This window comes from Selenomonas sp. oral taxon 892 str. F0426 (assembly GCF_000468035.1).
Classification (GTDB): Bacteria; Bacillota; Negativicutes; order Selenomonadales; family Selenomonadaceae; genus Centipeda.
Genome location: NZ_KI260523.1, coordinates 173,015 through 288,357, shown reverse-complemented (window position 1 = coordinate 288,357; position 115,343 = coordinate 173,015). Strand labels below are relative to the sequence as shown.

General features: G+C 52.5%; 98 protein-coding genes, 3 tRNA genes, 1 other RNA gene and 1 riboswitch (2 of these 103 running past the window's edge). Of the genes, 89 read left to right on the top strand and 13 right to left on the bottom strand.

All coding sequences use genetic code 11. The features are described 5' to 3' along the window. The 49 genes from HMPREF1992_RS02285 to HMPREF1992_RS02045 form a co-directional block, all read left to right on the top strand. Nucleotides 1-1,035, top strand: the 3' end of a protein-coding gene (locus tag HMPREF1992_RS02285) for a YDG domain-containing protein (protein WP_021684199.1). Its footprint begins 4,443 nt before the window's first position; only the last 1,035 of its 5,478 coding nucleotides appear in the window; its start codon lies beyond the left edge, outside the window; it ends in the stop codon at nucleotides 1,033-1,035. Beyond that, complete coding sequence (locus HMPREF1992_RS02280) at nucleotides 1,032-2,681, top strand: ShlB/FhaC/HecB family hemolysin secretion/activation protein (protein WP_021684198.1); 1,650 nt, start codon at nucleotides 1,032-1,034, stop codon at nucleotides 2,679-2,681. Before HMPREF1992_RS02285 ends, HMPREF1992_RS02280 begins: the two co-directional genes overlap by 4 nt. 476 nt (nucleotides 2,682-3,157) lie before the next feature. Continuing rightward, complete coding sequence (locus HMPREF1992_RS02275) at nucleotides 3,158-4,096, top strand: aspartate carbamoyltransferase catalytic subunit (RefSeq protein ID WP_021684196.1); 939 nt, start codon at nucleotides 3,158-3,160, stop codon at nucleotides 4,094-4,096. Next, nucleotides 4,096-5,388: a dihydroorotase gene (locus HMPREF1992_RS02270; RefSeq protein ID WP_021684195.1), complete on the top strand. Its 1,293-nt coding sequence runs from the start codon at nucleotides 4,096-4,098 to the stop codon at nucleotides 5,386-5,388. Before HMPREF1992_RS02275 ends, HMPREF1992_RS02270 begins: the two co-directional genes overlap by 1 nt. Then, nucleotides 5,385-6,458 (top strand): glutamine-hydrolyzing carbamoyl-phosphate synthase small subunit, encoded by a 1,074-nt coding sequence (gene carA, locus HMPREF1992_RS02265; RefSeq protein ID WP_021684194.1) that lies wholly within the window; start codon nucleotides 5,385-5,387, stop codon nucleotides 6,456-6,458. The genes HMPREF1992_RS02270 and carA overlap by 4 nt, the downstream gene beginning before the upstream one ends. A gap of 3 nt (nucleotides 6,459-6,461) precedes the next feature. Further along, complete coding sequence (gene carB / locus HMPREF1992_RS02260) at nucleotides 6,462-9,689, top strand: carbamoyl-phosphate synthase large subunit (RefSeq protein ID WP_021684193.1); 3,228 nt, start codon at nucleotides 6,462-6,464, stop codon at nucleotides 9,687-9,689. Continuing rightward, on the top strand, nucleotides 9,676-10,443 hold the full coding sequence (locus tag HMPREF1992_RS02255) for a dihydroorotate dehydrogenase electron transfer subunit (RefSeq protein WP_021684192.1): 768 nt from the start codon (nucleotides 9,676-9,678) through the stop codon (nucleotides 10,441-10,443). Before carB ends, HMPREF1992_RS02255 begins: the two co-directional genes overlap by 14 nt. After that, on the top strand, nucleotides 10,433-11,377 hold the full coding sequence (locus tag HMPREF1992_RS02250) for a dihydroorotate dehydrogenase (protein WP_021684191.1): 945 nt from the start codon (nucleotides 10,433-10,435) through the stop codon (nucleotides 11,375-11,377). Before HMPREF1992_RS02255 ends, HMPREF1992_RS02250 begins: the two co-directional genes overlap by 11 nt. A 129-nt stretch (nucleotides 11,378-11,506) precedes the next feature. Further along, nucleotides 11,507-11,859: RNase P RNA component class A (rnpB, locus tag HMPREF1992_RS10925), an RNA gene on the top strand. Between the two features lie 70 nt (nucleotides 11,860-11,929). Further along, nucleotides 11,930-12,592: a C40 family peptidase gene (locus tag HMPREF1992_RS02245; RefSeq protein ID WP_037358092.1), complete on the top strand. Its 663-nt coding sequence runs from the start codon at nucleotides 11,930-11,932 to the stop codon at nucleotides 12,590-12,592. Between the two features lie 209 nt (nucleotides 12,593-12,801). Beyond that, complete coding sequence (gene dprA, locus HMPREF1992_RS02240) at nucleotides 12,802-13,893, top strand: DNA-processing protein DprA (RefSeq protein WP_037358089.1); 1,092 nt, start codon at nucleotides 12,802-12,804, stop codon at nucleotides 13,891-13,893. Further along, on the top strand, nucleotides 13,856-16,183 hold the full coding sequence (gene topA / locus HMPREF1992_RS02235; protein WP_021684187.1) for a type I DNA topoisomerase: 2,328 nt from the start codon (nucleotides 13,856-13,858) through the stop codon (nucleotides 16,181-16,183). Before dprA ends, topA begins: the two co-directional genes overlap by 38 nt. Continuing rightward, a complete protein-coding gene (trmFO, locus tag HMPREF1992_RS02230) occupies nucleotides 16,180-17,517 on the top strand; it encodes a methylenetetrahydrofolate--tRNA-(uracil(54)-C(5))-methyltransferase (FADH(2)-oxidizing) TrmFO (protein ID WP_021684186.1) in 1,338 nt (445 codons plus the stop codon). Before topA ends, trmFO begins: the two co-directional genes overlap by 4 nt. Then, nucleotides 17,514-18,053 carry an ATP-dependent protease subunit HslV gene (gene hslV / locus HMPREF1992_RS02225; protein WP_021684185.1) on the top strand — a complete coding sequence of 180 codons (540 nt, stop codon included), beginning with the start codon at nucleotides 17,514-17,516 and terminating at the stop codon, nucleotides 18,051-18,053. The genes trmFO and hslV overlap by 4 nt, the downstream gene beginning before the upstream one ends. Beyond that, entirely contained in the window at nucleotides 18,050-19,444 is a 1,395-nt protein-coding gene (gene hslU, locus HMPREF1992_RS02220) for an ATP-dependent protease ATPase subunit HslU (RefSeq protein WP_021684184.1), read from the top strand. Before hslV ends, hslU begins: the two co-directional genes overlap by 4 nt. A 119-nt stretch (nucleotides 19,445-19,563) precedes the next feature. Further along, nucleotides 19,564-20,898: a replication-associated recombination protein A gene (locus HMPREF1992_RS02215; RefSeq protein ID WP_021684183.1), complete on the top strand. Its 1,335-nt coding sequence runs from the start codon at nucleotides 19,564-19,566 to the stop codon at nucleotides 20,896-20,898. 53 nt (nucleotides 20,899-20,951) lie between these two features. Beyond that, the gene (speD, locus tag HMPREF1992_RS02210) at nucleotides 20,952-21,785 is read left to right on the top strand and encodes an adenosylmethionine decarboxylase (protein ID WP_369791852.1); all 834 of its coding nucleotides are present in this window, start codon (nucleotides 20,952-20,954) and stop codon (nucleotides 21,783-21,785) included. A 40-nt stretch (nucleotides 21,786-21,825) separates the two neighbouring features. Next, nucleotides 21,826-22,392: a helix-hairpin-helix domain-containing protein gene (locus HMPREF1992_RS02205; RefSeq protein ID WP_021684181.1), complete on the top strand. Its 567-nt coding sequence runs from the start codon at nucleotides 21,826-21,828 to the stop codon at nucleotides 22,390-22,392. Beyond that, the gene (locus tag HMPREF1992_RS02200) at nucleotides 22,389-24,824 is read left to right on the top strand and encodes a DNA internalization-related competence protein ComEC/Rec2 (protein ID WP_021684180.1); all 2,436 of its coding nucleotides are present in this window, start codon (nucleotides 22,389-22,391) and stop codon (nucleotides 24,822-24,824) included. Before HMPREF1992_RS02205 ends, HMPREF1992_RS02200 begins: the two co-directional genes overlap by 4 nt. 63 nt (nucleotides 24,825-24,887) lie before the next feature. Next, on the top strand, nucleotides 24,888-25,601 hold the full coding sequence (locus tag HMPREF1992_RS02195) for an HAD family hydrolase (RefSeq protein ID WP_021684179.1): 714 nt from the start codon (nucleotides 24,888-24,890) through the stop codon (nucleotides 25,599-25,601). A gap of 45 nt (nucleotides 25,602-25,646) precedes the next feature. Further along, nucleotides 25,647-25,723 (top strand) — tRNA-Pro (locus tag HMPREF1992_RS02190). Between the two features lie 101 nt (nucleotides 25,724-25,824). After that, complete coding sequence (locus HMPREF1992_RS02185; RefSeq protein ID WP_021684178.1) at nucleotides 25,825-27,108, top strand: M18 family aminopeptidase; 1,284 nt, start codon at nucleotides 25,825-25,827, stop codon at nucleotides 27,106-27,108. A gap of 60 nt (nucleotides 27,109-27,168) precedes the next feature. Then, entirely contained in the window at nucleotides 27,169-27,612 is a 444-nt protein-coding gene (gene dtd, locus HMPREF1992_RS02180; RefSeq protein ID WP_021684177.1) for a D-aminoacyl-tRNA deacylase, read from the top strand. A 1-nt stretch (nucleotide 27,613) separates the two neighbouring features. Next, nucleotides 27,614-28,846, top strand: coding sequence for an aminopeptidase (locus HMPREF1992_RS02175; RefSeq protein WP_021684176.1), 1,233 nt, complete (start codon nucleotides 27,614-27,616; stop codon nucleotides 28,844-28,846). A gap of 18 nt (nucleotides 28,847-28,864) precedes the next feature. Further along, nucleotides 28,865-29,506 (top strand): hypothetical protein, encoded by a 642-nt coding sequence (locus HMPREF1992_RS02170; RefSeq protein ID WP_021684175.1) that lies wholly within the window; start codon nucleotides 28,865-28,867, stop codon nucleotides 29,504-29,506. Next, complete coding sequence (locus tag HMPREF1992_RS02165) at nucleotides 29,503-30,423, top strand: YitT family protein (RefSeq protein ID WP_021684174.1); 921 nt, start codon at nucleotides 29,503-29,505, stop codon at nucleotides 30,421-30,423. Before HMPREF1992_RS02170 ends, HMPREF1992_RS02165 begins: the two co-directional genes overlap by 4 nt. Before the next feature lie 7 nt (nucleotides 30,424-30,430). Next, the gene (locus HMPREF1992_RS02160) at nucleotides 30,431-31,135 is read left to right on the top strand and encodes an MBL fold metallo-hydrolase (RefSeq protein ID WP_021684173.1); all 705 of its coding nucleotides are present in this window, start codon (nucleotides 30,431-30,433) and stop codon (nucleotides 31,133-31,135) included. Between the two features lie 35 nt (nucleotides 31,136-31,170). Beyond that, on the top strand, nucleotides 31,171-31,782 hold the full coding sequence (locus tag HMPREF1992_RS02155; protein WP_021684172.1) for a peptidylprolyl isomerase: 612 nt from the start codon (nucleotides 31,171-31,173) through the stop codon (nucleotides 31,780-31,782). Then, nucleotides 31,779-32,081 (top strand): GIY-YIG nuclease family protein, encoded by a 303-nt coding sequence (locus HMPREF1992_RS02150; protein ID WP_021684171.1) that lies wholly within the window; start codon nucleotides 31,779-31,781, stop codon nucleotides 32,079-32,081. Before HMPREF1992_RS02155 ends, HMPREF1992_RS02150 begins: the two co-directional genes overlap by 4 nt. 13 nt (nucleotides 32,082-32,094) lie before the next feature. Next, a complete protein-coding gene (gene greA / locus HMPREF1992_RS02145; RefSeq protein WP_021684170.1) occupies nucleotides 32,095-32,565 on the top strand; it encodes a transcription elongation factor GreA in 471 nt (156 codons plus the stop codon). A gap of 9 nt (nucleotides 32,566-32,574) precedes the next feature. Continuing rightward, the gene (lysS, locus tag HMPREF1992_RS02140) at nucleotides 32,575-34,089 is read left to right on the top strand and encodes a lysine--tRNA ligase (protein ID WP_021684169.1); all 1,515 of its coding nucleotides are present in this window, start codon (nucleotides 32,575-32,577) and stop codon (nucleotides 34,087-34,089) included. A gap of 56 nt (nucleotides 34,090-34,145) precedes the next feature. Then, nucleotides 34,146-34,231, top strand: a tRNA-Tyr gene (locus HMPREF1992_RS02135). A 2-nt stretch (nucleotides 34,232-34,233) separates the two neighbouring features. Beyond that, a tRNA-Met gene (locus HMPREF1992_RS02130) sits at nucleotides 34,234-34,310 on the top strand. 358 nt (nucleotides 34,311-34,668) lie between these two features. After that, entirely contained in the window at nucleotides 34,669-36,498 is a 1,830-nt protein-coding gene (glmS, locus tag HMPREF1992_RS02120; protein WP_021684167.1) for a glutamine--fructose-6-phosphate transaminase (isomerizing), read from the top strand. A gap of 178 nt (nucleotides 36,499-36,676) precedes the next feature. Further along, nucleotides 36,677-37,321 carry a deoxyribose-phosphate aldolase gene (gene deoC, locus HMPREF1992_RS02115; protein ID WP_021684166.1) on the top strand — a complete coding sequence of 215 codons (645 nt, stop codon included), beginning with the start codon at nucleotides 36,677-36,679 and terminating at the stop codon, nucleotides 37,319-37,321. A gap of 14 nt (nucleotides 37,322-37,335) precedes the next feature. After that, nucleotides 37,336-38,271 (top strand): ribokinase, encoded by a 936-nt coding sequence (rbsK, locus tag HMPREF1992_RS02110; RefSeq protein ID WP_021684165.1) that lies wholly within the window; start codon nucleotides 37,336-37,338, stop codon nucleotides 38,269-38,271. Nucleotides 38,272-38,383: 112 nt separating this feature from the next. After that, nucleotides 38,384-39,478, top strand: a complete 1,095-nt coding sequence (locus HMPREF1992_RS02105; RefSeq protein ID WP_231366942.1) for a LacI family DNA-binding transcriptional regulator — start codon at nucleotides 38,384-38,386, stop codon at nucleotides 39,476-39,478. A gap of 2 nt (nucleotides 39,479-39,480) precedes the next feature. After that, nucleotides 39,481-40,044, top strand: a complete 564-nt coding sequence (locus HMPREF1992_RS02100; protein WP_021684163.1) for an SIS domain-containing protein — start codon at nucleotides 39,481-39,483, stop codon at nucleotides 40,042-40,044. 58 nt (nucleotides 40,045-40,102) lie between these two features. Then, entirely contained in the window at nucleotides 40,103-40,549 is a 447-nt protein-coding gene (locus HMPREF1992_RS02095) for an RbsD/FucU family protein (protein ID WP_037358073.1), read from the top strand. Between the two features lie 49 nt (nucleotides 40,550-40,598). Continuing rightward, entirely contained in the window at nucleotides 40,599-41,687 is a 1,089-nt protein-coding gene (locus HMPREF1992_RS02090) for an autoinducer 2 ABC transporter substrate-binding protein (RefSeq protein WP_021684161.1), read from the top strand. A 90-nt stretch (nucleotides 41,688-41,777) separates the two neighbouring features. Then, entirely contained in the window at nucleotides 41,778-43,280 is a 1,503-nt protein-coding gene (locus HMPREF1992_RS02085) for a sugar ABC transporter ATP-binding protein (protein ID WP_021684160.1), read from the top strand. Beyond that, on the top strand, nucleotides 43,277-44,293 hold the full coding sequence (locus tag HMPREF1992_RS02080; protein WP_021684159.1) for an ABC transporter permease: 1,017 nt from the start codon (nucleotides 43,277-43,279) through the stop codon (nucleotides 44,291-44,293). The genes HMPREF1992_RS02085 and HMPREF1992_RS02080 overlap by 4 nt, the downstream gene beginning before the upstream one ends. Next, entirely contained in the window at nucleotides 44,293-45,300 is a 1,008-nt protein-coding gene (locus HMPREF1992_RS02075; RefSeq protein WP_021684158.1) for an ABC transporter permease, read from the top strand. Before HMPREF1992_RS02080 ends, HMPREF1992_RS02075 begins: the two co-directional genes overlap by 1 nt. A gap of 105 nt (nucleotides 45,301-45,405) precedes the next feature. Further along, nucleotides 45,406-46,686: a threonine/serine exporter ThrE family protein gene (locus HMPREF1992_RS02070; RefSeq protein ID WP_021684157.1), complete on the top strand. Its 1,281-nt coding sequence runs from the start codon at nucleotides 45,406-45,408 to the stop codon at nucleotides 46,684-46,686. Between the two features lie 17 nt (nucleotides 46,687-46,703). Next, complete coding sequence (locus tag HMPREF1992_RS02065; protein ID WP_037358069.1) at nucleotides 46,704-47,897, top strand: multidrug effflux MFS transporter; 1,194 nt, start codon at nucleotides 46,704-46,706, stop codon at nucleotides 47,895-47,897. Nucleotides 47,898-47,972: 75 nt separating this feature from the next. Next, nucleotides 47,973-48,650, top strand: a complete 678-nt coding sequence (locus tag HMPREF1992_RS02060) for a response regulator transcription factor (protein ID WP_037358165.1) — start codon at nucleotides 47,973-47,975, stop codon at nucleotides 48,648-48,650. Beyond that, a complete protein-coding gene (locus tag HMPREF1992_RS02055) occupies nucleotides 48,647-49,948 on the top strand; it encodes a cell wall metabolism sensor histidine kinase WalK (RefSeq protein WP_037358066.1) in 1,302 nt (433 codons plus the stop codon). Before HMPREF1992_RS02060 ends, HMPREF1992_RS02055 begins: the two co-directional genes overlap by 4 nt. A gap of 4 nt (nucleotides 49,949-49,952) precedes the next feature. Then, a complete protein-coding gene (locus HMPREF1992_RS02050) occupies nucleotides 49,953-50,804 on the top strand; it encodes an energy-coupling factor transporter ATPase (protein ID WP_021684153.1) in 852 nt (283 codons plus the stop codon). Beyond that, nucleotides 50,789-51,640 carry an energy-coupling factor transporter ATPase gene (locus HMPREF1992_RS02045; protein WP_037358063.1) on the top strand — a complete coding sequence of 284 codons (852 nt, stop codon included), beginning with the start codon at nucleotides 50,789-50,791 and terminating at the stop codon, nucleotides 51,638-51,640. The genes HMPREF1992_RS02050 and HMPREF1992_RS02045 overlap by 16 nt, the downstream gene beginning before the upstream one ends. Before the next feature lie 94 nt (nucleotides 51,641-51,734). Here HMPREF1992_RS02045 and HMPREF1992_RS02040 read toward each other — a convergent pair whose 3' ends face one another. Next, nucleotides 51,735-52,955 carry an HD-GYP domain-containing protein gene (locus HMPREF1992_RS02040; protein WP_037358159.1) on the bottom strand — a complete coding sequence of 407 codons (1,221 nt, stop codon included), beginning with the start codon at nucleotides 52,953-52,955 and terminating at the stop codon, nucleotides 51,735-51,737. Between the two features lie 241 nt (nucleotides 52,956-53,196). On the opposite strand from HMPREF1992_RS02040, the gene HMPREF1992_RS02035 reads away from it, so the two are divergent. The 25 genes from HMPREF1992_RS02035 to HMPREF1992_RS01915 all read left to right on the top strand — a co-directional run bounded on the left by HMPREF1992_RS02035 (nucleotide 53,197) and on the right by HMPREF1992_RS01915 (nucleotide 81,357). Beyond that, entirely contained in the window at nucleotides 53,197-54,591 is a 1,395-nt protein-coding gene (locus tag HMPREF1992_RS02035; protein ID WP_021684150.1) for a DUF512 domain-containing protein, read from the top strand. Between the two features lie 24 nt (nucleotides 54,592-54,615). Beyond that, complete coding sequence (der, locus tag HMPREF1992_RS02030) at nucleotides 54,616-55,941, top strand: ribosome biogenesis GTPase Der (RefSeq protein ID WP_037358059.1); 1,326 nt, start codon at nucleotides 54,616-54,618, stop codon at nucleotides 55,939-55,941. After that, nucleotides 55,941-56,522, top strand: coding sequence for a glycerol-3-phosphate 1-O-acyltransferase PlsY (gene plsY, locus HMPREF1992_RS02025; RefSeq protein WP_037358056.1), 582 nt, complete (start codon nucleotides 55,941-55,943; stop codon nucleotides 56,520-56,522). Before der ends, plsY begins: the two co-directional genes overlap by 1 nt. A gap of 149 nt (nucleotides 56,523-56,671) precedes the next feature. Next, entirely contained in the window at nucleotides 56,672-57,973 is a 1,302-nt protein-coding gene (locus HMPREF1992_RS02020; protein ID WP_037358053.1) for a homoserine dehydrogenase, read from the top strand. Further along, entirely contained in the window at nucleotides 57,970-58,917 is a 948-nt protein-coding gene (gene thrB / locus HMPREF1992_RS02015; RefSeq protein WP_021684146.1) for a homoserine kinase, read from the top strand. The genes HMPREF1992_RS02020 and thrB overlap by 4 nt, the downstream gene beginning before the upstream one ends. Before the next feature lie 136 nt (nucleotides 58,918-59,053). Next, complete coding sequence (argC, locus tag HMPREF1992_RS02010; RefSeq protein ID WP_021684145.1) at nucleotides 59,054-60,088, top strand: N-acetyl-gamma-glutamyl-phosphate reductase; 1,035 nt, start codon at nucleotides 59,054-59,056, stop codon at nucleotides 60,086-60,088. A gap of 18 nt (nucleotides 60,089-60,106) precedes the next feature. Beyond that, nucleotides 60,107-61,318 carry a bifunctional glutamate N-acetyltransferase/amino-acid acetyltransferase ArgJ gene (gene argJ, locus HMPREF1992_RS02005; RefSeq protein WP_021684144.1) on the top strand — a complete coding sequence of 404 codons (1,212 nt, stop codon included), beginning with the start codon at nucleotides 60,107-60,109 and terminating at the stop codon, nucleotides 61,316-61,318. A 13-nt stretch (nucleotides 61,319-61,331) separates the two neighbouring features. Continuing rightward, nucleotides 61,332-62,216: an acetylglutamate kinase gene (gene argB, locus HMPREF1992_RS02000; RefSeq protein ID WP_021684143.1), complete on the top strand. Its 885-nt coding sequence runs from the start codon at nucleotides 61,332-61,334 to the stop codon at nucleotides 62,214-62,216. Between the two features lie 12 nt (nucleotides 62,217-62,228). Continuing rightward, on the top strand, nucleotides 62,229-63,446 hold the full coding sequence (locus tag HMPREF1992_RS01995; RefSeq protein ID WP_037358048.1) for an acetylornithine transaminase: 1,218 nt from the start codon (nucleotides 62,229-62,231) through the stop codon (nucleotides 63,444-63,446). After that, on the top strand, nucleotides 63,446-64,381 hold the full coding sequence (argF, locus tag HMPREF1992_RS01990) for an ornithine carbamoyltransferase (protein ID WP_037358045.1): 936 nt from the start codon (nucleotides 63,446-63,448) through the stop codon (nucleotides 64,379-64,381). The genes HMPREF1992_RS01995 and argF overlap by 1 nt, the downstream gene beginning before the upstream one ends. Nucleotides 64,382-64,454: 73 nt before the next feature. Beyond that, nucleotides 64,455-65,669: an argininosuccinate synthase gene (locus HMPREF1992_RS01985; RefSeq protein ID WP_021684140.1), complete on the top strand. Its 1,215-nt coding sequence runs from the start codon at nucleotides 64,455-64,457 to the stop codon at nucleotides 65,667-65,669. Beyond that, nucleotides 65,666-67,090, top strand: coding sequence for an argininosuccinate lyase (argH, locus tag HMPREF1992_RS01980; protein WP_021684139.1), 1,425 nt, complete (start codon nucleotides 65,666-65,668; stop codon nucleotides 67,088-67,090). Before HMPREF1992_RS01985 ends, argH begins: the two co-directional genes overlap by 4 nt. A 109-nt stretch (nucleotides 67,091-67,199) precedes the next feature. Next, entirely contained in the window at nucleotides 67,200-67,709 is a 510-nt protein-coding gene (locus HMPREF1992_RS01975; protein WP_021684138.1) for a hypothetical protein, read from the top strand. Nucleotides 67,710-68,028: 319 nt separating this feature from the next. Then, entirely contained in the window at nucleotides 68,029-69,732 is a 1,704-nt protein-coding gene (locus tag HMPREF1992_RS01970; RefSeq protein ID WP_021684137.1) for a ribonuclease J, read from the top strand. Between the two features lie 149 nt (nucleotides 69,733-69,881). Continuing rightward, complete coding sequence (locus HMPREF1992_RS01965; RefSeq protein ID WP_037358041.1) at nucleotides 69,882-70,733, top strand: transketolase; 852 nt, start codon at nucleotides 69,882-69,884, stop codon at nucleotides 70,731-70,733. Nucleotides 70,734-70,735: 2 nt separating this feature from the next. Beyond that, nucleotides 70,736-71,677, top strand: coding sequence for a transketolase family protein (locus HMPREF1992_RS01960; RefSeq protein ID WP_037358038.1), 942 nt, complete (start codon nucleotides 70,736-70,738; stop codon nucleotides 71,675-71,677). A 158-nt stretch (nucleotides 71,678-71,835) separates the two neighbouring features. Further along, on the top strand, nucleotides 71,836-72,885 hold the full coding sequence (locus HMPREF1992_RS01955) for an ABC transporter substrate-binding protein (protein WP_021684134.1): 1,050 nt from the start codon (nucleotides 71,836-71,838) through the stop codon (nucleotides 72,883-72,885). A gap of 22 nt (nucleotides 72,886-72,907) precedes the next feature. After that, nucleotides 72,908-74,236, top strand: a complete 1,329-nt coding sequence (gene rimO, locus HMPREF1992_RS01950; protein ID WP_021684133.1) for a 30S ribosomal protein S12 methylthiotransferase RimO — start codon at nucleotides 72,908-72,910, stop codon at nucleotides 74,234-74,236. After that, entirely contained in the window at nucleotides 74,236-74,730 is a 495-nt protein-coding gene (locus HMPREF1992_RS01945) for a CinA family protein (protein WP_021684132.1), read from the top strand. Before rimO ends, HMPREF1992_RS01945 begins: the two co-directional genes overlap by 1 nt. Next, nucleotides 74,727-75,377: a hypothetical protein gene (locus tag HMPREF1992_RS01940; RefSeq protein ID WP_021684131.1), complete on the top strand. Its 651-nt coding sequence runs from the start codon at nucleotides 74,727-74,729 to the stop codon at nucleotides 75,375-75,377. The genes HMPREF1992_RS01945 and HMPREF1992_RS01940 overlap by 4 nt, the downstream gene beginning before the upstream one ends. A 40-nt stretch (nucleotides 75,378-75,417) precedes the next feature. After that, on the top strand, nucleotides 75,418-76,719 hold the full coding sequence (locus HMPREF1992_RS01935) for a hypothetical protein (protein ID WP_021684130.1): 1,302 nt from the start codon (nucleotides 75,418-75,420) through the stop codon (nucleotides 76,717-76,719). 39 nt (nucleotides 76,720-76,758) lie between these two features. Continuing rightward, a complete protein-coding gene (locus HMPREF1992_RS01930) occupies nucleotides 76,759-77,823 on the top strand; it encodes a tartrate dehydrogenase (protein WP_037358035.1) in 1,065 nt (354 codons plus the stop codon). A gap of 126 nt (nucleotides 77,824-77,949) precedes the next feature. Continuing rightward, nucleotides 77,950-78,831 (top strand): UTP--glucose-1-phosphate uridylyltransferase GalU, encoded by an 882-nt coding sequence (gene galU, locus HMPREF1992_RS01925; RefSeq protein WP_037358155.1) that lies wholly within the window; start codon nucleotides 77,950-77,952, stop codon nucleotides 78,829-78,831. Between the two features lie 10 nt (nucleotides 78,832-78,841). Further along, nucleotides 78,842-80,071: a DUF445 domain-containing protein gene (locus tag HMPREF1992_RS01920; RefSeq protein WP_021684127.1), complete on the top strand. Its 1,230-nt coding sequence runs from the start codon at nucleotides 78,842-78,844 to the stop codon at nucleotides 80,069-80,071. Beyond that, on the top strand, nucleotides 80,068-81,357 hold the full coding sequence (locus HMPREF1992_RS01915) for a DUF445 domain-containing protein (RefSeq protein ID WP_021684126.1): 1,290 nt from the start codon (nucleotides 80,068-80,070) through the stop codon (nucleotides 81,355-81,357). Before HMPREF1992_RS01920 ends, HMPREF1992_RS01915 begins: the two co-directional genes overlap by 4 nt. A 5-nt stretch (nucleotides 81,358-81,362) precedes the next feature. Here HMPREF1992_RS01915 and HMPREF1992_RS01910 read toward each other — a convergent pair whose 3' ends face one another. The 5 genes from HMPREF1992_RS01910 to HMPREF1992_RS01890 all read right to left on the bottom strand — a co-directional run bounded on the left by HMPREF1992_RS01910 (nucleotide 81,363) and on the right by HMPREF1992_RS01890 (nucleotide 85,522). After that, the gene (locus HMPREF1992_RS01910) at nucleotides 81,363-81,806 is read right to left on the bottom strand and encodes an Rrf2 family transcriptional regulator (RefSeq protein ID WP_037358031.1); all 444 of its coding nucleotides are present in this window, start codon (nucleotides 81,804-81,806) and stop codon (nucleotides 81,363-81,365) included. Nucleotides 81,807-81,929: 123 nt separating this feature from the next. Beyond that, nucleotides 81,930-82,322: a 30S ribosomal protein S9 gene (gene rpsI, locus HMPREF1992_RS01905; RefSeq protein WP_006691995.1), complete on the bottom strand. Its 393-nt coding sequence runs from the start codon at nucleotides 82,320-82,322 to the stop codon at nucleotides 81,930-81,932. Between the two features lie 26 nt (nucleotides 82,323-82,348). Then, nucleotides 82,349-82,774 (bottom strand): 50S ribosomal protein L13, encoded by a 426-nt coding sequence (gene rplM, locus HMPREF1992_RS01900; protein ID WP_021684124.1) that lies wholly within the window; start codon nucleotides 82,772-82,774, stop codon nucleotides 82,349-82,351. Nucleotides 82,775-82,917: 143 nt separating this feature from the next. Next, on the bottom strand, nucleotides 82,918-84,159 hold the full coding sequence (locus tag HMPREF1992_RS01895) for an aminotransferase class I/II-fold pyridoxal phosphate-dependent enzyme (protein ID WP_021684123.1): 1,242 nt from the start codon (nucleotides 84,157-84,159) through the stop codon (nucleotides 82,918-82,920). A gap of 130 nt (nucleotides 84,160-84,289) precedes the next feature. Next, nucleotides 84,290-85,522, bottom strand: coding sequence for an aspartate kinase (locus tag HMPREF1992_RS01890; RefSeq protein WP_021684122.1), 1,233 nt, complete (start codon nucleotides 85,520-85,522; stop codon nucleotides 84,290-84,292). A gap of 207 nt (nucleotides 85,523-85,729) precedes the next feature. Here HMPREF1992_RS01890 and ylqF point away from each other — a divergent pair, with 207 nt between their 5' ends. From ylqF to addA, 13 genes are all read left to right on the top strand, one after another. Beyond that, nucleotides 85,730-86,686, top strand: coding sequence for a ribosome biogenesis GTPase YlqF (gene ylqF, locus HMPREF1992_RS01885; RefSeq protein ID WP_021684121.1), 957 nt, complete (start codon nucleotides 85,730-85,732; stop codon nucleotides 86,684-86,686). Then, complete coding sequence (locus HMPREF1992_RS01880) at nucleotides 86,646-87,410, top strand: ribonuclease HII (RefSeq protein WP_037358025.1); 765 nt, start codon at nucleotides 86,646-86,648, stop codon at nucleotides 87,408-87,410. The genes ylqF and HMPREF1992_RS01880 overlap by 41 nt, the downstream gene beginning before the upstream one ends. 95 nt (nucleotides 87,411-87,505) lie before the next feature. Further along, nucleotides 87,506-89,638 carry a hypothetical protein gene (locus tag HMPREF1992_RS01875; RefSeq protein ID WP_021684119.1) on the top strand — a complete coding sequence of 711 codons (2,133 nt, stop codon included), beginning with the start codon at nucleotides 87,506-87,508 and terminating at the stop codon, nucleotides 89,636-89,638. A 91-nt stretch (nucleotides 89,639-89,729) separates the two neighbouring features. Further along, nucleotides 89,730-90,056, top strand: a complete 327-nt coding sequence (locus HMPREF1992_RS01870) for an EscU/YscU/HrcU family type III secretion system export apparatus switch protein (RefSeq protein ID WP_021684118.1) — start codon at nucleotides 89,730-89,732, stop codon at nucleotides 90,054-90,056. Continuing rightward, complete coding sequence (locus HMPREF1992_RS01865; protein ID WP_037358019.1) at nucleotides 90,046-90,402, top strand: YraN family protein; 357 nt, start codon at nucleotides 90,046-90,048, stop codon at nucleotides 90,400-90,402. The genes HMPREF1992_RS01870 and HMPREF1992_RS01865 overlap by 11 nt, the downstream gene beginning before the upstream one ends. A 146-nt stretch (nucleotides 90,403-90,548) precedes the next feature. Then, nucleotides 90,549-92,195 (top strand): putative manganese-dependent inorganic diphosphatase, encoded by a 1,647-nt coding sequence (locus HMPREF1992_RS01860; protein WP_037358016.1) that lies wholly within the window; start codon nucleotides 90,549-90,551, stop codon nucleotides 92,193-92,195. A gap of 89 nt (nucleotides 92,196-92,284) precedes the next feature. Continuing rightward, on the top strand, nucleotides 92,285-94,528 hold the full coding sequence (gene pcrA, locus HMPREF1992_RS01855) for a DNA helicase PcrA (protein ID WP_021684115.1): 2,244 nt from the start codon (nucleotides 92,285-92,287) through the stop codon (nucleotides 94,526-94,528). A 7-nt stretch (nucleotides 94,529-94,535) separates the two neighbouring features. Next, nucleotides 94,536-96,557 (top strand): NAD-dependent DNA ligase LigA, encoded by a 2,022-nt coding sequence (ligA, locus tag HMPREF1992_RS01850; protein ID WP_021684114.1) that lies wholly within the window; start codon nucleotides 94,536-94,538, stop codon nucleotides 96,555-96,557. An 11-nt stretch (nucleotides 96,558-96,568) separates the two neighbouring features. Continuing rightward, the gene (gene deoC / locus HMPREF1992_RS01845) at nucleotides 96,569-97,234 is read left to right on the top strand and encodes a deoxyribose-phosphate aldolase (protein WP_021684113.1); all 666 of its coding nucleotides are present in this window, start codon (nucleotides 96,569-96,571) and stop codon (nucleotides 97,232-97,234) included. A gap of 19 nt (nucleotides 97,235-97,253) precedes the next feature. Continuing rightward, entirely contained in the window at nucleotides 97,254-98,399 is a 1,146-nt protein-coding gene (locus HMPREF1992_RS01840) for an exonuclease SbcCD subunit D (RefSeq protein ID WP_021684112.1), read from the top strand. Then, nucleotides 98,396-101,476, top strand: a complete 3,081-nt coding sequence (locus tag HMPREF1992_RS01835) for an AAA family ATPase (protein ID WP_021684111.1) — start codon at nucleotides 98,396-98,398, stop codon at nucleotides 101,474-101,476. The genes HMPREF1992_RS01840 and HMPREF1992_RS01835 overlap by 4 nt, the downstream gene beginning before the upstream one ends. Then, a complete protein-coding gene (locus HMPREF1992_RS01830; RefSeq protein WP_021684110.1) occupies nucleotides 101,473-105,006 on the top strand; it encodes a PD-(D/E)XK nuclease family protein in 3,534 nt (1,177 codons plus the stop codon). The genes HMPREF1992_RS01835 and HMPREF1992_RS01830 overlap by 4 nt, the downstream gene beginning before the upstream one ends. Beyond that, the gene (addA, locus tag HMPREF1992_RS01825; protein WP_021684109.1) at nucleotides 105,006-108,776 is read left to right on the top strand and encodes a helicase-exonuclease AddAB subunit AddA; all 3,771 of its coding nucleotides are present in this window, start codon (nucleotides 105,006-105,008) and stop codon (nucleotides 108,774-108,776) included. The genes HMPREF1992_RS01830 and addA overlap by 1 nt, the downstream gene beginning before the upstream one ends. Before the next feature lie 41 nt (nucleotides 108,777-108,817). Here the strand turns inward: addA and HMPREF1992_RS01820 are convergent, their stop codons facing one another. From HMPREF1992_RS01820 to HMPREF1992_RS01810, 3 genes are read right to left on the bottom strand one after another with little or no spacing between them, the layout of a single operon-like run. Beyond that, nucleotides 108,818-109,597, bottom strand: a complete 780-nt coding sequence (locus HMPREF1992_RS01820) for an ABC transporter ATP-binding protein (RefSeq protein ID WP_021684108.1) — start codon at nucleotides 109,595-109,597, stop codon at nucleotides 108,818-108,820. An 11-nt stretch (nucleotides 109,598-109,608) separates the two neighbouring features. Then, nucleotides 109,609-110,622, bottom strand: a complete 1,014-nt coding sequence (locus tag HMPREF1992_RS01815; RefSeq protein WP_021684107.1) for an iron ABC transporter permease — start codon at nucleotides 110,620-110,622, stop codon at nucleotides 109,609-109,611. Beyond that, the gene (locus tag HMPREF1992_RS01810) at nucleotides 110,619-111,680 is read right to left on the bottom strand and encodes an ABC transporter substrate-binding protein (protein ID WP_021684106.1); all 1,062 of its coding nucleotides are present in this window, start codon (nucleotides 111,678-111,680) and stop codon (nucleotides 110,619-110,621) included. The genes HMPREF1992_RS01815 and HMPREF1992_RS01810 overlap by 4 nt, the downstream gene beginning before the upstream one ends. A gap of 84 nt (nucleotides 111,681-111,764) precedes the next feature. Between HMPREF1992_RS01810 and HMPREF1992_RS01805 the strand changes: the two genes are divergently transcribed. Beyond that, on the top strand, nucleotides 111,765-112,544 hold the full coding sequence (locus tag HMPREF1992_RS01805; protein WP_021684105.1) for a Rossmann-like domain-containing protein: 780 nt from the start codon (nucleotides 111,765-111,767) through the stop codon (nucleotides 112,542-112,544). A 232-nt stretch (nucleotides 112,545-112,776) separates the two neighbouring features. Here the strand turns inward: HMPREF1992_RS01805 and HMPREF1992_RS11985 are convergent, their stop codons facing one another. Genes HMPREF1992_RS11985 through HMPREF1992_RS11695 form a run of 4 tightly spaced genes read right to left on the bottom strand, consistent with a single transcriptional unit; the run spans nucleotide 112,777 to nucleotide 114,792 of the window. Further along, nucleotides 112,777-113,073 (bottom strand): TonB-dependent receptor, encoded by a 297-nt coding sequence (locus tag HMPREF1992_RS11985; RefSeq protein ID WP_021684104.1) that lies wholly within the window; start codon nucleotides 113,071-113,073, stop codon nucleotides 112,777-112,779. Nucleotides 113,074-113,100: 27 nt separating this feature from the next. Then, nucleotides 113,101-113,916, bottom strand: coding sequence for a TonB-dependent receptor domain-containing protein (locus HMPREF1992_RS11705; protein ID WP_369791851.1), 816 nt, complete (start codon nucleotides 113,914-113,916; stop codon nucleotides 113,101-113,103). Between the two features lie 27 nt (nucleotides 113,917-113,943). Then, on the bottom strand, nucleotides 113,944-114,618 hold the full coding sequence (locus tag HMPREF1992_RS11700) for a TonB-dependent receptor (RefSeq protein ID WP_255346836.1): 675 nt from the start codon (nucleotides 114,616-114,618) through the stop codon (nucleotides 113,944-113,946). Further along, a complete protein-coding gene (locus HMPREF1992_RS11695) occupies nucleotides 114,619-114,792 on the bottom strand; it encodes a hypothetical protein (RefSeq protein WP_021684101.1) in 174 nt (57 codons plus the stop codon). A 97-nt stretch (nucleotides 114,793-114,889) separates the two neighbouring features. Beyond that, nucleotides 114,890-115,041, bottom strand: a riboswitch (molybdenum cofactor riboswitch). A 164-nt stretch (nucleotides 115,042-115,205) separates the two neighbouring features. On the opposite strand from HMPREF1992_RS11695, the gene HMPREF1992_RS01795 reads away from it, so the two are divergent. Further along, nucleotides 115,206-115,343: the 5' end (the start) of a histidine triad nucleotide-binding protein gene (locus HMPREF1992_RS01795; protein WP_021684100.1), read on the top strand. It continues 210 nt past the right edge of the window; only the first 138 of its 348 coding nucleotides appear in the window; its start codon is at nucleotides 115,206-115,208; its stop codon lies off the right edge, out of view.

The window sequence follows — 115,343 nt, the reverse complement described above, 5'->3', positions numbered from 1 at the left end:
AAGCAGCTGAATCTCGCACTCACGGGCGGCGCACGCTTTGACAAGACCTATGACGGCACGGCAAACGTGACGCAGTCCCTCACGAAGGGGACGAACTATACCCTCACGGGCTTCATCGGCACGGAGGGCGACCATCTCGCACTGGCATCTGCCACAGGCGCGTATACGGCGGGCAAAGACGCGGGGACAGACAAGGAAGTAACCTTCAAGAACCTCACGCTCATGGGAACGGGCGCGGGCAACTACACGCTCGACACGAATGCGCTCACGGGCATCGGTACGATTGCGCCGCGTGCGCTGACGCTCGGCGAAGTCGGGGCGCAGACGAAGACCTACGACGGCACGACCGCCGCTGACGCATCGAAGTTCCGCGCGGCGCTCGGAAACGTTGTCGCGGGCGAGGAAAACAGTGTGACGGCGACCGCCACGGACGCGGCGTATAACGACAAGAACGTCGCCGGGGCAAATGCGGTGAGCTATACGGGCGTCGCCCTTACAGGCACAGGCGCGAGGAACTATACCATCGCCAATACCGCAGAGGGCGCGGGCACGATCACGTCGCGCGATCTCACGCTGATTGCTGACGCCAAGAGTGTTGTGCAGGGCGAGCCGTTGCCATTCTTTACGGGACGCGCGGAAGGCTTCGTCGACGGTGAAGACCCAGCCGTATTCGGTACGGGTGGTTTGACGTTTGAGAGTATGGTGACGAACACAGAAACGCCCGGCAGCTACGCCGTCATCGGCAAGGCGGGCGGCATCCGTGACGGCCTCCTCGGCAACTACCGCATCCGACAGGCGCCAGGTAACGCGACTGCTTTCATCGTCAATGCCATGCCTACCGCAGGCGGTATCCTTGCTGCACTTGTGCAGGACGCTGTGCCGCGCTTCGACTTCGGCTTCGGCGAGGCCGTCTACCTCTATGGCACACCGCGTCCCATCTCCGCCGCAACCCTCGGTTTCTATCGCTTTGCACCCGCGCGTGACTTCGGTATTGAGGGGGTGCGCCTCGACGAAGGAGAGAGGAAATTCAAATGAAAATTGCACATCGTATTCGTTTTTCTTGTCTGCACTGCGCCCTGCCGCTTGCAGCGGCCGTCCTTCTGCCGTCTGCTGCACTTGCAGCGACGAATTTGCCGCCGTCCGATACGGGCGAGATTGGAGCGACCGCGCCGAAGGATGCACTTCACAGCAGTCTGCCCGTGACGGATGCCGGCGTGGGGAGTGCGGCATTCCGTCTCGTGCGCATCGACGTCGAGCAGGATGGGACACAGCTGGATGCGGATGAGCTGCACCGAAAAGCGGCGCACTATACGGAGCGTACGATCTCCGAGACGGAACTGAATACGCTCCTCGAGGGTCTCACCGCCTATGCACGCAGCCATGGATATCCGGCGGCAGCTGCTTACCTCCCGCCACAGAGGAATGCGGACGGCGCACTCACGATACGCATTCTTGCCGGACGCTATGGAAACATTACCATAGAAAACAACGCCGCCATCGACGACGGACAGATTCGCCGCCTCGCTCACGCGCTCCATACGGGGGGAGCGATCGAGGGGCGTCGCCTCGAAAAGGCACTGTATAACATCGCCGCCCTCAGCGGCGTAGAGGCGGCGGGTCTCCTCTCGCCGGGCGCGGCGTTCGGCACGAGCGACCTTACGATTCGCGTGAAGGACGGCAAGCGGCAGAGCATCGTTCTCTACAGCGAGAACTACGGGAGCAAGACTTCGGGACGCTACCGCTACGGTGTCCAGATGGGCTTTTCGAACCTCACGCACTGCGGCGACCGTCTGAGTATAGGAACAATGATGTCAAACGGGGATCTGAGGAACTACAGCCTCAGCTACAGCCACCCCGTCGGCGTGGACGGCAGTATGCTCGGTCTCGGTGTCAGCCGCATGGACTACGAGCTTTCGGGCGCATTTCGCCGCCTTGGCGCACAGGGACACGCCGATACCATGAGCCTCTTTGGCACATCGCCGCTCCTGCGCACCGCGCGGGACAGCGTCAGCCTCACCTACGGATGGGACTGGCGAAAACTCGAGGACGAGTACAAGAACGTCGGCATGACACTCGAAAAGCACAGCAATGCCGCGCATATCGGCGTACGTGGCGAGATGAACCGCCCGCGCACGCGTCTGACCTACGACCTCACCGCCTATCATGGCACGATTGCGTCCGACTCGGCGATGGCAGAGCGGCAGATGCGGCGTGCGGGCACGGAGGGCAGCTTTACCAAGGGGGTGCTGAATCTCGGCGTGCGACAGGATCTCGGTGGGCGTTTCCATCTGAACATGAGGGCGCAGATGCAGGCGGCAGGAGACAACCTCGACAGCTCCGAGGAGATCTACCTCGGTGGAGCAAGCGGCGTGCGCGCCTACCCGCAGGGCGAGGGCTCGGGCGACAGCGGCTATCTTGCGAGTGCGGAGCTGGTCTATCGGACGGGCATCCCGCATCTCGATCTCAGCACCTACTATGACACGGGGCATGTGGTATACGCGCATGACGGCGTGGATGGCGGCACGACACTCAGCGGATGGGGCATCGGCGTATCCTACAGCCGCCCCGGCGACTACTTCCTGCGGCTCGATTGGGCACGGCGCATCGGTCTTGCGCGAAATGCGAGCGTGGAGGCACAGGCAAAAAATCGCCTCTGGTTCATGGTCGGTAAAGTGTGGTAGTGAAAAGAAACAGAGGTGTTAGCGCACAAAGCGCCCCTTCCGTCACGCTGCGCGTGCCACCTCCCCCGCTGTGGCAGTGGAGGCTTGGGGATACGGCATATTAGCCTCCACCGTCGCGACGGGGGAGGGGGATTGCGTGAGCGGTGGAAGGGGCGCCTTGAGGGAGCAGCACGAACAAAACTTAGAATAGGGCTGCTGCACAAGTCCTACAATCCGACAGAGAAAATCTGAATCTGTGCGGTTGATTTTTCGGCGGGAAAACGCTATAATGGGGAGACAAAGGGAGCGTCTGCTGCGTCAGGCTTCCGCATATATCACCTTTTAAGAGGTCCTGTGAGGCCTTAAGGGAGTTTTTTAATGAAATACGCTGTACTATCCGTATATCCAATTTTAGAATACAAAGCTTTCTTATGCCGTTCTTTTGGCATTGGAAAGCTTTTTTGTTTGAATCATTGATCAAATGAAAGGGGTTGCACATGAGTCAGGAGTTATCACTCAAGGGACGCGATGTTCTTGCGCTCGAAGATTTTTCGGCGGAGGAGATTCGTCTCGTGCTGAACACGGCACGCGAGATGAAGAACATCATCGGCCGTGATATCAAGAAGGTGCCCGCGCTCCGAGGAAAGGCGATCGTTACCCTGTTCTACGAGCCGAGCACGCGCACGCGTACGTCGTTCGAGCTCGCCGGGAAGTATCTCGGCGCAGATGTCGTGAACATCACGGCGAGTGCATCCAGTATCGTCAAGGGGGAGAGCCTGCGCGACACGCTCTATACGATTGAGGCGATGGGTACGGATGCGATCGTCATGCGGCACAAGGCGGAGGGCTCCGCTGCGTACGCTGCCGATGCGGTCTCACCGGTTATCATCAATGCGGGGGACGGCGCGCATGCCCATCCGTCGCAGGGGCTTTTGAATCTCTATACGATAGAAGAGAACAAGGGAAAACTCGCGGGGCTGAAGGTCGCCATTCTCGGGGATGTACTGCACAGCCGCGTGGCACGCTCGGATATTCAGGGGATGCGCAAGATGGGAATGGACGTGCATATCGCGGGTCCACGCACCCTAATTCCTCGCTTTCTGTACGAGGAAGAGGGAATTACCATCCATGACCGCATCGAGGATGCCGTGGAAGGTGCAGATGTCATCGAAGTGCTGCGCATCCAGCTCGAACGCATGAAGGGCGGGCTGTTCCCGTCGACGCGTGAGTATGCACGCATCTACGGGCTGAATGAGGAGCGTCTGGCACTGGCAAACGACGCTCTCGTCCTACACCCAGGTCCCATGAACAAGGGGTGGGAGATCTCGGAATCCGTCGCGTACGGTGTGCAGTCGCGGATTCAGGAGGAAGTGAAAAACGGGGTTGCCATCCGCATGGCACTCTTTACATTGGTTCTGATGGGAGGGAAAGCCTGATGAGCGCATTGCTTTTGAAGGGGGGACGTGTGATCGACCCCGCCGCACAGCGTGATGAAATCTGTGATGTCCTCATCGAGGATGGTGTGATCAAAAAGGTTGGAAAAGATCTGAGCGCGGACGGTGCCGAGGTCTATGATGCCGCCGGAAAAATCGTCACCCCCGGGTTCATCGATATGCACACGCATCTTCGCGAGCCGGGGCAGGAGGCGAAGGAGGATTTTGCCTCAGGCTCACGCGCGGGTGCAGCGGGCGGCTATACGACGGTCGCGACGATGCCGAATACACGTCCCGTTGTGGATGATGCTGCGCTTGTCACGAGCCTCATCAAGCGCGCGGAGGACGTTGGCGTCATCCATATCCGCATCATCGGCGCCGTGACGAAGAATCAGGAGGGCAAGGAACTCGCCGAACTCGGTGACATGGTCGAGGCGGGGGCGGTTGCGTTCTCGGACGACGGTCATTTCGACCCCTCGGCGAAGGTGCTGCTCAGCGCGTACGACTATCTCGTCCCGTTTGACAAGGCAATCATCAATCACGAGGAAGAGACATCACTCGTCGAGGACGGCGCGATGAACGAAGGGCATCGAAGCACGATGCTTGGCATCAAGGGGCGTCCCATTGTGGCGGAGGACATTGCCGTTGCACGAGATGTCATGCTCGCGGAATATGCGGGTGCGCATGTGCACGTCGCACACATCAGCTCGGGACGCGCGGTACAGCTTGTACGTGAGGCAAAGGCCCGTGGGGTACGGGCGACAACGGAGGTCACGCCGCACCATCTAACGCTGACAGATGCGTGTGTCGATCCGCGTGACAGCTCGACGAAGGTGAACCCGCCGCTGCGCACGGCAAAGGATGTTGAGGCGATGGTAGAGGGACTGCTTGACGGCACAATCGATATGGTTGTTACCGACCACTCGCCGCATGCACCTGAGGAGAAGGATCGTGAGTATATCTATGCCCCAAGCGGTTTTCCAGGGCTCGAGACGGCGCTTGGCGTGCTGCTGACCGACCTTGTTCATACAGGAAAAGTTCCTTTGGAAATCCTGATTGAGCGGATGACGTACGGTCCTGCGCGTGTATTCAAGCTGAACGCGGGAACACTCGGTGAGGGAGCACCCGCTGATGTCACGGTGATCGACCCGGATCTCGTCTGGACAGTCGACGTGAATAAGTTCTATACGAAGGGCAGGCACTCGCCGTTCAACGGACGGGAACTCAAAGGAAAAGCAGTGCTCACCGTGGTCGATGGCAAGGTTGTTATGAAGGATGGGGTCATAATCGTATGAAAGGAAAACTGATACTGGAGGACGGTTCCGTTTACATGGGCGAACTGCTCGACAGTGAAACAAAAGCCATCGGTGAGGTTGTATTTACCACGACAATGACGGGATATCAGGAGAGCCTGACCGATCCTTCGTTCTGTGGGCAGATTCTCACCATGACATATCCCTTGATCGGGAACTATGGTACGGCGGAAAAATTCATGCAGTCACGGAACTCCTTCGTGCGCGGCTTTGTGATCGGGGAACTCTGCGACGCACCGAACAACTGGCAGTCCGAAGAGACACTGACGGAATTTTTGACAGAAAACAACATTCCCTGTCTTTATAATGTGGATACGAGAGCCATTACGCGTCATATTCGCTCGGCAGGTGCGATGAAGGGCGTGATTGTCCCGGCAGATATGGCAGAGAACGAGATTGCTGCGCTGCAGAGCGAGGAACTCCCGCGAAACGTGGTTGAGACTGTGACGACGCCGGAGGTCTATACACTCGAGACGGAGACGCCCGACGCGCCGCATATCGTGGCGATGGATTTCGGCGTGAAGCGCAGCATTCTCTGCAACATCAACCGCATTGGTGCAAAGGTGACTGTTGTGCCCGCGCATACGAGTGCGGATGAGGTGCTTGCGCTGAATCCAGACGGCGTATTTCTCTCGAACGGCCCCGGTGATCCGACGGATGTGCCGGAGATCGTAGAGGAAGTCCGCAAACTCGCAGGGAAGAAGCCGATCTTTGGGATCTGCCTCGGGCATCAGCTCCTTGCACTTGCCTTTGGTGCAAAGACTTACAAGATGAAGTTTGGGCACCGCGGCGGAAATCAGCCGGTCAAGAATCTCAAGATGAGCAAGGTACATATCTCTGCGCAGAATCACGGCTATGCTGTCGACCCTGTTTCTCTTGAAGGAACACCGCTTGTTGTTACGCATGTGAATGTCAACGATGACACAATCGAGGGGCTTCGTCATACGTCTCTGCCGATTTTCTCCGTGCAGTACCATCCGGAGGCTGCGCCGGGGCCGGACGATAATATGTATCTCTTTGACGAGTTCTGGAATCTGATGAAGGGGGAGTGACGTATGCCGCGCAAGGAAAATCTGAAAAAGGTCATGGTCATCGGCTCCGGTCCCATCATCATAGGGCAGGCGGCTGAGTTTGATTACGCCGGATCGCAGGCGTGCCGTGCATTGAAAGAGGATGGTCTCGAGGTCGTACTCGTCAACAGCAATCCAGCTACTATCATGACAGATACGAATATCGCCGACCGCGTCTACATTGAGCCGCTGACGGTGGAGTTTCTCGAAGAAATCATCTCCAAGGAGAAGCCGGATGGTCTGCTTGCGACACTTGGCGGACAGGCGGGGCTGAATCTGGCTGTTCAACTTGCTGAAAAAGGTGTTCTCGAACAGCATGGTGTGGAGCTTCTTGGTACCTCGCTTGACGCCATTGAGAAAGCTGAAGATCGCGAGCGCTTCAAGGAGACAATGGAGAAGCTCGGCGAACCGATCCCAGAGAGCACGATCGTCGAGGATGTTCGATCTGCTGTTGAGTTTGCAAACTCTATCGGATATCCAGTCATTGTACGCCCTGCGTACACAATGGGCGGCACAGGAGGCGGTATTGCAGAGAATGAGGAAGAGCTCATCGGCATCGTGATCAAGGGCCTGAACTACTCGATGATCGGGCAGGTGCTCATTGAGCGCAGTGTTGCCGGGTGGAAAGAGATTGAGTTTGAGGTCATTCGTGACGGCCACGACAACTGTATTACCGTTTGCAGCATGGAGAACTTCGATCCTGTCGGAGTACATACGGGAGATAGCATTGTTGTTGCTCCTGCACAGACGCTGACGGATCATGAATATCAGATGCTGCGCAGTGCGAGTATCCGCATCATCCGTGAACTGGGCATCGAGGGCGGCTGCAATGCACAGTATGCGCTTGACACGAAGAGCAACAAGTACTATGTCATTGAGGTCAACCCGCGTGTGAGCCGTTCCTCGGCGCTCGCCTCGAAGGCGACGGGCTATCCAATCGCAAAGGTGTCCTCGAAGATAGCGATCGGATACACGCTCGATGAGATTGTCAACTCCGTGACGAAGAAGACAAAGGCGTGCTTTGAGCCGACGATTGACTACTGCGTGGTGAAGTTTCCACGCTGGCCATTTGATAAATTCATCTACGCAGACCATACACTCGGCACACAAATGAAGGCTACAGGCGAGGTCATGTCCATTGACCGCAGCTTCGAGGGGGCAATCCTCAAGGCAGTGCGTTCGCTCGAGATCGGTGTGAACCGCCTCTATATCGACCGCTTTGCCGAGTGGGACGACGAGCGCGTAGAGAAGCAGCTCTCTGCGGTCAACGACGAGCGCATCTTTGTCATAGCTGAGGCTTTGCGGCGCGGCAAGCTGACGGTCGATGAGATTTCGGATATCACGAAGGTGGACAGGTGGTTCATCCATAAGCTGAAGCACATCACAGATGTGGAGAATCAGCTTGCCTCCGCTCCGCTCACACCGAAGCTGCTCGCGGCGGCGAAATGGGTCGGTCTTGCCGATGTCTCCATCGCCGAGCTGACGAAGAAGACGCGCGATGAGATCCGCACCATGCGCCGCAGTCATAACATTCTCCCCTGCTATAAGATGGTAGATACCTGCGCCGCTGAGTTTGAGGCAATGACGCCGTACTATTACTCCACGTTCCGCGGCACGGAGGATGAGGTTGCCGTCTCCAATCGGAAAAAGGTGATCGTGCTCGGCTCAGGTCCCATCCGCATCGGGCAGGGTGTCGAATTCGACTACTGCTCGGTGCATTCGGTCTGGGCACTGCGTGAGATGGGCATCGAGGCCATCATCATCAACAATAATCCGGAGACGGTCAGCACGGACTTTGACATCTCCGACCGTCTCTACTTCGAGCCGCTGACCGTCGAGGATGTGCTCAACATTGTCGATAAGGAAAAGCCGGACGGAGTCATCGTCCAGTTTGGCGGCCAGACCGCGATCAATCTCGCGGCGGAACTCGAGCGTGCAGGACTTCGCGTCTATGGCACCTCCGTCAATGACATCGACCGCTCCGAGGATCGTGAGCGCTTCGATGAGGTTCTGACGCAGACGGAGATCTCGCGCCCCGAGGGCATCAGCGTGACAAATCTCGCAGACGCCGTGGCTGGGGCAGCCCGCATCGGTTATCCCGTCATGGTGCGTCCCTCCTATGTGCTCGGCGGACGCGCGATGGAGATCGTCTACAACGAGGAGGAGCTGCGCGACTACATGAGCCGCGCAGTCAAGGTGACACCGGATCATCCCGTTCTCGTTGACCGCTATATGCAGGGAACGGAGGTCGAGGTCGATGCCATCTCCGATGGTGTAGATGTCGTCATTCCGGGCATCATGGAGCACATCGAACGTGCCGGCATTCACTCGGGCGACAGCATTGCGGTCTATCCTCCGCAGACGCTGCCCGCGCGCGTGATTTACACCATCATCGATTATACGAAACGACTTGCCGTTGCGCTCCATGTCAAGGGACTGCTCAACATTCAGTTCGTCGTTGCGCGTGACGAGGTCTTCATCATCGAGGTCAATCCGCGCTCGAGCCGCACGGTGCCGTTCCTGTCCAAGATCACGAACGTCAACATGGTCGGCGTTGCAACGCAGGTGGCGATGGGCGCAACGCTCAAGGAGCTTGGGTTCCACTCCGGTCTGATTCCGCCGCGTCCCTATGTTGCGGTCAAGGCGCCCGTCTTCTCGTTTGCAAAGATGACGGATGTGGACATCTCTCTCGGACCTGAGATGAAATCGACGGGCGAGGTCATGGGCGTGGACTATCACTATGCGCGTGCGCTCTACAAGGCAATCGTCGGCTCGGGGCTGAACATCCCGACGAAGGGCTGCCTCCTCTTCACGGTTGCGAACAAGGACAAGGAGGAACTGAAGCAGCTTGCCAAGGCGTTCTCCGAGTTCAATTTCGACATTGTGGCAACAGAGGGAACGGCGAAGGCGATTGCCTCCCTCGGCATCGATGTGGAAGTGGTCGGAAAAGTTCACGAACGCAGCTCGGACATTATCGAGATGATCAAGAGCGGCAAGATCAACATGGTCATCAACACGCTGACGCAGGGCAAGCACTCCGCACGCGACGGCTTCAGGATCCGCCGCGCGACTGTCGAGCACGGCATTGCCTGCCTCACCTCGCTGGACACGGCGTGGGAGGTTCTGCGCGTGCTCGAGTTCATGCGGAATCGCCGCCTTGTCTATACACTTGCAATACAAGACTACGTTGGCGGAGGGGATGATCTTGCCTAAGCTAATCGAGGAGGCGCGGATTCTTTCCCATAAAGCTCCGATTGCGGGGGTCGATATATTGACGCTTGCCGCACCGCTGATTGCGCGTTCTGCTCTGCCGGGACAGTTTGTGCAGATCTCTGTGCCGGCGGATGCCGGCTTTCTGCGCCGCCCGCTCGGGATTGCGGAGGTCTCACGCACGGAGGGATGGATTCGTCTGATCTATCGTCAGGTGGGACGTGGTACGGAGGGGCTGGCGTCGGCAGAGACGGGAACGTCCGTCTCCGTTCTCGGCCCCCTTGGACGCGGCTTCTATACTGGGCTGGAACATCCGCTGCTCGTCGGGGGCGGCATGGGCCTCACGCCGCTGCTCTTCTTTGCGGCAGAGCATTCGAATACCTCCGTACTGATGGGTGGACGCACGCGGGAGGAGGTCTTCTGGGAGGAGATCTACCGTCCTCATGTGCGTGAGTGCTTCGTTACAACGGACGACGGTTCATATGGCACGCAGGGCTTTGTGACAACGCTCCTGCCGAAACTGCTGAAAGACGACGCCTATGACGGTGTGGCGGTCTGCGGCCCTCCCGTCATGATGGAACGCGTTGCGGCCATTGCAGCTGAGTATGGGGTTCCCTGTGAGGTATCGCTTGAAAAGCGTATGGCATGCGGGCTTGGTGCGTGTCTCTCCTGCGCCGTGGATACGAAAAGCGGGCGGCGTAAGGTCTGCAAGGACGGCCCCGTATTCCCGGCGGGGGAGGTGTATTATGCCTCCTAATACAGTGAAATATCCGTATGATGATCTCCTGCGCACAAATATCGCAGGCATCGAGATGCGGACACCTGTTCTCACGGCGTCCGGTACATTCGGCTTCGGCGAGGAATTTGCGGACTTTGTCGATCTCGCACGTCTCGGCGGCGTGATGGTCAAGGGGACGACACTCGCTCCGCGGCGGGGCAACGACGGCATACGCATTGCGGAGACCCCGCAGGGGATGCTCAACTGCATTGGCCTCGAAAATCCAGGCGTGGAGCACTTTCTGACAGAGATTTTGCCGCGCATTCGGCCGTATGGTATGAATGTGGTCGTCAACATCTCCGGCAGCTTAGTGGACGACTATGCGGAACTTGCAGAGCGGCTGAATGTTGTGGGCGTCGCTGCGCTCGAGATCAACATCTCCTGTCCGAATGTCAAGGAGGGCGGCATTGTCTTTGGGACGGATCCACGGGCGGCAGCCGATGTCGTACGTGCAGTTGCAGCTGTGTCCGAGAAGCCCGTCATCGCAAAGCTCTCTCCGAATATCACGAGCATCACGGAGATGGCGCTTGCCGTTGAAGAGGCAGGGGCAGATGTGATCTCGCTCATCAATACACTCATCGGCATGCAGATTGACATCCATCGACGCCGGCCAGTGCTCGGCAATCGAACAGGGGGACTCTCAGGGCCTGCAGTCAAGCCTGTTGCCGTACGCATGGTTTGGGATGTAGCGCATGTGGTGCAGATTCCTGTCATTGGGATGGGGGGGATTGCCTCCTGGGAGGATGCAATGGAATTCTTCCTCGCAGGAGCCTCTGCTGTTGCTGTGGGGACGGCGAACTTCAATGATCCTGCGGTCACGATGAAGATATGTGATGGCCTTGGCAGACATCTTCATGAGAATAAAATTTCCAATATAGGCGAAATTGTTGGGAGAGCATGGGAAACAACTTAAAATTTATGAAAAAATTTTTCATAAAAGGGATTTTCTGTTCGTAAGGATTGTCTCCATCCCATATATCACAAAGGGTTGGGGGACTTTTGACACCTATACCCCACATGTGGTATAATCTTTGCGTTGGTATGAGAAACCGAGACAATCGCGTCCGTTTTGATGGGCGAGGAAAGTCCGAGCTCCACAGGGCAGTGTGCTGGATAACGTCCAGCGAGGGTGACCTTAGGGAAAGTGCCATAGAAATTTATACCGCCGATCTGATCGGTAAGGGTGGAAAGGTGCGGTAAGAGCGCACCAGCAGTCAGGTGACTGGCTGGCTTCGGTAAACCCCACATGGAGCAAGACCAAATAGGGAAGGGTTAAGGCGGCCCGTCGACCTTCCGGGTAGTGTCGCTTGAGGCGTCTGGCAACAGGCGTCCCAGATAAATGATTGTCACCGCCATCGTGGCGGAACAGAACTCGGCTTATTGGTTTCTCACAGCCAATATATTTACAGAAGCATTTTGATATACTCGAGGAGCTCCTTGAGTATAGGTGGAAGGAAGTGTTTGCTTGCGAAAGAAAATCAAGATTCTTGCATTATCCGCAATGCTTCTCTGCTCCGCAGCAGTTGCGAGCGCAGAGTCATTCCAGCTTGGCGATCAGGGAACGGATGTAGCTGAGATTCAAGGACAGCTCTCCAGTTTTGGCTATGACGTTGTTGCCGACGGCGATTTCGGACCGGCGACAGCAGAGGCAGTGAAGGAGTTTCAGGCAGCACAGGGGCTTGCCGTCGATGGGATGGTAGGTCCCTCGACGTATCAGGCACTTCTTGGAAAATCCATGCCGCAGGTCAGCCGCGGTTCCAACTATATTGTTCGCCGTGTGATCTCGGACTCCATGCAGTACATCGGAGTACCTTACTCCTTCGGCGGCACGACGCCATCTGGGTTTGACTGTTCCGGCTTTGTGCGCTATGTCTTTGCCAATGCGGGCATCTATCTCCCGCGTACGGCAGATGCGCAGTACGATGTGGGCTATCCGATCTCGTCTTCGGAGATGGTGCCCGGCGATCTCGTATTTTTCTCCACGTATGAATACGGACCGTCTCATGTTGGAATCTATCTCGGCAACGGGAATTTCATCAATGCTTCGTCGAGCCGTGGTGTTGCGATTGACAATCTGTATGGCGGCTACTGGGGTGCGTGTTACATTGGTGCACGCCGCATTATGTGATGATACAGAATCTGGGGAGGGGCATTGCCCCTCTTTTTTTATAGGAGTACGCCATGTCAGATCTCTTTCTTTGCCTTCTTATTTTCCTCATGCTATACTATGTATTTGGCGATGAACTCTTTCCGCGATAAAAACCTACATTAAATAAAAAAGTATTACTTCTAGTTGTAATTTGATATGAATTTATGTAATATGGGGAGCGTACAGCCATGGAGGATCGATATTATCTGGCCGCACTACTGCAATGTCGCCATATTGGCAGCGTACGTATGCGTCGACTGCTTGCATCTGTACCTTCTGCACAGGAAATCTGGTCTATGGATATCGGCTCCCTTCGGGACGAGGGAGCTCTCTCAGAGACTCTTGCCGATGCGCTTGTGCAGCATTGCAGAAAAAATGACACATTGCCGCATCAAATAGCGGAAGAGTGTGCGCGCCAGGAGATTGAGGTCATCACCATAGAGGATGCATCCTATCCAATCATCCTGCGTGAGATCTTCGATCCTCCTCTTGTGCTCTATCATCGTGGCGTGCTGATTCCAGATGCACGCCGCATTGGCATGGTCGGTGCTCGGAAGTTTACCGCCTATGGTGAGGCTGCAGCGATGGAGTTTGCTGAGCGGATTGCGGCGGCTGGTGTCACCATTGTGAGTGGTGCTGCCCGCGGCATTGATACGCGCGCACATCGTGGTGCGCTGCGCGGAGGCAGGACAGTTGCTGTGCTCGGCTGCGGTGTGGATATTGCATATCCTCCCGAAAACCGCCGTCTGCTCTTGCAGATTGTCGAGGCGGGGGGCGCTGTGGTCTCCGAGTATGCGCCGGGCACACAGCCGCTGCCGGCATTTTTTCCCGCGCGCAACCGCATCATCAGCGGACTTTCCGAAGGAACGCTTGTGATTGAGGCGGCAAAGCGCAGCGGCTCTCTGATCACGGCGGAGATGGCACTCAGCGAGGGGCGGGACGTATACGCAATCCCTGGGAGCATCTACTCGCCGCAGAGCAGCGGATGTCACAATCTCATCCGCGCGGGTGCACGATTGGTGGAGACACCGCAGGAGATCTTGGAGGAGATGCGTCTTGTCGAACCGCCCAAGCGCTCCGTGCGCGAACAGCTGACACCGGAGGAGGCACATATCTATCGGGTTTTGTCCGTTGATCATCCACTCAGCATGGATGAGATTATGGACAGCCTGCCCGAGCACATTGCGGCAAGTATCCCGCTGCTCCTGCTCCAAATGCAGCTGAAAGGAATTATTACAGAGAATGAAATGCACGCCTATCGGCGCGCCGAAAGGAACTGACGGATTGGCTACGCTAACATCTGGACGCAAAAAGAAAGCATCTGTGAAATCCACAAAGAACGAGAAAACATCGGGAAAAAAAACATCCAAAAAATTTTTGGTGATCGTGGAGTCTCCGGCAAAGGCAAAGACCATCGAACGCCATCTTGGAAAGAACTACATTGTTCGCGCGTCCATGGGACATCTGCGCGATCTGCCGAAGAGTCAGTTCGGCATCGATGTTGACAATGATTTTTTACCGAAGTATATCAATGTACGCGGCAAGGGAGATCTCATTCGTGCGCTCAAAAAAGAGGCCAAGAATGCGGATAAAGTCTATCTTGCAAGCGATCCCGACCGCGAGGGTGAGGCGATTGCCTGGCACCTGGCACACATCCTTGGTGTTGATCCAAAGGAGAACTGCCGTATTGTCTTTCATGAAATCACAAAGCCTGCGATTGAGGAGGCTGTTCAGCATCCTCGTCCCATCCATATGGAGCAAGTAGACGCACAGCAGGCACGGCGTATGCTCGACCGTATCGTGGGCTATAAGCTCTCACCGCTCCTTTGGCGCAAGGTGCGCAAGGGGCTTTCCGCCGGACGTGTGCAGTCTGTGACCGTACGTCTGATCTGTGATCGGGAACGTGAGATCGATGCGTTCCGCTCGGAGGAATATTGGACGGTTGAGGCAAAGCTGAAAAAGGGGAAGAGTTCATTCAGTGCGGACGTGACCCATGCTCATGGGAAAAAATTGGCGTTGCACAGTGAGGCAGCGACGAAGAAGCTGACGAATGATCTGGAGCGCCAGAGCTTTACTGTCAAGGAGGTCAAGCGCAGTGAGCGCCGCAAGAAGGCGGCGCCGCCGTTTACCACGAGCTCGCTTCAGCAGGATGCCGCTCGCAAGCTGGGCTTTACCTCCGGCCGTACGATGATGATCGCACAGCAGCTCTATGAGGGCGTCGTTCTCGGACGGCATGGGGCGACTGGACTTATCACCTACATGCGAACCGACTCAACGCGTATCTCGAATCTCGCCATAGATGAGGCACGCGGCTATCTCAGCGGGGAGTACGGCAAGGACTATATTCCGACGCGCCCCAATATCTATGCGATGGGGAAGAAGGCACAGGACGCACACGAGGCGATCCGTCCGACGAGCATTCTGCGGACACCGAGTGACGTGGAACAGTATCTGAACCGTGATCAGCTGCGTCTCTATACGCTCATCTGGCAGCGCTTTGCTGCAAGTCAGATGTCCGCGGCTGTCTACGACACGATCGCAGCACAGATCACAGCAGGGGACTACCAGCTGCGTGCGCATGGTTCAAAACTGAAGTTTAAGGGCTATACCGCCGTCTATGTCGGAGCTGAGATCGCAAAGAAGGAGAAGGATACGCTGCTCCCGGAGCTCGAAGCAGGCGATACTCTTGTACTCGATGCACTGAAGCCGGAACAGCACTTTACGGAACCGCCGCCGCGCTATAACGATGCCTCCATTGTCAAGACGCTGGAGGAGATGGGGATCGGTCGTCCGAGTACATACGCGCCCATCATCGAGACCATTCAGAAGCGCGGCTATGTGGAGCGCCGTGAAAAGCAGTTCCGCCCCACAGAGCTTGGCTTCATTGTCACCGATATGCTTGAGGAATATTTCAAGGACATTGTGGACGTGAAGTTTACGGCAAATCTGGAAGGGGAATTGGACGAGGTTGCGGATGGTTCTCTGGACAAGAACGTGCTGCTCCGAAAATTCTATGATCCATTTGATGAGACGCTCAAGCAGGCAGAGGATGTCATCGGTGAGGTAGATCTTCCAGACGAGGTCACAGACATCCCCTGCGATAAATGTGGACGCATGATGGTGGTCAAGCAGGGCCGTTTCGGAAAATTCCTTGCGTGTCCCGGGTTCCCGGACTGCCGCAATGCAAAACCGCTTCTGCGCGATACGGGGGTCGCTTGTCCGAAATGCGGCGGCAAGATTGTCGAGCGCAAGAGCCGGCGCGGACGAGCCTTCTTTGGCTGTGATCGGTATCCGGACTGTGACTATACAACGTGGGACGAACCACAGCAGGAAAAATGCAAGGTCTGCAATTCGTTTATGCAGAAGCATCGTTACCGTACAGGTCGCAGCATCCTCTACTGCAGCAATGAGACCTGTACCTCGCGTGTTGGCAGCCCCATCGAAAAGGAGCTGGCACGGCAGAAAGAACGTGCGCAGGCGGCGAAAGAGGCGGGTGCCGAGACTCCGGCAGAGGAGAAGGGTGCTGCCGCGAAGAAAAAAAATACGCGTCGTAAGGAGACGCGCTCATGAAGAAGGTCACTGTCATCGGTGCGGGGCTTGCCGGAAGTGAGGCGGCATGGCAGGCTGCCGAAGCCGGTGCCGTCGTGGAACTCTATGAAATGCGCCCCCTGCGCAGATCTTCGGCACATAAGACGGACGGTTTTGCCGAACTTGTGTGCAGCAACTCCCTGCGCGGTGCGGGACTCGAGAATGCCGTCGGCGTCCTCAAGGAGGAGATGCGGCGTCTTGGCTCTCTCATCATGCGGGCGGCAGATGCGACTGCCGTGCCCGCGGGCGGTGCGCTTGCGGTTGACCGCACAAAATTCAGTGATTATGTTACGACGCTCATTAAAGAGCATCCGAACATCACGGTACATCATGAGGAGATCACGGAGATTCCCTCCACGGAAGAGACCATTGTCATCGTCGCTTCGGGGCCGCTGACCGACGGCGCTCTCTCCGATGCGGTTTCGCGTCTGCTCGGCAATGATTCCCTCTATTTCTACGATGCTGCCGCTCCTCTCGTGAGCTTTGCGAGCATCGATATGAGCGCCGCATATCGTGCCTCCCGGTATGGGAAGGGCGAGGCAGCGTACATCAACTGCCCGATGGATGAGGTGCAGTATGAGGCGTTCTGGACGGCACTGACGACGGCGGAGACAGCAGAGACGCATGATTTTGAGAAAGAGATCTTCTTTGAGGGATGTATGCCCGTCGAGGTCATGGCGTCGCGCGGAAAGGACACCCTGCTTTATGGACCGCTCAAGCCCATGGGCCTCGAGCATCCCGAGACAGGTGTTCGTCCTCATGCCGTTGTTCAGCTGCGGCAGGACAACGCAGAGGGGACGATCTACAACATTGTTGGCTTTCAGACGCGGCTCAAATGGCCGGAGCAGCGGCGTGTCTTTCAGATGATTCCGGGACTCACACAGGCGGAATTTCTGCGTTACGGCGTGATGCACCGGAATACGTTCATGAATGCGCCGCGTCATTTGCGTCCAACATTTCAGCTGCAGACGAATGATCGGCTCTTCTTTGCCGGACAGATGACGGGGGTCGAGGGCTATGTCGAGTCCGCTGCATCCGGACTGATGGCGGGCATAAACGCCGTACGCCTTGCTGCGGGCAAAGAAGTGCTTGTATTTCCGCAGATGACCTGTCACGGGGCACTCGCGCATTATATCACCTCATGCGACCCTGCGCATTTTCAGCCCATGAATATCAACTTCGGGCTTCTGCCTCGCCTAGAGAACCTTCCACGACGTACGCGCAAGCCCGAGAAAAAAAAGATGATGGCAGAGCGTGCATTGGATGAACTTGCTCGTTTCTGCGCAGCGTATATGAATGGAGTGCATAGAGTATGACATTTCATGCAACAACCATTGTTGCTGTCAAAAAGGGGAATAAAGTTGCGATTGCCGGAGATGGACAGGTCACCTTCGGTGAGCGCGCGATTATGAAGGCAAATGCGCGTAAAGTACGCAGACTTTATCATGGCAAGATTCTTGCGGGCTTTGCGGGATCCGTTGCAGATGCGTTCACGCTGTTCGAGAAGTTTGAGATGAAGCTCGAATCCTACGGTGGGAATCTGCAGCGCGCCGCCGTCGAGCTTGCAAAGGATTGGCGCACGGATAAGGTGCTCCGCAAGCTTGAGGCACTCCTGCTCGTTGCGGACAAGGACGGCATCCTCATGATCTCAGGCAACGGCGAGGTCATCGAGCCGGACGGGGACTGCACCGCGATCGGGTCGGGCGGCTTCTTTGCCCTTGCTGCAGCGCGTGCCCTTGTCGCACACAGCGAAATGGATGCCCCTGAGATTGCAAGGGAATCCCTCTCGATTGCGGCGGATATCTGCGTCTATACCAATCATAATATTACAGTGGAGGAACTGGAATCATGAGTCAGATCGGAGTCAACGAACAGACGCCGCGCGAGATTGTTGCCGAACTCGACAAATACATCGTAGGGCAGCATGAGGCAAAGCGCTCTGTCGCCATCGCACTCCGCAACCGTTGGCGCAGCCGCCGGCTCGACGATGAGATGCGCGAGGATGTCATTCCGAAGAACATCCTGATGATCGGCTCGACGGGTGTCGGCAAGACCGAGATTGCGCGCCGTCTCGCACGGCTTGTCCGTGCGCCGTTCCTCAAGGTCGAGGCGACGAAGTTTACGGAGGTCGGCTACGTCGGGCGCGATGTCGAGTCCATCGTGCGCGATCTCGTGGAGACCGCCGTACGCATGGTACGTCAGCAAAAGATCGAGGAAGTACAGGAAAAGGCTGCGGAAAATGCAGAGGAACGCCTTCTCGATGTGTTTGTTCCACCGCCTAAGAAGTCCGTCAATCCTCTCAGCAGTATTTTTTCTTCAGATACAGAGGAGAAGCAAGAGACGGAGGATCCTCCGAAGTATCAGGCAGGGCGTGAGTGGGTACGCAAACGTCTGCGAAATGGGGAGCTTGAAAACGATGTAATCGAGATTGAGGTCGAGGAGTCTGCGCGCCCCGCAGGCAATATGTTTGCGGGATCATCCTTGGAGGGGATGAGCGACAATCTCCAATCCATGATCGGTAAGCTTATGCCGAAGCATCCTCGCAAGCGGAAGGTCACCGTCGATCAGGCGCGCAAGATCTTTACTGCTGAGGAGGCGGACAAGCTCATCGATATGGATGTCGTTGCCGAAGAGGCAGTGCATACCGCTGAGTACAGTGGCATTGTCTTTCTCGATGAAATTGACAAGGTCGCCGTTGCGAGTGGCCGCAGTGCGGGCGCAGATATCTCTCGTGAGGGCGTACAGCGCGATATTCTGCCGATTGTCGAGGGATCGACGGTCATGACGAAGTATGGTCCCGTCAGGACCGATCACATCCTCTTCATCGCGGCGGGAGCATTCCACATAGCGAAACCCTCCGACCTCATTCCGGAGTTACAGGGACGTTTTCCGATCCGTGTAGAGCTTAAATCTCTTGTCAAGGCGGACTTTGAGCGCATCCTCACGGAGCCGAAAAATGCGCTTATCAAGCAGTACAGTGCACTTCTTGGCGTTGAAGGTGTCTCTCTCCACTTTGCGGACGATGCCATTGGACGGCTTGCTGAACTTGCGGAGATGGTCAATGAGCAGACGGAGGATATCGGTGCGCGCCGCCTCTATACACTCCTTGAAAAACTTCTCGAAGAGCTTTCCTTTGATGCTCCGGATCTTGAAGAAAAGGAGATTGTCATCGATACTGCCTATGTCGACCGCTGTCTCGCGCATATTGCGGGTGACCACGATGTATCGCGCTTCATCCTATAAACAGCGGAGGGGGGAAAAGAACGGTTTGGAAATTTGTCCAAGCCGTTTTTTCTGTTGCCTAAGTCTCCTTTTTATGCGATAATCCATTATGAGAGAATCTGCGTATAGGAGGTGGCGGGATGGACGAACAGGGCGGCCTCTTTGAACGTGCTGCATACCAGCCGCTTGCCGAGCGCATCCGTCCCCGCACACTGGAAGAATTTGTCGGGCAGGAGCACCTCCTTGGGAAGGGGAAGGTGCTGCGACGCCTCATCGAAAGTGACCGCATTACGTCCATGATCTTCTGGGGACCGCCCGGCGTCGGAAAGACGACACTGGCACAGATCATCGCTGCAAGGACACAGGCGAAGTTCATTAACTTCTCTGCGGTAACAAGCGGGATCAAGGACATCCGCACGGTTATGCAGGAGGCAGATCGCCGTCGTATATACGGCGAGCGCATCATTGTCTTCGTCGATGAGATTCATCGCTTCAACAAGGCGCAACAGGATGCCTTTCTGCCATTCGTGGAGAAGGGCAGCATTGTATTGATCGGAGCGACGACGGAGAATCCGTCGTTCGAGATCAACAGTGCGCTCCTGTCACGCTGCCGCGTCTTTGTCCTGCAGGGACTCAATACGGAGGATATCAAACATCTGCTGCAGCACGCTATATCCTCCGAGCGAGGGCTTGGCCGTCAGCGCATCCATCTCTCCGAGGATGGATTGACGGCAGTCGCCGCCTTTGCAAACGGCGATGCACGGAGTGCACTCTCTACGCTCGAGATGCTTGTGTTGAACGCAGATGAGCGTGATGGAGAGATCTATGTGACGGAGGAGAATTTGGCACAGTGCATCTTGCGCAAATCTCTCCTCTACGATAAGAGCGGCGAGGAGCATTACAATCTCATCTCTGCACTGCATAAGTCCATGCGCAACTCAGACCCCGATGCAGCGGTCTACTGGCTTGCGCGGATGCTTGAGGCGGGAGAAGACCCGCTCTATGTCGCACGCCGGGTGACGCGTTTTGCCGCAGAGGATGTGGGACTTGCTGATCCGAGGGCACTTGAGATTGCCGTTGCGGCATACCAGGCATGTCACTACATCGGCTTTCCGGAGTGCAATGTGCATCTGACGGAGGCGGTCGTTTATCTCTCCCTTGCACCGAAGTCGAACGCGATGGAGACGGCGTATCTTGCGGCAGCGGCAGATGCCCGCAAGATGCTGGCAGAGCCTGTGCCGCTTGTGATCCGCAACGCTCCGACGAGACTCATGAAGGATCTGGACTACGGCAAGGGCTATCAGTATGCGCATGATACAGAGGAACATATAACCAATATGCAGTGTCTGCCGGATTCTCTCGTTGGAAGAACCTATTATCATCCGACGGAACAGGGAATGGAAGCTCGTTTTCGAGAGCGGCTTGATTGGATCAAAGAATGGAAGAAAAATCATCCGTCAAAAATAAATAAATAAAAATAACAAAAAACATATAATAAATAACAAAGAATATGATTTTTTGGATGGCGATGGTATTCGTCACTGTGAGAAAGGAAGGAACTCCGGCGTTGGATGGGAAGCTGAAATTATATGGGTTTAACAACCTCACAAAGGCGTTGAGCTTTAATATCTATGATATCTGCTATGCAAAATCAGCACGTGAGCAGCGGGATTATATTAAATATATTGATGAACAATACAATTCTGATCGTCTCACGAAGATTCTGTCACAGGTCACGGATATGATCGGCGCACGGATTCTCAACATTGCCAAACAGGATTACGATCCGCAGGGGGCAAGTGTCACCATGCTGATTGCAGAAGAGGCGGCGGTTGTCTCTGGCAGTAAGAAGCCTGTGAATGCGAAGCCGCCTGCGCCTGAGACAATCCTTGCACACCTCGATAAGAGTCATGTGACCGTACATACGTATCCCGAATATCATCCCGATACGAGCATTGCAACGTTTCGTGTAGATATTGACGTGGCAACCTGTGGAGAGATTACGCCGCTGCAGACGCTCGACTATCTCATCAGTCAGTTTGACTCAGATATCATCACGATGGATTATCGCGTACGCGGCTTCACACGTGATCTCCAGGGGCGCAAGCTCTTTATGGACAGCAAGATGACCTCCATCCAGGAGTTTATTAAGCAGGAGACTCTCGATGAGTATGATGCCGTGGATATTAATCTCTATCAGGCGAGTCTTTTTCATACACGCATGCTGATCAAGGAGCCGCAGCTTCAGAACTATCTCTTTAATACGGATGTCGACGAGATTCCGCCTAAGACACGCCTCCTCATTAGCACGAGTCTCCGGCGTGAGATGATTGAGATCTTCAGTGGAAGGAATGTCTACTAGCATCGGTTGATTGTGGTGTATTGCTGAGGGAGTTGGTCATATGCCCATGTTCAAAAAATCCCTCCTAGTTCTGCTCGTTCTTGTTCTGGCGGCCTTTGGCGGAACAATGTATGGCTACTATGCGGAGCAGCAAGCAATTGCCCTTGATGAAGGAACTGCTGAACGGGCTGAAACGCCGCGCTCTATTGTTGTCTATGTGACGGGTGAGGTAAAGAAACCAGGACTTGTTACCCTTGCAGAGGGGCAGCGCGTTGCAGACGCAGTGAACGCCGTGGGCGGTGTCATCGAAACAGCGGATATTGACCGCATCAACATGGCCGCCTTTTTGGAAGATGGGATGCAGGTTCGTGTGCCTGAGCGCGTTGTCGGCGGGAGTGAGCGCCCGCAAAATGCGAGTGCAGGAAAAAATACCGAAGGACAGATCAACCTAAATACTGCAAACGAGAAAGAGCTGCAGGAATTGCCTGGGATTGGACCAGCCATGTCCGCACGTATTGTTGAGTATCGTGAGACGAACGGTGCTTTTCAAAATATTGAAGACATTAAGAAGGTACGAGGCATCGGGGCAGCTAAGTTCGAGAAATTGAAAGACCGGGTGACCATATGACGACGGGGCAGTACCAGCTCTCGTTCCTCTGTGGTCTCCTTGTGTCGTTCTGCCTGGGTATTCTGTGCAGCGCCTTCCTGCACCTCACATTCTCGTTATATTTTCCATATCTTGTCGTGATTTTGGTGATCATGATACTTGCCTCTGGCATCCTTGCTCTCAAACAGAGTGAACGAACATGGATTGCCTTTCTGGGGCTTTTTTTCATTTTGGGACTCTTTCGCTTTGCGGCTGCATATGAGCTTTTGCCGTATGATATTTCATACATGACGGGGGACCGTGCATCCGTTCATGGAATTCTGACAGATGCTCCCCACATGACGACGGATGCAGATGGTGTTCAGCATATTCGTTACACAGCTGCCGTTCAGAAGGTCGTACGGGGACAGGCGGAACAGCCGGGAACGGGTAAGCTCTACGTCTACACACGACGGGATTCTGCAGAAGATTCACCGATTGGTGAAATCGGTGATGTGATTACGGCGGAGGGAAAGATTCGCCGATTGCACTACTATCAAAATCCGGGACAGATCAACACTCGATTTCTTTTGCGGTGTGAGGGAATTACAGCCAGCCTGTCAGCCTCTGAAAATGACATAAAAATCACTCCAAATACTGAGCCTTCCTACGCACAGGCCTTTCTTCGCTGGGTGGCACAGGTGCGTGCACACTATTTTGACCGCATGGCTGAGGTTATGCCGCGCAGTGATGCAGCAGCAATCTTTGCCATGCTCTTTGGCGGATACGAGGGGATACGGCCTGAACTACTCGAGGCCTTTACAACAACGGGCATTGTTCATATATTGTCTGTCTCTGGTTCACATATTAGTCTTCTTGCTGCAGTAATCGCATGGCTGGCACTCTTTTTTCGACTGCCGCGATGGATTTCTGTGATGGCGGTCGTCTTAGCCATCGGTATTTACGTCATCCTTGCGGGTCTTGTTCCACCTGCAGTTCGCTCCGGCATCATGGGAGCCGTTGCCTTTCTGGGGCTCGTCCTTGGGCGAGAGCGCGATGCACAGTATCTGCTCGTACTCACAGGACTGCTGATGTTGGTCGTATCGCCGCTGCTCTTCTTTCACATCAGCTTTCAGCTGTCGTTCTTGGCGACAGCCGGACTGCTGGTTCTTGCTCCTCTTCTGCGCTCCTGGATGGAGCGCCTGCCCTTCGTGGTTGCTGCAAGTCTATCCATTACTCTGGGAGCTCAGCTTGCGGTGCTGCCGATCCTGGCGTGGCATTTCAATCAGATTTCCGTCTCTGCGCTTCTGTCCAATCTCATCGTTGTTCCCCTTGTCGATATCATTATTATCCTAGGTCTTGCGGGAGGCATTGCGGCGTTTGTCCTCCCCGTTCTTGGCAGCATTGTCTTTGCCGTTGATAGTCTGCTCCTTGGTGTGACATTTGAGATGACGAAAGTGATGGCGTCGCTGCCGTTTGCCGTGATCGTGCTTCCATCAATGGGAATTCCTGAGGGCCTTCTATACTATGGTCTTCTCTTAATCCTGTTTATGCCAAAGCAATATCGAAAAAAGGCGGAGCGACTACTGCTCTGTCGCCGTCGTATGACTGTCCTTATCGCGGCAGTTCTTGCTATTGTGCTCGTTTCGTGGCAGTTTATGAAGTCCCCTGAGATGGAGGTTCACTTCATCGATGTTGGACAGGGGGATGCGGCGCTCGTGATAACGCCTCACGGCCATGCGATGCTTTTTGATACGGGCGGGACGCGGGATAATGCTTTCGATATTGGTGCACGCGTCGATCTGCCGTATCTTCGTCACTATGGAATTCAGGCACTGGACTATATCTTCCTCTCGCATGCACATGAAGATCATGCGGCAGGGGCAGGTGCGATCCTGTTGCATATGCCGGTGAATCACGTCTATACTGCGGGGGAGGGGACTGGGGTATATGCAAGAAGTATGCGTATAGGTGACGGCAATCCATTGCTGATGAAACTCGGAACGGCGCAGGAGGGGCAGTCCATCGTACTGGATGGCGTGACGGTAGAATTTCTATACGCCCCGCCTTATAGTGAAGTGGAACACCTGACAGGCAATGAGGTTTCAAATGTCTACCGCGTTTGCTATGGAAATGCAAGTTTTCTCTTTACTGGTGATCTTGTAAAGGAGCATGAGATGAAAATGATTGCACGGGCGGGTGACCTTAACAGCACTGTTGTCAAGGTGCCGCATCATGGCTCAGATACGTCGAGCTGCGAGGACTTTGTTCGTGCAGTACATCCGAGCTATGCCATATACTGTGTTGGGGAGGGCAACTCTTTTGGACATCCGAGACCATCTGTTGTAGAACGATATGAGCGGGTGGGTGCAAGAATGCTTCGGACGGATCGAGACGGTGCAATCGTTTTTCATACGGATGGGAAATCTCTCTCCGTCCATACCTTTGCTGAGGGGAATTTTTTGAACGACTGATTGCATGCGTCTTTTCTTTCCCTTATAATGTGAATGGCAGGCAGTATGTAGAATGGGGATCTTATGGATATTCGGGGCGTAGTATTTGATGTCGATGATACACTCTACGATATGGCGCAGCCGTTCTTTGGGGCGTATCGGTCGCTCTATGGGGGACAGTATGATTTGCCCCTGCAGCGCGTTTTTTTGTCCTTTCGTCATTACAGTGACGAGCGTTTTGCGGACTCCCAGACGGGCAAGATGTCAATGGAGGAGATGTATATCTATCGCGTCCGCATGAGTCTTGGAGACTATGGCATCAATGTGACGGATGAGGAGGCAATGGAGTTCCAGCGCATCTATATGGATTTGCAGTATCAGATTCAGCTCTCTCCCGTTATGAGAAAGCTTCTGGATGAGCTGCACAGAAGTGTTGCAATAGGGATTATCACCAATGGAGACCCCCGTCACCAGAGAAATAAGCTGCGGTCGCTCAATGTATCTCCTTGGGTGTCACAAGAGTACATTATTGTCTCAGGTGATCATCCGTTTCGTAAACCTGATGAGCGCATCTTTCAGGAGATGGAACGCCGCCTGAATCTTGTCCCCAAACAGCTTCTCTATGTTGGAGATGCGTTTGCTCTGGACATTGTCGGCGCGGAGGCTGCAGGTTGGCGCTCTGTTTGGTTCAATCATCGAGAGCGCCCGATGCCTGTGCCTACACATTTTCATCCTGCCTATGAGGTGCATTCGGAGGAGGAGCTGCGGTCAGTGCTCATGGATGCGGTCTCAAAATAAATGCTTGCTTTTTGCGTGAAAAGTTGGTAGAATACACCATGTTGTCGGGATGTGGCACAGTTTGGTAGCGCGCATCGTTCGGGACGATGAGGCCGCAGGTTCGAATCCTGTCATCCCGACCATTTTACTCGACGCACAAAGACCAGCCGATGGGCGGGTCTTTTTCTGTTTATAGGCGGCACGGCATGTATTGCTGGCTGCTGCGAATGAATGTGAGGAACATATGAGACCTGAGGAAAAACATTGTGCGGAAGAATTGACGGCGTTTATTGATCAGGCGACCTCGCCCTATCATGTGGTGGAAAAGTGCCATGAGATTTTGCGTCCTGTCCGCATGTTTGAGAAAGAGAAAATACGTGCGGGACAGATGTACTCTTTTTCTCTCTATAACACAGGGACGATTATTGTCTCGATTGGAGACAATCCGCGTGGTCCTCTTCGCATTGCCTGCGCACACACGGATTTCCCTTGTCTGCGCGTCAAGCCGAATCCCGTGCTCAAAGAGCATGGGTATGGGAAGCTGAATGTCGAGCCGTACGGGGGGCTCATTCGAAATACGTGGATGGATCGTCCGCTCTCGCTCTCAGGAGCGGTAGCTCTGCGTACCGAGGACCCCTTTGCGCCGTCGCTGCGTCTCGTAGATTTTCGTCGTCCGCTCATGCTCGTTCCGAATCTTGCGATTCACATGAACCGCAAGGTGAATGAGGGGGTGGAACTGAAACCACAGAAGGATCTGCTGCCACTCTTCTTTCAGAGCGCAGACGGTGGTGCAGATGACTCGAATAAATTGCTGGCCTTGCTTGCCGATGAACTCAGAATTTCGTCGGAGGACATCATGTCCTATGATCTGAATGTCTATCCATATGAGCGCGGATGTCTTTTGGGGTGTGATGATGCATTCCTCTCCGCACCACGCCTTGATAATCTGTCATCTGTTAAGGCATGTGTTGACGCTGTTCGTGACTGGACGGATGGAGATGGGATTCGCATCGTGGCACTCTTCGACAACGAGGAGGTTGGGAGCCGCACGAAGCAGGGCGCAGGATCGACAGCACTTGCCATGGTGTTGGAGCGTGTCTATATGGCGCTCGGGTTTGAACGGGACGCGTATCTTGCAAAGATTCTCGAGGGCTTCTGCCTGTCGGTCGATGTTGCACATGCACTTCATCCCAATGCACCTGAGAAGGCGGATCCAACGAATCAGCCGCTCCTTGGCGGTGGAGTCGTTCTAAAGGTCGCCTCGAGTCAATCCTATGCCGGTGATCCAGAGGCATTTGCCGTTGTTGCGGGACTCTGTGAGCGGGAGGGAATTTCCTATCAGGTCTTTACAAACCACTCGGATGCAGCGGGCGGTGCAACACTTGGATCGATTCTCTCAACGCAGATACCAATGCGAACCATGGACATTGGTGCACCTATTCTTGGGATGCATTCTGCACGTGAGACTATGGGGACATGCGATCAATTTGCGCTGACAGAGCTGCTTGCATCTTTTTTCGCTGGTTGAGAAAGACTTCTTCATAGAAGCATGCTATAATAGGCACGTTGAACAGAAAGAGGGGATTTCTTGCGGGCCGTAGTCACACGAGTCAAAGAAGCATCTGTTCAGATCGATGGAGATATCTGCGGACAGATCAAGGCAGGATATCTTATCCTGCTAGGCATTGCTCCCACAGACACGGCTGAGGATGCTGCACGTCTGGCGGAGAAAATTGTGCATTTGCGTGTATTCTCCGATGAGGCAGGAAAGATGAATCATGCCATAGCCGAAGTTGGTGGAGCTGTGCTTGTGATCTCTCAGTTCACACTGTTTGCCGACCTTAAAAAAAGACGTCCGGGATTCTCCAAGGCGGCAAAGCCGGGGCATGCCATTCCTCTGTACGAGGAATTTATTGCACAGCTGACGGCGCGCAACTTACATGTTGAACATGGAGAGTTCGGTGCAGATATGCAGGTGAGTTCTGTCAACGATGGTCCTGTCACACTGCTTTTTGATACGACTGAGGTGTGAAATGAATCAGGATTTGCTCAAAAAATATGCTGCCCTTGTGATACGTGTGGGAGTGAATCTGCAGTATAATCAGCCGCTTGTCATCCATGCACCGATTGGCTGTGCAGAATTTGTGCATGCCCTCGCGTCAGAGGCGTATGATGTCGGAGCGTACGATGTTGCCGTCAACTGGAATGATGAGGAGCTCTCTCATATTCGTTTTCAAAAGGCGGCAAGCGAACGCTTCAAAGAATTTCCGGCATGGCGTAAGGATTTCTATGACGATCATGCTGCACGCGGAGCGGCTTTCATATCGATTGCAGCGTCGGACCCTGATCTCTATGCGGACATTGATCCGAAGCGCCTCACGGAGGCTAGTCAGACCGCGGGAAAAGCTCTCATGGACTACCGTGCGAGACTGATGAGCAACAAGAATACCTGGTGCGTTGTTTCTGTGCCTACAACTGCGTGGGCTCGTAAGGTTTTTCCGCATCGTTCAGATGATGATGCAGTGCAATGCCTCTGGGCAGAGATTCTCCATGCTGTACGTGTATCTGAGGAAGAGGATGCCGTATCCGCATGGCATGCACACATCAAGCGCCTTCAAAAGATTACGGCATTTCTGAATAACCGATCGTTTGTTGAACTGCACTATCACAGCTCTTTGGGCACGGATCTCCGTATCGAACTTCCAAAAGGACATATCTGGATGGGCGGTGCGGAGAAATCTGCAGAAGGAACGCTCTTTGCGGCGAATCTTCCTACTGAAGAAGTATATACATTGCCGAAACGAAATGGTGTCAACGGCATTGTTTTTGCATCAAAACCGCTGCACTACAACGGGAATCTGATCCGTGACTTCATGCTTCGTTTCCATGAGGGGAAGGTCGTGGAGTACAAGGCGGCGCATGGGGAGAATCACCTCAAGGAGCTTCTTGGAACGGATGAGGGAGCATCCTTCCTTGGTGAGGTGGCACTTGTGCCGCACGACTCACCGATCTCACAGAGTGGTATTCTATTTTATAATACACTTTTTGATGAAAACGCCTCCTGCCATCTTGCACTTGGAAAAGCATACCCAACCTGTATAGAGAATGGAGAAAGCATGACAAAAGAAGAACTTTGTCAACACGGCGTTAATCACTCGCTTGTTCATGAGGATTTTATGATTGGAACTCCAGACCTTTCTGTAGTGGGGCGGACAGATTCAGGTGAAGTAGTCACGATCATGGAAAATGGAAACTTTACATTTTGAAGCTGCGAGGTGGAGAATATGGAGATACATTTTCGATACAACGTACTGATATTGCTGTGCTTTCTTTTTCTCTCTGTTTTTGCCGATGGTGAAGCGGCCGGCAGGGTTCGAGCTGAGGACTTTTCCTATGAAAATATTGCGCTTGGAGACTCTGAGCAGGATCTTCGTATGCGCTGGGGCGAGCCTGATGTTCAAAATGAGCAGGTGATTTGGGGGATTCATCTCAAAACATTCACTTATGGAGATGTTGTTGTGTCGACGTCCGTCCAAAGCAACAAGGTTGTAGATATCAATCTGATTGGTGAGAAGTATCGTCTGCGCAAAAATGTGCATTACGGTTCGACGAGCGGCTATCTAATGAAGGTATATGGGAGGACCGAACGTCAATTTTTGGATGGCAACACATGTCTTGTGTATGTCCATCCAGTACACGCACGTGAGCGGCTGATTCTGAACTTGTCCTCTGAGAATGCTGCCCTCCAATCGGCGCGGATCACAGCGCTTCCTCTTACGGACGAGGAAGCGGATGAAATGGCCTTGTCCGATGATGAGTCCTTTGTTGAACTCGATCTGAAGCATGGATTTATTGCATCGAAGGAAATCGATGTATCCGCTCTTCCGAAAGACGAGCACGTGCGGCTGGGAGGATACGGCAAATGACACACAATCTGCATATGCACGTGCTCGGACACCGCATCATGCGCTATGTTGGCATTGTTGCCGGATGTCTGATTGCGAGCTGTGCAATCAACCTCTTCCTGGTGCCGGCGCATCTGCTCACGGGTGGGGCGACTGGTATTGCAATGATTGTTTACTATCTGTTTGGTCTGCCCATCGGCCTTCAGACATTTATCTACAATATTCCGCTTCTCTTTATGGCGTGGCGGCTGATGGGACGGGCCTATACGATCGATATCATCATTGGCACAGCGATCTTTTCCTTTTTCCTCGATCTGACGAGGCCGCTTAACGCTTATGCACCAGTCACCGACATGATGCTTACGACCGTGTATGGCGGCGTATTCGCGGGGCTTGGTTATGGTATTGTATTTCGTATGAACGGCAGTACGGGAGGATTTGATATCCTCGCGGCTATTGTTCGTAAATACTACGATCTGCATATGGGCGGTGTTCTCTTTTCGATGAACTGCCTCATCATGCTCATTGCGGCTTTTCTCTTCGGCATGGCTCCTGCTATGTTTACGCTGATCTATATGTTCATCAATGCGACTGTCGTGGATAAGATCGTTGCAGGCTTTAATCACCGAAAGGCAGTGCTGATTATATCGGATAAGCACAAGGAGATCGCTGAGAGCATCATTGATCAAATGCATCGTGGTGTGACGTTTTTGTATGGACAGGGGGCATACACACGCCGTGAACGAAACGTCGTTTTTGTGGCTGTTGGAACAACGCAGGTCGGCAAGCTGAAATTTATTGTGCACAATGTCGATCCCCATGCATTTGTCATCATCATGTCTGCGAATGAGGTCATGGGGCGCGGCTTCGGCCGAATCAATCAGAACGATGCCTCAGCCTCGGATGACAACGACGATGATGAGAGAGTAAGGAGATGAATTTATATTGGAAGTAACCTACTTGCTGAACAGCGGCTTTGTCGTTCGTGTGGACGATGTTCTGCTCGTTTTTGACGCATTTGATGATCCTGCAGGAGTACTCTCGGATGCTGTGGAGAGGGGAGACTACGATCGTCTGTATTTTTTTGCATCACATGGACACTTTGATCACTTTAATCCTGCGATTGCAAAATATGCCGCAAATGCCTCGCGTTATATTCTAAGTGAGGATATACGATTAAATCCGGGCGCGCAGCGTATCCCGGCGGAGCTGACGAACTGGATTGGTGTCTATGATGCGTGGCAGGATGATCGTATTGAGGTCACCTCATTTTCGTCGACGGATGAAGGTACCTCTTTTCTAGTGCAGCTTAACGGAAAACAGGTCTTTCATGCTGGTGATTTTAATTGGTGGGACTGGACGGGAGATACTGCCGAAAATCGAAAGCTTGCGGAGAATGCATTTCGTAAGCAGATGAAATATCTTGCAGGGCGTTCTTTCGACCTTGCGTTCTTCCCTGTGGATGGGCGGCTGGGTCCGTCCATGGAGCGCGGCGCTAAGGTGTTTTGCACAGAGACGCATCCAAAGGCTCTCGTATCCATGCACTCTGTCGGTTATCCTGTATGGCATCCATCTGCGGACTTCTTCGAGCCCGGCTGTGAAATCCCTACCTGGTCACCGCAGAGAGCAGGCGAGCGACATTCTTTTTGAAATATAGGTTGAAATATAGGAGGGCTTTCGGTAGAATGGGAAAGAAATTTTATCTCCTGACACTCGGGATTACAGTTGCCGTCATTGCTGTATTGTTTGCGGCACACAGTGGGAGTGCGGGGATGTCATTTAATATGCTGTTGGATCAGGATAAAGGAGAGAAAAGAGCAGTGTCAAATCGCATCGCAGTATTTACGACAAACAAGGGGACCTTCGAGGTGGAACTCTTCGAGGATAAGGCACCAATTACAACGAAGAATTTTATTGACCTCACGGAAAAAGGATTCTATAACGGACTCATCTTCCATCGCGTGATCGATGGTTTTATGATTCAGGGCGGCGATCCGAAGGGGAATGGAACAGGCGGTCCTGGTTATACGATCCCGGATGAGTTTGATCCTTCTCTGAAGCATGACGATGAAGGCATTCTTTCGATGGCAAATGCGGGGCCGAATACGGGAGGCAGTCAGTTCTTCATCACACTTGCTCCAACACCGTGGCTGAATAATCATCACGCTGTCTTTGGCAAAGTTATTGACGGAATGGATGTTGTGCGCGATATTGGACATACAAAGACGGAATACGGTGATCGTCCTGTGCATGATGTTGTGATTGAGAAAATCATCATCAAAGACGCCGCAGAATGAACTATGCATACCTTTTATTGTGTGCCGACGGCAGCCTATACGCCGGATGGACGAATGATCTAAAAAAACGCCTCCATGCGCACAATGAAGGACATGGTGCGAAATACACGCGTTCGCGCCGACCGGTTCGCCTTGCCTATGCAGAGCCCTTTGCGACAAAAGAGGAGGCGCAAAAACGGGAACGTGAGTTCAAAAAGCTTCGCAGAGCACAGCGTCTTGCACTCATTCACACGGGGCTGGAAAATGCAGACATCGCCGCACTGGTGGAAGATACCAATAAATATATAGCAATGCAATAAAGGAGATCATTTCATGACAGAGAAGAAGGTCATGCTGACCGAGGACGGCTATAACAAGCTCGTTGAAAAGCTCAACTATCTCAAAAGTGTTCGGCGCATCGAGGTTGCTGAACGCCTCAAGGCCGCCATTGCACTCGGCGATCTCTCCGAGAACTCCGAATATGATGATGCGAAGAATGAACAGGCATTCCTTGAGGGAGAGATTCAAGAACTTGAGGTCAAAATACGCAACTCCGATATCATCAAAGCGGGAGACGGTAAAACTGTTACCATGGGAAGTCGTGTAACGGTGAAGGACCTCGAATTCGATGAAGAGGAAACCTTCCTCATCGTGGGGTCCACCGAGGCGGATCCGGATGAGGGGAAAATCTCAAATGAGTCCCCCCTTGGAATGGCGTTACTTGGACAAAACATTGACCACGTAGTACATGTCAATGCACCAGCAGGGGTTATTCAGTACAAAATCATGGATATTAAGAAGTAAGGAGCAGGGATGGCTGAAGAAAGAGAAAACACAGCAAATGCGCCGGAGCAGGATCTGAGTGAGATGATGCGTGTCCGGCGTGAAAAGATGGATGCGTTTCGAGCCATGGGCGTTCCTCCGTTCGGACATCGCTTTGAGGTCACAGACTATGCCTCTGCCCTGAAAGAGAAATACGACTATCTTGCCGAAGATGAGGAAGGAGAGGAGGAGGTTCGTATTGCCGGTCGATTGATGGCAATACGCGGACACGGAAAAGCATCCTTCTCCACATTGAATGACCGTACAGGCAATATACAGGTCTATTTCAAGATGGATGTTCTAGGCGAGCAGAAATACAAGGAAGAGTTCAAGAGACTTGACATCGGCGATATCATCGGCATTCGTGGTGTTGTATTTAAGACGCGGCGTGGAGAGGTCACCGTACGTGTTGAGGATTTCGACCTCCTCTCCAAATCGCTGCGTCCTCTGCCTGAGAAGTTCCATGGACTTAAGGATGTCGATACGCGCTATCGTCAGCGCTATCTCGACCTCATGGTCAACCATGAGGTGCGTGAGGTATTCCGCAAGCGGACGAAGATCATCCAGTCCATCCGCCGTTATCTCGACACGCGGGACTTCCTCGAGGTGGAGACCCCCGTACTCTCAACACTTGCAGGCGGTGCTGCAGCGCGTCCTTTTATCACGCACCACAATGCCCTTGACATCGACCTCTACCTCCGTATTGCAACGGAGCTTAGTCTAAAGCGCCTGATTGTCGGTGGACTTGACCGCGTCTATGAGATGGGGCGGATCTTCCGTAATGAGGGCATGGATGTGCGTCACAATCCGGAGTTTACGTCCATTGAAATCTATCAGGCATTTGCCGATCATCGTGACCTCATGGAAATCACGGAGGGAATTGTTCGGCAAGCTGCCGAGGATGTACTAGGTACAACAAAGATTACCTATCAGGGGGTTGAGATCGACCTGGGGAGTGTCCGTACGATCAGCATGAATGATGCTGTGCGTGAGGAAACGGGGAGGGATTTCCTCTCCTGTCAGACCGTCGATGAGGCACGTGCGATGGCTCGTGAGATTGGTGTTCCCTTTGAGGAACGTCATGGTATTGGCGGAATCCTCAATGCGGCTTTTGAGGAAAAGGTTGAGGATGGACTCATGCAGCCGACCTTTATCACAGGACATCCTACGGAGATTTCTCCGCTTGCTAAGCGAAATGCGGATGACCCGCGCATCACGGATCGCTTTGAGTTCTTCGTCTATGGGCGTGAGCTCGCAAACGGATTTACAGAGCTGAATGATCCGATCGATCAGGAGCAGCGATTCATGGATCAGCTTGCGCAGAGAGAAGCGGGAGATGCCGAGGCGCATGTCATGGATCGTGACTTTATCACAGCACTCGAATATGGCCTTCCGCCGACAGGTGGCCTCGGTATTGGCATTGACCGCCTCGTCATGCTGCTGACAGACAGTCCTTCTATTCGTGATGTGCTGCTCTTCCCGACGATGAAGCCACTGGCGGAATAATTTTAGAAATGCCTTGACAAGACAGCGTATTATCGCATATACTTGTCGAGGCTTATGGGTAGGTGGCCGAGTGGTTAAAGGCAACAGACTGTAAATCTGTCATCTTCGGATTACGATGGTTCGAATCCATCCCTGCCCACCACTGGCGGCATAGCTCAGTTGGCTAGAGCATGCGGTTCATACCCGCAGTGTCCGGAGTTCAAATCTCTGTGCCGCCACCATATAAAAATAGAGCTCAGTCGATTCAATAGAGTTGGCTGAGTTTTTTATTGGCACATGAGACTCCCTTCAGACGGATTGACTTCTTGTATGATATCGGATAGAATGTCCCTGTATATCGTCGAATATGGCGGTATATGGGGATTTCATATACTGAAAAGAAATTGTTTCTTAGCGCTGGCTCTGAAATAGAATGGGGTATTTCAGAGGACGAGGAGAAGGTTGTCGAGCCGTCAGCGGATGCCTTCCGGCACGCTCTGTCGAGAGTCTGTGGTAAAAGCACAGGGGCGATCCTGTGGACAAAGCTGCAGATGGAGCGAAATCCCTGAGAGAAATCTTTTCTGTCAGGAGGTATTTTTTATGTGTGGAATTGTTGGTTACGTTGGAGATCGTCAGGCAGCAGAGTTTCTGTTGGATGGTCTTTCGAAGCTCGAGTATCGCGGGTATGACTCGGCGGGAATTGCTGTCTACAATGGTGAGAACATCCGCGTTGAAAAGAGCGTTGGTCGTCTTGCAGCGCTGCGCGAAAAGATCAAGGGGAATATGCCTGTCGGAAGCCTTGGGATCGGTCATACACGCTGGGCAACCCATGGGCGTCCGTCTGATGTCAACTCACACCCCCATACGGATTGCCACGGCGACTTTGCCATCGTACACAACGGCATCATCGAGAACTATCTTTCACTGAAGGAAGAACTCGTCGCAAAGGGGCATGTATTCAAATCCGAAACGGATACGGAAGTCGTTGTTCACCTCATAGAGGAGGTCTATACAGGAGATTTTGTTGCTGCTGTACGCGCGGTTTTAGAGCGGATCGAGGGATCCTATGCGCTCGCATTTATGAGCCGCAAGCATCCTGACATGCTCATCTGTACGAAGCAGGACAATCCGCTCATCATTGGGCTTGGTGAGGGGGAGAACTTCATTGCCTCCGATATTCCAGCGATTATTTCTCGTACACGCCGTACGTATATTCTTGGAGATGGAGAAGTTGCTCTCGTCCGTAAAGATGGAGTCGAGGTGACGAACCATCTGGGGGCTCCTGTGCCGAAGAAAGTGTTTGAGGTTACGTGGAACGCTGAGGCGGCGGAGAAGGGCGGATATGAGCATTTTATGCTCAAGGAAATCCACGAGCAGCCGAAGGCGGTACGCGATACGATGAGTCAGCGCGTCACGGCAGACAAGAAGGCGGTTTCCTTCGAAGAACTTGCTTGGGATGCGGACTATTTGAACGCGTTCAACAAGATCTATATCGTTGCCTGCGGAACGGCGTATCATGCAGGTCTTGTGGGCAAGTATTACATCGAGAAAATGGCACGCGTTCTCGTTGAGGTGGATGTTGCCTCGGAGTTCCGTTACCGTGACCCGATTGTCGATGAGCATACGCTCCTCATTGTCGTTTCCCAGTCTGGTGAGACGAGCGATACGCTTGCCGCGCTCAAGGAGTCGAAGCGCCGTGGAGCAAAGACGCTTGCGATCACGAATGTGGTCGGCTCCTCCATTGCACGTGAAGCGGATCAGGTTGTCTATACGTGGGCGGGGCCTGAGATCGCCGTTGCTTCGACCAAGGCGTATACGACGCAGCTTGTCCTCTTCTTCATGCTTGCACTCTACATGGCAGAGATCAAAGGGGCGATTGCACAGGAGCGTACGGCAGAGCTTGTGATGCAGCTGCAGGAGATTCCGTCACAGATCTCGGAGATTCTGTCCGACGTCGATCCGATCAAGACCTTCGCTAGGCGATATGGCTTCAACGAGGATGTCTTCTACATTGGACGCGGTCTCGACTATGCCGTGTCCCTTGAGGGCTCACTCAAGCTCAAGGAGATCTCCTATATTCATGCTGAAGCATATGCAGCAGGTGAGCTGAAGCACGGAACACTTGCCCTGATTGTTGAGGGAGTGCCTGTGATTGCACTCGCGACACAGCGCAGCGTCTATGAAAAGACACTCTCCAACATCAAAGAGGTAAAGGCGCGTGATGCTGTTGTCATCGGTATTGCGGCAGAGGGGGATATGGAACTCGAGAAATATGTCGATCACGTTATGCATGTACCTGCATCGGATGAGTTCATCATGCCGATTCTCTCAGTGATTCCACTGCAGCTGCTCGCCTACTATGCAGCAATCACACGTGGCTGCGATGTAGACAAGCCGCGCAACCTTGCGAAATCCGTTACCGTAGAGTAAAGCTGAATAAATGACATACAGCAGAATTGGCTGATCCCGGCCGTTCTGCTGTATTTATTTAGAAATTCAATAAGAGAAGCGAAAGATACATTGGCAAAATATTAGAGCCTTTACAATCTACAAAAAGAATGCTAAAATTTCATCATTGAAAATTCTTAATATTTCTAGGAGGGATCGTATGGATTTTGCAAAAATGATTGACCATACCCTACTCAAAACAGAGGCACAGAAAGCAGATCTTGATAAACTCCTGAAAGAGGCAAAAGAATATCAGTTTGCGTCGGTTTGTGTTAGTCCCATCTGGGTTTCTTATGCAGCAGAAAAACTAAAGGGAACTGGTGTAAAAACGTGTACTGTAATCGGCTTCCCTCAGGGAGCAACCCCCTCTGAAGTAAAGGCTTTCGAGGCGAAAACGGCAATTGAAGACGGTGCAGAAGAAGTCGACATGGTGATTCCTGTCGGGCGTTTGAAAGATCAGGATTACGACTACGTACGTGCTGATATCAAAAGTGTTGTCGATGCAGCAAAAGGGAAAGCGCTTACAAAGGTGATTATCGAGACGTGTCTTCTCACCGATGAAGAAAAGCGCATTGCTTGTCGCTTGGCCCAGGAGGCGGGCGCCGATTTCGTGAAGACATCGACTGGATTTTCTACAGGCGGAGCCGTCGCGGATGATGTTCGATTGATGCGCGAAACGGTGGGAGAGAAAATGGGGGTCAAGGCATCCGGAGGGGTTCGCAGCCGTGTCGATGCCGAGGAAATGGTCGCTGCGGGAGCTACACGGCTTGGTACGAGCAGCGGCGTTAAGATCGTTGCGGGATAAGAGGGGGACGCGATATGAAAATTGCAGTAATTGGTTCGAATATGGTGGATTTGACCTCCTATATTACGCGCATGCCGATTCTCGGAGAAACGCTTGAGGCTCCTGACTTTACGATAGGCTGCGGAGGAAAAGGGGCGAATCAGGCGGTCGCTGCGGCCGTTTGTGGAATCGATGTACTGATGGTGACGAAGGTTGGCAGCGATATTTTTGCTGACAACACCATCACCAACTTCAAAAAATATGGCATTGACACAACCTATGTTCAAAAGGTTCCTGGCATGTCCAGTGGAGTTGCGCCAATCTTTGTGGATGAGAGCGGACAAAATAGCATCCTGATCATCAAGGGCGCAAACAATAAGCTTCTGCCAGCAGATATTGATGCAGCAGAGGAAGACCTAAAAAAATGCAAGATGATCATTCTTCAATTGGAAATCCCCCTGGAGACGGTTTATCATGCCATCTCTTTTGGAAAAAAGAACCGTATTCCAGTTCTTTTGAATCCGGCACCTGCGACGAAAAGCCTTGACATAAACAAGGTTTGTGAGTGTGACTTCTTTGTACCGAATGAGACGGAGCTTGCTATTCTTACTGGGATGCCGACAGAAACACGGGAGGATGTGGAGCATGCTGCAGCATCGCTGATCGCGCGAGGTCTCAAAAATGTGATCGTCACATTGGGGGGGCGTGGTGCACTCTGGATGACCGAGAAAGAAAAAAAATATGTTGAGGCGTACCGTGTGAATGCTGTCGATACCTCCGGTGCGGGGGATGCGTTTATTGGCTGTTTTGCCAGCACCTATGTCCAGGACTCTGATGTTCTTGCTGCAATGCAGAAGGCCTCTGCGTTTGCAGCCCTAAGTGTTACGCGAAAGGGAACGCAAATGTCCTATCCGTCGTCAGAAGAATTGGCGGACTTTCTCAAAAAGAATCAGCCGCCCCAAATTTTATAACAACAAAGCCCCATATTAGGTCAATATTGAGTTGACAATTCTAAAAAAACCAAATAAACTAAAGCTGTAATCGGTTACAAATTTATGGAATCCCTGTTCATTTTCCTCCTATGTGGTGAAGTTATTCTCAGGAGATGGCATGGAGTCCCTAAAAGGAGCCGCAGCAATGAGTGTTAATATCTACGATGTTGCCCGATGTGCGCAGGTTTCCTCGGCGACGGTGTCGCGTGTATTAAATGGCAGTCCTCATGTCAGAGAAGCAACGAGGAAAAGGGTTCTGCAAACCATTGCAGAACTTGACTATACACCGAACGCTATAGCAAGAAAACTCAGTACGGGAAACACTGGAAATATTGGTTTTTTGATACCAGATATAGAGAATCCCTTCTTCTCACAGCTGCTGCGTGGTATTACAAATGCAGCTGATGAAAGTGGTTACAACATTTTTCTCTATGGAACAGATGACAATATTGAAAAGGAGCATCGATTCTTCGATTCGGTAAAGACAGAGCGCCTCTCCGGCGTCCTAGTTATCCCCGTGGATGCCGATAACGAAGAAACGTGCAAGCGGCTCCTTGCACTCGAGGACTCTGGGGTTCCTGTTGTTCTGATTGACCGCAGTCTCAAGCATGGTCGTTTTGATGGGGTGTTTACGGAAGACTTTCGTGGGGCAATGGATGCAGTAGAATGTCTGCTGGAGGAAGGCCATCGCCGCATTGCTACCATTCGTGGTCCTGAGAATTCCCGCCCGGGGAACGAACGGTGGCTCGGATATCAGGCCGCTTTTGCTAAGTGGAATCTGAAGGTCGATATGCGATACGTTGCACAGGGGGATTTTCACCAGGAGCGTGCCTATGCTGTGATGCATCAAATGATGGAGCAGGAGTCTCCTCCGACCGCGGTATTTGCCTCGAATAATATGACGGCGCTCGGATGCCTCCGATATTTTATAGAGTCTGGAATGAAGCTGGGCAAAGATGTTTCCATGATCGGATTTGACGAGATCGAGATGCTTTATTACGGAGGAATTTTTCTCAGCGTTGTCGATCGGGATGTTTACCGCATGGGGCGTAATGCGATTGACCTTCTTACGCGTCGAATTGAGGCGGAAGAGGGGGAAAGCTCAGAGGCCTCTGGACGTCATGAGATCTTTCTTCCGACGAAATTAATTTTACGAGGTTCTGAAAAGTGGAGAGGAGAATCATAAAGATGAAAAGCTATGAAGCGCTTTATCAAACGATACTTCTTGAGCACAAAAATGTTTTTGCAGCACAGTCCACGGAGGAGCTTGACGGTGCAATGAGGGAAATTGCCTCAGCCAAGCGCATATTCATTACGGGTGCCGGACGAGAGGGAATTGCATCGCGTGGATTCGCCATGCGGCTGATGCATCTTGGCAAAGAGACACATTGGCTCTGGGATGATACGACTCCTGGGATGAAGACTGGAGATCTCTTTATTGCAGTCAACGGTTCTGGGTGTATTGGTCATATTGACTATCTGCTGGACCAGGCAGGACGGACTGGCGCTCGGCGTCTTGTTATCACAGGCGCCCCGAATGAGCGCACACCGTCCGAAGCAGATGCCTGTCTCTTCGTTCCTGCAATGGTATACAAGGGAAAGGATCCACGTACTATTCCGTCGGAACAGCCGATGGGAAATCTCTTCGAGCAGCATCTCTTTCTTCTCTTTGATATCCTGGCAATCATGTTGACGGAGCGCCTTCATGAGACCCCCGAAACAATGGAGAGCCGTCACCGCAACATCGAGTAATCATGCGTATTCTTTTCTTTCATATCCATGAGCTGATATTGGATTGGAGGCAATGCTTATGTTAAAAGGTATTCCAAAGTGCATCAGTCCAGACCTTTTGAAGGCGCTGGCAGACATGGGACATGGAGATCTCGTCGTGATTGCGGATGATTTCTATCCGGCGGTGTCCATGGCAAAAAATGGCATTACAATCAATGCCGACGGTATTGGTGCTGCGGAGATGCTCGATGGCATCCTGAAGCTTATGCCGCTCGATACCGAGTATGAAAAACATCCTGTGCTGATTATGGATGTGATGGACGAGATGCGCGCGAAGATCGGTCGTCCAAAGGTTTGGGATGATTTTATCGCTGCTGTCAAGGACAACGTGCCAGAGGGCGAGGACTGCGTTGGTTTTATTGACCGCTTTAGCTTCTATGATAAGGCAAAGACAGCTTTTGTGACGATCTCAACAGGGGAGCGTCAGCCCTATGGCTGCGTAATTTTGCAAAAAGGTGTTATGTAGGGAAACACATTTTGTCTTTCCCGGTGTATAAAGCAAGGAGGATTTTATCATGAACATGAAAAAGAAACTCTTGGCAGTAGCTCTTGGGGTTACCTGCTGCCTGTCCTTTGCCGGATGCGGCGGGGGCGGTGAGAAACAGGCTGCTGCCCCGGCGGACAAGGCTTCAGTGGCACGTGTCGTTGAGACGACTGATGTTGCGACGAAGGGTGAGAAGAAGGACTGGAAGATCGCCGTTGTCGTTAAGGATTCCTCCAACGGCTGGTTCGCGCGCATGGAAGAAGGCGTGAAGCAGTACGCGGCTGACACCGGGATCAATGCTTACCAGAAGGGACCGGCAGCAACGGATGCGGCGCAGCAGGTTCAGGTTATCCAGGATGTTATCAACCAGGATATCAATGCACTCTGCGTTGTTCCGGTGGATCCTGCAGCGTGCGATCCTGTCCTCAAGGAAGCACGTGACAAGGGAATTCTCGTTATTACGCATGAGGGATCTACCTGCAAGAACGCAGACTATGATCTTGAGGCATTTAACAACGCTGGATATGGTGCCTTCATCATGGACAAACTCCAGGAGGCAATGGGCGGTAAGGGAATCTACACGACGATGGTCGCTCATCTCACGAACGCCTCGCAGAACGAGTGGGCAAATGGCGCTGTTGCACAGCAGATGGCGAAGTATCCCGATGTGAAGCTGCTTGACAACCCAAAGCGTGTCGAGTCTCAGAACAACTCGGAGAAGGCATATCAGGTTGCAAAGGAAGTCATCAAGGCACATCCCGAGGTCACCGGATTTGTTGGAACCAGCTCCATGGATACGCCGGGCATTGCGCGTGCGATCAATGAGCTTGGACTGAAGGGCAAGGTGTTCGTTGTCGGAACTGGTATGCCGAATGAGTGCCGCACGCTGATCAAGGACGGCTCGCTCTCCTACATCACCCTGTGGGATCCTGCAGAGGCGGGATATGCAATGTGCGTTCTTGCACGTCAGATCCTCGAGGGAAAAACCCCGCAGGACGGCATGGATCTTGGTCTGAAGTCGTACAGCAAGCTCCAGGTCAGCCCGGAGAATCCGCGTCTCTTCATGGGCGCAGGCTGGATTGCGATCAACAAGGATAATGTGGATAACTACAATTTCTAATCAATAGGATGTCCCTGCAAAAGCGCGGCAGTCCATGGCGGGCTTCTGCGCTTTTGCTGTATTTGTTGTATTTGGAAGGAGGAGCGGGATTTGTCTGACTACATTTTGAGGGCGACAGGTATTAAGAAATACTTCGGCGGCGTCAAGGCTCTTGACGGTGTGAACCTCTCAATACGGAAGGGAGAAATTCACTGCCTCGCAGGGGAGAATGGCTGCGGAAAGTCAACTATTATCAATATTATTTCTGGATTCTATACGCCGGATGCCGGTACTTTGGAAATTGACGGAAAAACATTTGACCGAATGACACCGCAGACATCCATAACAAACGGAATTCAGGTCATTTATCAGGATTTGTCGCTCTTTCCCAATTTGACTGTTCAGGAGAACCTCGCGCTGAATATGGAGGTTGCATCGGGGCGTAAATTTGTAAATAAGGCGCGTATGCGGGAGATTGCGCTTGCGGCACTCTCCAAAATCAATATGACGATTGATCTCGATGAGCTCGTTGAAAATCTCACCTTTGGCATGCGTCAAATGATTGCAATCAGTCGAGCTCTCCTCAATGATGCTCGTTTGATCATTATGGATGAGCCGACCACCGGTTTGACAAAAAAGGAAGTAGAGACGCTCTTTTGCCTCATTCGTGATCTGCAGTCGCGCGGTATCGCCGTTCTCTTTGTCTCGCATAAACTGGATGAGGTGTTTGAGATTGCGGAACGGTTTACAATTTTCCGCAGCGGACATAATGTTGCAGAGGGAAGTACGAAAGATCTCAATCAGGATAAGTTCACATACTATATGACGGGCCGAGAGATCGTTACGCAGCGCTTCTCCTACGAGGAGAAAGATGCTCCTACGGTCCTTGAGGTCAAGGATCTGTATCTTGAAAACGGCTTCAAAGATGTGAGCTTTCAGCTGAAAAAAGGGGAAATTGTCGGCATTACGGGCCTTTTGGGATCTGGACGAACGGAACTTGCCGAGGCGCTCTTTGGATATCATCAGGCGCAGAGCGGCGAGATCAAGATCAATGGAAAACCTGCGCAGATTACGTGTATTCGCGATGCAATAGAAAACGGAATCGGCTATTTGCCTCCGGATCGTGTCACAGAGGGGCTGTTTTTGAGCCAGCCGATATCAGATAATATCTCTACGGAAAAGTGGAGTGAATACGCCAATGCATTTGGCGCTGTTGATCGGAAAAAGATCGACGAGATGGCTCTGCACTGGAAAAAGGAACTCTCCATTGCCCTGCATGATGTTGAGGATCCCGTTGGCACACTATCGGGCGGCAATCAGCAGAAATGCGTGCTTGCGAAATGGCTTGCAATTGATCTGAATGTACTGATTCTCAACGGCCCAACCGTAGGCGTGGACATTGGCGCCAAGTTCGATATCTATGAACGCGTTCGCAAGCTCGCAAGAGAAGGCCTCACGGTTCTCATCATATCAGATGACCTGCCGGAGGTGTTGATCAACTGTAATCGGGTGATGGTCATGCGTCAGGGGCGGCTTGCCGCATCTCTTTCCACGGACGGGCTTGAGGAGAGCACCCTTGCGGAGCTTGCTCATGAAGGAGGGTATGTCGCATGAAAAAGCGGATTTTTACATCGACCGAATTTTATGTAGGTCTTGTATTGCTCTTCCTCTGCTTTATGATTCAAGCAAAAAGCGGTCAGTTCTTTACCGGAAACAATGCTGTCGATCTGCTGCGCGCCTTCTCGGTGCCTGCAATGTTCTGCATTGGCGAGATGTTTGTCATCATTACGGGAGGCGTTGACGTTTCTTTTCCGGCGATTGCCTCCATGTCCATGTTTATTGTTTGCTCGCGTATGGAGCAGATGACGGATAATCCGCTTCTCTTTTTTGCGGCGGCGATGCTCATTGGTCTTGCTGTTGGTCTTGTTAACGGCTATATCATTGCTCGTTTTCGCTTCCCCGCATTGATTGTGACCCTTGGAACGAGCAGTATTTGTTTTGGTATTATGCAGGGGGTATTCAAGTCAAGAGAATATCCGCTCTGCGCACCGCTGTATGAATTGGGGCAAATGAAGCTCTTTTCTGTGACGAACCCTGTCTCAGGACTAACCTCGGATATGCCCGTCGGGATTATTCTCATGATTTTCTTGATCTTTGCGGGCTGGTTTATATTGAACCGCACCATGCTTGGCCGTGGTATCTATGCGATCGGCGGGGATGAAAAGGCTGCCCAGCGCGCCGGATTCCAGGTTTTTAAGACAATCGTGTTCATCTATGCATTTTCTGGATGTATGGCAGGGCTCATTGGTGTTTTGCGCTCTACCATGCTGCTTGCAGTTCATCCTAACAATCTTGAAGGCCTTGAGCTTACGGTTATCGCGGCCTGTGTGCTTGGCGGGGTCCGTATGGAGGGCGGAAAGGGGACTGTATGGGGGGTTCTTCTCGGTATGGCTCTCCTTACTGTGATGGACAACAGCTTGATCCTCCTCGATATCTCGACAACGTGGCAAAAGGTCTTTACGGGAGCTGTCATTATTATCGGCACTGCTGTTTCGGCCTTGCAAATGAAGCGCAATAACCGAAAACTCACAGTTCAAATATCCGATACAGAAGGAGGGAAGCAATAATGGAAGCTTTACAGCAGCTTTTCCGCAGAGACAAAAATCTCATGCGCATGTTTATCGTATTTCTTGTCGTCTTTGCTTTCTGCTCCATTCTAAAGGGATCCCTGTTTCTTAGCGTATCGAATTTCCAGTCCATGGGAAAGCAGTTTCCAGAATTTGGTTTGATGGCAATTGCAATGGCGTTTACCCTTTATACGGCTGGCATTGATCTTAGTGTTGTAGCAGTTGCGAATCTGTCTGCCGTGCTTGTTGCAAAGGTGCTCCCTGTGATGATTACCCCCGAAACTTCGGAGGGCACGGTCGTCACTATTATTCTTCTCTCCTTTTTGGGAGCGCTGCTCTTTGGTATGTTGTGCGGTGCTCTGAATGGCTTTCTCGTCGGAGTAGTTGGGATTACGCCGATTCTTGCTACACTCGGAACGCAGGCACTCTTTATGGGAAGCGCCATTGTTCTGACCAATGGCAGTACCTTGGGCGGACTTCCGCCTCAAATTGCGGGGACTATGTCCGCTAAAATCCTAGGTATTCCCATGCCGCTCGTTATCTTTGTCGTTTTTGCAGCCGCAGCAACGTTCATCATGGAGAAGACGACACTTGGCTATAAACTTCGTATGCTTGGAACGAGTGTGAAGGCATCTGCGTTCTCTGGATTTAATAATATGCGCCTCTATCTGGCGAATTATATGATCAGCGGGGTACTGAGTGCTGCTGCCGGCCTGATTATGCTTGGCCGCTTCAACTCAGCAAAGGCAGACTATGGTGCTTCCTATCTGATGGAGGCAATCCTGATCGCAGTTCTCGGCGGAATTGATCCGTACGGTGGAAAAGGAAACATGAAAGGGGTCATTGTTGCCGTCCTGATTGTGCAGATGATTTCGAGCTGGCTCAATATGTATGAGAGCATTTCGAACTTCTACCGTCAGATTATATGGGGCGGGCTGCTCATTTTCGTTTTGATTTACAACCACATTGTCAATGAGCGCGAAAAGGCAAAGGCAAGTCAGGGATGACGCTATACTTCAAGCAGCTGAGCAATCGGCTGCTTTTATTTTTGGGGAAAAGATGCAATATTTTTTTTGAAGTAGATGACAAGAGGGCTGAGTCATGCTATAACTATGTTCATTATGACGAATGAAACTGCAAGAATCAACATCAACAACATCCTTGAGCGTGCGATTGACATTGGTCAGCGTATGCTCGTGACAGGCGCTGAGGTCAGCCGAGTGGAGCGGACGATCAACTTTATATGCCGTGCGTACGGTGTTCGTCATGTGGATGTGATGGTCATTACATCCAGCATTGTTGTGACACTGCGCGGAGCAGATATTGGGGTGCTTACACAGATGCGGCGTGTGCCGGGGCAGAACTTTGACTTTCAGCGTCTCAAGGCGCTGAATCAGCTCTCCCGTGAAATCTGTGCAAGCCCCATGACATCCGATGAGATCAAGGCGCGTATCCGAGAGATCGATACGATGGACACGATTTCCCTCAAGGCGTCGCTGTTCTACTGGGCGGTGATCGCTGCCAGTTTCTCGGCTTTCTTTGGGGGGCGCTTGGAGGATGCCGTCTGTGCGGGCATTGTAGGAGTGCTCCTGCGTCTCGTTCAATATCTGCTCGGTCAGACAAAACTCAATCCGTATTTTGCACTCGTTTTGCTCAGCTTTGTCGGCGGGATGCTTGCAAATTCCTTTATGTGGGCAGGGCTTGATATTCATCCTGCCGCGATCAACATGGGCAATATCATGCCTGTGATTCCAGGACTTGCACTGATGAACTCGATCCGCGATATGTTTAGTCAGGAGACGATCTCCGGACTCCTGAAGAGCGCGGAAGCATTCATCCTGAGCCTCCTCATTGCGACGGGATTTGCATTCAGTGCGACTGGTACCATCATTGCATTCGAGACGACAACCTGGGTCTACCTTTTAACCTCGTTTGTCGGGGGCTTCTGCTTTCATCTGCTCTGGCACGGACATATTAAGGATGCGGTGATGGGTGCCGTCGTCTGTATGCTGGCATGGGGATTTACGATTCTGTTCTTGGCGCTCGACTGGAATGAGTTCGCGGGCTATTTTGCAGGAGCGGTATTTGCCACGATTGCAGCGGAGATTTTGGCGCGTTTCTATAAATGTCCTGCAACCATCTTTCTCATCATCGGTGTCATTGCGATGGTGCCTGGCGGATCGCTCTACCGTACGATGTTCTATGCTGTTTCTGCAGACTGGGGAATGTTTGGAACGCAGGGCCTCAAGACGTTCCTCTATGCCGTCTCGATTGCGGCGGGGATCGTCATCGCAACGGCCATCTGGGAGACGATGAAGGCGTGGCTTATGGCGCGGAAGAACAAGAAAACTTCGCCCTCCGAGGATATCTCCTGCAACGTGCATGAGGGATGAGACGGAAGGGGGAATCTATGACTATGGATGCACGCAGGCGCTTTTGGCTGACGATTTTTCTCGGGGTCATGACGGCGATTGCACCCCTCTCGACGGATATGTACTTGCCCGCCCTGCCCGAGGTTCAGGCGGATTTCGGCGTCTCGACCTCGCTCGTGCAGATGACCCTGACGATGACGACGCTCGGTATGGCACTTGGGCAGATTCTTGCAGGTCCCATGAGTGATCTTCTTGGGCGGCGCAGACCGCTCTTTATCGGGATGCTGGTCTTTATCGGAGCGACCCTTGGCTGCGTACTCGCGGAGGACATTCATCTCTTCCTGTTTTTCCGTTTCTGTGCCGGCTTTGCGGGGGCAAGCGGCATCGTCATTGCGCGTGCGATTGCTCGTGATGTCTGCGAGGGAGCAGAGCTGACGCGGTTCTTTGCCGTGCTCATGATGGTAAACGGATTTGCACCGATCATCGCGCCTGTCATCGGCGGACAGATTCTGCTCTTTGCCAATTGGCGTGCAGCCTTTGTGCTCCTGACGATCATCGGTGTATTTCTCGCAGGGGCTACACTCATCTATCAGGAGACCCTTCCACAGGAGGCACGCAGCGCCAATATGACGGATTCGCTGAAAAAGTTTCCGACGCTTCTGCGCAATCGGTACTTTCTCGGGCACTGTCTCCTGCAGTGCTTTGTATTTGGCGCATTCTTTTCCTATCTTTCCGGTTCTTCGTTTGTCTTTCAAAACATCTATGCGGTTTCTCCGCAGGGTTACAGCATAATCTTTGCTGTGATTGGGGCTGGGCTGCTGCTCGCAGGCATTTTGCCCGCGCGTCTTGCGGGGCGGGTTCCGGATATTGTCATGCTGAAGTATTCCGTGCTTGTGCCGCTGTTTGGGAGTGTCCTGCTGCTTGCAGGATTCTGTTTCTCAGCGCCGCTTGCCGTGATTCTCGTTGTACTATTTCTTACGATCGTCCCGCTCTCGGTCATGGGGACTGCGAGTTTCTCACTTGCACTGTCCCGGCAGGGGGAAAATGCGGGCAGCGCCTCGGCACTCATCGGCTGTTTCTCTATGCTCCTCGGTGCTTGCATGATGCCCTTGGTGGGGAGTGCGGGAGATCATACGGCGATTCCAATGGGGATTGTCATGTTGACGGGCTATGGCCTGGGGGCTCTGGTATTCTATCGTATGATTGCAGTGAAACATGTGGAACGGAGCTAATGGATCCGATTTTTCAGCTATCTTTCACCCCATTTGCATATAATTTTGTATAAGAAAAAACGGGGAGATGATATGATGCGCGTATTGCTTGCCGAAGACGATCTGCGGCTTGGAAAGCTCATCCAATATATGCTCGAGCAGAATGAGATCGAGGTAGAATGGGTGACGGACGGAAAAGACATCTATGAGTATGCGACTTATACAGAGTATGATATTCTGATTCTCGACTGGATGATGCCAGGAGAAACGGGAGTCGATGCGTGTGCGCGTCTGCGCCGCAGCGGCTATGACCGTGCAATTCTCATGCTTACTGCGCGGGACTCGGTGGAGGATCGCGTGACGGGACTCGATGCGGGGGCGGATGACTATCTCGTCAAGCCGTTCGAGTTCTCGGAGCTGCTCGCACGCCTGCGTGCGCTTGGACGCCGTGCAAATCAGCGCATTCAGCACGAGGTGGATGAGATCGGCGGATTCAAGCTGAATCGTACGGCGAACATCCTTGAGAAGAATGGAAGGATGATTCAGCTCTCACCGCGTGAGTTTCAGCTCTTTGACCTCCTCGCACAGAACATCGGCATCGTGGTGCCGCGTGACATCATCCTTGATCGCATTTGGGGGCTTGAGGCGGATGTCAGTTCAAACAACATCGACTCTTATATGAAGATGCTGCGCAAGAAGCTGGATGCAGCGGGGGAGGGCGATGCCATCAAGACGATTCGCGGCATTGGATATAAGTTGGAGACCCCGTATTGAATGAGCAGAATGTATTCGGACGCAGTCGCCTGCGTCTTATGCTCCGCTATGCGCTTGTCATGGGAGGACTGGTCATTGTCCTCCTCTTTGCCATGCACAAGACGATGGAGTGGGCGATCACTTCGGAGCAGGCACGTGAGCTGCTCGACACAGCGGACAGCGTTGCAGAGTCCCAGGCATACTATGTGCTTCATGCAGATACGGAGATCGATGAGTCCCTGCTCTACCGCAGCACGAACGACCGGCTTTTCTACTATGTTTTCGACGGAGAGGGGCGCCTCGTCAGCTTTTCACGCGCATCCCTTCGCATCGAATCGTTTGTCTTGGACATTGTAGCCGCATGGGATGCACCTGAAGGAGAGGTGCGTGTCTTTACAAAGACCAATGAGCGCGGTACGCCGACGAAGGTGATGATGACGGCGCAGACTGTCTTTAGCCCGCCGCTGCCGATGCAGACGGTTTATGTCGGCAAAGATGTCACTGCTATGTATAACGGTATGGAAAAGGCGACATGGGCGCTTGCCATCCTTGGCAGTCTGGCACTTATTTTCGCTGCTGGCGTTGGCTATGTGCTCTCTGGCGGCGCAATGAAACCGGTACGTGAGGCCTATGAGCGCCAGCGTCAGTTTGCGGCAGATGCATCGCATGAGCTTCGTACCCCGCTTGCCGTTGTTCTCGCCTCAGCGGACCTCCTGCGAAGTGATCCCTCTATCACATCACCTTTTTTGAAGCAGGTCATTGAGGATGTTCGCGATGAGGTGAAGAAGATGACTAAACTCGTCGGCGATCTCCTTACAGTGGCGCGTACAGATGGAAAAGCAAATCAGATCAAACCCGTGCGGATGGATCTCGTTGCAGCCGCACAGCAAACCGTTCGTATCATGCGGCCATTTGCTGAGAAGAAGGATATTGTGATCGATGAAGTCCTTCCAAAACGTGTGGAGATCAACGCTGATGAACAGAAAATCAGGCAGCTGATTCTGATTCTCGTGGATAATGCGGTCAAATATACACCAGAGCGAGGATATATATCTGTCTGTGTTCAAGAGGAAAAGGGGGGAGTGCAGATCTCCGTTGCCGATACCGGCATTGGGATTGCGCCGGATCATCAGGAGCGCATTTTTGATCGATTCTATCGTGTGGATAAGGCACGTTCGCGCCGTATGGGGGGGAATGGTCTTGGACTGGCCATCGCGCGTGAGATTGCCGAGGCGCACGGCGGCACGATCTCGGTAGAGAGTGAGATGGGCAAGGGGACGACATTCCGCGTGCACCTCAAGGTGCTTGCGAAGGGGTAGTGAGATGATTGAAATGACACAATCTGACGCATTTTTTGTACTCAACGATGTAACGCACACCTATCAAAGCGGAGAAGAAGAGGAGCATGAGGCTCTCTGCGGTATTAACCTTTCCATTCGTGCGGGGGAGTTCGTGGCAGTACTTGGGGCAAATGGATCCGGAAAGTCGACGCTTGCGCGTCATCTGAATGCACTCCTGCTCCCGACGGAGGGGACTTGTCTCGTGCGTGGGTGGGATACCAAGGATGAAGAGCACCGCTGGGATATCCGACAAGAGGTCAGCATGGTGTTCCAAAATCCGGATAACCAGCTCATTGCTGCAGTTGTCGCAGATGATGTCGCCTTTGGCCCGGAAAACCTCGGCATTTCGCCAGCAGAGATCCGTACACGCGTGGAGGAGGCACTCGCGCTTGTGGGCATGGAGAAATACGCACAGGCCGCCCCGCACCTTCTCTCGGGCGGTCAAAAACAGCGCATTGCCATCGCAGGGGCGATTGCGATGCAGACAGATTGCCTTGTCCTCGATGAGCCGACGGCTATGCTCGATCCGCGCGGTCGATACGAAGTTTTGCATGCCGTAAAAAAGCTGCACAAGGAGCATGGGATGACGATAGTCTACATTACCCACTTCATGGAAGAGGCGATTGCGGCGGATCGTATCATTTTGATGGAGGCGGGGCGCATTGTTATGGACGGAACGCCGCATAAAATTTTCTCTCAGCCAGAAAAAGTTCGCTCACTCGGACTCGATGTACCGCTTGCATCCGATTTGGCAGAGCGGCTGCGTCGAGGCGGTTGGGATCTCCCGCAAAATATATTAACGGATGAGGAGCTGCTGCAGTGTCTATCCAGATAGAATCGCTTTCCTACACATACATGGAGCATACCCCGCTCTCGCACACTGCGCTCAATGATATTTCTCTGACGATTGCAGAGAAATCCTTTACCGCGATTGCGGGGGAGACAGGTGCGGGGAAGTCTACGCTCATGCAGTTGATCGGCGGCCTCCTAGAGCCGACGATGGGACGCGTCTTGGTGGATGGCATACCTCTTCACGGACGATCCAAAAGGGAGAAGGAGGAGGCACGAAAGGCACGTTTCCGTGTAGGTATGGTTTTTCAATACCCAGAACACCAGCTGTTTGAAGAGACCATCTATGAGGATATCGCTTTTGGTCCGCGCAATCAGGGCCTCTCGGAATCCGAGACCGAGGTTCGTGTCCGAGAGGCGATGGAGCTTGTGCACCTGCCGGAGGCTTACCGTACGCGCTCACCGTTTGCCCTCTCTGGAGGGGAGCGCAGGCGGGTAGCGATCGCAGGCGTCCTCGCACTTGCACCGCGTTATCTTGTGCTCGATGAGCCAGCAGCGGGACTCGATCCACGCGGACGGGAGTCACTGCTCTCCATGCTCACAATGCTGCATCGTGAGCGGAATGTCAGCATTGTTCTCGTATCACACAGCATGGAGGATATTTTACGTGTGGCAGATCACATGATTATTCTTGCGGGAGGACGTGTGATCGGTGAGGGAACACCTCGTACACTCTTTCGGTGCGATGAGCTCCTTGCGCGGGCGTCGCTTGCTGCTCCGCATCTGCTCCAACTCGGTCAGAAACTTGAATCCATCGGCTATTCTGTGGGAGACTGTATGACGGCGGAGGCAATGGCAAAAAGGATATTGGACAGCAAATAGGAAAAAGGTGAATATGCAAAGTGCCGCTCCAACGGTCGATCTTGTGATCGAACGCTGAAGCGGCACTTTGCTGTCGGTTTTCCTTTTGTATGGTTCAGTATGAGCGCATTCGCGTGCGTCGTCGAGGCATGGGCTTCTTAGAGGAGGCCTTTTCTGCTGCCTTGTCTTTGTCACGTGCCTCCTTTAAATAGTAGGAGGGATCTACGCCAAGCTCATGGATGAAATGGTAAAGATCGTTGCCGGTTGGAACGACTTGAATGGAGGCGGCACCGTCACGCTCTTCGGAGAGGTCAATCTCTGTGCGGTGATCGAGCAGCTTCCCGTTGGGATCGGCGAAGAGTATAATGATAGGCGTTGTTGTGCGCCCAAACTTGCTTTCCTTTACAACGGCAAATCCAAACGTGGTCTTGAGTACCGAGCCTTCCGGATAAAGTGCGACGTTGTTGAAGAACAGTTCCAATAACTTTGGATCGAATTGGCCCTTGTTGATGTTGTGCATGATGTTGTATGCGATGTTCGGCATATATGCTTTTTTGTAGGGGCGCTCACTTGTCAATGCATCATAGACATCCGCAATCGCTGCAATCTTTGCGAAGCGATGCATTTCATCCCCCTTGATCCCGCGAGGATAGCCTGTTCCATCAATGTGCTCATGGTGCTGCCCTGCAATCGCTGCGAGGATGCTCGACTTTGGAAGGCCGCTCATTTTCAAAATACGGCGGGCTCCGTCAGCAGGATGCTTTTTCATGATGTCGAACTCACTGTTGCTCAGACTCCTGTTTTTATTCAGGATGTCCGCGTGCACTTCGATTTTTCCAAGATCGTGCAGGAGACCGCCAAGCGTAATGAGCGAGAGGTCTTCTTTGGGCAGATGGCAAAGCATGCCCATCATGGCAGAGAGGACGGCGACATTCACGCTGTGTGCAAAGGTATAGGCATCGTGTGTACGAATGTCTGTGAGTTGGACAAGATTCTCATGGTTATCGAAGAGACTGAAGACAATTGAATCGGTTACTTTTTGGAGTGCTGGTATATCGAGTGTGCCATTTTCCTCGATGGATTGAAATGTATTATATACGGCACCGATGGCGTTGACACGTGTTTTTTCCTCAATGACATCGGGCGGCGGAGGGATCTTGTATGTTGGATCCATAGAGGTCACGGTAACTGCTTGAATTCCAAGCTGATGCATACGACGGATATAATCAATCGTAACCGGTTGCCCCTTTACAAGATAACTGCCTCCCGCAGTATTGAACAGACTCTGCCCAAGTACCATACCATCCTTTAACTTTGAGACAGGAAGTCGTAGCATCGTTTTCCCCTTATTCCATTCCATCGCCGTGTTCTTTTAATATGTGACAACTGCTTAGAACACAAAAAGAGCAGACTATACAGCATGATTTCCTATTTAGTTTACATGAAACCCAATGTTTTGTAAAGATATATTAAGATGTTATGTATTCTCCTTATCGTTGTAAGGATTGTAGGAATGTGTTATAATCGCTTATCTTATGCTTATGGCTGCTGATGTATCTCTGTAGGAAGGAGGATGTATGGCGAAAGGATATCCGGGTGTTATTTTGCGTGTTTTGGAGGGGAGTATTGCCGAGGAACTGGAACTCGTACCGGGGGATAAGATTCTCTCGGTGAACGATATGCCCCTGCGTGACATCATTGACTTCAGTTTTGCAATGGCGGATGAGGAGATTGAACTCCTCGTCGAGCACTCGAATGGAGATCAGGAAGTGATCGCGTTCGACAAGGACTATGACGAGGAGCTCGGTGTGGAGTTCGAGAGCGCAGTTTTTGATGGGATTCGTCCCTGTGCGAATCATTGCTATTTTTGCTTTGTCGATATGATTGCACCGGATATGCGCCATAGTCTCTCCATCAAGGATGATGACTATCGTCTCTCCTTTCTCTATGGAAATTTTGTGACACTGACGAATATGGGAGCGGCAGATTTCTTACGCATTGAACGCTTTCATCTATCGCCGCTCTACGTCTCGGTGCAGTGTACAAATCCAGTGCTGCGCGCCGAAATGCTCCGCTATAAGGGAGCTGCCGATATCCTGGGCCAGCTCACAAAGCTCGAAGAGGCAGGGGCCGACTATCATACGCAAGTTGTGCTTTGTTATGGACTGAATGATGGAGAGGAACTTGAGCGGACAATACGAGATATTACAGCACGCCGTCCACATGCACTCTCTCTTGCAATCGTACCTGTTGGACTCACAAAGCATCGTACAGATCCGTTCCCACTCGTTCAGTTTGACCGCACGGGCGCTGCATGTGTGATCGATCAGGTAGAATCATGGCAGCGGAAGATACGTGCGGAGGAAGGGCGTACCTTCATCTATTTAGGGGATGAGTTTTACATCCTGGCGGGGCGAGATGTTCCACCCGCCGAGATGTACGATGGATTTCCTCAGCTTGATAATGGCATTGGACTTACGCGCAACTTTATTGAGGAGTGGAGTCGTGCCAGTACATTCCATGAAGCAAGGACAGATAAAGCCACTCTCGTGGTCATCAGCGGCACGGGCGTCGCTCCTGTGCTGGATCGGTTGGCACGGGAGCTGGACCCGGGCGGACAGCGCATCCATGTTCTGCCGGTTGAGAATGTGCATTTTGGAGAGACCGTCAATGTGTCGGGACTTTTGACAGGACATGATATGATTGCGGCTCTGCGAGCTCTCAAACACACGGTGGATGGCGTTTTGATTCCGGCCTCTGCCCTGCGTGAGGGGGAGGATGTATTTTTGGATGACATCTCTCTTGCCGAAATGCGGGAGGTTTTTCCCTCCATGCGTATTGAGCCGGTTGCAACGGGAACGGACTATCGTGCGGCGCTTACAGATTGGGCGAATTATCACCGTGAGCGTGTGAGCGGCGGCTATACGTGGCAGAGCAATGCGGGCTATACAAAGCCGGCAGCCGCACACTGAGGATATAGGAGAGGAGTGAAGGTTGTGAGCAAGCCTATTGTGGCCGTAGTCGGACGACCGAATGTTGGGAAATCGACACTTTTTAATCAGATCGGAAAGAAGCGTGTTTCGATTGTCGATGATATGCCAGGCGTGACGCGAGACCGCATCTATATGGATGCAGAGTGGCTCAATCACGAATTTACAATCATTGACACGGGGGGGATCGAGTTCGATGAGAGCGATCACATCCTCCGCTCCATGCGCAGTCAGGCAGAACTGGCGATGGAGGAGGCGGATGTCATCCTTTTTCTCGTCGATGGGCGTGCGGGGCTGACTACCTCCGATGAAGAGGTTGGGCGGCTGCTGCGGCGCACGCAGAAGCCAGTCATTCTTGCGGTCAATAAGATCGATAGCTTTGATCGCGAGGCACTGATTTATGATTTCTATTCTCTTGGCCTTGGTGATCCAATTCCCATTTCTGCGTCGAATGCAATGAATCTCGGTGACCTGCTGGATGCAATCGTGGAGGCTTTTCCGAAGAACGTGGGTGAGGAGGCGGAGTCAGATGAGATTGCGATCGCCGTGGTTGGACGACCAAATGTCGGAAAATCCTCACTCGTGAATCGTCTGCTTGGCGAGGAGCGTGTTATCGTCAGTGATGTTCCGGGAACGACGCGGGATGCCATCGATACACATTTCACGCGGGATGGAGCGAAGTACCTTCTCATTGATACAGCAGGTATGCGGCGCAAGGGAAAGATCACACTTCCGGTGGAGCGCTATAGTGTGATGCGTTCCCTGCGTGCCATTGACCGTGCGGGCGTCGTCCTCATGGTCATCAATGCAGAGGAGGGCATCCTCGAGCAGGATACGAAGATTGCGGGCTATGTCCACGAGTCGGGCAAGGGCGTTATCATTGTCGTCAATAAATGGGATGTTTTCCCGGATAAGAACGATAAGTCGACGCTGCGCTTTACGGATGATCTGCGCGAGAAGTTGGGCTTCCTCCAGTATGCCCCTGTACTCTACACATCGGCGCTTACGGGGCAGCGTGTTGAACGCGTGACGGATCTTGTCAAATATGTTGCGGAGCAGCAGTCCATGCGCATCAAAACGAGTGTACTCAACGAACTGATTCGCGATGCAGTCTCCGTCAACCCGCCGCCGACGAAGAAGGGCAAGCAGCTAAAAATTCTCTTTGTTACGCAGGTGGGAATCATACCGCCGACGTTTATCATTTTCGTAAATGATCCGGAACTCATGCACTTCTCCTATCTGCGCTTCATTGAGAACCGCCTGCGCGAGAGTTTTGGCTTCGAGGGGACGCCTATTCGCCTTGTTGTGCGTGCGCGCAAGGAGGAAGAATGATGCTGGAGTATATCCTTGCCATTATTTCTGCCTACCTGATCGGCTCCATCCCGAGCGGGCTGATTTTGGGGAAAGTCTTTTGGCATACGGATCTGCGCAAATACGGGAGCCGCAACATTGGTGCAACGAATGCGTGGCGTACGCTTGGGAAAGTTCCCGGCATTCTTGTCTTTATTGCAGACAGCCTCAAGGGACAGGCCGGCGTAATGCTTGGGTTGTTCTTTGTTGGGACCCCGCTCGCTGCCGTGATGGGCGGTCTCTTCGCGATCATCGGTCATAGCTTTTCGATTTTTCTCCGCTTTCACGGTGGGAAGGGCGTTGCAACTTCCCTTGGTGTTTTGGCCGTACTAATGGGGGATGTCACTGCTATTGTCTTTCTGACGTGGCTGGCGATTGTCTGCGTGACGCGCTATGTTTCTCTGGGGTCGGTCGTTGCGGGCTTTCTAACACCTATCCTTGCCGTACTTTTCTCTTATCCAATGGAATACATTATATTCACCATGATAGCTACTGTTCTCGTCATCGTTCGTCATCGCGAGAATATCAAGCGCCTGATGAATGGTACGGAGAATAAAATTTAATTTATGCTCTCATTTGGTGATTATATTCACCTATGGTATACTTTAACTGTCTGCTCGCTGAGGCTTTCTATACCATTAGGGGAGTCCATTGTTGGGATTGATGATAGCTTGAAATGATCGGGCAAGACTGATATGGGGGATGAAATTCGGTGAATACAATCAAAATTGCTCTCCTTGGAGCGGGTACAGTTGGATCGGGTGTTGTGCGTACACTCGCAATGAATGCGGAGATAATCACGGGACGCAGCAGTGCACGCATTGAAATCAAGACGATTCTTGTACGTGATGCAAAAAAATATCGTCCTGAATTAGATGGGATTGTCCTGACAGATAACTTCGATGAAATTCTAAGAGACGATGAAATCTCTGTTGTTGTCGAGGTTATGGGCGGCATCACGCCAGCTCGGGATTATATGCTGCAGGCAATGGCGGCCGGCAAGCACGTTGTCACGGCGAATAAGGATGTTATTGCACAGCACCTGTCTGAACTTTATGCTGCAGCAGATGAGAATAATGTGGACTTTCTCTATGAGGCGAGTGTCGGCGGCGGCATTCCTATCATCAAACCGCTTAAAGAATGCCTGACTGCCAACAAGATTACAGAGATCATGGGGGTCGTCAACGGAACAACGAACTATATGCTGACAAAGATGACAGAAAAACATGTCAGCTATGATGCCGTTCTGCGCCGCGCCCAGGAGAAGGGATATGCAGAGGCGAATCCCTCAGCGGATGTGGATGGGCTTGATGCGGCGCGCAAGGCCGCAATTCTGGCCTCACTTGCATTCGATACAGTGATTGGGTTCAAGGACGTTTCTGTTGAGGGGATCTCGCATATTACTGAGGATGACATTGAGTATGGACTCAACCTCGGATACGTCATCAAGCTCCTTGCGGTTGGCCGCGATACAGAGGAGGGGATCGATGTTCGTGTGCATCCCGTATTCCTGCCGAAGACGCACCCGCTCGCCTCAGTGAACGGCGTGTTTAATGCGATCTTTGTGCGCGGAAATGTTATTGGAGACGCGATGTTCTACGGACGCGGCGCGGGTTCGCTGCCTACGGCGTCGGCGGTGGTCGCAGACATCATCGAGATTGCGCGTGATATTGTCTCCGACACGACAGGTCGGATGAGCTACAAAGTCGGGGAAAAGAAGAAGCTCTGCCCTGTAGAAAAGACGCAGTCATCCTACTATCTGCGCCTCGTTGTTGCGGATGAGCCGGGCGTTCTTGGCGAGATTGCAACGACGTTCGGACGTGCTGGAGTCAGTCTCAAGTCCGTGATCCAGGCACGCTGGACGGAGGAAGGGGATGCCGAGATCGTCGCGGTGACCCATGTCGTCACTCATGCGGCGGCATCTGCTGCAGTTGATGCATTGGAGGCGCTGCCCGTGGTGCGTGAGGTACGCAGTCTCATCCGTGTCGCAGATGGGCAGGAGGATTTGCTATGAGCGAGCACTCTGTTCGGGTTCGAGTTCCTGCGACGAGTGCGAATCTCGGTCCTGGCTTTGACGCGCTTGGGATTGCCTGTACGCTGTACAACGAAATGACACTGACGCTGATGCATGAAAAGGGGCTGCATATCTCCGCACGCGGAGAGGGGGCGCTCTATATTCCGAGTGATTCACGGAATATTGTGTGGAAATCCATCCAATACATCTTGGAACGTGCGGGACGGGCGGATGAATTTCAGGGAGCAAAGATCCGCATGAGCAACCGCATCCCTCTCTCTCGTGGATTGGGGAGCAGTGCGACAGCCATTGTGGCAGGTCTGACGGCAGCCAACGCGTTGCTTGACTGCCCGTTCGACCGTCATGATATTCTGCAGCTTGCGACGGATATTGAAGGGCATCCTGACAACGTGGCTCCTGCGATTTACGGTGGTTTTACGGTAAATACGGTGACGCGTGGTCATGTGGAGTGCTTTTCATTCCTTCCGCGTATTTTTCTGCGCTTCGTCGTCATGGTGCCGGACTTCTATCTCTCGACGAAATCCGCGCGTCAGGTATTGCCTGCCAAAGTCCCGAGAAGCGATGCTGTATTCAATATAAGTCATGCAGCGATGATGGTTGCAGCCCTTGCGCGTGGCTCGGAGAAGCATCTGGAAAATGCCTTTGAGGACGCGCTTCACCAGACCTACCGAGCACCGCTGATTCCTGGCATGTTTGATGTTTTTGCGGCAGCGAAGAAAGCCGGTGCCTATGGCGCAGCTCTCAGCGGAGCAGGCCCTTGTCTGATTGCCTTTGTTCCAGAGCATCGTAAATGTACCGAGGATGTTGCAGCTGCCATGCAGGAGGCATTTCGTGCGCACGATGTCGAGGCGCGCCCGCTTCATCTTCGCCTTGATACAAAGGGGGCGCGTGTTCTGCGTCGTCGAGAAGCAATTACAAAATGATAGCTTTTGCCGATTTTACAGTGATTCGATGAATGACTGCAAAATCGGCAAATTTTTTTGAAAAAAGACTTGAAAAAATATGCATTTTAGATGTATAATTATAAAATCTTTTCGGAACTGAAACGGAGGGGATGAAATGAAGGCTAGTATTGTCGGGGCATCCGGATATGCAGGAGAAGAACTTATTCGTCTGCTGCATGGGCATCCGAATATCGAGATTGCATATATGACATCGGAGCGGCATACGGGCGAGCGCATATCGAAACTTTATCCACATTTGAAGAATATTTATGACAGTGAGCTAATCTCTTTGGGGGATGTGCGCCGCATCGCAGAGGACAGCGATGTCATCTTCATTGCCCTGCCGCATGGCCATGCAATGAAGATTGTAAAGGAGGTCTCAGATCTGCCGGTACGTATCATTGATCTCGGTGCAGACTATCGCTTTGCAGATACCGCCGTCTACGAGGAATGGTATCATGTGGAGCATGTCGATCCGTATGCGGAGCGCGCCTACGGGCTTGCCGAACTCTACCGCGATCAGGTGCGGACGGCACGGATCATTGGGAATGCAGGATGCTATACGACAGCAAGTATTCTGGCTCTTGCGCCGCTTGTAAAGGGGCATTTGGTGCAGCCCGATTCGATTCTTGTCGATGCGGTGTCCGGTGTATCGGGGGCGGGACGTTCTCCTAAGGAGAGCACGCATTACCCGGAGTTCTATGACAGCTTTACGGCATACGGCGCCGTATCGCATCGCCATACGCCGGAAATCGAGCAGGCTCTTGCCGATATGGGCGGCATCCTCGTCACCATCAACTTTACGCCGCATCTTACGCCAATTTCACGCGGCATCTTGGCAACCTGTTATGCGACGCTGCGGGACGGTGTTGCGGCGGAGAAGATTGACGCAGCGTTCAGCGAAATGTATGCGGAGGAATTCTTTATCCGTCTGCTCGGACGGGGGGCATATCCCGCAACAAAGTACGTGCGCGGTACAAACTACTGTGATATCGCATGGCACATCGACCCGCGCACGCACCGTGTCATTGTATTCTCAGCCATCGACAATCTCGTCAAAGGGGCTGCGGGACAGGCGATTCAGAATATGAATATTGCATTTGGTCTGGATGAACGTGCGGGACTGGATCTCGTGCCCATGTATCCGTAAAGGAATGGAGGATCATATATGTTTAGCGAAGCAAGTGCAAAAGCGGGGGTTACATTCCCAAAGGGATTTCAGGCAGCCGGGGTTAAGGCGGGCATCAAGAAGAGCGGCAATCTCGATGTTGCTGTCATCTATACGGAAAAGGAAGCCGCTGTCGCAGGAACCTTTACGAAGAACGCTGTTGCGGCAGCGCCTGTGCACGTCTCACAGGCGGTTGTTGCGACACATACGGCACATGCCATTGTCGCAAATGCAGGCTGTGCAAATGCCTGCACGGGCGCACAGGGGGAACAGGATGCCGCCGCTATGCAGAGGATTGCAGCAGATGCGCTCGGCTGTGCGGCAGCAGATGTCATTGTCGGCTCGACGGGCATCATCGGTCAGCTCCTGCCGATGGATAAGGTGGAGCAGGGGATTCATGCAGCTGTGAAGGCGCTCTCTGTGGACGGTAGCGCGGACGCAGGCAACGCGATCATCACGACGGATACCTACTCCAAGGCAGGGGCGACCTCGGTCATGATCGGCGGTAAAGAAGTCCGCTTCGGCATCATTGCCAAGGGATCCGGCATGATTCGCCCCGATATGGCGACGGTGCTCTGCTTTATCACGACGGACGCGGATATCGACGGCGTGCTCCTGCAGGAGGCTCTGTCGGAGGTCATTGAGCACAGCCTCAATATGATCTCGATCGACGGCGATATGAGCACAAATGATATGGCGATTGTGCTCGCCAACGGCGCTGCAGGGAATCCGAAGATCACGGAGAAAAATGCGGACTACGAGACGTTCAAGGGGACACTGCTCGCGCTCTGTCAGGGAATCTCGGAAAAGATTGCGGCAGATGGTGAGGGTGCAACGAAGTTCATCACAGTTCATGTGAAGGGTGCAGCATCGTTTGCCGATGCAAAGACGGTCGGCATGAGTGTCGCGAACAGCCCCCTCGTCAAGACGGCATTCTTCGGCGAAGATCCGAACTGGGGACGTGTCATCTGTGCGGTCGGGTATGCGGGGGTACCGATGGATCCGAATCACACGACGGTGAAGTTCGGCGGCATTCCCGTTTATGCGGACGGTGTGGGGGCTTCCTATGATGCGGATGCCTTGCGTGCAGTCATGACGGCACATGATATCGTTGTCGAGGTCGATTTGAAAGACGGGGATTTCGAGGCGAAGGTCTGGACATGCGATTTTTCCTATGCATACGTGAAGATCAACGGCGAGTACCACACCTGAGAGGAGGGATTTGATGTACTCCGATCAAGATAAGGCTGAGATTCTTGTAGAGGCGCTCCCATACATCCAGGAGTTCTACGGGACAACCGTCGTCATCAAATACGGCGGCAATGCGATGATCAACGATGCGCTGAAGGAAAACGTCATGCGCGATGTAGCGCTGATGAAGTTCGTTGGGATTCGCCCCATCCTTGTGCATGGAGGGGGACCTGAGATTACGGGCTTCCTCAAGAAGGTCGGCAAGGAATCCACGTTTGTCTCGGGGCTTCGCGTGACGGATGAGGAGACGGTGGAAATCGCCGAGATGGTGCTCGACGGCAAGCTGAACTCGGAGATCGTAGGACTCCTCAATCTGCGCGGTGTACGTGCCGTCGGTCTGAGCGGAAAGGACGCCGGACTCATCAAGGCGCAGAAGAAACATGCCACTGTTTATGAAAATGATGTGGCGCGTCAAGTGGACATTGGCTATGTCGGTGAGGTCACAGCGATCGACACGGTTCTCATTACAGATCTTCTGAATCAGGGCTATGTTCCCGTCATTGCCCCCATCGGCATGGGAGAGCACGGGGAAAGCTACAATATCAATGCGGACTATGTTGCAGCGGAGATCGCGGGTGCGCTCCACGCGGAAAAACTGCTGCTCCTCACAGATGTGGAGGGGGTCTATCAGGATTTTTCGGATAAGAGCAGCCTGATCTCCCAGCTTCGCATGGATGAGGCAAAGGAATACATCCGCAGCGGCATCATCGACGGCGGCATGATTCCGAAGGTGGAGGCGTGTCTTAGGGCACTTGAGGCGGGCGCACATAAGGCGCATATCATCGATGGGCGTCTCGCGCATTCGATCATCTTGGAGATTTTTACCTCACGCGGTATCGGAACGATGGTGCTTCCGTAGGCAGGAGTTATGATGAACAGAGAAGCAGAGATTATTGAGCGGGATCAGGGGAGCTATCTGCCTGTCTTTTCCCGTTATCCGATTGTTCTCGACCACGGGGAAGGTTCGTATGTATGGGATGTAAACGGACGCAAATATCTCGATGCGCTTGGCGGCATCGCGGTGAATGTGCTCGGTCATAACTATGCGCCGCTCGTGGATGCGATTGCCGATCAGGCAAGACGCCTCATCCATGTGTCGAACCTCTACTATACCGAGCCGCAGGCAGATGCCTCGGCAAAGCTGTCGAGGCTTACAGCGGGCGGCAAGGTGTTCTTCGGAAATTCCGGTGCCGAGGCAAACGAGGGGGCAATCAAGGCTGCGCGCAAATACGGGCATACGATTTATCCCGAGAAGTCCCAGATTATCACGGCTCTCGGCAGCTTCCACGGACGTACGATTGCGACACTGACGGCGACGGGGCAGGAGAAGTTCCACAAGGGCTTCGCACCTCTGCCGCAGGGCTTTGATTATGTGCCGTTCAACGATATTGCAGCACTCGAAGCACTGATGAGTGAGAACACGGCGGCAGTCATGCTCGAACCGATTCAGGGGGAGGGCGGTGTTCGCACTCCTGCGGACGGATATTTGCAGCAGGTGCGGGCACTCTGCGACAAGTATGATGCGCTTCTGATCTTTGATGAGATCCAGACGGGCATGGGGCGTACGGGGACATTCTACGCCTATGAGAGTTGCGGTGTGACGCCGGATATTGTGACCCTTGCAAAGGGACTTGCGGGCGGTGTTCCGATCGGCGCGTTCGTCGTTACGGAGAAGGTCGCCGCAGCATTTCATGCGGGCGATCACGGCTCGACGTTCGGCGGAAATCCGCTTGCGTGCGCGGCGGCGAATGTCGTACTCGATGCGATTGCAGACGACGCATTTCTGAGCCGTGTGAGAACGGTCGGCGCACATTTCAAGGAGCTGCTGTCAGATTTACAGGCGAAATATCCGGCGCATATCATCGAGGTGCGCGGCACAGGGCTGATCCTCGGCATGGAGATGCGGAGGAGTGAGGATGCCGCGGCAATCGCCCGACGGATGTTGGAGCAGGGCGTCATCATCAACTGTACGGCAGGGAATGTCCTGCGCTTTATCCCGCCGTTGATTTTCTCGAAAAATGAAGTGGATGAACTCATTCGGGTATTGGATCACTGTATCCTTGACATATGTGACCGAGGAGGGCTATGATGAAAAAGGGCATGGACTTACTCTCCATTCATGAACTCAGTGCGGACGACGTGGAGGAGATCCTGACGCTCGCCGCTGATCTCAAGGCGAAGCAGAAGGCGGGCATCCCACATTCTCTGCTTGCGGGCAAGACCCTCGGCATGATTTTTGAGAAGTCATCGACGCGTACGCGCGTGTCCTTCGAGGTCGGGATGTATCAGCTCGGCGGACAGGCACTCTTTCTCAGCAGCCGCGATCTGCAGCTTGGACGCGGCGAGCCGATCAAGGATACGGCACGCGTGCTCTCGCGCTATCTCGACGGCATTATGATCCGCACCTATGGGCACGAACGCATTGAGGAACTGGCGCGCTATGCGGATATTCCTGTCATCAACGCGCTCAGTGACCTCCTGCACCCATGTCAGGCGCTGACCGACCTGCTTACGATTCGCGAGTACAAGGGAAAGAATCTTGCCGGACTCAAGATGGCATACGTTGGCGACGGCAACAACATGACCCACTCGCTCATGTATGCGGCGGCAAAGGTCGGCATGGATTTCGCGGCGGCAACGCCCGAGGGCTACGAGCCGAATGCCGAAGTTGTGGCAAATGCCAAGGCAGATGGGGTAGCGACGGGCGCGATCGTCACGATCACGCACAATCCAATGGAGGCGGTTGCGGGCGCAAATGTCATCGTTACGGACACGTGGGCAAGCATGGGACAGGAGGCGGAGCACGACGCACGCACGGCGGTCTTCCGTCCCTACCAGGTGAATTGGGAACTCGTTGCCGAGTCAGGCGATCCGCGCTGCATCGTCATGCACTGTCTGCCCGCCTATCGGGGAGAGGAGATCACGGAGGAGGTCTTTGAGGAGTTCGCGGATGTGATCTTTGACGAGGCGGAGAACCGCCTCCACGTCCAAAAGGCAATCATGGCGCTCGTTATGGGCGGCTGATAAGGAATCACGGATCAAATGAGATCCTTCTTGATCCATGATTCCATAACATTACTAAGGAGTTGTTTCAAATATGGCAAAGCAGATCAAAAAGGTAGTTCTTGCGTATTCCGGCGGACTTGACACCTCGGTCATCATCCCGTGGCTGAAGGAGCACTATGACGGATGCGAGGTCATTGCAGCCTGTGCCGATATCGGGCAGGGCGAGGAGCTTGCACCTGTGCATGACAAGGCGCTCGCGTCCGGTGCATCGAAGGTGTATATTGTCGATCTGACGAAGGAATTCCTTGAGGAATATGTCTGGCCGACGCTCAAGGCGGGTGCCGTCTACGAGGGGAAATATCTGCTCGGCACGTCGTTTGCGCGTCCCGTGATTGCAAAGGCGCTCGTCGATATCGCCAAGCGTGAGGGTGCGGATGCGATTGCACACGGCGCGACGGGAAAGGGGAATGATCAGGTTCGCTTCGAGCTGACCGTGAAGGCGCTCGCTCCAAATCTGCAGATCATCGCTCCGTGGCGCGAGTGGGATCTTGACTCCCGCACAGCCGAGATTGCGTACGCAAAGAAGCACGGGATTCCCGTTGCGGAGGATAACAAGACGTACAGCATGGATCGCAACATCTGGCATCTCTCCCATGAGGGCTCCGATCTCGAGGATCCGGCGAACGAGCCGAAGAACTCCATGTTCCTCATCTCGTGCGCGCCGGAGGATGCACCGGATGCACCGGAATACGTCTCCATCTCGTTCGAGAAAGGTATTCCCGTCGCTGTCAACGGTGAGAAGCTGGGAGCGGTCGAACTTCTGACGAAGCTCAACGAGATCGGTGCGCGCAACGGCGTCGGCATTGTCGACATCTGTGAGAACCGTCTTGTCGGCATGAAGTCGCGCGGTGTGTATGAAAATCCGGGCGGCTCCATCCTCTACTACGCGCACCGCGAGCTCGAGTATCTCTGCCTTGACCGTGCAACCTATCACTACAAGGAAGGGCTTGCGATCCGCTACGGCGAGCTCGTCTACGATGGCATGTGGTTCAGCCAGCTGCGCGAGGCACTTGCTGCATTTGTGGACGGTACGCAGGAGACCGTGACGGGTGAGGTGCGTCTCAAGCTCTACAAGGGCAATATCATCTCGGCAGGCGCAACGTCGCCGTATTCGCTCTACAGTCAGGAGTTCGTCACGTTCGAGCATGACGATGTCTACAATCAGGCAGATGCGGGCGGCTTTATCAATCTCTTTGGTCTTCCGCTCAAGGTTCGCGCACTCATGCAGGAGGGGCTGAATAAATGAGCGAAAAGCTCTGGGGCGGTCGTTTCTCCAAGACGACCGATGAGATGATCAACGAGTTCCAGGCGTCCATCGGTTTTGACCGCCGAATGTACCGCGAGGATATTGCGGGTTCGCTTGCACACGCCGCCATGCTTGCAAAGGTTGGCATTCTCTCGGAGGATGACCGCGCGGCAATCGAGCAGGGGCTGCGTGACATCCTCGCGCAGATTGAGCGCGGAGAATTCGCGTTCAGTGTCGAACTCGAAGATATTCACATGAACATCGAAAAGCGTCTCACGGACGCGATCGGGGAGGCGGGCAGCCGCCTCCATACGGCGCGCAGCCGAAACGACCAGGTCGCACTCGATACCCATATGTTTGTGCGGCATGCCGTTGTGGATGTGCTGGATCACATCAGGGAGATTCAGCACGCGCTTGTCGAATCAGCAGCTGCAAACAAGGATGTCATCATGCCGGGCTACACACATCTGCAGCGTGCCCAGCCCATCCTTTTTGCGCATCATCTCATGGCGTACTTTGGGATGCTTGCACGCGATTTTGAGCGCTTTCAGGGTGTCTATGCGCGGACGGATATCATGCCGCTCGGTGCGGGCGCACTCGCAGGGACGACACTGCCGATCGATCGTGCATTTGTCGCGAAGCGGCTGAACTTCGAGCGCATCTATACGAACAGTCTGGACGCGGTCAGTGACCGCGACTACATCCTCGAATTTCTCTCGGCGGCTTCCATCCTCATGGTTCATCTCTCGCGTCTCTCGGAGGAGATCATCCTCTGGTGTTCGCGTGAGTTCTCGTTTGTGGAATTGGACGATGCGCACTGCACGGGGTCGTCCATGATGCCGCAGAAGAAGAACCCCGATGTATCGGAACTCGTGCGTGGCAAGACCGGGCGCGTCGTCGGACATCTCATGGCGATGCTCACGGCGGTGAAGGGACTCCCGCTCGCCTACAACAAGGACTTGCAGGAGGACAAGGAGGGCCTGTTCGATACCATCGACACGGTGAAGTTCAGCCTCGCCGTCTATGCGCAGCTCATCCGTGGAATGAAGGTTCGTGCGGATGTCATGCGTCATGCCGTCGAAGCGGACTTCTCGAATGCGACCGATCTCGCGGACTACCTTGTGCGCAAGGGAATGCCGTTTCGTCAGGCGCACAGTGTTTCGGGACAGGCAGTCGCGCGCTGCATCGAGCGCAAGATCTGGCTCGCTGACCTGCCGCTTGCGGACTATCAGAAACTCTCTGCGCTCTTCGATGAGGATGTGTATGAGGCAATTCGTCCGGAAACATGCGTTGCATACCGGAACTCCTATGGAGGAACATCGTACGAGCAGGCAGATATGCAGCTGGAGGCGGCGCGAGAACTGATGACAGAGGAGCATAAGATTATCTCAACACTTACCGGAAAACAGCAGCTTCTCTAAGTATTTCCTTAGTGCCAGGTGCTAAAAATCATTAAAGACTAATACTTTATTAAGCTATGTCAAACGCTGTGAAGGGATAATATATCCATATCGGAAAGGAGGACTCACAATGAAGAAATATGCACTTTTCGCGGCTGTTATCGGGCTTTCGATTTCCTCGGCGGTGACGGCGGCACCGATCAATCATCTTGGTACGCATGATACGGCAGTTGGTGTCGGTACGAAAGAGGCCTATATCGAGCATAAGGCGACGGACGAGATCACGATTGGTGTTGGACGGAATGACCGCGATGAATATGGAAATCCGAAGGATGTCTATATGCAGTACAATCTGCTTGGACAAAACGTTCGCTTGATGGGCGGTTACCGCTGGGGCATGGATCAGGCAAATGAGAACAATGTCTATGGTGGATTGGCACTCAGCACACCCACAATACCAGTGATTGGATTCAATGCCTATGCATCCTACATTGCCGGTAAGGATTTTAATGAGTCCCAGGTCGGACTGAACAAATCTCTGATTGCCAATCTGGATCTGAATGTGAACTACCATAACTTCAAGCCGGATCATGGAAAACGTGAGAGCGGTGTTGGCATTGGACTTACGATGAGCTTTTGACGAAAACGTAGAAAAGGCACTCCCTGCAGGCGTAGGGGGTGCCTTTTAGCGTTGAAGATAAATTTTATTTGCATTGTGCGGGATGGAATGGTACAATATCGACTAAGTGAATGGATCGGATCATTTTTCTTACGGTTTTCGTCGTTGCTGTGCGGTCGTATTTTTTCACAGTGATATCAGCGAAAACAATCTCTTCCCCTGTATGGCGACAATGGAGAGCTCTCTCTAGTCGCTGTATTTTCGTGTGGATGAATTCTGATTTCATGATCGAATGGATGAATTTTGATAAAAGGGACGGAATAGAAATGTCCCATATATTATGGAGGTGTGTTTTTTGTCGTTAAATCGTAATGGCAATCATGGAAAAAATGTGCAGAAAGTACAAATCATACCGCTCGGTGGTCTTGGCGAGATCGGAAAGAACATGACTGCCATCCGCGTGGATGACGAGATCCTGGTTGTAGACTCTGGGCTGATGTTCCCCGAGGAGGATATGCTGGGGGTCGATCTCGTTATACCCGATATTACGTATCTGATTGAGAACAAAGATAAGATCAAGGCGATTGTTCTGACGCATGGTCATGAGGATCATATTGGTGCCCTTCCATATGTGATGAAGCAGATTCCGGCGCCTGTCTACGGAACGCGCCTGACACTCGGCATCCTCGAAGGTCGTCTGAAGGAGAATGGCGTAGATTCGAGCAATCTGCATTCGGTGATGGCAGGGGACATCATCAACATTGGCTGCTTCAGCGTTGGCTTTATTCGTGTCAATCATTCGATTCCCGATGCTGTTGGCCTCTCAATCAAGACGCCGGTCGGTATGATCGTTCACACGGGCGACTTCAAACTCGACTATACACCGGTTGACGGCCAGATGACGGATTTTCGCCGATTCTCCGATCTTGGAAATAAGGGAGTTCTGCTTCTTCTTGCGGACAGCACGAATGCGGAGCGCGAGGGTCATACGGCGAGCGAGCGAACTGTGGGGGCTGCGTTTGACAAGGCGTTCCACAACGTGCGCGGACGCATCATCGTCGCAACATTCTCCTCGAATGTGCATCGCATCCAGCAGGTCATTGACACTGCGGTCAAGTACAAACGCCGCGTTGCGGTTCTCGGGCGCAGTATGGAGAACGTGGTCGGTATTTCTCTCGAACTCGGCTATCTGAATGCGCCGGAGGGAACGATCATCGGTATTGATGAGGTGAATAATTTCCGCTCGGAGCAGATCGTCATTGTGACGACAGGCAGTCAGGGAGAGCCCATGTCAGCGCTGTCGCGCATGGCGGCCTCTGATCACCGAAAAATTACGATCGTGCCGGGAGATACGGTCATCATCTCTGCAACACCGATTCCGGGAAATGAGAAGCTCGTTTCCAAGACGGTGGACAATCTGATGAAGCTCGGTGCAAATGTCGTCTACGGACGCGATAAGGGCATTCACGTCTCTGGGCATGGCAGCCGCGAGGAGCTTAAGCTCATGCACAATCTTGTGCGCCCGAAGTTCTTTATGCCCGTTCACGGTGAATACCATCACCTTGTACAGCACGCGAACCTTGCGCGCGAACTCGGTATGCCGAAGGAAAACATTTTCATCAGCGAGAATGGTCAGATCCTCGAGTTTACGAAGGAGAAGGGACAGGTTGTCGGTCGTGTGCAGTCCGGCATGGTCATGGTCGACGGGCTCGGCGTCGGCGATGTCGGCAATATTGTTCTTCGTGATCGTCGTCAGCTCTCGCAGGACGGTATCCTCATTATTGTAGTGACGATGGATCGCCAGAATAATCGTGTGGTTTCTGGTCCCGATATCGTCTCGCGTGGATTTGTCTATGTGCGTGAGTCAGAGGCTCTGATGGATGAGGCTCGTGCGCGCGTTCAGCAGGCACTTGATCGATGTGAAGATGAGAACGTACGCGAGTGGTCGGCGATCAAGTCGAATGTACGTGATGCACTCAGCCGTTATCTCTTCGACAAGACGCGGCGTCGGCCGATGATTCTTCCAATCATTATGGAAATCTAAAGAAAATAAAATGGTCGCTCCGATGGGGCGACTTTTTTGTTTGTCAATGGTCCTCAAAAAATCTAGCCTTATGCATCTTGCGGGCTGAGAGAAAAAAGGTTAGAATGAAATGCAGTATAGATGCTTTGAGTGGGGCGAGGAGGAGTTTTATGACGACAGCAGAAGAGAAGGAGCTTCGGCTTTTCGCGGTAAAGGTACGCGAGGGAATCTTGCGCAGTACACATGCGGCAAAGAGCGGTCATCCGGGCGGATCACTTTCATCGACGGAGTACTTTACCTATCTCTATAACAAGGAAATTCGTGTTGATCCGAAAGCTCCCCATGATCCGAATCGTGATCGATTTGTCCTTTCAAAAGGACACGTTGCTCCCGGTCTTTATGCAACACTTGCCAATCGTGGCTTTTTTCCATTGGATGAACTTTTAACCCTTCGTCACATTGATTCGCGTTTGCAAGGGCATCCGAATATGAATCTCACGCCCGGCGTGGATATGTCTACCGGCTCCCTTGGACAGGGAATCTCGACGGCGGCTGGCATGGCAAAGGGGGCAAAGCACCTCGGAAAAGATATTAACGTGTACGCTCTTCTCGGTGACGGTGAGCTTGCCGAGGGACAGGTGTGGGAGGCCGTTATGTTCGCCGCTCACTATAAACTGGATAATCTTTGCATCGCAGTCGATGTGAATGGCCTTCAAATTGATGGTGCGACGGCGGATGTTATGAATACCGCACCGATTGATCAGAAATTTGCGGCGTTTGGCTGTGCGGTCGTCTCGATCGACGGGCATGACTATGCGGCACTCGAAGATGCATTTAAGATATTCCATGGAAACCAGGGGACTGGCAAACCAACAGCGATTCTCATGAAAACGACCAAGGGCAAGGACATCTCCTTTATGGAAAACGATGCCGGATGGCATGGCAAGGCCCCCAATGATGACGAACTCGCACGCGGCCTAGCGGAGCTGGCTGCAATTCGTAAGGCGATTGAGGAGGCATGAGGATGGCAGACGTAAAAAAAATTGCAACGCGGGATAGCTATGGAAACGCACTTGTAGAATTAGGGAATGTTCATGAGAATGTCGTTGTCCTAGATGCCGACCTTGCTGGTGCGACGAAGAGCGGAACGTTCAAGAAGGTATTTCCGAACCGCCATTTCAACTGTGGAATCGCAGAGTGTAATATGGTCGATGTCGGTGCGGGACTTTCGACGATGGGGCTCGTTCCGTTTGTTTCCACATTTGCCATGTTTGCGGCGGGACGTGCCTATGAACAGGTGCGAAATACCATTGGCTACCCCCATCTCAATGTCAAGATCTGTGCGACACACGGCGGGATTTCTGTCGGTGAGGACGGTGCCTCTCATCAGTGCTGTGAGGACTTTGCCCTCATGCGTACGATTCCAGGCATGACGGTCATGTGCCCATCGGATGATGTGGAGGCACGTAAGATGGTACACGCAGCATATGAGATGGAGGGACCTGTATACATCCGTTTCGGACGAGCAGCAACGCCTGTCTATCATGATGAGTCGTATGACTTTACGGTTGGCAAGGGGGAAGTTATCCAGGATGGGATGGATGTTGCAATCATTGCGACAGGAATTCTTGTTCCTGAGGCGATTGAAGCGGGCAAACAGCTCGCTGATATGGGCATCCGTGCGCGCGTGATCAATATGGCGACGATTAAGCCGCTCGATGAAGACCTTGTGATCCAGGCTGCCCGGGAATGCGGTAAGATCGTAACAGTGGAAGAGCACAACATTCTCGGAGGGCTCGGTGAAGCTGTTGCAGCTGTTCTCGCAGAACATGTGCCTGTCCCCGTACACCGTATTGGCGTTCGAGATGCGTTTGGACACTCTGGTCCTGCCGCCGAACTGCTCAAACAATTTGGACTTACTGCAAAGGATATTGTCGCACAGACCAAGATCCTCGTTGAAAAGTAATTGTTCGATGAAAGATGTCTTCTCTTCGAGGAGGCATCTTTTTTGCGTGCAAACATTTGTTGCTGCAGTGCTTATGATAAAATGGCTTGTGGATTTTTTTGGAATTGTTTATAATAAGAAAAAGTCTAGCTATTTTACGTACAAGAAGAGGATTTCTCATGAAGCGGTATACGCTCTTCATTGTGATAACTGCCCTCCTCGTGATCATGATTGCTGCGGGCTCTGCATTTCTTTCATCTGGGGCACGCGGTGTACAGCACCATCCTATGCAGGAGCTCACTGCATATACATCGCTTCCGGCAGAGATTGCCGCGGTACTATCCGAGGAATATGAAAAAGAACATAATATCCGTGTCAATTTTGTGCAACTATCGCCAGAGCAGCTTTTAAAACGTCTGCAGGAGCAAGCTGCTCGTCAGGACGATGGAAATGCATCTCTTGTCCTAACGGATCGAGAAACACTCGATCGTGCAGCAGCAGCGGGGTATCTCGTTCCCTATATTTCAGAAAAGAGCGATCAGGTTCCAGATTCATTTCGTCATCCAAATCGCTATTGGACAGGCATATGGTATGATCCCGTTGTCTTTGCGGTGAATCAGGATTACCTGCGCACTCATCTTGATTTGCCGAACTCATGGCAGATGCTCGCACAGCAGCGAGACATCCGCATTGGAACGACAGATTTTATGGCAGCAGAAGCATCATCTAACCTTCTCTACAGCATGATTGCTGAGTATGGTGAGCTGCACGCCTTTGATATCTGGCGAAGGATCCAACCGAAGATTATACAGTACTCTAAGTATCTGCATACGCCTGTGCGTCAGGTCGGGATGGGAGAGGTCGATCTCTCTGTGACAGTGTTGAGTGAGACACTGAGGTACATACACGATGAATATCCCATTCGTATTCTCTACCCAACAGACGGCACATCTATTATTGTATACGGAACGGGAATTGCCTTTCGTTCGCCGGAGCGCAATGCGAGAGCAGCAGAGACATTTGCAGATTGGATGCTCTCGGATGAGGCACAGCTTGCACTCTCCCAGCATCGGTTCTACTTTTTAACGACGAATCCAATGACTCTTTCCTATCAGATGTTTGCGGGAAAGAATATCAACATATTTAAAAATCGACCGTATTTCAGCAAGGAGGAAAAGGAGATACTCCTGGATCGCTGGATCAAAGAAGTACGGTTCTACGGAAAATAACGAAAGCCGGAGGAGTTTTATAGTGAAAGCAGGATTCATCAGTCTTGGTTGTGCAAAGAATCTCGTGGATACAGAGATCATGCTCGGCATTATGCAGGAGCATGGCATTGAGATCACCAATGAGCCATCGGAGGCCGATATCCTGATTGTCAACACCTGCGCGTTTATTCAGTCAGCGAAGGAAGAATCCATTACCACAGTGCTCGGAATGGCCGACTATAAGGAGACTGGCCGTTGCCGCAGCCTTATTGTGGCAGGGTGTCTTGGACAGCGCTATGGACAGCAGCTTCTCGACGAGATTCCAGAGGCGGATGCAATCATCGGTACGGGAGCTTGGAGCCGTATCATGGAGGTCATTCAAGAGACACTGAAAGGACGGCGTCTCTTGATCGCCGGAAAGGATGAGACCATCTATGATGCGAAGACGCCGCGTCTGCGTACAACCCCTAACTACACCGCATATATCAAAATTGCAGAGGGATGCGATCATCGCTGCGCCTTTTGTGCGATTCCGCTCATTCGAGGAAGTTTCCGCAGCCGCGATATGGATGACATCATTACGGAGGCACATGAACTTGCCGAGAGCGGCGTACGTGAGATTGTTCTGATTGCGCAAGACAGTGCGAACTATGGACTTGATCGATACAAGAAGCCCATGCTTCCAACCCTTCTGCGTGAGCTGGCGAAGGTTGATGGGATTTCCTGGATTCGTGTGCTCTATAGCTACCCAAAATATTTTACAGATGAACTCATCGATGTATTTGCGACCGAGCCAAAGGTTGTGAAATATGTCGATCTCCCTCTTCAGCATGCGCATGATGCCGTTCTGCGCTCGATGAATCGTCCAGATACGCGTGAAGGTGTGGAGAAACTGATAAAAAAACTGCGTGAGCACATTCCGGGAGTGGCGATTCGCTCTACATTTATTGTTGGTTTTCCTGGGGAGACGGATACGCACTATCAGGCTCTCCGTTCCTTTGTAGAGGAACAGCGCTTCGATAAGGTTGGGATATTTACCTACTCCGAGGAGGAGGATACACCTGCTGCGATGATGCCATATAAGGTGCCCGAGGATGTGATGCAGGAGCGCTATCATGACTTGATGAGTCTGCAGAGCAAGATTTCTGAGGAAATCAATATCTCGCTTGAGAATCACGAGGTTGATGTCCTGATTGAGGGACGTGACGCGGAACAGCAGCAAATTTCCGTTGGGCGTTCTTATCGGGAGGCTCCGGAGGTCGATGGACAGATTTACATCGAGGGCGATACACAGAGCCACATCGGTGATATTGTGCGGGTGCGTCTCTTGCAGGGATTTACATATGATATTGTGGGCGAAAGGGTGCATTGATGATAGTCTCATGTGAAGCCCTTTCTGAGAGAGTCGGATGTGAACTGCGCGATGCTGGGATGACAATTGCCTGTGCGGAATCTTGCACTGGGGGCCTTCTTACCAGTACGTTGACGGATATTTCTGGGAGCTCTGCCTACGTTATGGGAAGCGTTGTGTCGTACTCAAATGATGTGAAGTGCCGCATCCTTCATGTTCAAGAGGAGACTCTTTCTGCATATGGAGCCGTTTCTGAGGAGACAGCGTCCGAGATGGCAGAGGGAATACGGAATCTCATGCAGACGGATATCGGCATTGGTATTACAGGTATTGCCGGTCCTTACGGCGGCTCAGCGGACAAACCTGTTGGCCTTGTATATATTGCGGCGGCAGACAAAAATCATACCATTGTCTCAAAAAATGTTTTTTCTGGCACGCGGCTTGAGAATAAATGGGCAGCTGTTCAAAAAGCGCTTACATTGGTACATGATATGATAAGGAGTACTACCAGATGATACATTATCGAAAAATAGCTGCCTCCATTGGTGCAGTAACATTGTTGTCGGGGATGCCCTATGTCACCGCAGCTGAGCAAGAGGCGTCGGTGCAGGAATTTGCTGCTACTGGTACCGCACCATCCATACTTTCATATTCCTATGAGAGTCCAGCGTATGGCTATCACGTGATGTGTCCAAAGAGACCCCTCGGGGTCATTCCAGCAAGTACCTTGTTTGAGAATCGTGAGGGAGAAGTTCTGATCTTCGAGAATGAGGAGTATCATATTAAATACGCATGGGTCGTTCTTGTGAATGCCTTTCCCGAAGAGGCACTTCCGAATCTCAATGCCATCGATCCCGAAGAGGCGGCAAGGCTCCTTTGGAATATTATGGGCAGCAATGGGTACGAAGGAATCATGCTCGTGCCTTTGACCGACAACAATAAGGCCATTTTTGCCATGACGGCAAAAGAGATTGAGATCGATGAAGATGGCGACGGTGTGATTGATGGTACAGCGACGACAGACAATCAGATGGCAGTTCTTTTCTTTCGCGGCGACAATGGTGCGCGTTATGGATTTGAACTCATAGATAATCCGGAGCTGCGTGCTGCATCTGTTTCAGACTTTTTGGCGGGGGCTCGCACATTGCATGCGCTCCCGTGAGCACCTGTTTTCATAGAGAGAAAATGAAGGAGAAAGATCAATGAAAATGTCATCAAAGAAAACAATGCTCACCGCTGCGGTGCTTGTTACACTTTCCTCGAGTACGGTTTATGCGGCTACGCCTGGAACAGTGGATTCACAGGAGCTTTTTCGTGCAGATCGTTTGGTGACGGATTCGGCAAAGAATCCGGCGGTAGAAGAAAAAGCTGTGGGGGATCGTTATGAGGCCTCGATCTCTGGTCAGAGGAAGACATCGTTGGATGCTCCAGCTCCAAAAAATGCAGCATCTGCACAGAGCACCCAACAGCCTGCACGCCTTCGCTGGCAGAGTGTTGATGCACGTCTTGCTGCACGCAACAATGAGCCATCATTCACACTCGCAGCTCAGAAGGCAAAGCCTGTTATCATAACGGCGGAAGATATCAAGCGTGAAGAGAAGTTAGCGGCAAAAGAGGGGCGCCCAGTTCAGGAGCTTGTCGGTGATGTGAATATGAATCGTCCAGCACCTCCTCCAAGACCAAAGAAAGTTGCTCCCGCTGATGCCGTTCAGAATAATTTGCCAGCAGACACATCCCTGAAGACAAATATGGATATGTCTGCTACTGGAGCAGAAAAACAAACTTCTGTCCAGGCGTCTAGGGGAGCGCAAGGGCTCTATACACAGTCTGTATCAGGAAACATTGATTCGACATCTGGAACTGCTGAAGCCGCAAAGAACAGGGCGGTTTATAGCGTAGGCTCAGAGGCACTGGACGGAAATCCCTCGTCTGTATCAGCAGGAAATTATACGGGAAGTGAGGCACAAGTCCCCGGGATGTCGCATTCCCCATCGGCATCACTCTCTACAGAACAGTATCCATCACGGCAACGCTATCCGCAGCTGCCGCATGAGTCATTCTCTCTGATGGCTCCTGCAGAAAATGGTGCTGAACAGAAGCGACCAGATCATTTTGACGCGCTGGGAGGCACATCAGCACAGTTCCCTGCCGTTGCACCTGTCAAGGATGTAAGACCTGCGGTGGAGCATTCCGTAAGACCCGAAGGGGTTCCGGCTCTCACAGCCCGTCAGGTATCGCGGGATATGGGCGAGGGCCTCAATGGAATATCAGATGAAGTTCGTCGTCACATTCTTGCCGGACAGCTTGCTATGGAGGTTCAGCTCCAACGGGATCCAAGCGTTGCAGGAATGCGTGCGATTACAAAGATTCTCCGTGAGAATACGACACTGACACGCTTGCAGAAGATTGATTTCCTGATCGGCTTCGGGCGTGCACTCCACCAGAGTGGCCTTCCGCGCCAGCAGGAAGCGCTTCTCATTAAGACGATTGCAGAGGCGTTCTGATCGTTCGTTTCTGCTGTGTATCGGAAATGGGGCCTGATGATGAAGCGGTTTAATATTGCGGTGATTGCGGGTGATGGAATTGGTCCGGAAGTCATTGCAGAGGGCAAAAAAGTCTTTGATGGAATTGCTAAGATGGACGGCAATTTCTCGGTCACTTTCGAGGATTTTCCATGGGGGTGCGAATATTATCTAAAAACCGGCGAGATGATGCCGGCAGACGGGCTGGATATCCTGAAAGCGTTTGATGCCGTTTATCTCGGAGCAGTCGGCTATCCGGGGGTTCCGGATCATATTTCCTTAGGCGGGCTTCTGCTTCAGATTCGCCGTGGATTCGATGAATATATCAACCTGCGTCCCGTTCGTCTCCTGAAAGGTGCTCCCTGTCCGCTTGCCGATGTGTCCATAGATGATATCAACATGATTGTAGTACGCGAGAACAGTGAAGGTGAGTACGCAAATGTCGGTGCACATCTTTACCCTGGAACGGAGCGTGAGATGGCTCTGCAGACGGGTGTATTCTCGCGGCATGGATGTGAGCGCGTCATCCGCTATGCCTATGAACTCGCACGCAGGGAAAACCGATCTCTGACCTCAATCTCGAAGGGGAATGCCCTGCGTTACTCAATGGTATTCTGGGATGAGATCTTTGCCGAGATTGGCAGGGAATATCCTGATGTGGAGACACACAGTCTCCTCGTCGATGCGGCAAGTATGTTCTTTGTCAAGGATCCAAAGCGCTTTGAGATCGTTGTAACAAGCAACCTGTTCGGCGATATTCTGACCGATCTCGGTGCTGCAATCGCAGGAGGCATGGGTCTTGCGGCGGGAGCAAACCTCAATCCGGAACGAAAATATCCGTCAATGTTCGAGCCGATTCACGGGAGCGCACCGGATATTGCGGGACAGGGGATTGCCAATCCATTGGCATCGATATGGTCGATCAGTCAGATGCTTGATTTCCTCGGAGAGAAGGTATGGGCGGAGCGTGTGCTCTCAGCAATTGAGACATTGCTTGTGGAGCGACGGACATTGACGCCGGATCTTGGCGGCAGTGCCAAGACCTCGGAGATCGGTGCAGCCATACTCGAGATTTTGGAACGCTGACCGAAAAAGAGTTAGGGAATCACTGATAAATCTGGCAGACTTCATTTGATCAATGGTTCCATGGAAAAGCGCGAGGTTCTCTATAACCTCGCGCTCTATTTACATAATGGATGGAGCATGCATGATATGAAAGAGAAGAACATACGCAAAGCGGTCATTCCTGCGGCAGGGTATGGGACACGCTTTCTTCCCGCGACGAAAGCGACACCAAAGGAAATGCTGCCGATTGTGGATAAGCCGACCATTCAATATATTGTGGAAGAGGCACTTGCAAGCGGCATCGAGGATATTCTCATCATCAGCGGGCACGGCAAGCGTGCCATTGAGGATCACTTTGACTCCGCACCTGCACTCGAGCATGAACTCGAAGGGAAGGGAAAGACAGATCTTCTTGCTCTCGTGCGCGAAACCACGGACGTGAATGTCCACTATATACGGCAGAAGTATATGCGCGGACTGGGGGATGCCATCCTCTGTGCACGCAGTTTTGTCGGAGATGAACCGTTTGCCGTTCTGCTCGGCGACGATGTTGTCTATCATCCGGAAAGACCTGCCTTGCGTCAGCTGATCGATGTCTACGAAGAGCGCGGCGGTTCCGTGCTCGGTTGTCAGGTGGTATCGGATGAGCAGGTATCGTCCTATGGCATTGTTGCGGGCGAGATACTGGATAATCCGAGACTTATGCACGTTTCGGATATGGTAGAGAAGCCTGCTCTGGAGGAGGCTCCCAGCCGTATGGCGGTGCTCGGCCGTTATATCATCAGCCCTGAGGTTTTTACACTCCTTGATGAGACACAGCCGGGCAAGGGCGGTGAGGTCCAGCTCACAGATGCGCTGAAGGTCTTGGCACAGCGTGAGGCAGTCTATGCCTATGATTTTGAGGGGATTCGCTACGATCTGGGAGATAAGCTCGGATTCTTAGAGGCAACGGTTGAGTTTGCCCTGCGCCGGGAGGATCTTGGCACGGACTTCAAGAAGTACCTGAAAAGACTCGTAGAAACACTGTGAGGCGATCGGATTGCGGAAGGAAAATCAGGCAAATCTTGCACTTGCTGTCAGTGTGCTTGGTGTTATTGGGACAGCAGGGCAGGGAACGTCTCTCTTTGCTGCAACACTTCATCACGGATTTCTGGCTGCGACGATTGGTGGGCTTGCAGACTGGTTTGCTGTGAAAGCGATCTTTGGACGTCCGCTCGGTATTTCCCATCGGACGGATATTTTGCGCCGCAATCGCGGACGTATCATGGAGTCTCTCGTCCGGTTTTCCTCCGATGATTTGCTCAGCAAGAAGAATATTATGGACGTTGTCGAGCGGGAGAAGATCGGTGAGCTGCTCGTAGAGTATCTGCAGCATCGTGGCGGACGTGAGCGTCTCATCGAGGCTGCTGTGGATATCCTCCGTCATGTTGCCTCCGATGTGGACAGCCGCCATATTTCAAAGGAACTTGCTCCCTATGTAATCCAAGCGTTTCATGCGCTTCCTTTGGAAGAGAGCTTTGCAGAACTCTTGGATGTACTGACAGAAGAACCCCATGCGGATCGTATCTTTAATATCTTGATCCGTATGGGGCTTCAGCTGATTCAGACACAGGTGTTTCAGGATATGCTCCGTGAAAACATTGCCTCCATACGGACGGAGTATGAAGGCGATGGTATGGTACGTGCCTTTGTCCTATCCTTTTTCGATGATGAAATGATTGCCGCATGGCTGACTGCTCGGTTGGAGGAGATTCTAAGGTCTGCAATGGTGACGGACGACCGACGGCATCGGGAGGGCGTTCAGGCACTTGTATCCTTCGTTGTCTCGCTCCGAAGTGACCCGAGCCTGTATGAGGCTCTGCATCGGTACAAGGTTCACGTCATCGAGCATATCGATGTCGAAAGCATTCTGTTCGACTTCATTGAACATCGTATGAAGGGAAATCATCCATTTTGGGTGCCGTATGTCAAAGAGCTTCTGAATGAAAAGATAGATCTGTTCGTTCATTCGGAAAGCTGGCAGAATCGTGCAGATCGCTGGATGAAGGATTTGGCAGCGGAGGAAGTGGAGAAGCATCACGGGATGATCGCATCGTTTATCCGAGAGTATCTGAATCAAAAATCGGACGATGAACTCATTTCCTTCGTTGAGGGTAAGGTGCACACTGATTTGCAGATGATTCGCGTAAATGGTGCCATTGTTGGAGCCTTTGTCGGCATGGCGCTGTCTCTCGTTGTGACTTTTGCAGAAAGGATGTGGGGGCTATGATCCGAACGTGGAATAAGGCGGACACAGCTCTGTTGACTTCCTTTCTCCTGTTTCTTGCTGCGCTTTATCTGCATCTGACAGATCCCTCGGCTGTTTGGACGGAGGGGCTGCTCATGGTCAGTGAGGCGGCTTTGGTTGGTGGGGTTGCGGACTGGTTCGCAGTCACGGCACTTTTTCGAAAGCCCCTTGGCTTTCCCTACCACACAGCAATACTCCCACGTCGGCGGGATAGTTTCATACATGCAATCGTTGTCATGGTGCAAAAAGAATTTTTTTCTCGCCGGAAGCTTTTTCGACACATCGAGAAGATCCATTTAATTCCCATGCTGCAGGATTTTTTGCACAAACCGGAAACAGAGGCACAGCTGACGGGAACGGTTCTTCATTTCTTTCGTGCCTCACTCCTGCGCAAGAATAATAAAAAGGCAGTTTCCTATCTGTCTGCGCGGCTCAAGAATTTACTCCTGCGGGAGGATCCGTCGGAACTCATGAGCCGTTTTGACATGCTGGCAAAGGCAAACGCTTGGGATCAGAAGGCGCTTTCACGCATCGCGCTTCTCCTCGCACGCGAGGTATCCACGGAGGAGACGCGGCTGTCGATTCGGGAGTCACTGGCAGAACTCGAACGAGAGAAAATAGGTGACGGTTTTTTATCGCGCCTGCTTGCTATGACGAATACAGTCAATCTGGATGAGGGTGCGGAGCTGATTCAGCGGCATACCTGTCATGTGTTGAACGAGTTGGGGAGAGAGCACGCTCCTCTGCAGGAAAATGCCATTGCACTCCTGCATGACTGCCTGACAGATCTTCGTCAGGACGGGGAGCTGCTGCAAGTCCTTCGTGAACTGCAGGAACGACTTGCCAAGGAACTCCCCATCGATGAGACGCTCGTACGGCTTTTTCAGGGGCTGCGGAAACATTTTCAGATGGATTTGAAACGGGAAGTCGACCCAATTGCGGAGCATATGCCCGCCTTCTACACACATTTGCAGACGATTCTCCATCTTGAATATCAGCATATGCTCTTTCTTGTCGAAGAGCGTCCAGAGCTTCAAAAAATAATCACCAAGGTACTTTATGATCTCTTGGCGCGTTCCGCACTCCATGCACAGACCCTTGTTGGTGTCATCGTTGGAAACGTACTGTCGCGTTTGACGGATGAGGAACTCAATCACCTCATCTATGATAAGGTCGAACAGGATCTCTTGTGGATTCGTGTCAACGGCTCACTCGTTGGCGGCTGTATCGGTCTACTTCTCTTTATCTGCATGAACCTCTTCTCATAAAGAAATCAGATAAAGTACATTAGATTTTCGACGCCTTGCTCACGATTCAATGCAGCCAAGAGCTCCTCCAGCGTAATGGCGCTCAGGGTTTCAAAGATGGATTTATCGAGTACATCAAAAACCTCGTGGGCAAGAATATAATTGAGTGATTCCATCTTCTCCGAGGAGAGACCTGTCTTTTCAATGAGCGAGATCTCAATTGAGGAGAGAATATCGTAGGCCGTGATTTGACGCGGATGACGTGAGAGCTGATACCCCCCCTGTGATCCCTTGATCGAGGTGACAAGCTTGCTTCGCTTGAGCAGAGAGAATACCTGCTCAAGGTATATTTTAGAAATGCCAAGATGCTCTGATATGCTGATGATTGTGATCGGAGAGGAGGCATCGTAATTACGTGCCAAAAAGACCATTGCGGCAATACCATAGCGACCTTTTGCAGAAATCTTCATGAACTCATCCTCTTTCATAAAACATAGTTTTTCTATCAATATAATATGTTAAAAACAAAAAAAAGTCAAACAAAAAATCCCTTCTCACATGAGAAAGGGATTTTGTATTGTGCAAAATGCAGATTAACGCTTTGAGAACTGGGATGCCTTACGTGCCTTCTTGAGACCGTACTTGCGGCGTTCCTTCTCGCGCGGATCGCGTGTGACAAAACCAGCCTTCTTAAGGGCAGGGCGCAGCTCTGCATCCATTTCAATGAGTGCGCGTGTAATGCCGTGGCGAATCGCACCGGCCTGACCAGATGCACCACCGCCGGACACATTGGCAATAACGTCGTATTTATCAACGGTCTCGGTCAGGTTGAGCGGCTGACGAACAATGAGTTCAAGCGTCTTGAGACCAAAGTATTCTGCCATTTCGCGGCCGTTAATTGTAACTTTGCCGTCGCCGGGAACGAGGCGAACGCGCGCAACCGAGGTCTTGCGGCGACCCGTGCCGTAGTAAGTGACTTGTGCCATCGAACAGATTCCTCCTTTTACGAAACTCAGCGAATGTCAAACGCCAGCGGTTCAGGTTTCTGTGCTGCGTGGGGATGCTCTGGTCCAACGTAAACGTTGAGTTTACGGAAGATCTGGGCACCAAGGCTGTTTTTTGGCAGCATACCCTTGACAGCGTGTTCGATGACGCGGGTAGGGAAGCGCTCAAGCATCTGACCGGCAGTCGTGAACGTCGTACCGCCCTGATATCCGGAGTGACGGAAGTAAGTCTTGTCCGTCAGCTTCTTTCCCGTAAATTTCACTTTCTCTGCATTGATAACAATGACATAATCGCCGGTGTCGACGTGCGGTGTGTAGATGGGTTTGTTCTTGCCGCGCAGAACCTTCGCAATCTCTGCTGCGAGACGTCCGACCGTCTGATTCTCTGCGTCTACAACGTACCACTTGCGTTCAATATCGGCAGCTTTTGCCATAACCGTGGTTTTCACGTAATTCCCCCCTAGAGAGCAAGAAATTTCTATAATGAGTTGATGCGATATCCGCTCACGCCTCCGGGGCTAATGGATACATGAAAAAATATCACACGTCGCTATTCTATGAAATTTTGATCGGAATGTCAAGGCATTTTATCCATGGCACGCTTCACTTTTTCTGCGACGCCGTGCATTTTTGCACGCGGAACGGAGCATGCGGCGATACGTACCCCCATCTTGAGGGGGACGGCAAAGATTAGATCTTCGTGGAGCAGGTCGCAGACCGCCTGTGGATCTGCTGCAGGAACGGCGAGGAAGAAACCTCCCTTGTAGGGGAGGGCGGGGAGCCCACATGCTGCAGCTTCCTGCATAAAGATGTCGCCGCGTTCCTGCACAAGGTGATAGAGGGCATCGCGCTCCACCTCATAGGAGGCATACGCCTCCTTGTCCTCCTGAATACGCGTGAGGAGAGTCATCGCACCGCGATTGATATTCGACCATGTTGCGCGTGCCGCATACTTGCTGATCTCATCAAACTCATCAATCACAGACTTATTCGATGAGAGGGCAATAAGCGCACCGCATCGCTGACCGTAGAACGTATACGCCTTGGACATGGAGAATGCGAAGAGTGTCAGAATGTTGTCCGGCAGATCGGCAAATTTCTGCATAAACGCACGTGTTTCGAACTTTTCACCGGCAAAGTCAATATATGCGATATCAACCAGCAGATGTACTTTTTTTCCTGCTGCAGCGTGCTTTTTCACACAGTCCAGCACATGATCCCAGTCCTCTGAGGAAAGACTGTAACCGGTTGGGTTGTGCGCCGGCGTATTGAGGATGATGAGCAGACTGTCCTGCTTTTTGAAGAGGTCATCAACTGCACAAGCAAATGCCGTGTGATTGAAATTGTTTGTTTCATCAAAGAGTTGGAAGTTTGTCACAGAGGAGCCGAGTTCCTGACATATGACATTGTACGTTCCCCAGAACCAATCTGAGGTGAGCACCTGATCGCCCTTTTCTACATAGTTATCGACGGCGGTGCGCAGTGCGCCCGTTCCACCCGCCGTTGCAATCGCGCCGAGATAGCCTGCAGGGCGATTGCCTGCAAACGTGATGTCGATCGCTGCCTCCAGATATTCCGGCAGACCGGAAATTGGTGCATAGGCGATATAATCCTCGATGGAAAGACTGCGAAATACGCGCTCAACCGTGGGGAGATGAGCTAGTTTTCCTGCATCATCCATCACTGCGCCAATGGTCGCATTCACGACACGCTCTTCGCCATGTACTGCGACTGCTGCACGGCATGCAGCAGCAGCGCCAAAAATCGCATCCTTGAGTCTCCTTGATGCCGCATGTGATGCCGCCATCTGAATAGCCATTTGTATACGCTCTCCTTTGCATTTTGAAAGCACGGACTTTTTTTAGTCCGTGCTTTTTTCCATATACGTTATGATGATAGCTTGTTATACTACCTATGTCCACATCATAGATAGGTGTATACAAGTATTCTTATGCTGCTCCTGGGAAGAACTCGTCGTGAATACGGTTGACCGCATCCTTCACACTGCCCCCCTTGATGAGACATGAGATGCTGATTTCGGAGGTGCTGATGATTTCAATGTTGATATCAGCATTCGAAAGCGCACCGAACATGCGTGCCGCGATACCAGGATTGCCTAGCATACTCGCGCCAACGATGGAAACCTTTGCTACATCGTTGTCAATGGCGACCGCAGAGGCCTTAATTTCACCTGCAATTCCCTCAACTACCTGGCGAGCCTCTTCGGCATCAATCGTGGCAACCGTGAATACGACATCCGTCACGTTTGACTCTGCACTGCGAACGCTCTGCACAATCATGTCAACCACAATGTTTGCGTCTGCAAGGGCAGAGAAGATCGTGTGAACGATTCCGGGGACATTGGAAACCCCAAGGACAGTGATCTTGGAGACATGTTCGTCATGCGTAACGCCGCGAATGATAAAGGACTTTTCTTCCACTGTGTATTCCTCCCTAATGATGGTACCTGGCTCCGAAGTAAAGGTTGAACGAACGTGAATGGGGATTCCATAGAGCTGCCCCATCTCCACGGAGCGCGGCTGCATGACGCCAGCACCGAGACGCGCCATCTCCAGCATCTCATTGTAGGTAATTTCTTTCATACGGCGAGCACCCTTTGCAACGCGCGGATCCGCCGAGTAGATTCCATCAACATCGGTGTAAATCTCGCAGGTATCTGCTCCGATGGCACCGGCAATTGCTACGGCAGAGGTGTCCGAGCCGCCACGTCCGAGGGTGACGGGATTGCCAGCGTCATCCGTTCCCTGAAAGCCTGCAATGACGACGATGTTGCCCTTGTTTAGTTCTTCATGAATACGCTCTGGATGGAGTCCGAGGATACGCCCCTTTGTATGGGCACTGTCCGTTCGCATACCTGCCATTGCTCCTGTGAGAGAGATTGCGGGCTGTCCCATGGAATGAAACGCCATTGCAAGAAGCGCAATGGAGACCTGCTCGCCTGTCGTCATGAGCATATCCATTTCGCGTGCATAGTGATAGGGCTTTTCTACAACTTCTCCGGCGAGGGCGATGAGATTATCCGTTGTGTCACCCATTGCCGATACGACCATGACAATGCGGTCATCGGGGGCTTTATCACTCAAAATTCGCTTTGCTACATTTTTAATTTTTTCAGGCGTTGCCACGGAGCTGCCGCCAAATTTTTTTACAATTAGTGCCATATAATGTCCCCCTATGGTTTGATGTGATTCCCATAATGGTGAATGCTTAACGCATTATAGCGTAAATCATGAAGCATTTCAATAACCCCTTTCTTTTGCCTTTTGTCTGCCACATTCTTCGTTTGTGGGGTTTTTTTCTAAAATATGGTATAGTATTGATCATAATGAAAAATAGAGTAAAATCATGACTCGAAAGGAAAATATATAATGACGGATCATGACAACATAATTGATATTCCAAGCCTCCAGTGGTACCCGGGACACATGCGCAAGGCGGAGCGTTTGGTCAAGGAGAATCTGAAACTCGTCGATGTGGTGGTGGAACTTCTCGATGCACGGATTCCGATGAGTTCTGCGAATCCTATACTGCGTGAGATCATCGGAGGGAAGCCGCGCGTTATTGTCCTTAATAAAGCTGATCTTGCGGATGAGACGGCAACGCGCGCATGGGTCAAACATTTTGCCGAACAAGGAGTTACGGCGGTTCCGGTCGATGCAGTCAAGGGACGTGGCGTCAAGGAACTCGTTCAGGCAATTGCGAAATGTGCGAAGCCCAAAACGGATAAACTTGTACAGCACGGAGCAAAGGCTCGCGCGGCACGCTGCATGATCCTTGGAATTCCAAATGTGGGAAAGTCTTCTCTCATCAATCGTCTGTCGGGGGGGGCGAAAACGAAGGTCGAGAATCGCCCCGGTGTTACACGGGCGAAGCAGTGGATTCGCCTCGGCGCGCAGCTGGAGCTTCTCGACATGCCGGGAATTCTCTGGCCGAAGTTTGAAGATCAGCAGGCGGCTCTTCACCTCGCGTTCACGGGGGCGATCAACGATAATGTCTACGATGTGTCAAGCGTTGTCCTCCTGCTTCTGGATACGCTTCGCATAAAGTCCCCGTCCGATCTCAAGGAACGATATCGACTGGATGAGGAACTGACAAGTGGTTTGGAGTTGCTCGAGATCATCGGACGCAACCGCGGCTGTTTGCGTGCCGGCGGAAAGATCGACTATGAAAAGGCTGAGCAGATTGTACTGACAGATTTTCGCAGCGGACGACTGGGAAGAGTCATATTGGATGTTTTGCCGAGTGCCCCCGACACAAGCGAGTGCGGTAAAGGAAATAGCGAAAATGACGATAAAAGAAATAGAGAACGTATTTCGTCAAGGTGAAATCACCGAAGAATTTATTGAATCCTGTCGAAGCGATTCTCGAAAATCTGTGCAGACAATTCTTCGTCGCTATGAACGTGAAAAAAGAGAACGCGAACGACTCCACACAATGTATATGTATGAACGTATTGCCGCACAGGCGGGACGTACGATTGTTGCCGGTGTCGATGAGGCTGGACGTGGGCCACTCGCAGGACCTGTTTCTGTCGCAGCAGTTGTTCTGCCGTTGGATTATCATTTGCCTCGTCTCAATGACTCGAAGAAGCTCTCACATGTTGTGCGTGAGGAACTCTTTGCTCAGATCATGGATGCAGCCGTTTCCTATCATGTTGCACTGGTCGATTCAGAAACGATTGATCGTATGAATATCCTGCAGGCAACCAGGATGGGGATGTATGAGGCGATTGCCAGACTTTCTCCTGCACCGAAAGAGGTGTTGATTGATGCTGTCGAACTGCCAAAACTACCCATGCCGTCGCAGTCCATCATTAAGGGAGACGCCAAGTCGGCCTCGATAGCAGCGGCGTCCATTCTAGCGAAGGTGATGCGTGATCGTCTGATGGAAGATTACGATAGGGAATATCCAAACTATGGCTTTGCACAGCATAAAGGCTATGGAACGCGTGAGCATATCGATGCAATTCGAAAATACGGAGTGTGCCCTATCCATCGCAAGTCATTTGAACCAATACGTTCCATGCTAAATTTATCAGTGATTCCATAATAACAGAAAAGGCAGTGAACACCGTGTCGATGGAAGCAAACACAACAACAGCATCCCCCGTAATACCAGCTGCTCCTCCAATTTCGCAGGGAAGAATGACCGAAGGTGTTCAGAGCCGCGGAGATCAGGGCGGAGATTCGTCTGCCGCATTCAGTCAACGGACGAATGTCTCAATCGAAACAGCTATTGATCACATGGCGGAGGTCTTATCGAAGATCAGCGGACGTCAGCAGACGAATGTACAGCAGATGCCGCAGGAACTCAAAGAAGTCATTCAGAATATGATACGCCAGTCCTTTTCCATTGAAACGACTCTGGGGCAGGGACTTGGCAGTACCGCCGCCAGTCAGCGCTTCTCAACCGATCAGCTGACAACTCTGGCACGTATGCTCAATCAGTTGGGCACGCTGGCAGAAACGGGGGACAGCATACCACGGGTCGGAGATGATTTGGCAGCGCTTCTCAGCGGATTAAAGACCGCACTGGCACGGGAGTCGGGCGGGACATTCGAGCCGATTATGCTGACGAAAGCGGCGTTTCAACTTCTTGATACAGGAAATGCAGAGCTTCTGCCAAAAGAGCTGCAGACATTCCTCTCGCAGCTGAACGCACAGGGAACAACATCAGCAGCCGCATCTGCTCGTGGTGCAGGAGCGACTTCACTTTCCTTTTTGAACCAGCTTGTGCAGCTCCTTATGCCGCGCGATAACACAAGTGCTGCACAACAGGTGCTGCAGAATGCCGATAAGCAGGAAATACCCGGGTCTGTCATTAACCAGTCCCCTGCAGTCAATCAGGAGGCGCGTCCTTCTTCTGCTGCCCCGAATGCAAATTCAGTGCCAGCGACGATTCAGGAAACAGTGTTCAGGAATACACTTGATACGCCAGTGCAGAATACGCAGCTTTCGTCCAACTCTGCAAACATCTCACAGAATACAGTGCGTGCAGATGGGGGAGCACAGCCGCCTGCACCAGGAGATCAGCGTACGCAATCCCTGTCGGCAGGGACAGAAAATCCAACCCCTTCTGGAAAATTGCCAGAGGGGCAGAATGTGTTGCTGCGTCAGGGAGAAACTGCTGCATCACAGGAGCAAATCTCGTCTGGATCCATGGGAAAAGAAAGTAATACGGCATCGAATTTGCTACATAAAGTTCCCTCAACGTCTGGGCAGGAAGGCCGTCCACAAGTAGAGATTCAGCAAGGTCAGAATAATTCTGGTCAATCACAGCCTGCGCAGAATACGTCAATCAGTACACTGCCGAAGCAGGCTGACTTAATGGCTGCGCTGAACAACAATTCGCCCACACGTTCTGCTCAAAATGCGGGATCACCTCTACAGAGCCCTCAAATGAGCCTGCAGACGGAAGATGCATCATCTTCGGTATCACGTGAAACAGCTCTTTCAAATAAGGAGGGAGCTCCCGAACAAAGTTCCGCACAGGCAAAGTCACCTGAGATGCAGAATACGATTCCAAGAATTGCCAAACAGAACGCAGAAAATGCCCAGCAGACGATGAATGTTCTGCGGAATCTTGCACAGACACTATTACAAAATGAAAATCTCAGTCAACGTGAGGCACTTATTCTGCAAAACTTTATGAATGGACGCAGCCAAACCCTGAGTGAGACGGATGCAAAGCAGCTGCAGCAGCTCATTCAGCTGACACAGCAAAACATTCCGGGTACAGTACGTCAGGCGGCACTTGAGCAGCAGATGCCAGATCTCCCACGTCTATGGGCGTTTATGCAGATGTCTGATCTTGTAAAGACACGTGGCATGACAGCGGAACAGTACAAACGTGCGGGGAGAGATGTTGCGGCTCTTGCACTCACTATGCGCAATGCACTTGAGGGAGAGAATGCCGCACCACAGCAGGGACAGCGCTCTATGAATTTTGTTATGCCTCTCTTTATGGGGGCATCGGAATATCCCGCGTATATTCATGTATACGACGAATCACACCAGGATGAGGAGACTGAGCGTGTCAAGAAGGAAACATGGCTCCGTATCTGTGTGCTTACGGACAATATCGGCACGGTAGAACTCATCAACCGTATTTATGAAGAAAATCATGTAGATATGCGCCTCTATTTCTCGGATGCCGATGCGGCTTGGGAGTTCCGACATGTACTCGATCAGATACGAGAGACAGCGGATGGTACGTCGCTCATCATTGAGGGCATACAGATTGGTGCGATCGGGGAACGGCGTTTCTTTACAAACTGATGGTGATGAATCCTATCCGCATTCTTGACGGAGAAAGCATATGAATCGTATAATACAAGGGTGCAATCTAGGGCACAAGGATGGGTGAGAGATGGCGGAAGAATGGGATAAGGATGCTTCGCCTGTCGAGGATATCCTGGTCGAGCAGGAACAACGTGCTGTTGCAATCAAATATGACGTAAATAAGGATCGTGCTCCTCGTGTAACAGCGAAGGGACGCTCCCTTGTGGCAGATCGGATTCTGGCAGAGGCGCGAAAAAATGGTATTCCCGTTTATCAAAACAAGTCTCTTGTCAATATGCTGATGGCACTTGAGATTGATCGTGAGATTCCTCCCGAGCTCTATCGTACGATTGCCGAAGTACTGGCACATGTCTATCGGATCGATCGCCATGCTGGAGATCGGCATGCGCAATAAAATCCTTGGAGATCAAGGTGAGTCCTATGCCGCACAATATCTCCTCCGAAAGGGGTACCGTATACTTACGCGCAATTATCGCACAAAGGTCGGAGAGATTGATATTATTGCGGATGATCATGGTACATTGGTGTTTATCGAGGTGAAAACACGAAGCAGTCTTCGTTATGGAACTCCTGCAGAGGCCGTTCATTACAGAAAGCAGCAAAAGATTATACAAACAGCCTATTGGTATCTGCGAATGAATCATATGGAAAACAGTTTCTGCCGTTTTGATATCCTTGAGATCTATGCAGCCGGCAGTGATTGGAGCGTGTATCATATCAAAAATGCATTTGAGGCGTGATGTTCTCAAAAACAGATGTTGGTGTTTTCCTTTTGGATACGCCGACATCTTTTTTATTTTTGCAAAAATTGAATCATATCCGTGAGTATGTTATAATGGTAGTCAAAGTATGCGGCAACTCTAGGTTGCGATAGGGAGGTATCATTTTGAACGTTGCAAAGCCGATTTATGTCATTGGACACCGCAATCCGGATACAGATTCCATTTGCTCGGCGGTCGGATACGCACATTTGAAACAGGCGATGGGTGTCAATGCCGTTGCGGCACGTGCTGGAAAGGTGAATAAGGAGACAAAATTCGCATTGGAGTATTTCCATGTGGAACAGCCGCTTCTCATTCCAGATCTCTATCCGCGTGTCAAGGACATTGCGATGGACTGCAAGATTGTTGTCCGTCAGCACGATACCCTGCGCACTCTGGGCGAAGTCCTGCGCGAAAATGATATGCGTTCGATTCCCGTTACCGACAGCACGGGAATCCTTGTTGGTATCGTTTCGGTCAGTGATCTGGCAAAACGCTATTTTCAAGAGCTCGGCATGACAAATCTCTCGGATATGCGCGTGCGCTATCGTGACATCATCCGTGCAACAGACAGCAATGTGCTTGTTGCAGGAGAAGAGGGCGAGACGATTAAGGGACAGATTCGTATTGCTGCTGGCAGTGTGGATACCATTCACAAGCTCATCAAGGAGAATGACATCGTTCTCGTAGGAGATCGTCATACAGAAACAATTCTTGCATGTATAGAGAAGGGGATTGCATGCCTAATTGTGACGGGGGGGGGACGTATTCCGCCCGAAGCAATTGAGGAGGCAGAAAAACGCAACATATTCGTACTTTCAACCCCCTATGATACCTATACTGTGGCACGTCTCATCAATCAGTGTGTACCGATTCGTCGGATCATGCACGACAACCCTGTCTGCTTCAAGCCACTTGATCTTCTGTCTGATATCAAGGGCACGATGGAGGAGACGAACTTCCGTAACTACCCCGTTCTTGAGAACGGCCGCATCGTCGGTCTCGTCAGCCGTGATCGACTCGTTGTATCCGAACCGGCACAGGTCATTCTCGTGGATCACAACGAGCGCAATCAGGCTGTTGAGGGCATTGAGGAAGCGAAGATTGTTGAGATCATCGATCATCATCGTTTCGGTGGGATCAGTACAAGCGAGCCGATCTACACGCATGCGGAGCCGGTCGGCTGCACGGCAACGATTGTCTCCAATATGCATTGGCAGAACGACATTGACATTCCTCCATCGATTGCGGGGCTCCTGCTCTCGGCGATCATTTCGGACACGGTGCTCTTCAAGTCTCCGACCTGCACTCCAAAGGATAAAGCAGTCGCAGAGCGTCTTGCAGACATTGCAAATGTTGACCTGAACACATATGGCCTCGAGATGCTCAAGGCAGGCTCCAGTGTGGGTAATATGACACCGATGGAGATTGTGCGCAATGATCTCAAGGAGTTCACCATTGGCAGCTATCGTGTTGTTGTGAGCCAGACCTCCGTCATGGATACAAAGGAAATTATGGCAAAAGAGGATGAACTTCTTGACGCAATGAAGAGTATCTGTGATGCAGAGGGCTTTGATCTTAGTCTCGTCATGATTACAGACATCCTCGAGGAGGCAACCTATCTGCTTTTCACAGGATCGCCGCGCACGCTTATCGGTGAGGCATTCCGCAAGGATACGAGCGGAACGCATCTCTATCTGCCGGGCGTTATGTCGCGTAAGAAGCAGATTATCCCACCACTTTCAGAAGCGGTTAAACGCATCAAATCGTAAATTATGTTGATATGACGGCAGGGGCGGAGTTTGCCATAGCGGCGGCCCCGCCTTTCTTATTGTAGAAATCACAGATAAAAGGAGTTCTCATGGATCTGTTTCAGGGGCTGAACGAGCCGCAGCAGCGAGCTGTAGCCTGCATTGATGGTCCGCTTCTCATCGTGGCGGGCGCGGGTTCCGGAAAGACACGCGTACTGACCTTCCGCATTGCTAATCTGTTGGAGCATGGCGTTCCGCCGTACCGTATTCTTGCCATCACCTTTACGAATAAGGCGGCACGCGAAATGCGTGACCGTGTAGATACGCTGATTGGAGATTCCGCACACGACGTCTGGCTGAGTACGTTCCATTCGTTCTGTGCCCGCTTCCTTCGCGTGGAGATTGAATATCTGGGGACGTATGCGAAGAATTTTGTCATCTACGATGCCTCGGATACGAAGGGGCTGATTCGTGAATGCCTCAAGGAGCTGAACATTGACGAGAAACACACTGCTCCGGGGGCAGTGCAGTCGCACATCTCGGATGCGAAGAACCGTTTGCTTGATGTCAAGGCGTTTGCGGCACAGGCGACGGATTTCTTTGCAGAGCAGGTGGCAAAGGTCTATGACCTCTATCAGTCGAAACTGCGTGCAAACAATGCGCTGGATTTTGACGATCTTCTGATGCTGACGGTGGAACTGCTCTCAAACAATGAGGAAATACGAGCAAAGTATCAGAATAAGTTTCAATACATTCTCGTGGACGAATATCAGGATACGAACGGCGCGCAGTATGCTATCACCAAGCTACTTGCCGCGGGTCACCATAATATCTGCGTGGTCGGCGATGCGGATCAGTCCATCTACGGCTGGCGCGGCGCGGATATGCGGAATATCCTGAACTTTGAGCGTGACTATCCAGAGGCAACCGTGATCCTGCTCGAGCAGAATTATCGCTCGACGAAGAACATCCTTGCAGCGGCGAATGCTGTGATTGAGAATAACCTGACCCGCAAGAAGAAGGAACTCTGGACGGATAATCCGACAGGCGATCCCATCACCATCTACGAGGGAGCGACCGAAAAGAATGAAGCGTCCTACATCGTGCGTGAGGTGGAGCGTCTGCATACGATGTTCCATGTCAAGTATGGCGACATCGCGGTCCTCTATCGTACGAATGCACAGTCCCGCAATATCGAGGAAGCATTCTATGCGACCGGCATCCCCTATGCGATGGTTGGCTCTGTACGTTTTTATGACCGCCGCGAAATCAGGGATATTATCGCCTATCTGCGCGTCATCTACAATCCGCGTGATACGCTGAGCCTGCTGCGCATCATCAATGTCCCAAAGCGCGGACTTGGTCAGACCTCCCTTGGACGCATGATGGAGACCGCAGCAGAATATCGCATCTCACTCTTTGAACTCATCACAGACGCTCAGCTGCTCAGTACGATCCCAAAACTCTCTGCGAAGGTGAAGACAGCACTTGAGGATTTTGCCGCACTGATCTTTACCTTTATGGGACAGGTGGGAACGCGTCCTCTCCATGAGATTGTCGAGGACATGATCGAGGAATCGGGGTATGCTGCTGCTCTCGAAGAGGACAAAAAGGAGGATAATCGGGATCGCCTCGAAAATCTGCGCGAATTCATCAGCGTGGCGAAGAACTTCGAGGATGGAGCAGAAGAAGGAGAGAACGGTCTTGAGGATTTCCTCGCGCAGATCTCGCTTATCTCCGATGTGGATGAGACGGAACAATCGGACGGCAATGTCACACTCATGACCTTCCATGCGGCAAAGGGGCTCGAATTTCCGGCGGTATTTATGGCGGGGATGGAGGAGGGGCTTTTCCCACACTCGCGTACGCTGCTCGATGATATGGAGATCGAGGAGGAGCGACGCACCTGCTACGTTGGCATCACGCGTGCGCAGCGGCGCCTTTATCTCACCTATGCACGCCAGCGGACGATATATGGGCGGACGGAACTGTCTCGTCCTTCACGCTTTCTTGCTGAGATTCCGGAGGAGCTTGTCGAACACAAGGCGGCGGATTTCTTCGCGGAATCTGCCCATACACGCGAACGCTCCGATGTTTGGGGGCGCGGGACATCTGGTACGCGGCGTGCCTATATTCCTCCACCGCCGCAGCATACGGCGGCAGATGGGAGCGTGATCCGTCCCGACGCCGCCGCGAAGTTCACAGCGGGAGATGCCGTGCGGCACAGCAAATGGGGCGATGGACGCATCGTTGCTATCAGCGGTGAGGGGGAAGAAGCGGAACTCACGATTGCCTTTCCCGGGGAAGGCATCAAGAAATTCGTGCAGAAATATGCACCCATTTTGAAGCTGTGAGGGCAGTATGAGCAACATCAAAGAAATTAAGGCGGAACTGAATGAACTGCGGCGAAAAATCCGAACGTATTCCAAGCAGTACTATGATGAGAATGCGTCCGATATTTCGGATTATGACTTCGATATGCTTATGCAGCGGCTGAAAAAGATTGAAGCGGAATATCCGGAACTCATTACGAAGAATTCGCCAACACAGAAGGTGGGCGGGACGGCACAGCGCGAGGTCGGCGTACTTGTCCCGCATGATGTGCCCATGCTGTCCCTTCAGGACGTATTCAGTGAGGAAGAAATCCGTGCATTTGTCACGGGGGTTCGCTCACATTTCCCGACGGCAGAATTTGTGGTCGAAGAAAAGATTGACGGCTTGTCACTTGCACTGCGCTATGAGAACGGCGTGCTCGCCCGTGCCATTACACGCGGCGACGGCACGGTACAGGGAGAGGATGTCACGCTGAACGCACGCGCCATCAGCGATGTTGTCGAGGAGCTGCATGAACCGCTGCCGTATTTTGAAGTGCGCGGTGAGGTCTATATGGAGCGTGCTGCGTTTGCAGAGGTGAACGAACGGCAGGAGCTGCTCGGTCTGAAGTCGTTTGCAAATCCACGCAACTGTGCGGCTGGTACATTGCGTCAGCTGGATGCCCGCGTAACAAGAGAGCGCAAACTCTCCATGTTTGTATTCAATTTGCAGCGTGCTGAGGGGCATAGTTTTTCCTCGCATATAGAGGCATACGAGTTTATGCGGGCGCAGGGGATTAAGATCATCGCCAATTACAGCGTCTGTCGTACAGCGGATGAGGTCTGGAAAGCAATTACGGAAATTGGTGCACGGCGGGGAGAACTCCCCTATGATATTGACGGTGCCGTTGTCAAGGTCAACGATTTTGTGCAGCGCGCGGAGCTCGGCGCAACTGCAAAAGCACCACGTTGGGCAATCGCCTATAAATATCCCCCCGAGGAAAAGGAGACCGTTCTCCGCACAATCGAACTCTCTGTCGGGCGTACGGGACGCATTACGCCGACGGCGGTCTTCGATCCCGTACAGCTTTGCGGAACGCGCGTTGAACGTGCGACACTCCATAATCAAGACTATATTTCAAGCCTTGATGTACGCATTGGCGATACGATCCTCGTCTACAAGTCGGGGGAGATCATTCCGCGGGTCAAGGCGGTCGTCATGGAGAAGCGCCCGGAGGGAACAGCTCCTTATGTGATCGGGGATCAATGCCCCGTCTGCGGATCTCATGCCGTGCGGGAGACGGATACTGCCGATATGAAGTGTCAGAATCCCGCGTGTTCCGCACAGGTGGAGAACCATATCTTGAATTTTGTCAGCCGCAATGCAATGGATATCAAGGGCTTTGGAGAATCGGCGATCATCGCACTCACACGGAGCGGTTATCTGCATGATGTTGCGGATATATATTCGCTCCACCTGCATCGCAGTGAACTGATTTCCTCTGGGGTGATTGGGCGAGAAAAAAGTGTGGACAATCGTCTCGGCGCGATCGAGGCGAGCAAGACGAATACGCCGGATCGTCTGCTTACAGGTCTCGGGATCTCGGGCATCGGTCGTGCAGCAGCCATTTCGCTCATGCAGACATTTCCATCCATCGACGCATTGCAGGATGCTGCGCGTACAGATCCGGAGCGCATTCGTGCCGTTCCGGACATGGGCGAGGTCAGTGTGCAGAAGCTCACGGATTTCTTTTCCTCCGAATCCGGAGTGGCACTGCTCGATAAACTCCGTGCAGCAGGTGTGAATTTTGAGAGTGCTTCGATTGTCCGTGCAGGAACATCACTGGAAGGGAAAAGCTTTGTCATCACAGGCACCCTCCCGACACTATCGCGTGAGGAATGCACCGCGCTCATTACCTCTCATGGCGGCACAGTAAAAGGCTCCGTCTCGAAAAAGACCGATTATCTCGTAGCCGGGGACGCTGCGGGAAGCAAATTGCAGAAAGCAGAAGATCTTGGCATACCGATCTTGGACGAGGCGGCACTCAAAGAGATGCTCCGACCGAAATGAAAGGATAGCACATGAAACTAAGCAGATATATTGATTCCTCCCCGCTGAACCCTGTCATGACCAGCGATGAGATACGTGCGGCGATCATGGAGGCAGTTAGGCAGGAATGCTGCTCTGTCTGCGTTCAGCCGTCAGACATTCCACTTGCTGTGGAACTATGCCGTAACAGCAAAACACGTGTCTGTACAGTACTGGATTTCCCGCATGGAAAAGCCCCTGCTGCAGTCAAGGAGCTTGAAGCACGCTATTATATGGAGTACGGTGCGGAAGAGATTGACATGGTCATGAACTATGGCCTTGCACGTTCCGGAAAATGGGCGGAAGTCGAGGCAGAGATCCGTGCCGTTGTGAATGCGGCTCATGCGCGGGATGTCGTTGTCAAGGTCATCTTTGAAGCAAGCCAGCTGAGAGACGAGGAAATCGCACGTGTAACAGAGGTCAGCATTGCGGCAGGTGCGGATTTTGTCAAGACAGCGACGGGGTTCTTGGGGACGGGTACGACGGAGGAGCAGCTTCGTATCATGCTGGAGACTGCACGTGGAAGATGCAAGGTCAAGGCATCCGGCGGGATTCGGGACTATCGGACGGCAAAGAAATTTTTGGATATGGGCGTCCACCGCTTGGGAATCGGCAGTTCATCGGTCGCGGGAATTCTTGCTGAGGAAGCGCGATCATAATATGAAATGAGGGAATGTCATGCGGTTCATCCATACGGCGGATTGGCATTTGGGAAAACTCTTTGGGCAGCGGCACATGACAGAAGATCAGGCGTATGTATTGGAGGAACTCCTTGCGCTCTGTGCTGATCTGCGCCCCGACGCGCTCGTCATTGCGGGAGATGTCTATGACCGCGCCATCCCACCGCCGGAGGCGGTGGAACTCTTCAATACAATATTGACAAAGCTTTCCGAGCGGGGAATCAGTGTTCTCTTCATTGCCGGAAATCATGACAGTGCTGTGCGCCTCGACTTTGGCGCACAGCTTCTTCGTTCGTCCGGCATCTATTTGGCTGGCGTCGTACGTGCAGCAGAGCCTCCTGTCATTCTTTCGGACGAATTTGGCGATGTCTATTTCTCCCTCCTGCCATATGGAGATCCTCCTCATGTACGTGAGGCATTCACTCTCGATGAACCCCCGTCCTTTGACGGTGCGCTTGCTGTGCAGATTGCAGCGGCGCGCGAACAGATTCCATCCAGTGCACGCAGCGTGGCTGTTGCCCATGCCTTTGTCATCGGCGGGCAGAGTTCAGAGTCGGAGAATGCGCTCTCCGTGGGCGGCAGCGATCAGGTACATGCGGAGAATTTTGCTGCATACAACTATACGGCGCTTGGACATCTGCATGCGCCGCAGCGAGCTGGAGCAGATCATATTCGTTATTCGGGATCCTTGCTGAAATACTCCTTTGACGAAGCACATCAGAAAAAGGGCATTGAACTCATCGAACTGGATGCTGTGGGACATGCATCTCATACATTCTATCCGCTGGCGCCGCGTCATGATGTACGCATTGTAAAAGGCACGATAGCAGAGATTATGAGCGATGGCTTTGACCCGCTTGCACACGATGATTATATCTGCGTAGAACTGCTCGATACGGATGCCGTACTTGCCGCACATGAGAAGCTGCGCAAGATCTATCCGAACCTCTTTACGATCACACGACCGAACATCAATGTCAATCGCCTTTCCTCTACGGAGCGAACATACGAGCGCGGTAAGTCCGACCTACATCTATTTTCCGATTTCTTTACGGAGGTGACCGCATCCGAGATGACGGAGGCGGAGCGCGGCGAACTCATCCGTGTGATTGATTTGATGGAACAGGAGGTACGTGCCGAATGAGACCTCTCAAACTACGCCTGCAGGCGTTCGGTTCATACGTTGAGGAGCAGATATTGGATTTTGAAAAAGCTCTTGGAGATGCTCCGTTCGTCCTCATCCATGGATCGACAGGAGCAGGAAAGAGCACGATATTGGATGCCATTGTATTTGCGCTGTATGGCGAGTCAAGCGGTAATATTCGTAAAAGCACAACACTCCGCTCTTCCACAGCACCGCCTGAACGGGTGACGGAAGTGGAGTATGTATTTGCGCTTGGCCGCCGTCGCTATCGGATCCTGCGCTCACCGGCATACGAGCGTATGTCGCGGGGAAAAATGACAACGCGTACGGCAAAGGGACATCTCTACCGACTCCCGGACGAGGGTGAGGACGGAGAAGAGCTGCTGCTGGCTTCGACTGTGACCGAGGTATCAGATCGGATTGGTCAGCTGATCGGCTTTGATGCGGAACAGTTTCGTCAGGTCGTTCTCCTGCCGCAGGGACAGTTTCAGCGCTTTCTCCTTGCGGAGGTGAAGGATCGCAGTGCCATCATGCAGCGCATCTTTCGTACAGAGCGGTATCAGCGCCTCGAAGAAGCCCTGCTTCAGGAGTCCATAGATCTGGAAAATGCGGCAAAAGAGGAACGCGAGCATATTGACCAGATGCTTCGCTCGGAAAATCTGAACACAAGCGATAAATTGCGTGCGCGTATTGCCGAACTGAAAGAGGCGATTGACCGCCATGCTGAAGAACTCAAAGCCCTTGAAGATCGTCAAAAGGATGCGCGTCGTGCACGTGAGGCAGGCACGGCGGCAGAACATAAATTACAAGATCTTGCGGCTGCACAGAAACGCTTTGCAGAGAAAGAGGCGCAGGGAGAATCTGTGCGGGATTTTCGGGTTCGATTGGAACGTGCTGAACGTGCTCATCCTGTTCTCTACAAAGAGCACATGGCAATCGATGCAGCAGCATTGGAAAAACGCCGGACAGACGAACAAAGAACAGCAGAGACACAGATCAAGACTGCACAAAAAGAGCTTCATGCGGCGCAGCAGAGACGTGAGGCTGCGGAGAAGCAGGAGCCGGAGCGCACCAAGAAAGCAGAGCGTATTCAAGTGCTCACAGACTATGCGGAGCGCGCCACGCAGCTCCATACCTGCCGAAAGCTTGCAGAGGCGCTGCGTGCATCATGTGTGCGTGCCGAGGAGCGTCTGAAACACAGCGCACGCAGCATCGAGATGCTCGGTATAGAGCACAAGGAAAACGAAGATCGCATCGCCGCACTTGAAAAAATATTGGTGACACGCGAGGCCGTTCAACATGAACAAGAACGCCTGAAGCGTTGTCAGAGTTCTGCTGCCCGCATAGAGGAACTGAATGTGCAGGCGGCAGAACTGAGCCGAAAGGAAGCTGCTGCACAGAAGTCATGGCAGTCCTCCGTGGAGCTTCTGACAGCAGCGAAATCGAAGCTGCGGCAGATGCAGACTCTCTATGATCTCGGCAGTGCCGCGCGGCTTGCCGAGACGCTTGCGGACGGCGCTCCCTGTCCCGTCTGCGGTGCGCTGTCACATCCGATGCCCGCCATGCACACGGAGGATATCCCGTCCGAGCAGGTGGTGGAAGAATGCGCAAAAGCAGTGGATTCTGTGGAACAGACGGTTCAGGAAGCCGCGCATAGACTGGAAAAAATAAAAGCAGAGCATACGAGTGCACTGCAGAGCTGCGCCCATGAGCAGAAACTGCTGAGCGAGTATCTTGCTTCTGATACGCTGGAAAGCCTGTCGCAGCGTGTACAAAAGCGTGATGAGGAATTAAGAACGGCACAGACGGATCATGAAAAACGCACGACACAGCTTGCCGTACAAAAGGAACAAATGGAAAAGCTGCTTGTGGATCAGCAGGCACAGGAGTCAGAAGTACAGAAAAATCGTGATCTCCTGCACAAGCATGAGGGCGAACAGGCTGCACTTGAGGCACACCTTCCGCAGGAATACCGCGACCACGCACAAATTGACGCAGAAATTCACCGCCTGAAAGAGGAAGTGGCACAGGAAAAAAGGGCATATACAGAGGCTTTGGAGCGGGCTAACGAAAGTGCTGCCGCGTATGCACGTGCGGAGAGCACACAGGCAGCGGCGCTGCGTGCCGCTGAGGAGGCATCTCAGCGTGCGCGAACGGCGCAGACGGAGTACGCGGCTGCATGGAACGCAGCAGGCTTCGCCTCCGAGGAGGAATACCATGCTGCGGTTGAGGGAAAGTGGGCGGACAGCAAACATCTGGAAAAGGTGCGCGAGCGTTTGAATCTGTATGACAGCGAGCGCAAGGCTGCAGAGGAGCTGTTTCAACAGGCGAAGAGCGCAGCAGATGGATGCATTGCTCCCGATATGGAGGCACTCAAAGCAGCAGAGGCTGCTGCCGATCAAGCGGTACGAGAACACGCGCGGGAGCAGGGGAGCCGTACGGAGCGGCAAAAGACGCTCACGCGCATGATGGGGGACATTGACGCGCTTGAAAAAGCCGGTGCTGCCCGTGCAGTGCGCTATCGTGTCATTGGCAAACTCGCCTCCGTTGCGGCAGCGAAAGCTCCCTATCTGGTGCATTTCCAGACATACGTCCTGCGCTCGATTCTGAGTGATGTCATTGAGGCCGCGAACGCACGACTTATCATGATGAGCCGCGGACGCTACCGCCTCATACACGGTGAAGGCGGTGAAAAGAGGAAGTGGTGGGGGCTGGAGATCGATGTATTCGATGAGTATACGGGACTGCCGCGTGTTTCGCGCACACTGTCCGGCGGAGAGACCTTTCTCGCATCCCTTGCGTTGGCACTCGGACTTTCCGATGTCGTGCAGCACTATGCGGGCGGTATGCACCTCGACATGATTTTTATTGACGAGGGCTTTGGATCGCTCGACAGCGAGACCCTGGACATTGCTATCAGGGCGCTCCTCGAGGTGCAGCAGGAGGGTGGGCGACTCGTTGGCATCATCTCTCATGTGGAGGAGCTGCGTGCACGTATCCCTGTCCATCTCGAGGTGCTGCGTACGGCAAACGGCAGTAAGGCACGCTTCACACAGGGCGGCTTGGAGGCATTATGACGGCAAAACTTGAGTTTATCATTGGCCGTGTAGGTACGGGAAAGACGCATGCCTGTCTTACGGCGATGGCAAAAGAGCTGGCACACGCCCCGCTGGGCAAGCAGCGTATTCTCCTCGTCCCTGAGCACATGACCTATGCTTCAGAGCGCGCCCTCGCACAGACGCTGACGGACAGCGCGGGTTTTTTGCAGGCTTATGTATTCGGTTTTCGCCGCCTTGCACGGCAGGTACTCCTCGAGACAGGCGGCGCACATCTGCCGCGCATCAGCGATATCGGCAGACGTATCCTCCTCAAGGATATTCTGCTGAAGAACAAGGGGGCGTTTTCGGTATTTGCGCGCTCGGTCGGCAAGCGCGGTTTTACCGAGACACTGGCACGCACCATTGCCGAGCTTAAACGCTATCGACTGAGTCCCGAAATTTTGCGCGATGCTGCCGATGATGGCGAACATACGCAGGGGCGCCTTTCTCAAAAGCTCAAGGAGCTTGCACTCATTATGGACGATCTCTCCGCGCGTATGGAGGGACGCCTGACCGATCAGACGGATCGTATGGAACGCCTTGCAGAACAGCTGGGGGATGCCCCCTTTCTGCGCGGGGCAGAGATTTGGATAGATGGATTTGACTTTTTCAATCCGCAGGAGATGGCGGTTTTTCGTGCACTCTTCCAGACAGCTGATGTTATACACGTAAGCCTAACAATGGATGGACAGCGTGATGGAGACCGCGTTCAAATCAATCTGCCTGAAAACACGATGGAGACAGGGCTGTTTGCACGCAGCTATCAGACAATGCACGCTCTGGTGCAGCTCCTTGCCGAACTAGATCCGGCGGCGGATCCGAAAATCCGCCTTATGGAGAAACAGCATCGCATGCAGCAGTACTCGCTCAGAGCCGTCGAGGCGCAGCTGTTCGGACATGCACGTCTTGCGCCCGCAGAGGATCATGCGTTAAAACTTGTGGAGGCAGCCAATCCCCGCCTTGAAGCGGAGGCAGTGGCGGCGGATGTCCTGCGCCTCGCACGGGAGGAGGGCTGTCTCTATCGTGAGATTGCTGTACTCGTGCGCGATATAGATACCTATGGCGATCTCTTGGCACTTGCTTTTGCGGATTGTGGGATTCCGTGCTATCTGGATGCAAAGCGTTCCAGTACACATCACCCGCTCGCCGAACTCCTGCGTTCTGCCACACAGATCGCATGGCGGAACTGGGGCTATGATACGGTATTTCGCGCTCTGCGTACGGGATTTTTTCCCGTCCTGACGGAAGATATGGAGAGCTTGATTTGCAGTGACTGGCAGGAGGTCGTAGACCGGCTCGAAAACTATTGTCTGGCATTTGGAATCCGTACAGCGAAACAGTGGACAGCCACCGAGGATTGGAACTTTATCCGCCGTACGATCCCCGAAGACGAACAGGATACGGAGAAAAACGCACTGCGGATTGCCGAGGAGATCGCTCTTGATTCTGTCCGAAGACGTATCGCGACGCCACTTTCCATCCTAACGCAGAATCTTTTCCGCGACGGAAGTACCGCGTATGAGCGTACACAGGCGCTCTATGACTTTCTCACGGAGCTTGAAGTGTCAAAAACACTCGAACTATGGAGGAGAACCGCTGATGCAGAAGGGCGTCTGGCAGATGCCGCCGCGCACAGACAGATCTGGTCTTCCTGTATGGCGCTGTTCGAACAGCTGGTCGAGGTCAGCGGAGATCAGGTCATCTCTGCCCGCGACTTCGAGGAGCTGCTGGGAGATGGCTTGGATGCACTCGAAATCTCACTTATTCCGCCGGGGTTGGATCATGTCACAATAGCGGCATTTGATCAGAACAGTCTCGCTGGAATCCGTGCAGCGTATATTGTCGGCGCAAATGCGGGGACGATGCCGCGTGCCGGATCGCCGCAGGGGGTTCTGTCGGATGCAGATCGACTCTCCATTCGCGAATCCCTTGCGAAGACACAGCATACAATCTTTGGCGGGAGTCATGAGCAGAGCTTTTTGGAGCGTTATCAGCTCTATCGCGGTTTTACAGAGGCTCGTCAATATCTGTGGGTATCCTATGCACTTTCCGCCGTCGATGGAACAGCGCTCGCTCCATCGCCCCTGATTGCACGTCTGCGCATGCTCTGTCCGGATATTCTGTCCATTCCGCTCGCCATGCTGGAACGTGAGGACGATCTCGTTCTCTCTGCCCCATATCCGGTGCTTTCATCGCTTGCCGGAGCTTTGCAGGGACAGAAAGAGCAAGGGAAGATGCGGCCTCTCTGGGGCGATGTCTACAACTGGATGCGCAACAATCCAGCGATGCAGCCGCTGCTGAGACTGATGGTGCGGGGGCTTTTTTCATCACCGCGAGAGGAAGAACTCTCCAATCAAATTGCAGGCAAACTGTTTGCGCGTAACGGCCGTATCAGTGGAAGTACAACGCGGCTGGAAACATTTCGTCAATGCCCATTCCGTCACTTCGCAATGTATGGACTTGGTCTCAGAGAACGCGATGTCTATGAGTTTCAGAGCAGCGACTTCGGTACGCTTCTGCACGAGATTCTCTATGGGTACGGGGAGTGGGTTCGTAGAGAACATGCAAATGACTGGTGTGCGGCAGAGGTCAAAAGTGCAGCAAAGATTGATGAACTGCTGCAGCAAATTGTACCGCGTGTACGCAGCTCCATCCTGATGAGTTCCGCAGCTTACCGCCACCGGATCGAGCGGATTCGGCGCACGGCACAACAGGTCATTCGACATCTTACCTCGTGGGCAAAGGCATCTTCCTTTCACCCCTACGGGTTTGAGATCAGCTTCGGCCGCCGCGGCGATCACATCCCCTTGATGGAGTTTCAGCTGGAGGGCGGGATGACACTATCCCTGAGTGGACAGATCGACCGATTTGACCTGACCAAAGAGCAGGATCTCTATCTCGTACTTGACTATAAAACAGGCAGCACATCACTCCTTCTTCCGGAGATTCGTCACGGACTGAAAATGCAGCTCCTGCTCTATCTCTTCGTTGTGCGTTCCCTGCTCAGTGACACGGAAACGTTTCCCGCAGGTATGCTCTACGCGCCCGTCGTCAATCCCGTCGTCAAGAGCGATGTGCGTTTGGACGATCATACGCTGCACCAAAAGGTTGCAAACGGCATGGTGCTCACGGGTATGTTGATCGATGATGTAGAGATCTTGAAGAAGATTGATAAAATGTCGGATCACATCTGCATATCATTCAATAAAGGCGGCAGCCTTTCCAAGAGTTCTGCACAATTCATTCGTTCACGGGAGGAATTTGAACAGCTCCTTTCGTATCTGCCTGTCCTGATCCGTGAGACAGCCGAGGAGATCCTGCATGGCAATATCCGTGTCTCTCCTTATCGTTTTCAGAATCGAAATGCCTGTACCTTCTGTGCCTATCGCTCCGTCTGTGCCTTTGAGCCGGATCTTGGGCGGGGGGACTGCTACCATGATATTGCGGATAATGCACAGACGGCGATGGAAGAGATTGCACAAATCATTATGCAGGGAGGTGAAGAGTGATGGCAGAGAAGATGCAGTTTACCGAAGATCAAAAAAAAGCGATTGAGACTCGAGGAAAGAACATTCTCGTTGCGGCGGCAGCAGGTTCCGGTAAGACCCGCGTTCTAGTCGAACGCATTATCTCGCAGGTACGCAGAGGAGAGCTGTCCCTGGATCATATCCTTGTCCTCACATTCACCAAGGCAGCTGCTTCAGAGATGCGTGAACGCATTGAGATGGCACTCAATGAGGAGATCAACGTCCTGACCGAAAGCGGCGGTTCATTCGAACAGATCAGTGCTATGGAGCGTCAGCGCGTCCTGCTCACGGGAGCGGACATCTCGACATTTCATTCCTTTTGCCAGCGCTTGATACAGTCGCACATTGACGCAACGGAGATTCCTCCGACATTCCGGATTGCAAACGAGCAGGAAATACATCTGCTGAAAAACGATGTATTTGAGCAGATGCTTGAACATGAGTATGAGACCGCTGCAGCGGACTTTCTATCCTTTGCCGATGCCTACGGTGGAATCAAGGGAGATGATGAGAAGCTGCAAAATGAGATTCTTGATCTGTACGCCTTTTCGCTCAGCCAGCCATCGCCCATGACATGGCTGGCTGCACAGGGGCAGGAAAGCGATGACGCGCCATGTTGGGAGCGCCGAGGATTTCGGATGCTCACAGATGAGCTGCAAAGAAATATCACTCAAGTTTGCACAGATTATGAGGCGGCGATCGCACTCCTAAACGAAGATCATGACCTGCGTGCGGCCTGCGTAAAAACCATCGATGCGCTCATACATAATCAAGAACTCTATGAGGGGGTAAAACGAGAACTCAATGCGACTCTGAATACCAACGATGACAACGCATGGGACACATTCCGCATGGAAGCGGCTGCGGCGAAAAAAAATAGGAAAAACATTCCGCGCAAGGCTGTCGAAGAGTACGATGCCGAAATCGGGGGGCAGCTGCTGAAGCTCACGGAGAAGATTCATGCCGGATGGGATTCCTGCATTACACCGCTTCCTGCAACCGCGCAGGAGCTGTGCGAAACAGAGAACCGTGCAAATGCTGCCATTCGTGCATACGCAAGCCTTGCAATGAAATTTCATACAGCCCTTCAAAAAGAAAAAATGGCACGCGGCATTCTCGATTTCAGTGATCTCGAGCATACGGCGCTCACCCTTCTCTGCAAACATCCGGAGCGGCTGCAGGCGGATCCGACCATCGCCGATCCGACGGAGATCGCTGACGAGCTGCGTGCGCATTATACCGCCATCATGGTGGACGAGTACCAAGACACAAATGGACTGCAGGAGGGAATCCTGCGCCAGATTGCACGTGAGCACAACCGTTTCATTGTCGGTGATGTGAAGCAGAGTATCTATCGTTTTCGGCTGGCTGATCCAACACTCTTTCAGAATACCTATGAGGCATATCGTACGTGCAGCGCAGAAGGCGAACTCGTGACCATGTCCGAAAACTTCCGCAGCCGTGCTGAGGTACTCGAACCGATCAACGAGATCTTCTCACAGATTATGAGCAAAGAGGCCGTAGAGATCACATACGATGAGAATGCACGTCTCAATCCGGGACGCGTGTTTGGTGAAATATCGCAGGGAAAGTCGCTGGCACAACCCTTGGAGATCAACCTCCTGCGCGCCGATTATTCCGTCGACGAAGAAGAGCAGGGGGAGGAGGAGCGAAAGGCGTTCGAGATTGAGGCACATTTTATCGCGCGCCGCATTCGTGAACTCAAGGAGGATGGATCTGTCCTTCACAATGGGAAAAGAATCCGAAATAAAGATATTGTGATTCTCCTGCGGGGCGCAAAGGGGCGTGCGGGAATTCTGCTCGACGCACTGCGTGCAGAGAATGTGCCGGCGTATGCAGATGATACCGCAGGTTATTTCGAAGCGAGCGAGATACGCATGGTATTATCCCTGCTCGCAGTCCTTGACAACGCGCGTCAGGACACGCCGCTTGCCGCCATACTCACATCGCCGATGATCGGGCTTACGATGGAGGAGATGGCGACCCTGCGCATCCATACCCCGATTGGCAGTGTCTACGATATGCTGACCGGAGCGACGGAGGCTGATCTTCCCCCCGAACTCAACGAAAGGGCGGCGCACGCGTTGGAGCGTATTCGAGGCTGGCGGCACTATGCTCTCATTCACAGTGTCCCGGAGCTGCTTTGGATGCTCTACCGTGACACAGGGTACTATGACTATGTTGGCACACTCCCCGGCGGCGTCCTGCGTCAGGCAAATCTGCGTATGCTCATCGACCGTGCTGCTGATTTTGAGCGGACAAACGAACGCGGTCTGTTTCGCTTCCTGCGGTATATTGACGCGTTGAAACGCCGCAGAACGGATCTCTCCGTTGCACGCACCCTCGGCGAAACAGAGGATGTCGTACGCATTATGACGATTCACCGAAGCAAGGGGTTGGAGTTCCCTATTGTTTTTCTCGCGAATATCGCGGGTCAATTCAATACACAGGATACAAAGGGCGATCTGCTCCACCATGCACGCGAGGGGATTGGGCTTCTTGTCCATGAGAATACAGTCACAGGGCGGCAGAAATACGACACCATGTCACGCAGGAAGGTCAAGGCAGTTATTCGCCGGGAAGCGATGGCGGAGGAAATGCGCATCCTCTATGTTGCCATGACACGCGCGCAGGAAAAACTCATTCTGACTGGAACACTCAACATTTCACGCAAGGGCAGGGACGCATTGGAGCAGCTGCGCGAGAATTGTCTCACATACGCACAGACAGAGGATACTGTGTTTCCAAAGGAGGCTGTTCTCGGGGCAAAATGCTATCTCGATTGGATTGCCCTTGCCCTTATGCGGCATCCCGATGGTGCAGTGCTGTTTGACGATGCGGATGATATTGTGCGCCGTGCGCCAAGTCAACAAAAGGCGCGCTTCGATGTACGGATCATTGACGAAAATATACGCACGACACAAAAAGAAGCACAGGAAAACGAGGATGCCATTCTCTCTGCCGTACGTGAGGATCAACCGCTTCCCGAGGGCGATGACGCGAATCGTATTGCGGAAGTTCTGGGCTGGCAATATGATCTCCGTGGAACGTCACAGATCCATGCCAAGACCAGTGTCACCGAGCTTAAGCGCCGGCAAGCAGCTGAGGATGAAGCCGTCGCTCCACTTCTTCCTGCTGTTGGTGATTCGTCAAATACGCCGCAGGAATGGGAGGTGCCGCGATTCCTTCGTTCCACAGAGCGGGAGTATCTGACTCCAATGGAGCGCGGTACAGCGATGCACACGGTCATGCAGCAGCTCGACCTGGGAGATGCCGCAGACATCGATGCCATTGCACGGCAGGCAGATATCCTTCTGGAAAAGGGAATTCTCACCGAAGCGGAGCGCAAGAGCATTGAGCCTGGAAAGATCTGGAAGTTTGTCGGTTCAAAACTGGGACGGCGTATGCGTGATGCAGCAGCAGTCTATCGGGAGCTTCCGTTTGGACGACTTTTACCGGCACATCGCTATTATGCAGATGCGACGGACGAAAGCGATCAGATATTTTTGCAGGGCATCATCGACGTTCTCTTTGAGGAGGAAAACGGTGACTACATCCTGCTCGACTACAAGACCGACCGTAAAATCTCCGCCGCCGCTGCGCGGGCGCGCTATCAGTTCCAGATCGATCTTTACCGCGATGCCATAGAGACAATCCTTGGCAAACCGGTTCAAGAATCCTATCTCTTCCTGCTTGATACAGGCACAGAAGTAAAAATGTGGAATATCTAAAAACAGAGCAGTGACGTATTGTGTGCGTCACTGCTCTGTTTTTACTGTGGAGGAAGGGGAACACAGGTGCGGCTCTCGGGAATATTATCATATCCGACAATCTTTGACGTAACTCCGTACAGTTTTTCCAGCCGCTGCTCTGTAATCACATCATTTGTTCGACCGACGAAAAACACACCGTCCCGCCCCATGACCGCGGTCTGGTCGGCACCGTAAAAGGCATGACTGGGGGCGTGCGTCGTCATGATCACCGTGATTCCCGTTGCACTGAGCGCACGGATGCGGTTCATAACGAGCACCTGATTGCCGAAATCAAGGCTCGCCGTGGGTTCGTCCATGCACAGGAGTTCCGGACTCTGTGCAATGGCACGTGCCAATAGAACGAGCTGGCGTTCTCCACCGCTGATCTTCGTATAGATCTTTTGCGAAAGATGTGCGATGCCAAGCATTTCGATCGCATCGTCTGCAATTCGTTGATCCGTTTTCCCGGGAATGCCGAGACTGCCGATGTGGGCAGCCCGCCCCATCAGTACGACATCGTGAACGGTGAAGGGGAAGGGGGGCGTATGCACCTGCGGGACGTAGGCGATACGCCGCGCCCGCTCCTCTATCGTCCATGTAGACATATTCTCTCCGGATAGAAATATATCACCCGCCAGCGGGGACAGCAGCCCCAGAATTGTTTTGAAGAGCGTTGTCTTTCCAACGCCGTTCGGTCCGAGCAGACAGAGTGTCTGCCCACACTCGACAGCAAAGGAAATTTTTTGAAAGATGGGAACGCTCCCATAGCAGCAGGAAACCGATTTTAGTTCCAGTAACATATCGTCCCTCTTTAATCCCAGCCATGATGATATTTGATGAGCAGATAGAGAAAGAACGGCACACCGAAGAGTGATGTGAGAATCCCGAGCGGAATCTCCATCGTCCACAGAGTTCGTGCGATATTATCCGAGGCAAGCAGGAACAGTCCGCCCATGAGTGCCGAACCCGGCAGGAGAAATCGGAAGTCAGGTCCCACGATAAAGCGCACGAGATGCGGCACAATCAGACCGACTAGGCCGATGATGCCAGAGAGCGAAACCGCCGCCGCCGTCAGCAGCGTAGCACAGAGAATGACGATGAGACGGAGACGTTCCACGGGAATCCCAAGTGTCTGTGCCTCCTCATCGCCAAAGGAGAGCAGATTGATGCGCCAACGCAGGAGAAAGAGCGGGATGAATGCCGCTCCCATAAATATGAGCGGGAAGAAGAGACTGTCGAGTGAAATGGATGCAAGACTCCCCATCAGCCAGTAGACAATGACGGGCAGTTTATCATAAGGATCGGCGATATATTTGATCATGGAGAGCAGGGATGTGAAGAGCGTGCTCACAATGATGCCCGACAGGATGATCGCAAGCGTTGCATTGCCGCCGCGGCAGAGCTTTGCACCGATCACGTATGTGATCGCGACCGCACACAGACCGCCGACAAAGGTCATTGTATGTATGAAAAATGCGGGTACACTCCACAGAATGGCGACTGCCGCACCAAATGCCGCACCTGCTGAGACACCGAGGATGGCGGGGGAGACCATCGGGTTGCGGAACATGACTTGATAGGCTGCTCCGGATACGGAGAGTGCCGCTCCAACCATGACCGCACCGATGATGCGCGGCAAGCGCAATTCAATCACGACAGAGGAGGCAGTGTGCGTCTCCGGTGCAATTCCCAACCAACCGCCGAATGCAGAAATGACATCTGACAGACTGAGAGGGAAACGTCCCAACAGGAAGGAGGTAAAAATCGTTGCAACAAGCACGAGCACCAGTACCGTAAGCTTGAACTGAGGAGAAAATTTACTCATGGGAGGACACGATCTCCTGCGAGCAGAGCCGCACACTCCACATCGTCCAGTTCGTAATGATAGAAAAGACGATAGTACATCTTCATCTCCTCATGCAGATTGATGCCGGACTCCTCGGGATAGAGGCGTGCCGCAAGCCACGACAGCCCCATGAAACGGTTGACAGAGGGGGGGCGCCCCATCCAATCGTATGGCTTCGACGGCACGCGCAGAACTCGTTGCGACTGCACGGCACGCAGCTCCCGCCAAGGAAGTGCAGAGAAATCTGCCTCTGTTTCGGCTGCAATCACAAGAACCTCCGGATTCCATGCCAGAATCTGCTCCATTGAGACCTGACTCATGGAACCCTCAGTCGGCTCTGTCGTCACGGCAACATTATCTGCGAGCAGATCGACGATCTGTGCATGGAAGGAGCCTCGTGCGACCGCCATATTGCCCTGTGCTCCGCCAACGTAGAGAACACCTGGCTTGTTCCGAATTTTTTCGGAAACTGCTTTGATGCGTGCATACGTTGTGTGACAATAGTCGGCAATAGCATTTCCTTCTTCCTCGCGGCCGAGGATTTTTCCGAGTGTACGATATGCCTCATCGGTATTGTCGAGCCGCGCCTCGATGAAGATCACAGGAATGCCGAGTGATGCCTGAATCTGATCCATATCCTCGGCAATGGTCGCTTTTTTCTCCCCCACGTCAATAATGACCTGCGGGTTGACAGAGAGCACCGCCTCCTTGTTGAAATTCTTCATGCCGTAGAACTGACCAAGAATCGGCAGATCACGGTACTGATCCCCTACATAGGGAAGGACGGAATCTTTCCACTGTCCGGAAACGCCGACGAGCTTATCCGGTGCAATGGCAAAGAGTGCCATCTGTGCCAGACCGCCCGAGGGGGCGATGCGATCAATCTGTTTTGGAAGCTCGACCGTACGCCCCGCAGAGTCCGTGAATAAATAGGTTTCAGAGGCAGAGTTCTCCTTTGTCTCCTGGCCGCATCCGACGAGTAGTACGAGGAGGAGCAATAATACGATGAGCAAGGAATTTCTTTTTTTCACAAACATCTTCCTTTCGTTCTCCGTTCACCGTTGAATCCTCTGAATCGCTGTGTTATCCTAGAGGCAACAGATCTGTGAGGAGGTATTTTCGTGAACTACTGGAATCTTTACGATGAGATCATCGACGGGCTGCCGCAGGACATCTATATCGACGACTATGCCGTCGGACGCCCGTGGACGTATGTGCGTGCAGGGGATTTGGTCGGCATCTGCATGACGATCCCTGCGTACAGCCGCCCACGTCTGCGAAAGGAGAGCTTTCTCGGCTGTTCTCTGCGCGAGGCGGGAGAGTACGTGCGCTCGTGGCAGGGGCAGGAGGCATCCATCGCCGCTGCCGCCATCAACGCTTACTACAATCAGCCGTCTAAGGTGGAGGCGATGCAGGGATTCCACGGTGAAGATGCATCCGCCGAGACATTGGATGAGCGCAAGAAACTGGAAGCATTCGCCATGTATACGGAGCAGATTCGCGGAAAGAAGGTTGCTGTCGTGGGGCATTTTCCAAACTTTCAAAAGAAGTGGGAATCTATATGTGACCTCTCCATCCTCGAGATGCAGCCGGAGTGGGGGGACTATCCGGCCGAGGCGGCAGAGTTCCTTCTGCCGCAGCAGGACTTTGTCTTTATGACAGGGGCGACATTCGCCAACAAGACCATGCCGCGCCTCTTGGAACTCTCAAGGAATGCTGTGACCGTCCTCGTCGGTCCCTCCGTGCCCATGCACCCATGTCTTTTTGACTACGGTGCAGACGGGCTTTCGGGATTTACCGCAACCGATGCCGCCCTCGCCGCCGATCTCGTGCATTTCGGCTATGGAACCGATATTGCAAGCTGCGGCAAGATGGCGGACGTTCTTCCGCTGACCGACTGACATAATACAACAGGGGGCTGTTGCACGAAGTCTTTTGACTCGTACAGCAGCCCTTTGTTGGTGTTGCATGAACGCTCAAAACGCCCCTTCCACCGCTCTCGCGGTCCCCCTCCCCCGTGTCGCACGGGGGAGGCCTTACATTACAGTATATTAGCTTCCCCCGTCGAAACGGGGGAAGTGGCGAACGTAGTGAGCCGATAGGGGCGCTCCTGTAGCTGGCTCGTTTTTGTGCTTAGAACGTCATATCCACGCCGAGGAGGAAATTCGTGCCATCGGCAGGATTGCCCCATCTATACTGGTAGTCCATATCAAACAGGTTATTGACGCGCAGGAATATGCCGAGATCCGCCTGCGGTTCATAACGCAGATCGAGATCTGCCGCAAAATAGCCGGCACTGGTCGGCTCTCCGCTGCTGTCCAATCGTGCGCGCATAGCACGTCCAAGCAGCGTGGAACGCAGCTTGCCCTCACGGTAAGTAACGCCAAGATTAAATATCTGCGTGGGGAGACCGGAGGCAATCGTTGTCATACCGGCGCTCTCGTCTTTCGCATTGATCTATGTATAATTAGCAAAGCCGAAAAGCTTTGGACTAAACGTCTGCCGATAGGCAAGCTCCAAGCCGCGAATATGCGTCTTATCGACATTTCCTAAAACACGGTCACGTCCGAATGTTATCATCCTAATGCGATCTCTTACATCGGTGCGGAAGTGGGTAAGGTCAAACTCAGCCTTTGAGCCGAATTTATGCTTCCACCCAATCTCGTAATTGCTGTTGCGTTCCGGCTTTGGGACGGGATAGCTGCTCCGAATATTTCCTGCCGCATCCTTTGAGCCGACGAATACATGAGAACGTCCTGCCGAAAGACGAATTGTATCATTCTTTGTTATATCATGTGTAAAATTCAGAACGGGATCAAATGCATTGGATTTTGAGGTTGTTTTCTGTGTTGCTGCGTCATTATCACGGAAATCCTGCGTCACATCTTCACGGCGGACTCCAAGGATCAACCGTGTTCGATTGTCGGCGCTCCATGCATTCTCGACATAGAAGCTCCTGCGTGCATCATTTCCATCACGATGATAGGAAGTGTTGTTTTCATCCGTGTTCCAACTGAGTTTTATATACTTTGCCCCAAAACTCAATACATTTTTGCTGTCATAAGCAACTGATGCATTTACTTCGACACCATTGCCTTGTGAGAACCAACCGCTGCGATACCACTTCGGAGCTCTATGCGTAAAGCGGGGAAGACTTCCTCCCTCTGTACTGAGCAAATTACGTACCCAGAGATTGTTTTCTTCAATCATATGGTAGTACTTAATATTATACTGCCATATATCATTCGGTCGATTGTCGAACTGAAGTGCAATGTTAGATTGCTTGAAGCCTTTAAAACGTCAATCGGTCGCATTGTTGTTCTTTTTTTGAGCCGGAGTTATACCATCTCCCGTTGCTACAGACCATCTTGGTCCGCTTGGCAGAACATACTCTCCTGTTGCCGGATCAACGGACTGCGGAACTTCTCTCTCCATATCAGAGTAGTAGCCATTCAGCATCAGTGATGACTTGCTACTCATTTTAAACTTTATTTTACCGTCAAAGTATATTTTTTTGTTCATCTGGTTTTCCAGATAGCCTGCTGAATAATGCTTTGAGAGATTGACGGCATAACTAACATTCTTATCGCTGCCGCTGTAGCCGAGCTTTGCATCATAGGTATGATTCGAACCGCCTGCAACACTCACGCGAAACTTTCCTGAACCATTACCGTCCTTCGTTGTTACGAGGATGACACCGCCCTTATAGTCCGTACCATACTGTACAGGACCGGATCCCTTGATGATCTCGATCTTTGCGATGCTGTCTGCCGGAATCGTCGAGAGATCGGACGCTGCGTTTGACACAATACCCGTAAGAGGGAAGGCAGGAATACCATCAATATAGATTTTTGTTTGATCGGAGCTCGCACCACGAACGCGTACCATCTTGCTGTCTTTTGCTGCAGGCGCCATATAGAGCCCCGGGACCTGCGAAAGGATATCGGCAAGGTCACGATAGCCGCGATCCTTGATCTACTGCTCTGTGATCGTGTTCGTTGTCACAAGGTACTTGTCAACGCCCTCTGCCTCTACTTTGACCGTATCAGTCTCATATTCCGTGTCGGCGGCGTATGCCTGCGGCAGAAATGCAAATCCTGCCATGACGGCTGCCATGAGGGCGGTCTGGTACTTCCGTGTTCGTTTCATGAATACCTCTCCTTTTCAGTTCGCCATAGATACACAAAAAAGGGACTGTTTCCCGTACAAAGCGCACGACAAACAGTCCCTGCACATAAAAATAGCAGTCCGTTCCTGTCGTTTTCCTTTTCAATACGGGAAGGCTGCCGCATTTCTGCGAGAACCCTGTGAGCGTAAACATTCCATAAAATGCTTGCTCAGGCGAAATATCATAGGCACTGCGCCCTTAGATATTTTTGCTCGGAAAACAAGTTTATTTAATTGCAGTTTAATTCTATCAAATAGGGTGATACAATGCCAATCACTTTTCTAACAGAACGGTGATATTCCTCGTGTGACATTGAAAATTATCAAGATAGGCAGGAATAATTTCCTTTTTAGCGAATTGTTCCAATAAATCGTATTAAAAGGAAGTGAATCCTATGGCGGATTGTATCTTTTGCAAGATTGCACACGGAGAAATTCCATCCACAAAGGTATATGAGGACGAGTGCGTGCTTGCGTTTCGTGATCTCGATCCACAGGCGCCAGAGCATGTTCTCGTCATACCGAAGAAGCAT

Coding starts and splice junctions, on each gene's coding strand:
- HMPREF1992_RS02255 (WP_021684192.1), top strand. CDS start 9,676: ATGATCTTGCCTAAGCTAATCGAGGAGGCGCGGATTCTTTCCCATAAA.
- HMPREF1992_RS01975 (WP_021684138.1), top strand. CDS start 67,200: ATGAAGAAATATGCACTTTTCGCGGCTGTTATCGGGCTTTCGATTTCC.
- HMPREF1992_RS01840 (WP_021684112.1), top strand. CDS start 97,254: ATGCGGTTCATCCATACGGCGGATTGGCATTTGGGAAAACTCTTTGGG.
- HMPREF1992_RS11985 (WP_021684104.1), bottom strand. CDS start 113,073: ATGACAACGATTGCCTCCGGTCTCCCCACGCAGATATTTAATCTTGGC.
- carA (WP_021684194.1), top strand. CDS start 5,385: ATGAAAGGAAAACTGATACTGGAGGACGGTTCCGTTTACATGGGCGAA.
- HMPREF1992_RS02100 (WP_021684163.1), top strand. CDS start 39,481: ATGAAAAGCTATGAAGCGCTTTATCAAACGATACTTCTTGAGCACAAA.
- HMPREF1992_RS01945 (WP_021684132.1), top strand. CDS start 74,236: ATGATAGTCTCATGTGAAGCCCTTTCTGAGAGAGTCGGATGTGAACTG.
- HMPREF1992_RS01815 (WP_021684107.1), bottom strand. CDS start 110,622: ATGAGTAAATTTTCTCCTCAGTTCAAGCTTACGGTACTGGTGCTCGTG.
- HMPREF1992_RS01965 (WP_037358041.1), top strand. CDS start 69,882: ATGACGACAGCAGAAGAGAAGGAGCTTCGGCTTTTCGCGGTAAAGGTA.
- HMPREF1992_RS02275 (WP_021684196.1), top strand. CDS start 3,158: ATGAGTCAGGAGTTATCACTCAAGGGACGCGATGTTCTTGCGCTCGAA.
- deoC (WP_021684166.1), top strand. CDS start 36,677: ATGGATTTTGCAAAAATGATTGACCATACCCTACTCAAAACAGAGGCA.
- HMPREF1992_RS02075 (WP_021684158.1), top strand. CDS start 44,293: ATGGAAGCTTTACAGCAGCTTTTCCGCAGAGACAAAAATCTCATGCGC.
- HMPREF1992_RS01895 (WP_021684123.1), bottom strand. CDS start 84,159: ATGGCTATTCAGATGGCGGCATCACATGCGGCATCAAGGAGACTCAAG.
- plsY (WP_037358056.1), top strand. CDS start 55,941: ATGCTGGAGTATATCCTTGCCATTATTTCTGCCTACCTGATCGGCTCC.
- HMPREF1992_RS01995 (WP_037358048.1), top strand. CDS start 62,229: ATGAACAGAGAAGCAGAGATTATTGAGCGGGATCAGGGGAGCTATCTG.
- HMPREF1992_RS01865 (WP_037358019.1), top strand. CDS start 90,046: ATGCGCAATAAAATCCTTGGAGATCAAGGTGAGTCCTATGCCGCACAA.
- HMPREF1992_RS02080 (WP_021684159.1), top strand. CDS start 43,277: ATGAAAAAGCGGATTTTTACATCGACCGAATTTTATGTAGGTCTTGTA.
- HMPREF1992_RS02205 (WP_021684181.1), top strand. CDS start 21,826: ATGCCCATGTTCAAAAAATCCCTCCTAGTTCTGCTCGTTCTTGTTCTG.
- HMPREF1992_RS01935 (WP_021684130.1), top strand. CDS start 75,418: ATGAAAATGTCATCAAAGAAAACAATGCTCACCGCTGCGGTGCTTGTT.
- ylqF (WP_021684121.1), top strand. CDS start 85,730: ATGACGGATCATGACAACATAATTGATATTCCAAGCCTCCAGTGGTAC.
- HMPREF1992_RS02095 (WP_037358073.1), top strand. CDS start 40,103: ATGTTAAAAGGTATTCCAAAGTGCATCAGTCCAGACCTTTTGAAGGCG.
- HMPREF1992_RS02060 (WP_037358165.1), top strand. CDS start 47,973: ATGCGCGTATTGCTTGCCGAAGACGATCTGCGGCTTGGAAAGCTCATC.
- HMPREF1992_RS02185 (WP_021684178.1), top strand. CDS start 25,825: ATGAGACCTGAGGAAAAACATTGTGCGGAAGAATTGACGGCGTTTATT.
- rbsK (WP_021684165.1), top strand. CDS start 37,336: ATGAAAATTGCAGTAATTGGTTCGAATATGGTGGATTTGACCTCCTAT.
- deoC (WP_021684113.1), top strand. CDS start 96,569: ATGAAACTAAGCAGATATATTGATTCCTCCCCGCTGAACCCTGTCATG.
- HMPREF1992_RS01915 (WP_021684126.1), top strand. CDS start 80,068: ATGATCCGAACGTGGAATAAGGCGGACACAGCTCTGTTGACTTCCTTT.
- argF (WP_037358045.1), top strand. CDS start 63,446: ATGAAAAAGGGCATGGACTTACTCTCCATTCATGAACTCAGTGCGGAC.
- HMPREF1992_RS02280 (WP_021684198.1), top strand. CDS start 1,032: ATGAAAATTGCACATCGTATTCGTTTTTCTTGTCTGCACTGCGCCCTG.
- argB (WP_021684143.1), top strand. CDS start 61,332: ATGTACTCCGATCAAGATAAGGCTGAGATTCTTGTAGAGGCGCTCCCA.
- HMPREF1992_RS01970 (WP_021684137.1), top strand. CDS start 68,029: ATGGAGGTGTGTTTTTTGTCGTTAAATCGTAATGGCAATCATGGAAAA.
- HMPREF1992_RS01835 (WP_021684111.1), top strand. CDS start 98,396: ATGAGACCTCTCAAACTACGCCTGCAGGCGTTCGGTTCATACGTTGAG.
- HMPREF1992_RS02195 (WP_021684179.1), top strand. CDS start 24,888: ATGGATATTCGGGGCGTAGTATTTGATGTCGATGATACACTCTACGAT.
- lysS (WP_021684169.1), top strand. CDS start 32,575: ATGGCTGAAGAAAGAGAAAACACAGCAAATGCGCCGGAGCAGGATCTG.
- HMPREF1992_RS01985 (WP_021684140.1), top strand. CDS start 64,455: ATGGCAAAGCAGATCAAAAAGGTAGTTCTTGCGTATTCCGGCGGACTT.
- HMPREF1992_RS11695 (WP_021684101.1), bottom strand. CDS start 114,792: ATGAAACGAACACGGAAGTACCAGACCGCCCTCATGGCAGCCGTCATG.
- HMPREF1992_RS02050 (WP_021684153.1), top strand. CDS start 49,953: ATGATTGAAATGACACAATCTGACGCATTTTTTGTACTCAACGATGTA.
- topA (WP_021684187.1), top strand. CDS start 13,856: ATGAAATGCACGCCTATCGGCGCGCCGAAAGGAACTGACGGATTGGCT.
- HMPREF1992_RS01960 (WP_037358038.1), top strand. CDS start 70,736: ATGGCAGACGTAAAAAAAATTGCAACGCGGGATAGCTATGGAAACGCA.
- HMPREF1992_RS02200 (WP_021684180.1), top strand. CDS start 22,389: ATGACGACGGGGCAGTACCAGCTCTCGTTCCTCTGTGGTCTCCTTGTG.
- argC (WP_021684145.1), top strand. CDS start 59,054: ATGAAGGCTAGTATTGTCGGGGCATCCGGATATGCAGGAGAAGAACTT.
- HMPREF1992_RS02040 (WP_037358159.1), bottom strand. CDS start 52,955: ATGCTACGACTTCCTGTCTCAAAGTTAAAGGATGGTATGGTACTTGGG.
- HMPREF1992_RS02215 (WP_021684183.1), top strand. CDS start 19,564: ATGGACGAACAGGGCGGCCTCTTTGAACGTGCTGCATACCAGCCGCTT.
- argJ (WP_021684144.1), top strand. CDS start 60,107: ATGTTTAGCGAAGCAAGTGCAAAAGCGGGGGTTACATTCCCAAAGGGA.
- HMPREF1992_RS01870 (WP_021684118.1), top strand. CDS start 89,730: ATGGCGGAAGAATGGGATAAGGATGCTTCGCCTGTCGAGGATATCCTG.
- HMPREF1992_RS02155 (WP_021684172.1), top strand. CDS start 31,171: ATGGGAAAGAAATTTTATCTCCTGACACTCGGGATTACAGTTGCCGTC.
- HMPREF1992_RS02150 (WP_021684171.1), top strand. CDS start 31,779: ATGAACTATGCATACCTTTTATTGTGTGCCGACGGCAGCCTATACGCC.
- pcrA (WP_021684115.1), top strand. CDS start 92,285: ATGGATCTGTTTCAGGGGCTGAACGAGCCGCAGCAGCGAGCTGTAGCC.
- HMPREF1992_RS02070 (WP_021684157.1), top strand. CDS start 45,406: ATGTTCATTATGACGAATGAAACTGCAAGAATCAACATCAACAACATC.
- speD (WP_369791852.1), top strand. CDS start 20,952: ATGGTATTCGTCACTGTGAGAAAGGAAGGAACTCCGGCGTTGGATGGG.
- carB (WP_021684193.1), top strand. CDS start 6,462: ATGCCGCGCAAGGAAAATCTGAAAAAGGTCATGGTCATCGGCTCCGGT.
- HMPREF1992_RS02090 (WP_021684161.1), top strand. CDS start 40,599: ATGAACATGAAAAAGAAACTCTTGGCAGTAGCTCTTGGGGTTACCTGC.
- dprA (WP_037358089.1), top strand. CDS start 12,802: ATGGAGGATCGATATTATCTGGCCGCACTACTGCAATGTCGCCATATT.
- HMPREF1992_RS02170 (WP_021684175.1), top strand. CDS start 28,865: ATGGAGATACATTTTCGATACAACGTACTGATATTGCTGTGCTTTCTT.
- HMPREF1992_RS01810 (WP_021684106.1), bottom strand. CDS start 111,680: ATGTTTGTGAAAAAAAGAAATTCCTTGCTCATCGTATTATTGCTCCTC.
- HMPREF1992_RS02035 (WP_021684150.1), top strand. CDS start 53,197: ATGGCGAAAGGATATCCGGGTGTTATTTTGCGTGTTTTGGAGGGGAGT.
- rplM (WP_021684124.1), bottom strand. CDS start 82,774: ATGGCAAAAGCTGCCGATATTGAACGCAAGTGGTACGTTGTAGACGCA.
- rpsI (WP_006691995.1), bottom strand. CDS start 82,322: ATGGCACAAGTCACTTACTACGGCACGGGTCGCCGCAAGACCTCGGTT.
- ligA (WP_021684114.1), top strand. CDS start 94,536: ATGAGCAACATCAAAGAAATTAAGGCGGAACTGAATGAACTGCGGCGA.
- argH (WP_021684139.1), top strand. CDS start 65,666: ATGAGCGAAAAGCTCTGGGGCGGTCGTTTCTCCAAGACGACCGATGAG.
- galU (WP_037358155.1), top strand. CDS start 77,950: ATGAAAGAGAAGAACATACGCAAAGCGGTCATTCCTGCGGCAGGGTAT.
- HMPREF1992_RS02175 (WP_021684176.1), top strand. CDS start 27,614: ATGAATCAGGATTTGCTCAAAAAATATGCTGCCCTTGTGATACGTGTG.
- thrB (WP_021684146.1), top strand. CDS start 57,970: ATGAGCGAGCACTCTGTTCGGGTTCGAGTTCCTGCGACGAGTGCGAAT.
- trmFO (WP_021684186.1), top strand. CDS start 16,180: ATGAAGAAGGTCACTGTCATCGGTGCGGGGCTTGCCGGAAGTGAGGCG.
- HMPREF1992_RS02270 (WP_021684195.1), top strand. CDS start 4,096: ATGAGCGCATTGCTTTTGAAGGGGGGACGTGTGATCGACCCCGCCGCA.
- greA (WP_021684170.1), top strand. CDS start 32,095: ATGACAGAGAAGAAGGTCATGCTGACCGAGGACGGCTATAACAAGCTC.
- HMPREF1992_RS02165 (WP_021684174.1), top strand. CDS start 29,503: ATGACACACAATCTGCATATGCACGTGCTCGGACACCGCATCATGCGC.
- HMPREF1992_RS01875 (WP_021684119.1), top strand. CDS start 87,506: ATGACCGAAGGTGTTCAGAGCCGCGGAGATCAGGGCGGAGATTCGTCT.
- HMPREF1992_RS01955 (WP_021684134.1), top strand. CDS start 71,836: ATGAAGCGGTATACGCTCTTCATTGTGATAACTGCCCTCCTCGTGATC.
- HMPREF1992_RS02250 (WP_021684191.1), top strand. CDS start 10,433: ATGCCTCCTAATACAGTGAAATATCCGTATGATGATCTCCTGCGCACA.
- hslU (WP_021684184.1), top strand. CDS start 18,050: ATGAGTCAGATCGGAGTCAACGAACAGACGCCGCGCGAGATTGTTGCC.
- HMPREF1992_RS01830 (WP_021684110.1), top strand. CDS start 101,473: ATGACGGCAAAACTTGAGTTTATCATTGGCCGTGTAGGTACGGGAAAG.
- HMPREF1992_RS01820 (WP_021684108.1), bottom strand. CDS start 109,597: ATGTTACTGGAACTAAAATCGGTTTCCTGCTGCTATGGGAGCGTTCCC.
- HMPREF1992_RS01880 (WP_037358025.1), top strand. CDS start 86,646: ATGACGATAAAAGAAATAGAGAACGTATTTCGTCAAGGTGAAATCACC.
- HMPREF1992_RS01890 (WP_021684122.1), bottom strand. CDS start 85,522: ATGGCACTAATTGTAAAAAAATTTGGCGGCAGCTCCGTGGCAACGCCT.
- hslV (WP_021684185.1), top strand. CDS start 17,514: ATGACATTTCATGCAACAACCATTGTTGCTGTCAAAAAGGGGAATAAA.
- HMPREF1992_RS01910 (WP_037358031.1), bottom strand. CDS start 81,806: ATGAAGATTTCTGCAAAAGGTCGCTATGGTATTGCCGCAATGGTCTTT.
- addA (WP_021684109.1), top strand. CDS start 105,006: ATGGCAGAGAAGATGCAGTTTACCGAAGATCAAAAAAAAGCGATTGAG.
- HMPREF1992_RS02065 (WP_037358069.1), top strand. CDS start 46,704: ATGACTATGGATGCACGCAGGCGCTTTTGGCTGACGATTTTTCTCGGG.
- HMPREF1992_RS01930 (WP_037358035.1), top strand. CDS start 76,759: ATGAAGCGGTTTAATATTGCGGTGATTGCGGGTGATGGAATTGGTCCG.
- HMPREF1992_RS01940 (WP_021684131.1), top strand. CDS start 74,727: ATGATACATTATCGAAAAATAGCTGCCTCCATTGGTGCAGTAACATTG.
- glmS (WP_021684167.1), top strand. CDS start 34,669: ATGTGTGGAATTGTTGGTTACGTTGGAGATCGTCAGGCAGCAGAGTTT.